Below are 88,291 nucleotides of genomic sequence, written 5' to 3'. Positions count from 1 at the left end.
TGCGCCATGGCGTCGGCGATGGTCAGGAGATAGGTGGGCGTGGCCAGGATGGCGTCCGGCTTGAAGTCCTGGATGAGCTGGATCTGGCGTTCGGTCTGCCCGCCGGAGATGGGGATGACCGTGCAGCCCAGCGCCTCGGCGCCGGCGTGCGCACCCAGCCCGCCGGTGAACAGGCCGTAGCCGTAGGCGTTGTGTACCTTCATGCCGGGGCGGATGCCGGAGGCGCGGAAGCTGCGGGCCACCAGTTTGGCCCAGTCTGCGAGGTCCTGCTTGGTGTAGCCGACGACGGTTGGCCGGCCCGTGGTGCCGGAACTGGCGTGCACGCGGGCTACTTCGCTCTGCGGGACCGCGAACATGCCGAACGGGTATTCGGTGCGCAGGTCGTCCTTGGTGGTGAACGGGAAGTTGCCCAGGTCGCTGAGTTCGCGCAGGTCGCTGGGGTGGATGCCGGCGGCGTCGAACTTGCGCTTGTACAGGGGCACGCGGTCGTAGGCGTAGGCGACGGTGTGCTGCAGCCGGGTGAGCTGGAGGGCTTCCAGTTCATCACGGGACATGGTTTCCTCGCGGTCCAGTCCGGCATCCGTCCGGGCGGGCATGGCTGTAGCGGGCGTCTCGGGAGCGTGCACGGTCATGGTTTTTCTATCCTTGGTAATTGATCTATTGCATCATTTAGAGAATCCAGGTCGACATGGTGTCCACTGTTGATACACCGGTGCGCAGCACCACCCCGGATCGCCCTATCGGCTGGTCCAGGTAGTGCTGTCAGGATTTCTTGCGAACAGGGTTCGCGGCAACGTCGGTGAGGCTTGAACCCAGAGGATGAGACCGTCATCCGACACAACTTCGACCTGGGCACGAAAGGACAGGCCATGCGGGGCCGTAACGGCTACCTCTTGGCCCCAAGAGACCTCATCCGCATGAATGACGTACGAGCCAAGTTGCCGCTCCCGTTCCTGGCCACGGTTGTTGCGTGGTTGCCCGACGCCATCCCATGTCCGGTGTGGCAGGCCGCTTGGGGCGGAAGCTGGGCTAACTGTTTTACTGGGAATCACGTAGTTGCCGTGGCTACGATCCGTCGGTGCCACTGCTTGCTGCTATGACGGTGTGAATGACATAAGCAACCTTCCCTTCTTCGTCGTGCACGGGTACGTTCTCCGGCAGCCAGTTACGTTCCTCGAACTTCCCGCCTTCCTCAGTGGGTGGGGCGTCGTAACGCTGCCGCGGGAGTTTCTCGCTGCGGCCCGTGGCCACCGCACGTTCCAGCGATGCGCGGAGCACTTGTGAACCATTCGCGTTCGGGTCGGCGGGATTGTCCGGGAAAACAGCGAAGACGTCCTGACCCACAATTGACTCCCGAGTGCGGTGGATCTCCTCGAGAAGCCGATCAGTTGCGGCCACCAGACGCCATCGCGTGTCAACCACGTATCCGATGATGGGCATCTTTTCAAAGAGCTCCCGGTACACCGGGAGTTCGATCTGCGTGTCGGACATAGTCATGAGCATTCTCTTTCTTGTAGTGATTCCGGTGATGAGTGTGTGACGAGGTGTTTTGTTTCTAGGCGGCGGTTACAGCGACCATCAGGAGCCCCACTGCTAATGCGGCGGCGCTCGTGGTGACGGTCGTGAAAATTGCTGCCCGGGGCATTGCTATCGCCAGGGGGATGAAGCCGGATCCATCCTGGCTGACGAGGTATGTCACCAAGGCGGGAAGAGGGGAAGACCGCCCGCTACAAACAAACCGGCCACGGCCAGTTCGACTCCGCACGCAGGTATGAGACCCAAGATGGCCGCGATGAGGACCGCCAGGGCCCCTGATATGGGTAGCGAACTGAGAGCCAGGAACCATTCGGTCGAGGACAGGGCATGCCACCCTGCGAATGCTGCACCCGCCCACACGGTGACGTGGGCACTCTCCCGCAGTCCAACAGTTGTTATTGAGCCCGGGCCGCTGCACTCCCCGCAGGATCGCGGTGTGGCATGCTGCCACATCATGACTCCTGCAGCAACGAAGCCTGTGATTCCTACGGCCGAATACACATCGGCCCCGCCCGCCATGGCCGCCACATCATCCGGAGTGAGGATCTGGAAGGTGACGAGCAATGACAACGGAAGGGCTGCATATCCGATGAGCATGTACGTCCTGCGCCACCACTTACCCTTGTCGTGAGGCACTGGTTTTTGTGCGCCCTGAAGAGAGACAGCTGCCTCTGGGCGGGGAGCCAGGGCAAGCACCGTGTGGCGCGGACTGACGCGGTCTGCATCAACTGCTGAGGCATACGCGGGTTTGCTGCGGGCCAGCCCTGCAAACTTCGTTGCAGCCGCAACAAGGAGCGGCACCGAGGTCCGGGCGAAATTCCGATCTGTAAGGTAACCCGACACCGTGCCGATCAGGACCATGGCCGCTTTGAGGACCAGAGCAAGAAAAGGGTCTACAGCCAAAAGAACCCAGGCTGAATCGCCCATAGTGGCAAGAAAGGCAGCCAACAACGTTCCCTGGCTGACCCCGTCCCTTGAATACAGGCGGGCTACAGCCAACACACCAAGACATCCAGGCGGGAGCGTTACGAGAGCGCCCAGCAGAGGACCAAGCCTAGGATGCGCCGCCAAGTGGGTTGTGATTCTTGCGCCATAACGGCGGTTTGCCCATGCCCCCAGGGATGACAGCACCATGACATAGACGCCAATTGACATAAAGGCATCGGACAGCGAAGTCAGAACCTCAATGACCATAGTCAGCCTCGCCGTACCGTCGATTGTTCATCATGCTGCGACTCCGATGAGTGGGAAGTTCGGCTAAGGAATCAGAAGACAGCCAGTGGAGCGACCATGGATCCCGTCGAGCCTTTGGTCTTGATGGGAGTGCAGATAAAGAGGAACTCGCTGCGTTCGGCGTCCAACAAGGCCTCAGTTTTAACGTTCTCCAGCAAATGCGTACCAGTTTCAGCGAGCAGGTACTGGTGTACGACCATCGGTGCATCCGGCTGTTCGCCTGGCAGCACCTCGATGGCCCAGTTGTCGGCACCGATCAGTGAAACGCGTCGGTCCCCGAGCCAGTGGGCTGCGTCCCAGCCGATACCCGGGGAGTTGGCGTTGTACTTCTGGTTGTCCACCATCCATAGTGCGGCTCCGTAGCCGGTGTGAAGGAGTACTGCGTCGCCGGCGCGCACTTCGACGTCCTGTGCCTCGCAGGCGGCTTCAAGATGTTCAGGCGTGATGACAAATCCCTCATCGAGCATGTCCACGCCGACGACTTTGGCTATGTTCAGGAAAACGCCGCGGGAGAGCCAGGGACGGACAGATTCCATCCCGAACTTGGTCACGCCGGTCGGAGTGTAGAAGTCGCCGTAGCGGTGCCCGTTGTAGTGGGTGCCGTCGATGCCCACCTGCGCGAACCCGTCCAGGTGGGTGCCGATGTGGTAAATCTGCGTGACTTGTTCTTCGAACCAGTTCACGCGGTTGCCGTCTTTGCCCCATCTGGTCTGTTCAAGGGATCCGTGCGCCAGGGTGACTTGATGGAACAGGCGGGACTCGCCGAAGGTCGGAGCTCCCATCTCCAGGACGCGGGCAAGTTCGACGATGCGTCCCTCGTTCACCAGACTCAGTGCCGCCAGTGTTCTTTCGGACGTCAGCTCATTACCGGTTCCGAGGACGTCGTCGGCGCCGTAGCGGGATGGCCACCACTGGCCGGTGGTGTGGGCGTTGCCGTTGAATGATCCTGGCGCCGCCGGAAACTGACAGTCCGGGTTGCCCTGGGAGACAGGGGCTTTGGTCACACCGCACGCGTTACACATTTTGGTACTCCTAAGGGTGTTACTTATTGGGTTTGATAGAGGGCGGTTGAATAGTGTCGGGCCGGCAAACGGCGGGTATACCACGACCCGTACCACGGGATTGAGGGCATTTGCCGCCTGGAGACTGCGGGCCCGAGCCTCCTTCAGGGCGACATAGGTTTGTCTCTTCTCGTGTGCGCTTGGCTATCGGCGCACCTGGGTCAGGGATTTTTCGAGGGCGTCCAGGGCTACAGGGGTGTCCTCGGGCCCGAAGGCCAGCGGTGGACGGATCTTGAGGACGTCCCCGTGGCGTCCGACCCGACCGATCAAAACTCCGTTGTCGCGCATGCTGTCGACGACGGCGCGTGCAGTCTCCCCGTCCGGGTTTCCTGTTGTGGGATCGAGAAATTGAATGCCGAGGAACATGCCTTTTCCCCGTACTCCAATCAGCCGGTCATCGGCGTCGACGAGCTGTTGCATGCCTGCGCGGAATTGTGCCGACGCGAGCTGGGCGCGGCGCATCAGTTCTTCCTCGCGCATGACCTTCAGTACGGCATTACCTGCCGCGGCGGCAGCCGGTGACGTCGCGAAAGTGTTGAAGTAGAGGTTTGCCACGCTAAACGGTTCGACGATATCTGCAGGCGCGATCACGCCTCCGAGTGGGAATCCGTTGCCCATGGGCTTGCCCAGAACCACCATGTCGGGTGCGAAGTCAGCAGATTCAAAACCCCACATATGGTCGGCGGTACGGCCGAAGCCACTCTGCACTTCATCCGAGATGATGAGTCCGCCCGCGTTTCGAACCCGTGTGCAAAGGCCATCAATGTATCCGGCAGGCAGGTCCGGCAGGCCTTCAGTTGAGAACAGCGGATCGAACAGAACAGCTGCCACCCCGTGTCCTGATTCCTGGAGCTCATTGATGGCCTTGTCGATCTGGGCGAACGCGTCGTCCAGACCGAAAGAGGGGTCTCGCGTGTCTGGGGTAGTGAAGGTGCGGATGTGGTTTCCCAGCGGTTCTGAGACGGGGAGCGCGGTCGTCAGCGCGGCGAGGGCCTGGGTGTTGCCGTGGTAGCTGTAATCGCTGACCAGAATTCCGGAGCTTTTAGTGTGGAAGCGCGCCAGGCGCAAAGCGAGGTCATTGGCCTCCGAACCGCTGTTGGTAAAGAACATCCGGTTCAGAGAGGCCGGAAAATGTGACAGCAAGGTCTCGGCGTACTCAATCGGGGCGGTTGTGAGATAGCGGCTGTGCAGATTGACTGTTGCCAGCTGCTTGCTGATAGCTTCGACGACTGAAGGATGGCAGTGGCCGACGTGGGGCACGTTGTTGTATGCGTCCAGGTAGCTTCTGCCGTCGGCGCCGGTGACCCGGACTCCCAAAGCCGAGACGATTTGGAGCGGCTCTGAGTAGAACATCGGCGTATGGGGTCCCAGCACAGCGAAACGCCGTTGCAGGAGGCCAGCTGTGTCAGCCGATACTCGAGGGGTGGACGCGGAGCGCAGGGCAGTCATGGTAAAACCTCGCTGATAACTGGATCGTGGTGTGGCACTTGGGCGGTGTTGGCGCTCTTCATCGGGTGGTTGCAGTAGCGGCAAGGTAGCTGCGTGCATTGTCAGTGACCTGCTCCACGAGGTTCTTGGCAATGAACTCTGCCGTCTCGTCCCCGCGTCGGTCCGCTGCCCAGCCAAGATAGGTCAGTCCCCGGGCCAGGAGCATCCCGGCGAGCAGCTCCTCGTCGATAGAACTTCGCTTCGATGCATAACCGGAGAGCGCTGCCTCCTTGAACGCTGCGTACTGGGGATGCCGCTGGAACCAGAACAACAGTGTCGCGATCTCGAAGGCATGCCATCCGGTGCCGAAGTCGTCCAGGTCGATCACGACCAACTGGTCGCCCGAAACGAGGATGTTCTCCGGGGTGAGATCGGCATGGATCACCGAGTAGTTTTCGGGCGTTTTGCCGACTGTCTTGAGCTGTTTTGCGAGTTCGGCCACGGCGTCGGCAATCACTGACCGTGACGATTCGATCTCGTGCAGTGCGAAAGGATTCCCCCAGACGGCGTGCTCGCCAACCAGCCCTTCGTAGTCCCAGTCCGGACGGTGATGGGCTGCCGCTGACGGGAGCCCGGCGAGGAAGTTGTGCAAAGCGCCAGCCAGCTCACCGGCTTTTCGGAAGCTGTCGGCCGTCAACGGGGACGTGCCATCAAGTGCGGATTCAATGTCGCCCATCGGCGCCGCATCGGGCACCCATGTCAGAACGCTGACGGTGTGCTCGACGCCGTTGTCATCAACCGTGGTCAGCAGGTCACCGCCGGTTGTCTTAATGACACCGGGAACGTTGAAGCCGGCTTTCTCGAGTAAGCCGAGAAGTTCAAGCTCTGCCCTGATGGCCCGGTTATCGTTGTAGTGCGGCCGGTGCAGGCGAACGGCGAAGTCGCCAGACGTGTGCTGGACCCGGAACACAAAGTTCTCCCGGTATTTCACAAGTTGGACGTCGCCATCCGCCAGGCCATAGGCGGTCAGGGCCAGTCGGACGGCCTCGGCCGCGGAAGCTTCTGTGCTGAAGGACATGGGATAGGTCTTTCTGGTTCATCATTTGACGGGCCGTGTTCCGTAGCAGCACCGGGATTTAGGGGTGCCGGACGAGGCGCGGGGAGCGGACGCACAAGAGACTGCAGGGCGTGCCGGGATGCAGATTGGGCAGCCCAAAAAGAGTTACGGATACCCGTACCTGGCAGATACGGGCATTCGTGCGCCTATGAAGAGCGTGACGGGCTTGGCGGAGTCGCCCTTTGGAAGGAACGGCTCGGGAGACTCCCCTGCCATGGCCATCGTGGGGCAGCGGGGGTGTGAACCGGCCCCACGATGGTCTGTTCCTAGCAGATAGCGATCGGATGAATGGGACTTTGTACAGCTCCCACGAGCTTTGGCGCGGCCATGATGAACATGAATTCGTACACGCCGTCGGCAGCGAGGTCCCGGGTCCAGACGTTTTCAATGATGTGGATGCCACGTTCCCGGATAAGGTAACCGTGCACAGGCAGGAACTCTTCGGGATCTGGTGCCGGAATAACCTCACACGCCCAGTTGTCGGTCCCGATGGTCACGGCGCCGAGCTCTTCGACGAGATAACGTGCCGCTGCAGGACCGATGCCTGGCTCCGCCTCGTCGAACGGCTCTTTGAAGGTGATGTCTGTGATTGTTCCGGTGTTGATCAGGACCACGTTCCCGGATTCGATGGTCACATTCTGCCGACGAAGGGTGGCATCAATGTCCTCGACGGTGATCTCGTAGCCAGGTTTCAGCGCCTGGACACCGTGGGTAGCGGCGACATCGAGCAGAACGCCACGCGTCGCTACAGGCGGCACCGTTTCTATCCCGTGCTTGACCGCTCCCCGCGACCTAATGACCTCGTCAGTGTCGAAGTCGCCGTAGTGCTTGCCATCGATGGAAATGTGCCCGAAGCCGTCGAGGTGGGTGGCGACCCCGCACCACAGCGAAATATAGTCGTCGATGCCGGCGAGTTTGTTGGAGCCGTACTCCTTCTCGCCATTGACCCAGATGTGATCGGTAAGAACCTGGAACGAACGTCCTGGCCATGCAGGACTCTCGGGGTTCGTCTGCACTGCAAGCGAGTAGACGCGGCCGGTCTTGATGAGCGCTGCTGCGGTTCGGGCATCTTCAGCAGTCAGAGTAGCGACTGCTCCGCCGTCCACGTATGCCCCGGCACGCTTATCCATGGTTGCTCCATCGTGCTTGTCCATGGCGACTCCTTTGTATTTAGGAAGGATGGCCCCTTGCCAACATGACCACCGGCTGGCGGGCCTGGCGGAGGTGGCCTCGACCTTGAGGCCCTATCGGCAATGGTGACGACGCTCACATTGTGCGTCCTGATGCAAGTATTGCCGACCGGACCGCCCAGAGTCAATACGCTTCCGTAAATTAATGGACGGTATCGTCTACATATTTTGAGGCGGGGCAGATGGTGCCATCAGCCCTGCAGCAAGAACCTGCATGGCCTGCAAGATGTCTTCACTCTTGTGGGTTCCCCGCGCGATGCCGTTCAATGCTGCAGTCATGGAACCCGTGATTAGCTTGGCTATCGCCTCTGGTTTTGCCAACACCTTCCGGGCATCCTGTATCGCAGCACCGCCAGCAGTCCCTGCCTCATAGTCCTTGGCAATGTACTTAGCAATAACGCTTGATGCCCGCCCCCTGACCGGAGGCAAGGCCTGGTCAAGAGCTGGATCGTCAATAGCATAGAAACGGCCAAGCATCGGCCGCTGCGCAACGTCAACTATTGCGGAAGTGACAGCGACGATACGGGAGGAAAAGTCGCCATCACCGGCGTAGATCTCGGCGGCCTTTTCAATCAGCTCATTGTTAATCTCTTCGTACAGCTCGCAGTAGAGCTGCTCGCGCCCCTGAGGAAAGTAGCTGTACACGGTCGCCTTGGCAGCGCCGGCACGTTCCGCGATCTTCTCCACCGAAGCCGAACCGTAACCAACCTCGGCGAAAACCTCCAAGGCAGCATCCAGAAGCTCGCGCCGCGTCCGCAGCTTATTACGCTCACGAACGGAGAGTCTTGGTCCATCTTCCCGTGCCAGCACAGCCATTGGTTTTCCCCTCGATTGGCACGACGATCGACTCCGCGCTCTGGTCTGAATGACAGGGGCGATACGGCACCTTGCACCGGCCGAACAGGTGCAATGACCTGCCAGGGCTGCTCGCAGCTGGTGCTTCGCGCCGTCTCTAACCCATCTAAATCATCAAAACATACGGTGTCGTCATTTCCTAGACAACATGTCCAAGGCGCAGCCTGAATCGCGTGATGAAGAGCCCGAAAGACTCATATCAGCATCGGAGATCACACTCCCTCCCTGTCGCTGACCGGTAGTGGCGAAAAGCCGTTCACACGCGACAACGCGCCTAAGTCCCAAGATCCAAAAAAACCATACGAAGGTGTCTTCTTTTTACGGACTCGTATTGACATTGGACGAGTCGATCAGTAATTCTTGTTTTGGTAGCACCGGTGTGAACCTCATCACATCGAAATTACTGCCCACGTCCGTGCATCCCCTAACAGATGCTGACCGGCCAAGGCGAGGAATGGGCTCAAGCCCTCGACAAAGGAGTCACATATGTACGTTCGGGCGAGCGTTCCCGGAATCGGGGAGCGCAGCACAAGCTGCTTCTTACTCCCATGTTTTGATTTCCGACTGCGTGGCGGTCACCGAACAGCGTCGGAGCGAAAATGACGAATGGATTCCACTCCCGGGACCTACCTCGGCGAGTAGTTGTGACGGGGGGATCCTCAGGCATCGGACTCGCAGTAGCCAGCTTTTTTCTTGACTCAGGCGCCGCCGTGGGAATTATCGGCCGCGACAATTCCAGATTGGGCACCGCCGCATCCGGACTGCGCCGATCGGCTACCGACAGAATCCACGCCCGCCCTGCGGACGTACGGAACGAAGAAATGCTGGGCAAAGCGATTGACGAACTTGCTGAAACCCTCGGCGGTATCGACGTACTGGTCGCAGCCGCAGGAGAGGAAGGCGAGATGGGCGCTGCCTGTGAGGACGTCACAGCAGGCTCGTTCCGGAGCGTCCTTGACACCAACGTTACCGGCACATTCCTTGCAGTTCGGGCGGCGCTCCCCTACCTGAAACAGGCCGCGCAAAGCAGCATCGTGATCATCGGATCAGACTCCGGATTTGTGGCAGTGCCAGGGATGCTCGCCTACAACGCATCCAAAGGTGCCCTGGTTCAGTTGACCCGGGCGCTGGCTGTCGAACTCTTCGACGCATATGGCATACGCGTCAACAGCGTATGCCCATCCATCGTGGACACCCCAATGGCCCGGCGTGGCATGGGCGTCGACTCCTTCGCCGACGCCGAATACCCGGTCCACGATCCACAGGACATCGCCTGGTCAGTCGGATACCTGTCCTCCCCCCGGTCACGAACCGTCAACGGAGTGAACCTGCTCTCCGATTTCGGTTACACAGGCCGCTCATCTTTCCCCGCATGAATGAAACGAAAGGCAGGCCAATGAGCCTCCCTCCCACCATCACACCGCTCGATGCGCTATCGAAGAACTCCCTTGGGGTATTCGGCGTGGCCTTCCTTGTGCTCGCCGCCGTGGCACCCCTGACAGGCATTGTCGTCATCGCCGCCATTGGCATCGCCATCGGCAACGGCGGCGGCATGGTCGCATCCTTCCTCGCAGTCACCGTGGTTCTCTTGCTTTTCGGCACCGGATACGCCCGCATGTCCGCCGAACTCGTCAGTGCCGGCGGTTTCTACGCATTTGTCCTGCGTGGCCTGGGCAGGCCCGCCGCCCTGGGCACCGGTCTGGTTGCCATGATCGGGTACAACTTCTTTGTCGCCGGGGCCGTTGGCACCATTGGATTTTTCGCCCAAACGGTCATCGCACAGCTAACAGGCGTCGACCTGCACTGGTACCTGTGGGCAATCATCTCCGTCATCGCCGCCTTCGCCTTCAGCCGCAAAGGAATCGGCTTCAGCGCCAAGGTCCTGGGGATCTCACTGGTCTGCGAAGTGCTCATCCTCGTGATATTCGACTTCGCGGTGCTCTTCACCCATGGATTCGACATGGCCGCCTTCAACCCCGAAATTATCTTCTCGGGCGCGGCTGGCATCGGATTCCTTTTCGCCGGCAACGCCTTCGTTGGCGTCGAAGCAACGGGACTCTTCAGTGAAGAAGCGCGGGACCCGAAACGCACTATCCCCCGCGCGACCTTCGTGGCCATCGGATTCATCGGTGCCTTCGCAGCTTTCACTACCTGGGCGATCATCAGCGCCACTGGCGTCCCGGAGGCCCAGGAAACAGCCCTGGGCCATTTGGAGGCCGGAGATCTGGTCTTCTCCCTCTCAAACACCTATCTCGGGGCTCCGCTTACGACCGTCATGATGGTGCTGCTGCTGGTTAGCCTTTTCGCAGCCCTTATGGCCCTGCATAATTCCGCCACACGCTACATCTTCTCCCTCAGCCGGGCCGGCCTGCTTCCCAGGAGCCTGAGCCGCACACGCCCCAATGGCGTACCGGAGCGGGCTTCCATCGTTCAGTTCGTCTTCGCGGCCGCTGTAGCCGGGATCTTCGCCGTCGCCGGGCTGGACCCCATTACATCCCTTGTGCCCAGCATGACGGGCTTTGGCACACTGGGCATCATCACGCTCCAGCTTCTCGCTGCTCTGGCTATCGTTGTCCACTTCCGGCGAACCCACGACCCACGATACTTCTCAACCCTCATCGCGCCCGGCCTCGGGCTGCTGGGGCTGGCAGTAATCGTCGTTCTGGCCATCATCAACTTTCCCGTTCTGGCCGGCTCCGACGCTCCGCTTATCGGCGCGCTTCCGCTCCTACTGCTCGCCGCGCTGACGGGAGGCCTCGTGTGGGCCCTGTATCTCCGGCGAAGGCGGCCGGAGGTGTACGAAGGGCTCAACGACGACCTAGAGCGCTTCGACGAAGCGAATACGGGGTCAAACCAATCCCCCGAAATCCCGCTACCCACAACCTAACCGCCGCCCCAACGCGGCCGGTCCACATATGCGTCAGGCGCTGAGGTCAACGTACCGACTCCACGCCCCGACTAAGCAACTATGACTAAATAAAAGGAAAAGACCATGAATATCAGCACCACCACAGAACAGATCTCCTTCGAAGATCTACTGACTGCAATACAGCCCGTCGACGGCGGCCGGGAGATCAAAGATCCCGCCACCGGCGCCCTTGTCGGCCGCGCCCCCGAACACACGACTGCGGACCTGCACGCCGCCATCGCTGCAGCACGCACGGCCCAGCCGGGGTGGGGGGCACTCACCCACACCGAACGCTCCACTTACCTGAACCTGGCGGCGGACGCCGTAGAGGCGAACGCCGAGACACTCGCGGTACTGCTTTCCCGTGAGCAGGGTAAACCCCTAAATGGCCCGAATGCCCGCTTCGAAGTAGGGGCCTGCGCCGCCTGGCTGCGTGCCACCGCCGCATTCCAGCTCGAGCCTGAAATTCTGGTCGACGATGAGAGCGGCCGTGCTGAGCTTCATTATCGGCCACTGGGCGTTGTAGGAGCGATCGGCCCTTGGAACTGGCCCATGATGATCAGCGTTTGGCAACTTGCCCCGTCACTTCGCATGGGCAATACAGTGGTCATGAAGCCCTCGGAATACACACCGCTGTCAGTATTGGCGCTGGTGCACGTACTGAACACGGCCCTCCCTGTAGACGTGCTACACGTCGTTTCCGGCGGCCGTGAGGTCGGTGAGGCCCTGGCGTCGCATCCTGACATCGACAAGCTCATGTTTACCGGCTCAACCGCCACCGGCAAAGCGATCATTCGTTCGTCGGCCGACACTGTCAAGCGCGTGACACTGGAGCTGGGTGGCAACGATGCCGGAATCGTACTCCCGGACGCAGACCCGCAGACCATCGCCCAGGACCTCTTCTGGGGCGCGTTCATCAACACCGGCCAGACCTGCGCTGCCCTCAAGCGCCTCTACGTTCACGAGGACATTTACGAAGACGTCGTTGCGGCGTTGGCAGAGGTGGCCCGGTCAATGCCGATGGGGGTGGGTCTGGACGAAAACAACGTGCTCGGTCCTCTGCAGAACAAGGCACAGTTCGACATCGTGGCGAATCTGGTCCAGGCAGCAAAGGACTCAGGCGCCCGCGTGGTCCTTGGGGGTAACCCGGAAGAGGGACAACCGGGCTACTTCTACCCCACGACCCTCATCGCGGACATCGACAACGACAACCCCCTTGTCGCGCAGGAACAATTCGGTCCTGCACTGCCCATCGTCAAGTACTCCACCATCGACGAGGCGGTAGAGAAGGCCAACGCACTCGAGGCCGGTCTTGGCGCCTCCGTATGGTCTTCCAACAAGGAAAAAGCTCTTGAGGTCGCTGCACGGATTCAAGCCGGAACCGTTTGGATCAACAAGCACGGAGCCGTCGACCCGCGCCTACCCTTCGGTGGCGCCAAGCAATCAGGTTACGGACTCGAATTTGGCGTCGAAGGCCTCAAACACCTCGGCCAGCCCCAGGTCATCAGCTACTAGAAACCACCACACATCGCGGCCCGCCCGCTCGGGCATGGGCCGCGATGTGTGCAGCTTCGCCGTGCAGATTTACATGGACCGAATCAAAGCTGCTCGCTTAGCCTTGATCCACCGCCGGGCTGATGGGTGATCTAAGGCTGAGGTCTTGCTGGGTTGTTCGCGTTTGGGCGTGCGGGAGCTCCGGCCGCGCTGCCAGTGATGTTCCACGAGGGTCCTTGATCGTGGCACACAAGGTATGGCTTGGCAGTAAAACCAACCACCCATTATCCGCCCTCTAAATCCTTGCGTCCTAGATCCCAGTGGATGCAGTCCTTTTAAAAGGGCGAACGCGGGCGCTGGGAATTTACCTAAACTGGCGTTCGCACCTGAGCATGGTTGGTCTACGATCCCGGAGCCGTGCAGTCCGTCCAGGACGTCGAGGAAACTTTCCCCCGGGACGACGTGTGCACGCTTGATCCCGTGAGCCACGAGCGTGTCCACGATGACATGCCCGGCGCTTTTTTGAGTATCGCCTTGTACGGCTGCACCTGCCCTGGTGGAAATGGTGCTCGTTTCGGTCATTTGTCCGTTTGCTTCCTTGAGTATGGAAAGCACCGCAGTGCTGCCGCGGGGTCGTTGGATCCCGATGTATTCATCGTTGTTTCTTTCCTCTTCTTCAGGCCGGGTCGGCCGTGCCATGCGTGGTCTGTCGATGCCGCCTCCGGGCAGGACCTGTCCCTTTTCCGGAGTCTTTCTCTGGTATGGCGGTTTATTCGTGTGGGATGGTTTTCTGGTCCAGGGCCAGTTTCAGAACTTCGGCAAGGTGACTGGCTTCGGCTCCGGTGCCCTGTGTCACCTGGGTTCGGCAGGAGAACCCGTCGGCCAGAACGATTGTGCCCCCGTCTTTGCCTCGCACCTTGGGAAAGAGCTCGCGTTCACCTAGTGCCTGTGAGACGTCCCAGTGTCCAGGCTCGAAACCAAAGTTGCCTGCGAGTCCGCAGCAGCCGGATTCGATGATGTCTGTGTCCACGCCGAGCTTTTGCAGCACCGCTTTGTCAGGGTCGTAGGACCCTTTCGCTTCCTGGTGGCAGTGCACTTGAGAGATGGCCTTGATGTTGATTTCGCCGAACGGCCATGGCCCCTGATGGGTCGCCACGATGTCCGCCAGCGTCACGACCTGACTGGCCAGCTTGGCGGCCCGGGGATCGTCCGGGAGCAGTTCGGTGATCTCGTCTGTGAGCATGACGGTGCAGGAGGGCTCGAGCCCAATGATCGGCATGTTTGCGTCCAGGGCAGGCCCCAGCGCATTCAGGGTCTGGGTGATGACCCGCTTGGCAATGTCCAGCTGCCCGGTGGAGTGCCATGTCAGGCCGCAGCACACCTGTCCGGCCGGGAGAACCACGCGGTATCCCAGTGCCTCCAGTACCTCGACGGCGGCCTGTCCGACGCCGGGTGAGTTGAAGTTGTTGAATGTGTCGGGCCAGAGCATCACGGTGGGTTGGTCCGGGTCCACCGAGTGCGTCACCGAGGATTCCCGCTTTTTGAACCACTTTCGCAGGGTTTGGGGTGCGAAGTGGATCATGCGGCGCTTGGGTTCGATGCCGACGAGACGCTTGACCAGTTCTTCCACCGGGCGGAACCCGAGGGTCCAGTTGGCGAACCGGGCGGCCCCAGGGATAGCCTCCAGCAGGCGCGATGTCAGGGGAAGCCATCCCATCGCATAGTGGGCCATGGGGCGGATACGGCCCTTGTAGTGGTGGTGCAGGAATTCGGCTTTGTAGGTGGACATGTCCACGTTGACGGGGCATTCGGTGGAGCAGGCCTTGCAGGACAGGCACAAGTCCAGTGCCTCCAAGGTTTCCTTGGATCGCCAGCCGTCAGTTACCGATTCCCCGCGCAGCATCTCCCCCAGCGCCCGCGCCCGGCCGCGGGTGGAATGGACCTCGTCCCGGGTCACTTGGTAGGAGGGGCACATGGAACCGACATCGGACCGGCAAAGCCCCACGCCGACGCAGCGGTTCGTGGCGCCCGCGAATGATCCCCCATCATGGCTGAAAGCATGCACGGGGGTGAGCTCGAAGGTGCGATTTCCGGGGCCGGGGCGGATGCCCTGATCCAGCGGTTCCGGGTCGACGAGAACGCCGGGGTTAAAGAAGTTCGCGTTGTCGAAGATGTTTTTGAACTGTGCGAAAGCCGACAGGGTTTCCGCTGAATACATTAACGGCAGCAGTTCTGAACGTGCGCGCCCATCACCGTGTTCACCGGAGACGGATCCCCCGTATCGGGCCACAAGGGTGGCGGCCTCCTCGACGAACTTCCGGTAGCCGAGGACGCCTTCTTCTGACCCAAGGCTGAAGTCGATGCGAATGTGCACGCAGCCTTCGCCGAAGTGGCCGAACGGTATGCCGCGCAGCCCGTGTGAGTCCAGGATCTTGTACAGGTCGCGAAGGTAGTCCGCCAGGTGCTCCGGCGGCACAGCGGAATCCTCCCACCCCGGCCAGGCCTCGCCGCCGTCGGGCAACCGTGTGACGATGCCGGCGCTGGCTTCGCGGATCCGCCACAAAGCACGTGCCTGGTTGTTCTCGGTCACGACGACCGAGTCGACAATCCGCCCGTCCCGGGCCAGGTCGTCGACCAGGGCCCGGGCGGCGTCCCTGGCGTCGGCGGGGGTTTCCCCGCCGACCTCCACGTAGAGCCAGCCTCCGCCTTCGGGCAGTTCGGATCCTGCCGTGGCGTGGCCGGGCCGTGACCGAAGGGCGGCCAGAAGGTCAGCTCCCATGCCCTCGACCGTGTACACCCCGGGCTGGCGCAGAAGGGGCGCGGCAGTTGCCGCGGCGAAGACATCGGAGAACCCGAGCACGGCCAGCGCTGTCGCCCGCGGGCGCTCGACGAGCCGGACCGTCAACTCCGTGATGATCCCGCAGGTCCCTTCGGTCCCGGCCATGGCCCGGGCCACGTTAAAGCCGTTCTCGGGAAGCAGATGGTGAAGCCCGTATCCGGATACTTGGCGGGCAAATTGTCCCAGTTCGGTCCGCAGGATGCCCAAATGCTTGTCGCGGAGCCGTTTGAGCTGGTTCTCGATAACCGGGTCGCTGCAGTAGTCAGCACCGATTTCGATCTCGCGCCCGTCAGCAAGCATGAGCTTGAGCGAGACGATGTTGTCTGCCGCTGTGCCCCAAGCCACGGAGTGGGAACCACAGGCGTTGTTCGCGAAGATCCCGCCGACAGTGCAGCGCGAGTGCGTTGAGGGGTCGGGCCCGTAGGTAAGGCCGAACGGTTCGGCCGCGTCGCGCAGCGTATCGCAGACGACGCCAGGCCGGATCCGGGCTGTGCGGGCCTCGGGGTCGATGGACAGGATCTGGTTGAAGTGCCGGCTCGTGTCGATGATGAGTCCATCACCGATGGCGTTTCCTGCTACCGAGGTGCCGCCCCCGCGGCATGTAACGGACCAGCCGCGTTCTGTTGCGATGCGCAGGGCCTCGCGGATCTCCTCCACAGAGCTGGGTTCGACCACGGCCGCGGGCACTCGGCGGTAGATCGAGGCGTCCGAAACGTAGGCCACGCGTGTGGTGAGGTCCTCACGTAGGGCGACGAGGGTCATGGTCTTCTCCTAGGGGTGCGGTGACGGCCCGGGTCCTCCAGGCCGTCACCAATGCGTTGCAGGGGTGGCTATTTGTCGGCCGGTGTTCCGGCTGTTTTCCGGCGCCCGAGGATCATGAGTGCGATCACGATTAGTGCGGCGACGCCGTTGGTGGCGACCATGACCGTGATCGACACAGCAGAACTTCCGGTCGCGTCCTGGATCCACCCGAAGGCCAAGGGACTGAAGAAACCGGCGGCGTTGCCAAGGGAATTGATGAGCGCGATGCCGCTGGCGGCTCCGACGCCGGCCAGGAAGGACGTCGGGAGATTCCAGAAGAGAGGTTTCGATGTCTGGATCGCCATGGTGGCGACGATGACAGCGAGGAAAGCGAGAGCTGGTGCCGGGCCCAGCAGGAGGGCAGTGGCCGCGAAGGCGAGTGTCGAGATCGCCAAGGCGATGATGAGGGGCGGCGACGGGCGGCGGGTTGAGACCGTCTTTCCCACGACGTACATGCAGATCGCCGCGGCCAGGAAGGGGATGGCGCTCAGCCAGCCGATGGTCGTTGCATCGAAGCCCGGTCCGACACCCTTGATCACCGACGGGAGCCAGTAGATGAGCGGGTAAGAGCCGCACTGCAGCAGGAAGTAAACGGCGGCGAGGACCAGGACTTTCTTGTTTTTGAGTGCAGCCCAATGCCCCTTAGGGGCAGTCTGGCTGCGGGTGGCGTCCTCAACCGCAATCGTTGATGCTATCCACGTCCGCTGCCGATCAGTCAGCCATTTGGCCTTCGCCGGCGAATCCGAGAGCGTGAAGAGGAAGACGATGCCGAGCACGAAAGCCGGTATACCTCCCACGAGGAAGATCCAGCGCCACGCGTCCAGTCCGAGGAGACCGCCGAAGGTATCGAGGATCCAGCCGTTCAGGGGTCCACCGACCAACCCGGCGAGCGGGATGGCCATCATAACGGTGGCCACCACTTTGGCGCGTTCACGGTTGGGGTACCAGTAGGTCAGGTACAGGATGATGCCTGGGAAGAAACCCGCCTCCGCGACGCCGAGCAGGAAGCGCAAAACGATTACGGACTCCGTGTTCCAGGCTGCCGCCATCAGGGCACCCACAATGCCCCAGGAGATCATGATGCGGGCCAGCCATTTACGGGCACCGAAACGCACCATAAAGATGTTGCTGGGTACCTCAGCGAGGATATAACCAAGAAAGAAGATGCCAGCGGCCAAACCGTAGGTGGCGGCATCCATGTTGAAGTCATCTTCGAAGCCGAACTTGGCGAACGAGATGTTCACCCGGTCGATATAGCTGATGAAATAGCCAATGATCAGCAGCGGGACGAGCCGCCACGTCACCTTCCTCATCGTGTGCTTCTTCTCTGCCTCGGTCAAATCGCTGGTTTCCAACGGAACCGGCTGGGCGGGGTTGCCAGCTTGCTGCATATTCCCTCTTTTTCATTCGGCCGCCGAAGCGGTCACTTCATTGTGATCCAGGCAACTGTAACATGCTACATGTGACACGCGAAGACTTAGCGTGGTGAAGTAGAAAGCGACGTCACTCTCGCCAGCTTCAGAGCGGACTCATCCGCTGGGATAGGGTGAATTCCATGGCACGACATGATCTTTCGTTCGAACCCTTGGGGGAACCCGAGACCTCACTGACCGGCAAGGTCATGAACAGAGTGCGAGCCGCGGTAATGTCCGGAGAGATGAAGCCAGGCGAATTGTATTCGGTATACCAACTGGCGGAGACCTTCGACATCTCCCGCTCCCCGGTCCGTGACGCGATGCTGCGCCTGGAGGAGGCCGGCCTGGTTCGGTTCGAACGCAATAAAGGGTTTCGGATCGTTCAGCCCCGTCCGGAAGACGTCGCAGAAATATTCGCCGTCCGACTGGCACTGGAGGTCCCCTCCGCACGCCGCGCAGCCCTGAACGCGTCAGAACAACTCCTCCTGGCGCTCCGTCAGGAAATGACACAGATGCTTGACGCCACGACCGCGGACGACGAGACGCGGTTCTTCCAGCACGATCAGCGCTTCCACGACCTCATCATCCAAGCCTCCGGAAACCACAGAATCCGGGAGATAATCAACCGGCTGCGAGCGTCAACGCGGATACTTGGCGCCTCAACAGCAGGCGTTGACCGCACCCTCGTGGACATTGCACATGAGCACGATCCAGTCTTCGATGCCATCACGCGTGGCGACGGAGAGGCGGCAGCGGCCGCTATGCATGCCCACCTCTCGCATACCGGACGGCTCCTCGTGCAGCAGAACGTCAAGAAGCTGGGCCTTGACCTCGACGGTGACGAAGTGTGGGAACGCATCACCGCGGCTTACTAAGCCTTGCTTTGGGACAACTTCGCGCGATGGTCGAAGTATGCCAAGACCACGAAGTCTGGATGCGGCGGGAGGGCAGCATTGACGCGCTACTGCGCAGCTGCGAAGTCGGCGTGGATTTCTAATCCCTGCCCTCCAGGATTGTCTTGGGTAGCGGGCAGCCTCGGGCTGGTGACTGTGAGCAGGAGGGTGAGGCTTTGTGCTGCGGAGACTACGGCGCGTGTGAGTTCCGTGGGTGGGGTTCCGGCTACCCGGTGGTTGGGGACCGTGACTGCTACTGACCCTCGAACGAAGCCGTTGACAAAGAAGGGCGCTGCGATGCCGTGGGCGTCCGGGACTCTTTCGCTGTCGCTGGCTGCCCACCCTTGAGATCGAATCAGTCCCAACTCTTGCGCGGAAACTCGCTCGTTATCGCTGATCCGTGCGCTGACGTGCTCGGGTAAGTAAGCGAGGATCGCCTTGCCCGCAGCGCCAGCGTTCAACGGGATCTCCTCGCCTTCCGCGAGGACGTACCGGACATTCCGAGCACCGGCCATCGTTCGTCCGATATGGACAACTTTGGTGTTCATATCGTAGAGGGCCAGGGTGGTGGTCTCGCCGGTCTGCTCGCTGAGCGCCCGCAGGTCCTCGTCCACGAGCTCTGAAAGACCATGGTCTGAACCTAGCGAGGCAGACCAGCGCAGCAGCGTTGGACCCGCCGTCCAGGTCTCGCTGTCGAGCTTGATCATGAGGCCAACATCGCGGGCGGATTCAGCAAGCCGCCGGGTAGCCACTGACCGTGTCCCCCACAGCGCTGAGAGGTCCTGGAGCGTCAGCTCGGCCAGCGGCTCCGAGCAGAAGGCGGTGATAAGGGCAGCGATCCGACGGATGAGTGTGGAGGATTCGGCTTCAAAATGGTGTGCCCCCGTGGAGGAGGGGTCGTTCCGGCCAGTGAGCAGGGATTCGAGTTCCCGGGCGGCGCCGCTTAGCATTTCTACACTAGGACCTATGTCTGTTTCCTTGAATTCGTTGCGGGGCCGGGATAGTGACAGGGAGCCGAATAGCCGGTCGTTGACGGTGAACGGGACGCCGATGCCGGCGGCGTCGGGAATGTGCTGGCCGATGCTGACGACGGCGCCGATGGTGGCGTAGCTTTGCAGGGCATTCTCGATGCGGGCCTTGCTGTCGATGGAGGCTTCGGTGTACTTCTTCAGTTCCTCCGGCAGGCCGGAGGTTCCGCGGCGGGTGAGGATGGCGAGGCCGAGCGCGCCGGCGTGGGTGGGCTGGTTTGTCCCTGGCGGGAGTGTGTACCTGACGGGCGCATCAGGTTCCAGGGATGCCAGGACGAAGCACTGCTCCGGCTTGCCGGTTTCGACGGCCATCAGGGCTGTGGCCCCGGACGCCTGACTCAAGCGCGCCAGGATTTTCGCACCCTCAAAAAAGAGAGGATGCCCTTCCTGAAGCGAAGCGGACAGGACCTTCAGCCGTGGTCCGACGATGTAGGCGCCGCCGGCATCCCTGGACACCAGCCGATCTTCAACGAGCCGGCCCAGTATCCGGTTGACGGTGCTCCTGCTGGCGCCCAGTTCCTCGCCCAGCTCGCGGACGCCCCAGCCGTAACCGGCGCGGCCGATAACAGCCTCAATGACGGCCACGACCTCTTTTGAGCCGTCCCGTGGCACCGACCGGTCCTGTTGCTCCATATCTGCAGTATCCCACGGCATCCTCCAACCCCCTTTGCGCCTGTCCGGCGACGACCCACCTTGACAGTGGCGTGGAGCACAGGCATTCTTTAATCATCACCGATTGAGACAGTGTCCCATTTTTCTAACATATAAGACAGTGAGGTCTTTGATGACTACCCCAACCGTTGCCGCCCGATCTTGAGAGGCGGGCGAAGGCCAAGAAAGCTACGGGCGTGGCTGCCTTCGGAACGTTCATTGAGTACTACGACTTCAGCGTTTACGGCTACGTCGCCGCCACACTTGCCACGGTGTTCTTCCCGGGCAAAGACCCGTTGATGTCACTGCTGGACACCCTGCTGGTGTTCGGCTCAGCCTTCGTGGTCCGGCCGCTGGGTGCGGTCTTCTTCGGCCGGCTGGGCGACCGCCGGGGCCGGCGGGCCAGCCTGATCGCGAGCATTACCTGCATGGGCGCGGCCGCGACACTGACCGGCCTGCTCCCCGGTTTCGCGCAGATCGGTGTTCTGGCGCCGATCCTGCTGGTGCTGCTGCGGATGCTGCAGGGCTTCTCCACCGGTGGTGAGATCGGCGGTGCCGCCGCCTACATCCGCGAGTGGGCCGAGCCGAAGCAGCGTTCGCTGTACGTCTCGATGATCCCCTCCATCGCCCAACTCGGTAAGGGTCTCGCTGCCGGCCTGGCCGCCCTCGCCGCCGTAGCAATGCCTGCCGCTGTCATGACCGAGTGGGGTTGGCGGATCCCTTTCCTGCTCGCGCTTCCCTTGGGCATCCTGTGCCTGATCCTGCGCCTCAAGGTTGAGGACAGCCCCGAATTCACGGCCATCAAGACCAAGGACAGCACCTCCGAAAAGCCCTTCCGGGAAGTCCTGAGCAAATACCCGAAGGCCCTTGCCAAGGTCACCACCATTTCGCTGGTCCAGAACCTCGGGACCTACATCGGCACCGTGTTCGTCGCCGTGTACTTCAGCGAAGTACTGGGCTTCAAAAAGAGCGAAGCGGCCACCATTGTCCTGCTGGCAGTACTGTTTGCCGCGTTTCTCATCCCGTTCGCCGGCCAGCTCGGTGACCGGATCGGCACCCGGAAGGTCCTGCTCTGGTCCTACGCCGCCTACGTCATCATCTCCATCCCATCCTTCGCGCTGATGAACCAGCACTCCTTCGCCCTGGCGCTGCTCGGACTCGGCCTGGGCATCATCCCCTACGCCCTGTGCCAGGCCGGAACCTACGGCTCCATGCTCGAGTTCTACCCCACCCGCATCCGCCACACCGGCGTCGCGTTCGGCCACAGCGTCGGAGCCGTCATCGGCGGCGGGGCCGGCCCGTACTTCGCGACCTGGCTCATCGATCTGAGCGGCAACACCTTCATTCCTGCCTTTGTCCTGGTAGGCGCAGGACTGGTCGGCCTCCTCGTCGTAGGCCTCACCGTCAAGAAGAACTACGACCCTTCCCTCCACCTCTACCGTTAGGCCCGCACCGTGACCGAGATCTACATCTCCGACGTCATCCACGAGGACGTCCTCGCCGACGTCCGCCACAATGCGACCGTGCACGTCGGCTACGGCCTCAACAAAGTCAGCTACCTCGACGTCAGCGAGAACGTTGACGCAGTCATCCTGCGTGCAGAAACCTTTACCCGCGAGATGATCGAAGCCTCACCACGACTGAAGATCATCGCCCGGCACGGGGTCGGCACCGACAACGTCGACATCCGGGCGGCATCGGAGAACGGCATCTGGGTGACCAGCACCCCGGGCTCGAACAGCAACGCCGTCGCCGAGCACGTCTTCGCCCTCCTGCTCTCCCTGACCCGCCACATCGTGCCGGCCGCTAACCGCGTCCTGGCCGGAACCTGGGCCGAAGGCCGCGGGGACCTCGTCGGGTTTGAACTCTCCGGCCGCACGCTCGGGATCGTGGGCTTCGGAGCCATCGGCAAACGCGTCGCCGCCATTGCCCGGGGCTTCGGGATGCGGGTGCTCGCCTCCGACCCGATCGCTAAGGCAGCCGAAGTGGGCGCCGCGGGTGCGGACCTGGTTGAACTGGACACCCTGTACGGCGGGGCGGACATCATCACCCTGCACGCCCCATTGCTGCCCGGCACCCGCCACATGATCTCCATCCGCGAGTTGGCCCTGATGAAACCCACCGCACTGGTTATCAACACCTCCCGCGGTGGCCTGATCGATGAGGCCGCACTGGTCACGGCCCTGACCGACGGCGCTCTAGCGGGCGCGGCCCTGGATGTCCTCGAAGCCGAAAGCATCGACATGAAGGACCCGCTCTCCCACAACAGGGTGCCCCTGCACGAAGTACCCAACCTGCTCGTCACCCCCCATATCGCAGGCCAGACCCAGGAAGCATTCCAGGAGGCAGGCACCCGTTCCTGGTCAGAAGTACGCGCCGTCCTGGCAGGGGCGGCCCCTGCCTTCCCCGTCAACACCAGCGACCTGCGCAAAGTCCCCGCCTGATCCGGCACACCAAACTCCAAGGAACCACACGTGTACATCAACGCCCCTGCAGAGAACATCACCGTCTACCCCGAATGGCCCCGCCCGTCTCAGGATCTGGTCCGATCCCTGGCCGCCTACGCCCCGGCGCTGATCGGTGACGTGCGCAAACGCCTGGACATGATGTCCGCCGACATCCGATGCCTGACCCCCGGAGCCCGACTGGCGGGGACCGCCCTGCCCATCCAGATCTGGGAGGGTGACAACCTCGCCATCCACCGCGGACTCGACGAAGCCAAACCCGGCGACGTGCTTGTCATCTCCGGCAACGGCGTCACCAACCGGTCCGTCTTCGGCGGCATCCTCGCCGAAATCTGCCTCAGCAATGGCGTCACCGGAGTCATCGTTGACGGCGCCGTCCGCGACATCGAAGAAATGAACGAAATGGGCCTCGCCGTGTTCGCCCGCGCCGTAGTTCCCGCCGGGCCTTCCAAGAACGGCCCGGGTTACGTCGGGAAGCCGGTCGCATGCGGCAATGTCGTCTGCAACCCGGGCGACGTCGTCATCGGCGACGCAGACGGAATCGTCGTCATCCCCCAGTCCGAACTCAACGAAACCCTTCAGGCGCTGCCCGGTCAGGAAGAGGTCGAACGACAGATCCGATCCCGGATTAAGGAAGCAGCTTCGCACTAGCCCAACCGACAAACCACACTAGAGGGAGAGGCTGCGGCAGCACCATGGCCGCAGCCTCTCCCTATATCCGCCCAGGAGAAACAGATGCCGCCAAGCACCACGTCAGCACACACGCACGGGCAATGGGACCTTCTGCTCAACACAAGGGTGGAAATCCGCCAATACGGTCAGATGATCAGAACCGGGATCGTGGAAGAAGTCATGCCTGACTCATCCGCGCTCTGGCTGGCAGCCGATGGCGCCAATCCCCGTCAAATGTTCGAGAAATGCCAGGACCATGAAGTCTGGGTCACCCCGCAGGAGCTCACCGGTGACATGCACTTCCGCATGACGGCGAGGCACATCTTCGAAGCCCCCGCAGTAAAATCCCGAACGGCATGCTAAATCCTCGGTCAATGCAGGCCGGGGCGGCCGATCAACCAGTCCGCAGCGTCGCGTCCCTAGTGAGCTGCGCCCAGTTCAATGAGTAGGGCCCGGAAATGATGAGGCCCAACCCGGCGATCGTGACCGGGGTAAGGTGTTCCTTGGAGAAGATACGGCCGGCTCGCGATTGCCGTCAAAGTGACGCCTGCCGCAGCCCACGTGCCATAGGCAACCCAGGTTCAGGCCTCAATCCAGGGTCAGGCTTAGAAGCGTGAACGCGAGCCGGTACCGGATGCCGACATCGACCTACCAGAGACGTTTTCCCTGAGAGGCCAGACGCAGGCCAGGGTAGCGCTCACCTCGGGAAGGATTGCCGCCGTCAGTAGCAGCCACATCATGACCCAACCTCCTCTTTGGGTGGTTGGTGCGAACCGGGTTCAACACAGAGCACGCCCCCGATGACCAGCGCGCCCCCGTCAGCATCATCGGCCTTAATAATTCGCCGAAGAGGAGTGCTGCGAGCAGCACGGTGAGAATCACGCCCAGCGTAGCCCAGATACCATAGACAAGCATCCCCTAGTCAGGGCATCTGGGGCGAGGCGCTTGTCACAGGACTCCCGCGCTGACATGACGTCTTCAATGTATTTCTCTGCCCAACGGCCCAGCGCCGTCAGCGGCCCGCGCAGCGTGCAGCCGAGGGTGGTCAACTCGTACTCCAGGCGGGGAGGCATTTCGTCATACGCGGTCCGGTCCACGCTCCCGTCCCGTTCCAAGTCCGGCAGGGTATCGGCCAGGACCTTTCCGCTGATACCGTCCACGGCCTCCCGCAGCTCACCGAACCTCAACGGACCCCCACTGAGAGCGATGAACAGCCGCTTTGCTTAGGCGTGCCGAGCGGCGGGGCCGCGACACCCATCCCACAACTTTCGCTGCTCATAGTAGAAAACAGCGGTGGGAGACCAACGCAGAATCTCACCTGCTTGTCGAGCAACGTCTACAGCATACACACGGCTAGAGGCCCGTAAAGCGCCTCTAGCCTGGGGGAAAACGTCATCTCATGAGCTTTTTGGACATGCACCAGCATGGCCAGGCCAAAAAGCGGCAACGTGCCCATCCGACTTCGCACTAGGACCACGGGCAGCTCCATCTGAAAGGTGTTGCAAGCAGGCACAGGACCTTCAGGCACGGGGCGGCCCCCTCCCGGTTGACATGTGGACCAACAACAACGCGAAGTCACGCTTAGCAGATGACGTAACCCAGGTGCCCCAGCACACCGGACGAAACGTCCATTACCGGCTCTTTGAAATGCCAGGGCCGGAGCTCGGCAAGGCGTTTCCTGCCTACGTTTTGTCGCTCTCCGGGTCGACCCATTCCCTCGGGGCCAGGAGGTGCCTCCGCGGGAGGGCCTGTGGTTTTGCCGCAATGAGCTTGTCGTAGGTGTTGGCAGCGACCAGCCGGTGAGGTCCGCCGGGACTATGCCCGAGGTAGCTTCTCCAGCCTCAACTGAATTTCGTCTGCCTGCGAGGCCGGGACAGTGGGATCGCCCGTGTCGCCATGCGGACGCTCACAAGGGGCTGTTCTTCACATAGCGTGGTGGCAGGGGTTGCAGCTGCGACCGGACTGCAAGGCGAAGGACGAACATGGATTACGTAAAGCTCGGCAACACGGGCATGGACATCTCGCCGCTGGCACTGGGATGTATGACGTATGGGGATCCCGCGCGGGGTCCCCATCCGTGGACGCTGCCTGAAAGCGAGAGCCGGCCGCTGATCCGCCAAGCTGTGGATGCTGGCATCAATTTCTTCGACACCGCGAACGTTTACTCCAACGGCTCCAGCGAGGAGATCGTAGGCAGAGCGCTGGCCGAGTTCGCCCGTCGCGAGGAAATCGTGATTGCCACAAAGGTCCACGGCGTGATGCGACCCGGCCCGAACGGAAGGGGCCTCTCGCGCAAGGCCATTTTCGCGGAGCTCGACGCCAGCCTGACCCGGTTGGGGACGGACTACGTGGATCTGTACCAGATTCACCGTTGGGATCCCGCCACGCCTATCGAGGAAACGCTTGAAGCCCTGCATGACGTCGTCAAGGCCGGCAAAGTCCGCTACATCGGGGCCTCCTCGATGGCCGCTTGGCAATTCAGCAAGGCCCTTCATCTGCAGCAGATCAATGGTTGGGTCCGGTTCGTGACGATGCAGGACCACTACAACCTCGTATACCGGGAGGAGGAACGCGAAATGTTTCCCCTCTGCGCCGACCAAAAGGTCGGGGTCCTGCCCTGGAGTCCGCTGGCCCGGGGCAAACTGACCCGGGACTGGGACGAGAAAACCAATCGTTCGGAGAAGGACGAGTTCGGTAAGACGCTCTACAGTGCCGAGAGCGGTGACCGGGCGGTCGCCGACGCCGTGCGCGTTATCGCCGAACGCCGAGGGGTGTCGCGCGCCCAAGTGGCCCTGGCTTGGGTTCGCTCCAACAGCGTGGTCAGCGCGCCTATCGTCGGTGCGAGCAAGCCACAACATCTCCACGACGCTGTGAGCTCTCTCGAGCTACCGCTCACCCCGGAGGAAAAGTCAGAACTTGAAAATCCTTACGTGCCGCACGAAATCGCGGGATATTGAGCCCCCGGTAAACGAACCGGCCTCGGCTCGGCATTCCCACGAATGCCTAGCCTTGGTTGCTTTTATCCACCAAGGTCAGAAGGAAGCTGTGGGAACTACGCGAACAGTGCGCGGCTAATCGACCAGCCCTTCTACGGCAAGCTGCCCGGCGGGAGCAACCTATTCAGGCTGGCGCAGGGCTGGTCCGGTAGATTCCGGCGTAGTCCACGGCGCCGTCGCATGCCTCCATCGAGAGCTTAAATGCGCCGGAGAAGGTAATACATGGCCGCGGCGCGCTGAGACATAGCCTCTGGTAATTGGTCGCGCATCTATCGATCCGCATCGTACCGAGCGATGAAGGCCGCCCAATTCTGCGCGTCCTCTGGTGCCTGGCCGTCGGACCGGGAGTGTTCACTGAGGAGGCACCAGGAAGGCTCAACAGTTTGCTCCTACGGCCGCACGGGCGCTGGGAATGGGTCTATACGAGAGAATAACCTTATCGCGCACTCGAACAGTCGGATGACTCCTTTTCCAGCGAGGGCCTGGGTGAGGCGGACGGAATCGCCGCTGGTCTGGCAGACGTGGGCGTGGTGCAGCAGCCGGTCAACGGTGGCGGTAGCCAGGGTTTTGGGCATGAGCTCGTCGAAGCCGGCGGGGTGGAGGTTGGAGCTGATCGCGACGAAGCGTTTTTCGTAGGCTGCGTCCACGACCCTGTAGAGGCCTTCAGTGGCGTCGGTGGCCACCGACAGCAAGCCGATGCCATCAACCACCACCACCTCGGCGCGGAGAATCTTGGCGACGGCGCGAGTGACGCTGCCATCGGTGTGGTGCGCGCGGATGAGGGCTTGACGCTTGGCTCAACCGGCCCTACTCTATAACAAGGTAATTATATAATGGTAAGGTTATGATCTTGATGGTTGATGAATTGAGTGCAGTGTTCGGAGCGCTGGCAGATCCGACCCGGAGGGCAATTCTGCAGCGACTCGCGGACGGCGACGCGCAGGTTTCCGACCTCGCGGCGCCGTTCAGGATCAGCCAACCGGCTATTTCGAGGCATTTAAAGGTATTGGAGAACGCCGGCCTGATCTCTCGGAACCGGGTGGCGACTGCCCGGTTCAGTCATCTGGAGCCCGACCGGCTTAGGGAAGCGAGCGAATACATGGAGCGGTACAAGGAGTTTTGGGGTGAGTCCTTCGACAAACTCGACGGCGCGCTGGCCGCGTTTCAGCGCGACACCACGCCCAAGGGCCGGGGCCGAGATGTCTGAGAGGCGCCAGCAGGAAATCACAGAACACGATGTCTTCATCTCCCGCTCTTTCGCCGCACCTAGGGACACGGTCTGGCGATTCTGGACCGAACCCCAACTCCTCGCCTCCTGGTTCGGGCCCGAAGGAGTTCACGTACCGGTCGACAGCATCACGGTGGAGCTCGTGGAGCATGGCCGTTGGGAGTTGACCATGGTCGACAACGCCACCGGGGCCAGCCACCCCATCAGGGGACGCATCATCGCCTTTCAGGCACCGGAATTCCTTGAGATCCAACTGACCGCACTGACCTTGGCTGGACCCGTGGACGACGTCGTGCTGCGGCTACAGTTCCACGATCACGGCGATCGGACGCGCATGACCCTCCACCAAGGCCCGTTCACGGACGAGATCCGGGACATGACCCACGCCGGATGGATTTTGTCCTTCACCAAACTCGACACCCTCCTCGAAAGGCCCACAGCATGAAAACCAGCTCTGCCCAAACCCAGGTCACCCAGATCACCTCAGCGGACGGGACCCCCATCTCCGTCGAACACCTCGGCACCGGCCCCTCCCTGGTACTGGTCGACGGCGCCTTCTGCGGCCGGTCCTTCGGCCCGGCACGGTCACTGGCCACAACGCTTGCCGACTCCTTCACCGTGTATTTCTACGACCGTCGCGGCCGCGGCGACAGCGGTGATACCCGGCCCTACTCCGTGGAACGTGAAATCGAAGACCTCGCCGCCGTCATCACCCATGCGGGCGAAGACCCCTTTGTCTACGGAATCTCCTCCGGCGCCGCCCTCGCCCTCGAAGCAGCAGCGGCGGGTATCCCGATGCGCAAGCTCGCCACCTATGAAGCCCCCTATACAGGAGTCGGGGACGCCGACGGAACGCCCATCGACCACGCCGGGCACCTGAACTCACTGCTCGCCCAAAACAAACGCGGCGCGATGGTCTCCTACTTCCTGGTCAAAATGATCGGCGTCCCGGCCTTTGTGCCCATCATGCTGCGCCTCATGCCAAAGATCTGGAAGAGCCAAAAGGACGCCGCCAACACACTCCCCTACGAGATCGCCGTTCTCAACAACTTCACCGCACCCACCGACCGACTCGCCAAAATCACGGTCCCGACCCTTGTCATGGTCGGTGGAAAAGCCGCCCCAGCCATGACCTCAGCCCAAACAACAACAGCCGCCGCCATCCCCCAAGCCCTGCACCGCACCCTTGAGGGCCAAACACACCAAGTCTCAGATGCAGCAATGGCAGCAGAACTCCGCGGCTTCTTCACCGATTGACCAGAACAGACCATGCCCAAAATCAGCTATCCAGTCGAACGTCAGAGATCCCAGCGAACCCGGTCCCCTTCCCCGGCCACGCGGTTATTGCTGGCCTGTGGCATCGCCGCCGGTCCCCTATACCTTCTGGTCAGCTATAGATTTCTTTGCCGGTCAACGTACGCTGCACTGGACCGCTCGAAAATGCATCCGTGCGGAATTGGCGAGTGATTTCCAGCGCCTCTTGAGTCAGGGCCTCTGCGACCAACGCCTGTTGCTTCGGTGGACTCAGGACGTCGTTGTAGCTGAAAAGGACCAGCTCGTCCCGGCCCCGTTGCTTGGCGCGGAAACCCTTCGAGGTGTATCCGAGGTCTTTATTCGAGGCAACAACCCAGTACTCAATCCCTTCGCCGATTTTGTCGGCTGCCGCGAGATGTTCCCTGGCCAAGGCAGTGAGCAGATTAGACACGAAGGGATCAGTGACTTTTTCCCCGGCGTCAAGGTCCTGTACTGGGTGCCGCGGCCGCAGTTAAAACGAAGTCGGCTTAACAGCGATCGCGGAACGCAATACACGTCCCGGGAAATGAGTGTCTGGTGCACCGGCAACGGCGTCCGGCAGTCCATTGGGAGCGACCGGCGTGTGCTGGGACAATGCAGTGGCAGAATCGGCGTTCTCATCCCTAAAAAACGAGTTCTACCACCACAGCTTCACCACCCGCCAGGAAGCCCGGCGCGGAGTGATGAAGTACATCGAAGTGTTCTACAACCGCTGGCGACCCCACAGCAACAACGACGGCCTGCCGCCAGCCACCGCAATGGCAGCATTCCCGCCCACCGAACAACCGCTTCCCGCGGCTGCCTGACCAAAAAGAAACTACGCGACTGTCTCACATCCTTGACACACCTCAGGTGATTGACGAACTGCACAATGTGCTGGCCGGCCGGGCGGATGTCCGGCGCGAATTCCTGAACCTGCTGCGCTTCCTGGGAACGAGCTGCGGATCCCTCTGGTGGGGGTCGGGACCGTGAGGCCTATCTCGCGATCCGTTCCGATGACTAGCTCGAAAACCGGTTTGAGCCCATGACGCTGCCCTTGTAGGAGGCCGATGCAAACCTGTTGTCCCTGCTGGCCAGCTTCGCTTCCTCTTTCCCGCTGCGCACGCGATCGAATCTGCCGGCCGATGACATGGCCCGCTACCTCCTCACCCGCAGCGAGGGCACCATCGCTCCTGACCGAAGCCCCAGTAGCTCGAACACGGACTGGGCCAAAGTGAACTCAGCGACCCCGAGTTGGATCTGAACCCGCCGACGTTGGCCGCCGCAAGGCTTCCGGCAGTGCCCGGGAGGTCCTGGTCCTGCGCCTGGGATTGCTGCTGGCCCTCGTCGCACCGCCGTTCTTCGTAGTGCCACGGACCGTGACAACCTCGTCAAACTCTTTGTTGTCGCTATTTGTTTCCCTGCGGCCCTGATCGGCGGACATTTCCTGACGATCCGGGCGCGCGTTCCGGTGATGCCGAACATCCGCGGGCACTGGCTGAATGAGCTCCGCGAGGACGTCGTCAACGCGACACTCGTGGCCATCCTGCGAAACAAGGGGGACCTCGACGCCCGCACGGCAGCAGCCGGCCAGCGCGGCTGGGCCAGTATCCAGGCGGCGTCCAAGGCGGTGGCCGCCCTCCACAGCTAAGCAGGCTGGCAGAAGCGGAGCCCTGGACCGTCAGTTGATGATTTCGCCCCGCTCGTCGGCCAGGAGTGCTGCCAGGCGGTCTTTCCATGCATTCAGTTCCTCGGGCGTCAGGCGAGTCCAGTCGGTAACTTCGCCAATGACCCTGAGGGGTCCAGTGCTTCGATATGAGCGGGTGGGGTTTCCGGGGAACTTCTTGTCGGTCACGTTCGGGTCGTTCTCGAAGGCCCCCGTCGGCTCGACGGCGTAAACCCGCGGGGCGCCGTCACCGGCTGCGAGTTCTGCAGCGAGCCCCGCGCCGTTCGGAAGGGCGGTGAAATAGATGTGGTTCATCACGACTTCTGGACGGTAGTTCGACCGGAAGCCTGCGCTCAAGAGATCACCGGCCTTGAGATCGGCTTTCGTGCCGTGAAAGAACGGGCCCTCATCCATTGGTTGGTTCACATTTACAGCCTAAGCCGATGTCATCGCCTGACATCCCCGGATCCGGCAGATGAAGCAGGAAGCGGCCTCGCAGGACCGGGCGAGGCGACTCGTGGACCGGCCCTGACACTACCCATGCAACGTGAAGAAGGACTTCGGGTCGTCGGCGCCCAGCAGGTCGTGGTGGAAGGCGATGGCGTCCACTGGCCGGGTGTCCATGAACAGGATCGCGACCGTCCGGGAATGAACCACGATGTAGCGGGTGAGGTCTTCCACCCAGGAATGGATCCCGGTGAACTCCTCGACATTCAACCCGTCCCCGAGCAGGCCCCGCTGCTCGAGCAGGTCGTAGACAAGATTCCAGGCGAGATCCATCAGTTCGTGGATTGCCGCCTCAACAGTTGGAGCCGTCATAACTCCATAGTGCTCCCGGGCACTGACAGTCCTGCGGACGAGCGCGGGCGTGTCCCGCAGCCATCACAGAGAATGCGAGCGCCGCGCGACCACTGCACTCCCACACCCTCGACGGCCAGCCCTAAGCACATCTGCCGGGGGCCGTGCTCCTAGATCCAGTCCCGTTTCTTGAAGGCCACGTAGAGGATGACCGATCCGGCGACGATCAAGGACAGTGAGAGCCAAAGCCCTGAATCGCTCTGGAATCCGAAGAACGGTACGTTTTGTCCGAAGAAGCCCGTCACGGCCGTGGGGACGGCAATGATCGCGGCCCAGCTGGTGACCTTTTTCATGACCAGGTTCATCTGATTGCCCTGGATACTGATGTGGGTTTCCAGGATTGTCGTTACCAGGTCCCGAAGGGACTCGGTCCATTCCGTGGCCCGTAGCACGTGATCGTAGACGTCCTGGAGGAACGGCTGCATGACCGCGCTGCAGCCGACAAGGTCATCGCGGCGCAGCAGAGTGTTCAGAACCTCCCGCATGGGCAGGACGATGCGGCGGAGCTTTACAAGGCTCTTGCGCATCTCAAAGGTTTTCCGCTGCAAGTCGTGATACGGGGAGTGGTCATCGAAGAGGCCGTCTTCCAGGGCTTCGATATAGCCGTCGAGTTCCTGGACAGCGTCAAAGTGCCCGTCCACGATCAGGTCCAGCAGGCCCCAAAATAGGAACGGCACCCCATGGACGGTCAGGTCCGTTTCGGCATCCCAGTGCGCCTTCAGTTTGTCGGTGTCGAACTCGGGCCCGTGGACGGTCACCAGCGCGTTCCGGGTGACGAAGGCCGAGATCTCGGCAACGGCCAGTTCGCCGGTGCCGGGGACCAGATGGGCTTCGTAGGCGGACAGGAAGAGATGGTTCGGATAGCGGTCCAGCTTGGGTCGCTGGAAGTCATGGACAGCGTCCTCAACGGCGAGGCGGTGAAGCCCGTACACCGTCTCCACTCCCAGGAGGTCATCCGCGGTAGGGTCCGTGTAATCGATCCACAACACCACATCATCCTGGTGGGCCAAGACCTCGATCTCGTGGGCGCCAACATCTTCGCGCTCGAGCTTGCCTTCGCGGTACAGCCGTATGAAAACCATTCGCCATATAGTACTGCGGCTTCCTTCACCCCTCTCCCAGCTTCGGCAGTGTCCTGACCTTGCAGTACGGCGCATAGGGCCGCCCTCGGAATTGACCTCGCAGACCTCGGTCTCGCGCCTCGATGTGGTTGCCGAGCGTCAGCAGGACGCTCTATTTAGCGGCGTGGGGTGGCTTGTAAAAGTGAAACGTCCAACGTTAGAGCCATTTTTACCCGGAACCATCGGCTTGGAATAACAAGGAGCTCTGTTGGCCCTCGCCGCTCCTAAGGTGGCCGGCCCCCTGATGCGCCGCGCGGTGAGAGCTCCAAGGCCTGGCGCCTGGCAGCATCTCGTCGAAGGGGCTAGCATTTGGCCAGAAACGCAGCCCATCCGCGGGCTTGTGCTGTTCAGCGCAAAGGGGAGGTCGTGGCGGGGCGACGTAGAATCCTGATCGCGTTTTACGGTTCTTTCCTCATTTCCGCGTGCGGACCGAGCGAACCGGTTGCCGATCAGCCTGTTGCCGTCACCGTGCGCCCAAGCCCGACCCCCCGGACGCACCATCTGTGCAGTCGAAGGCCATTGCGGCGCGTCATCGAGCGCTGCGTCCAGCTCTGTTCCGGCAATGGCAGAGCCGTCTTCTGGCCTGGACAACAGGTGCGCGTTCCGGCATCAGAAGTGATGCTCGGGCGGGATGAACCCGAAAATCGGCGCGTTCCTGCCCTCTTCGTAGTTCGGATCATGCGTGTTGAGCGGATCGAAGGGAATGATACTTTCCCCGACGAGCCGGGACGGTTCTTTCCGCACCCGGAAGTTCTGGCCGGCGGCATGGTTCCAACGCTTTATGAAGTCGTCCACGGTCCACTTGGCGACTTCGCCGGGAGGAACGTGGAGGTTGTGCGCCCAGAGCCGAAGGCGGAAGTCCCTCACGGTCTTCGGATCGTCCAGGATCACGTTGAGCTCCGTATCTCGGACGAATCCTCGGAAGTTCGCATTGGCTGAACCCAGCGTGAGGGCTTCGTCGTCGACCAGGACGAGCTTCGCGTGCGTGATCCCGTCTTCGTATCGGAGCGTGTAGACACTCACGCGGCTCTCTGGGATGCCGTGAAGCAATCGTTTGAAGAACTTCATGCGATACCACATCTCGTTCTGATAGAAGTTGACCGCATTCTGCTGCCTATCCCGCTCTCCCTGATCCTTTTCGGTCGGGTCAACGCGCTTCCGGTCATCGGTTCCGGTTCCAACCACGACCATGACGATGAGTTGGGGTATGGCCTGCGCCTGTTTCACGATGGCGTCGGCGAGTTCCGGCACGTGAAAGTATTGGTTCTCGAGGTAGATGAAGCGCGTGGCGCGCCCGATCAATCGGAAGTAACCTCGCCAGATGTCATCACGGATGACCGGGACACGCGACGAGAGGGCCTGAAATCTAGTCTGCCCGGACGCGACCGTGCGCACCATCTGCAGCTTTTGGCCATTCACGGCCGCCGCACCGTTGCCTCCTCCCGAGCTTTGCGCGAGCGTTTCTGGATCCTGCCACCCAGTGAGCCGGACCTTCGAGCTGGTCCGCTCGCGGTTCCAGCGCTCGACGAACTCGCGCTCGAGATCGCGTGCGATCATTCCCTCAAGCTGGGCTCCGACGTCATGCCAGACCCAGTTGATGTGCCAATAGCCCCGCGGTGTGCGATGGAAGGAAATGTCGAGACCGCCGCAGAAGGCGGTCGCGGTGTTGCCCTTCAGCGCGACGACGAACTTTTGATGGTGGACTGCTATCTCGCCCAGCGGGCTCAGGATGTACTTGAAGTTGTCGCCCTGGCCCTCCGACACGTTCTTGATGACTTCGTCGAGTGGGGCCAGAGGGGTCATCAAGCCGGACCCGTTCGGGTGCTGTGCGACGATCACGCGCACCTTGACCCCGTCATTCGCCTTCTTGACGAGGAGATCGCTCCAATGCGTGCCGATCCCCGGACGCTCAATCGTGAGCTGGGTGTCTTGCGGCGCGAACTGCCAGCTCGCGATGTAGAGTGCATCGCCTTTTCCCAGCTGCTCTACGGCCTTCTGCATAAGTGTGAATGTCGACACGTCGTCCTTGGAACCGCCGACCAGGCTCCATGATTTGGGATTATTTCGCTGTACAAGCTTTCCGAGCTTTCCTGTGCCGTCCGAGTCCCGTCCATTCACCATCAACGTGGCGCGCCCCGTCGTCTGCTTGGCGATGAAGCCGTCGTAGCTTCGTGACGCGAGTTCCGGCAGGAAGACGGTCGGCTTGTACGTGGGATCGAGCCTCCTCGTGACGATCGTGAGGTAGAGATCCCACTCCGCACGCGTCTTGTAGAAGTCCTCGTCTTCCGGATCGCTCAGCCTTCCCTCGCCCGCATTGTTCATGCGCTCGGGGTGCTCCATGAAGAAGACGATGTCGGCGAGTTTCCTCGCTTCGCGGACAGGGGCGACAGGGTCACCGATGGCAAGGTCCACCGTGTCCAGCCAGAATGGATGCTTAATATCCAAGTCCGGATCCAGCCTCCTGGCCAGGGTCTGCAACACCCCCGCCGAGAAGCTCGCCTGCACCCCGTCCGGCAGGTCCTGACGACGAAATGGCGGGTTGGCGGGGACGGATCCGATCTGCGGGACCGCATCGATCGTGGGCAACGGATCGATTCCTCTGATGGGGGAGATTCCGCCAACGGGATCAAACGGCACGTCGCCCATGGCGGTCACTCAGACCTGCCGGCCGGTCTTGGGGTCGTACTTGACCTCGACCGGGACAATCTGGTCCGTCGGCAGGATCTCGATCCACTGGTCGAAGATCTCGTAGTTCTTTCCCACGTTCGCCCGGAAGCTGCCTTCAAGGGGGAAGAAGCCATGCTCGTAGACGCGGTCGCTCGGCGTCGCGGTCACGGTATTCTCCTCGTCGACCAACGCGGGATCGGAGACTTCATCCTGCTTCGGGTACTTCCCGGTCTCGACACCCTCTTTGTATTTTCTTCGGATCTTCTCGGCGAGATCCTTCAGGACGTCAATCATCTTTTGGCCGCCCAGGGGATTGCCGTCGACGTCCTTCTCGTCCGGGTTGCTCGCGTGGTAGACGACGTCGTCGGTAATGCCGTTCATCCCCTCGACGGCCTCGAGCCAGTTGATCGCGGCCGTCTCCATCCCCGGGCGAATCGGCATCACGGCCTTGACCCAGGGGGCGTTGAGGAAGGCGTTTCGCATGTTATCGCCGTCGAGCTGCAGCAGCCATCCGAGCGAGCTTCCGAATTTGGCCGGATCCGAGGCCTCGGTGATGAAGTAATTGTCCCGCGCGGCATCATCGGCGCCGCCCCAGCCGACGGTGCTTGCGCTCATCGGGTTCACGGCCGAGACGTTCGCGTCCGACGTGTGGACGCGCTTCATCAGACCATTGCGCATGACCGCGCCGGCAACGGATCCCGCGGCGGACGTGTAGTCGACGGTCGGTGTCGCGGTCGGCTGGAGCTGCTGGCGGCTCCGGTGCATTCGCGGGCGCCACCATTCCGGCGCGACGAAGTAGAGCATCTTGTCTACATCGAAGATCGCGTTCAAGAGCTCCGCCGTGACGTGACGCGTCCGATCATCGGGCAGATCGACGCCGTTCAGGAGCATGTCCTGAATCAACTTCCGGTAGACGGAGATCCGCTCTTCCTCCCGAAGCCCGTCGGCGCTGCGCGGTTGAATCTTGCTCGCGAGCGTCACGCGGTCCTTGACCGTCTCGACGAATGCCTTCTCGTAGGCCACTTTCTCGGCTTCCTTGAAGCTCGCCAGGGCATCGCCATTCCTGGCGACGATGTCATCGTTTGCGCCGGGCTTCGGCGACCACTGAAGGACCAGCTTCACCTGGACGCTGTTCTGCCCCTGGAAATCGGCGGAGTCGAGGTGAAGGGTGAAGGTTCCGTCACTCGGCAGGACACCGCGCCGCGATAAGAGGAAGGGCTTTCCCTGCGGGTCGAACTCGACGTTGGTGAGCTGATAGTTGGCCTTCTGACACACCAACTGTTGCGGAAAATCGGTTTGAATCTCCTCGTGGTCAAGGCCCCAATACTCGGCCGCCGCGCCGTTGACGTAAACCACGCCCTCGTTGTCCGCGTCGGTGCCGTCGGCGGAGATAAACGGAATCGTCACCAGCGGTTCTTCCTGAAAGGGCTGGAGCAACGGGATCTCTTCGGGGTGCGGGATGCTTTCGAGCTCCGCGGGCTTGGCGATATGGACCAGCTTCGCGATGCCCAGCTCGCGCCCGGGATCGTCGACGTACGATTGCCAGCACAAGAACGTTCCGATGTCCTGCACCTGGACGCCCACCTGCCGCATCTTTCGGCGGAGCTCGTAGTTGAGAAGCTCGTTCGTCGTGTTCGCCATCGTGTGCTTGGCGCTCGAGAAATCCGTCTGTTCGGTCACCGTCCTGAACGTCGACTTGAAGTTCTTCCGAATCTCCGAGGAGAGCTTCTCCGTCTGCTGGCGCATCTGCTTATGCGTCACCTCGCGCGCCGTCTGCTGGGAGTGACCGTAGTCAAAACTCGATGTCGCCTGGATTGACGCGTACGACGCCTGGATGCTTGCGCCGAACTTCACGTCGTTCCGGGTGTCCTCCTTCACGGCCTCCGAGATCTCGTCCTGCTGCGTGGTGGTCGTCTCCGATTTCGTGAGCGTCTCAAGAGTCGTCTCAAGCGTCTTCTCGATGATCGACTGGCGGGTGTGGGTCTCGATCAGCTCGACGGTTGAACCCGGGCTGAGCCAAACGTGGCTGACCGGCGTGCCCAGAAACGTATCGAGCTCGAAGAAGTACTGACGAAAGAGGTGAACGACGCCGATCGGCGACAGCGCCACGCACTCGAGCTGATCCTTGTCGCGCGGATCAAGGTTGTCGATGCCGAGGAAAGCGTCGATGCCGCTCGCCGCCGAGGCCTGACGGAGGAGCCCTTGGGCTTCGTCGATGCTGTCCTTCGTGACGTAGAAGATCCGCTCGAGCACGGCGTAGCTTTTCTGCTGAACGAGGTAATTGATCGCCCCAGCCACGGATGACTCGAAACGAACGCTGTGCTCGAATGCCGCGATCTGGGCGTTCCTGCGATCGAGGGCCGATGAGGATGTACGCCCGCCGGCCGCGAAACCGTCCCCGCTCTTGGAAATGTCGGCGTAGGCGCTCGTGTAGAATTCCACCACGTCCTTCTCCAGGATCGTGTTCACGAGATCGGGCGTGATCGTGGACGCCCACACCGCCGTCGTGAGCTGTTCGAACACGGGCAAGTGCCCGGCCAAGCGATCGAGCACGACACTGTCAAACGTTCGGATCTTTCCGCCCGAGAGCACGCCCGGCCTGATCGCGATGGTGACGCTGTTGTCCCCGTAGCGGACCTCCACGATCGCGGCGAACCTGGTCTTCAGCCTCTCGATAAGCGACGACTTGTCGTTCGCGTACCCCGCCACGAAGCGTTGCGCGATGCGCGTGGACTTCCAACCGAGCAATGGCTGGTAGACGCCGAACATCTCGCTCGCATACGGAAGAACAGACGTGTAGTCCGAGAGATCAGTGATGCGCTTCACCGTGGCCATCGAACGCATCCAAACCTGAACGTGTTCAAGGCCAGAGCCCCAACGATAAGCCAATTGTGTCCGGTCCGGGACACCGAAGCGGCATCCCGGTGTATCCCGTCGCCCATAGTCATGGTACGTGCCTCTCATGCGATTCTGTATCGAGTGGCCGGGGCATGATTCACTTCCACACTTCTGATCCACGGCCCTGCGCATTGAACCAAAATTCGGATTCGCCGCGCCTGCTGGAATAACATCGTGGGCCGGGCGGTGTTACTGGTGCGTTACGGGGCTTGTATCTCGTCGGGGTTCGTGGGGAATTGATTCCGGGTCGTAGATAAGCAAGGGCCGTGGTCCTCAAGCCCCTGACCGCGTGGGCCCTAGTGATATGGCCCTCGGGGTGTCTGTATTTTCTTTGTCGAGCGGCCGGGCAGTTTTCTTGGCAGTGATGGTGAGCCCGATTGATGGTCGAACCCACGGAAATTCTTCAGTCGACCCGGCCGGGTCCGCGTCCGCTTCGACGAGCAGCGGCGCGTAGATGCGGCCACGGGCTTTAGGAGACAGGCAGTAGGCCGTTCCGTAGTCACTCCGTCGCGGGATCTGTGATGGGCGGTGTTGAGTCAAAATACAGACAGATGCCAAGATCCGCTCAGCCCGCAAACTCCTCAAGCAGGGAACACCGCCGCGGGAGGTCGCCGCCACCCTAGGAGTTTCCGTGCCCACCCTCTACCGATGGGTCCCGGCAACGGACGCGACCGACCGAGGCACCAAAGAAGTAGTTTCTGCAGGTTGGTGCAGGCGGCTTCGGAAAAGATGACTGTTGGTGCAGAGGACTATTGAGCAGAATGCAGCTTCGTGCAGGACACTTCTGACATTTCAATATCCATACTCGTCTGCACAACCCCGGAATTCCGTGGGCGCTTGTGCAGTCAACTTGTGAAAACGACACTTTGAGCGGCGCCTCCGGGCTGTGAAACGATGTCTCGGAAAGCCCTTGCTTTTCGGGTCTGCGTAAGCTCCATAGATCCGCCATGGGCTTCTTCGATCCCGACGCGGCCGGCCAGGCCATCGACAACCTCATCTCGAAAGCCATCAAATACACTCCCCGCCACGGCACCGTGACCATCAACGTCGATGCCACCGGCCACGAACTCTAGTGCGAGATCAGCGACACCGGGATCGGCATGACCGACGACGAACTGGACCAGGCCTTTACTGGCTTTTCCGGGCTGTGCGGGCGGGATCACAACGACGAAGCCGGACGCCGACGAGGCCCGACGCTGAGACCGTTCCGGACGTTCCAAGCCCCCCATTCGGGACAGCCGGACCGGATACGTGTTGCACACTACTGACTGATTGATGACCGTCCAGGCCAAGGCGGCTCCTCAGACCGGGGAGGGCCGCGTTTTTGGCGGGGAACAGCCTTCCCCTTTTTCGTCTCCAAGGCGTCAAAATAAAGGCCATTCTGGCTATCAATTGCCTCTTGTATTTAATACTGCCGAGGGCCTTAATCATCGCCATGAGCAAGATAGAGCGCGCGGTCGAGCTACTGCTCCCGTGGAAAGAATCGCGCACCCCTGGAGATGCCCGCCACACCGTCGCCGCCTGGGCGGCTAGAAGCCTCGTTCAGTACTTTGTGATCGAGAGACTCGCCATCATCATGTGGGGGACGATGAATGACGCCCACCCGCACTACAGATACAGCTTCAACTTCATCAGCGACCTCGGCGCAACAATGTGCCAGCCCCAAGACCCCACCACGCAATACGGACGGTGGGTGTGTTCGCCCCTATTTCCCGTGGTCAATCTCTCCTTCATGTTCCTGGGCGTCGGCGTCATCGTAACCGCCGCGCTCATCACTGGGGATGTTTTGAAGATGGCAGGCCGACGACTAAACCCAGGAGAGGTGCGGGAAACGAAGCAGCCCACAGCGTGGCAGCACAAAACACGCGAGCTCACGACGCAGATCATGCGCGTCACGTTGGGCATTGCAGGGCTCGGACTGATTGGCGTCGGCAGTTGGCCGGAAGACTACAACCCGACGATGCATGGCAACAGCACAGGCGCCTTTCTGATCTTTGGGGTGATAAGCCTGATACTCCTCGGCTTCTTGTGGGTTAGGCAGGACTGGATTTCAGCAGCCTGGATTTTCACGTCCGCGGCGGTGGCAACGGTTGGCGGCGGCATGATGCTTGTCCTGAACCACGACAACCCCACACCCGATGCGGTCCTCGGCACCTGGGAGCGCCTAGTGGTTTATGGGTTCATCGCCGGCATGTTCTTTATGGGATATACCCTCAGCAACGGGCCGCGCGCTGGACGCTTCGAGGCCGCCAGAGCTAAGGCCAAGACGGGAGCCGATTCGGTAGTGCCACTTCTAACTCTGTCGGCACATGCGGAGTCAACGCCCTCGCCCGACTTTGCCGCAAAGTTGTTCGCTGGGGCTAAGGATGGGACGAGCGCGGACCAAACAGTCCCTGCGGCGGGGGCCCACATCCCTGAGGCAGTTCCGGTTAGGCGTGAAAGATTGGAGACCCGTACCTATCAGCAACGGCACGGAGGCGGATGGACCAAAGTATCGGCCAACCATAAGCAAATTCGAACGACGAAACCTCGGCCGGCCGGGAGGTCTCGGACGACAACCCGCCCCGAAAGCTCTGACTCAAACCCACTAGAGTGATGGTCGTTTAGAGAACCTGTTAATTCAGGATCTTTGCGCTGTTAACGCCTTAGCTTGTTCGTCCAGCACGGGCGACAACGGTAATTAACTTACAAACGTCGATCGTGGCACCGGCGATATCGCTAGTTCATATTTGGCGAAACCCCATTATTCTCCCCTTTCAGGGCTATCCTGTGATGTTCGCTGTGGGGGCCGCCGCCATCGTCATCCTTGTCCCGGATGGCATTCTGGATGACCCAAGGGATCAGTCGCTTGCCGGCGCCGCCGGTGGTGTTCCCCGAGTAGTTGGTCGAGCATCCTGTCATATAGTTCTCTGCGTCTCCGGGGCAAGGATTCAGGTTGGCTGGCTACGGAGCAGATAAAGGCCAGCAGCAGCGGAGTACGTGCCAAGCCCATGAATGATGGTGTTTTGAGCTCCTCGTGGATTCTGGCACGGCTCTGCTGATCCAGACCCCATGCATCAACATAAGCGCCTACATCGACGGGGGAAAACGGTTGGAGCTCGACTTCGGTCAGCATGAGTCCCTGTGGTCTCTCATATCCCGCGATTCGGCTGCTGATGATGACCCTTCCGGGACTCGACCTGTCAGCCCACCTCTCGAGCTTCTGTCCAAGAGGCAACGACGCGACGTTTCCTGGGATCTCGTCCAGGGCATCTAGAAGGAGGATGTTTTCTGCTGTCTGTAAATGATTGATGAGCCAAGCGGCCAATGCACTGGATTGGTTTTTCGCCACCGCCAGAACATCAACGCAAATCTCTTCAATTGAGCTATTTGCATGGGCGTGGAGCTGGTCGCAGCGCACCAGAATCGGCAGCCTCAACTGATCGGGCGGTTCAAGCTTCCTCGCTGTCACGTGAGGTCAGTGTTTCCGCGTACGTATTCCATGCCTTCGCATCGGCCAGCGGACTCTTGTGCTGGAAGAGAGAGAAAACAACCAGGGAAACGAAGCAATTTCTCCGGAAGACGGACATGATCAGTCTGCCGCTTTATCCTCGTGAGGACGGCCACAAGGGCGGTGTGTCCGCCACATTCAGGGACGGCGCCAATGTCTGGTGGAAAAGGCACTCTCACGGCGAACTCCGGGAACTGCCCCGCCGACCTCAATCCTCGTAGTAAAGGATGTAGGCCTCAAACATCACACGTTGCTGAGTTGTGTCCCTAGAGTCGGGAACGAGGGTCGTCACGAACTGCACGCTGTCGAATCGCTGGCTACGGACCCTGAAAACACCATGGGGCTCAGGGCGAAGCGAGTTTATGAATAGAGCGGCGTCTTCGCTAACGGGCCGGCTGTTAGCTATCCGGTGAATCAGCAAAGGCATGCCGTCTCCTTATAGGTCGGACGCCCCAGCCCGCTACGGATTCCTCATGCTACGCCAGTCCCTAATCATTGCCTTGCCGGCACGCAAGGGGTCCCTTCGTCGTATAACCTTCAAAACACGAAGGTGCTCTGCTGGAGGGAACTGGCGGTTTTCGCCAAGCGAAGGTATCCGTTGGGGATTGATTGGGACATAGAGATCGACACTACGGACCCCCGCGTATGGTGGATCTCCTGGCCTTCACGGTGATGGTCGGGCGGAACTTGCCGCTGCTGCCGACGGGATTGCAGTTCGGGGTGATTGCGGACGAGGGGGTGGCGAGCGAAAGAGTGCTGGCCGTGAACCCTGACCGGGCCGAGCAATGAAGGCCGCTTGAGCATGAGTTGAGCTGTGAGGATTTGTTGATCAAGGAAGCGGCCCAATGGCCCCCGAGAGTAAAGCAGCACCCCTCCCCATGCGGAAAAAATTCCAAAAGTCAAGCTTTGTCAACACTGCCCATTGCAAGAGGCTCTTGACCTGAGGAAACACTGTGCCCGAGGTGGGACTCGAACCGGACTCCGTCCCTTGCAAACACTGGGAAGTCCCGGAAACATCGGCAATCCGGCCCCGATCCGAAGCCCAGGGTGTGCACATTGTGCACACCGTGCACACCCCCCTTTTTCTGCTGTGCGGCAGCACACCGGCACACGCCAGCGACCACCGAACCACCACGACGAGGCCCCAGTACCGACACGGCCGAGTCATGACATTCGGCCACCAATCGAGGGTTCAGACACTTCACCCGAGCCCTTCCATCCGCGGGCGATTTCCTACTTAGCTCATGGGGGATCGGACGACACAGGGCATGACCGCCCCGACCGAACAGAGGCCCTGCCAAGCAACGATTTTGTTGTCACCATTCGGTGACATACTGGGTACAGCACAGGAGGATGCCCATGACCTTTGAAACCAGCATCGACTCGCCCGCAGCCGCGGGCGCCATCATCCGCGCCCGCCGCACAGTCAAGGGACTCTCCCAGCAAACCCTTGCCGACATGGCCGGGGTGTCACGGAAGTTCCTCATCGATTTGGAGTCGGGCCACGACCGCGCCGAACTTGGCAAGACCCTGGCCGTCATGGCCGCCCTCGACCTGTCCCTGGCCGCCACAGATCCCATCCCCCGCGGCAGCGACTTCGACCCGGCACGGCGCGATTACGCGACAACCTTCACCCGGCTTCTCGCCGAGCGGGACTTTGAGTTCGCGATCAAGATGCTCGCCGACTACGCCACCGCATCCCTGACCGCCGGCACCCCGCTGCTCCAGCGCAGCCCCCGCCTCAAAGACCCACACTGGTCGGCGGCCCTCGCCGGAATCACCAATTACACCGCGCACCGACTCGGCCAACCCACGCCATCCTGGACGCGACGGATCAAGCCCCTCGACCAGGCCTGGATGCCAGCAGAGTCCTATCGCAGCGTCCGGGCTCCCATGAAGGAACTCACCCGCACCGAGACCCCGCCGGAACTCGCCGCGTTGAACGTCTTTATCCGCGAACGCAGCCTGGCCACGGCATGACCGGCGGAGAACTCACCGCCGCACAAATCCGTGCACTCCTCCATGAACTCGGAAGGCGCCTGCAGGCCGCCGGCGCCCACGGCGATGTCAAACTCGTTGGCGGTGCCGCGCTCATCCTCCAAGGCATCGGCAACCGCCCCACCGCCGACATTGACGCCAGCTACGCCGACCCACACACCATCCACGCAGTCGTCGCCGACATGGCCTCAGATTACGACCTCGCGCCCGACTGGCTCAACACCAACGCCTCAGCCTTCGTTCCCGAGAACGCCACCTGGGTCGAGATTGAACAGCTCGACGGACTCACCATCCAGGCCGCAGACACCGAAACACTCCTGGCCATGAAAATCGCCGCCGAACGCGACAAAGACACCCTCGACATCGCCCGGCTCCTGCGCCGACTCCACATCACAGAAGCCGCCGACGCCGTCAACCTCGCCTACGACAAATACGGCGAACACTCCATCCCCCTCGCCGCCGGACGCGACAACTACCTCATCGTCGTCGACGACGCCCTCGACGCAACCACCACCCTCGAACCCCAGCCCGAACCCAACGAATAGTCCATTCGTGGGGAATACCGCCTAAATGGCGTAAGCGGGAGGAACGTCATACTCTGTGGACCTTGGGAGGAGCTTCGGCGCGGAGTGCGGCCCGGCGGATAGCCAATCGTTGCTGATCTCCGTGGCCTTGGCGGCGTGCAGCACGAGCTGGGCAGCAAGGGCAGAACCGGAAATTTTTGCGTAGGCGAGAGCCGACTCCCCAGCTATCTCGGTGTGCTCGAGCAGCGGCAACAGATGCGCAGAAGTGATGTTGCTGAGCTCACCTACGCGTTCGCCATCGAGCCGCACCTCGACAAACGGACGCTCGACGCCGTTCTTCAGAATGCGGATCACCCTGTGCAGACTTACTAGCAGGAGGCCGACCCCTTCCGGTGGAACGTGGTTGAAAAGGATGTCGAAATGGTCCTCTTCCTTGAGGACTTGAATCGCTGACCCCCAGGGTACAAGGGTGTTGACGCCAGTCGGCGCCTCGTTGAGCGGCACGATCAGCTCTGGCTCCGGCAGTGCGACGGTAACTCGGGCTCGGAGGCGGTCGCCGCTGTCGTACGCCCAGATGCGGGCCGTCGTGGCAGCAATGAGCCCACTGGCAATGATTCTCCTGATCGGTTGCGCGTAGCGGATCGCGTCTTCGCGGCTGAGATAGCCGAGGACCTGGTTCCGCCAACGAACGCTGATGGCATTCACGTCATACGGGTTGTCGGGCTCGGCCACGAGTTCGACCTGAACGCCTTCAGATTCGCTGTCGCGCCCTACAGTGACAGGCGCCTTACTGGCGCGGAGGGCGGATTTGATCGCCTTGCTGTACGCGTGCTCTCCCACGACTTCGACATTCGGCCATTCCGAACGGCCGAGCGAGACCTGGTACCGCCCCCGGTCTGGGGAAGCGGGCCGAGTGACCGGCAAGATCGGTGCCTGCCCTTCAAAGGCAGCCAGTTGTGGCGCGGCGTGATTCGCCGGTGCCTCGATCCGGGCATCAGGAACTGCGATTCCTTTTACGGCGCTGACCGGACTGCCGGCCCAGCTCGCGTCCTCCCACATCTGCCGGTCACGGCGCCGCTTCCGCAACAGGAACATCAGACCGAGAATCCCCGCGGCCAGCAGGAATCCCGCCGGCGACGATACCGTCACCATCAGCACCAACATCCCGAACAAGGTCCACTGGGCAATCGTCCCGGTCTTCTCTAGCGCGGGCACACCGCGACCGCCGCCTGTCAGCTTAGCCGGGCTCTGACCGAGCCGCTCCAGGATCCGCGCCGCCTGCCCCAAGGTCAGGTGCATCAGGCTCGGGCGCTTGCCAGTAGCACGTGCGACGGCCGCGCGAACGAAGTCACGCTGGAACTTCGATGCCGGGGCCGTCCCATCGGCAGCGAGGAGGTCCCGCCAGGCCTCGTCGCTGATGACCTGATGCACGACCTCCCGGCGAGTCGGCTGAGAGGCCCGGACAGCGGGGTTCCGTGTCGAGCGGCGGTTCGAACTGGAGGTCACATACGAGACGCCCGTTCCGGGGATCCTCGCTGTGCTGGTGGTTCGGCCCGTCGTGGACTTCGTAACCCGGAACGGGCCTGCCCCAAGGCTCGCGCTAACCCCGCGCTTCGACGCCGTGATCCTCACAGGCCCGAAGCTCTTTGACTTGCGGTAACGGAACCCCAACTCGCACCCCCAAAATAGGCAATCACGAGGAATCACTTGTCCCCCCCTTAGGGAGATTCTAAGCCTCAGCAATCCCGAATGGGGACGGCGCCCGTCAGAGTCAGAACGCGTGGTCTCATCGACTCCCAATTCGCCGGGCCAATTCGTGGACCCCACAAGATTCGAACCCTGACCCATCGCATGTGAAGTTGTGCCAATGTAAGTCGACCGCAATGAAATCGCCGCACTCCGCGCGACCACCTACCCCTCGAATTGCCACGAAGAAAGTCCGGACCCCACACACATGGACTCTGTCGACGGATCGCACGCCAGCCACAGACACCTCCGGAGGCGGTCCCACTGAACCCAAGACGTCCCCGTAACCGCCGGTCCAGGCCGCAATGTCATGTCGCCTGCAGCAGAGACCTGCATGAAGGGGCGAAGGCAGAACCAAGAGGAAGGAATCAATATGCAGGCCGAAAACGCGCCCGTGCACAAAGGTGTGCACAATGTTCACACCCCTTTGGCCGGACAAACACGCGAAAAACGAACTCCACCTGGCTCGCCCAAGGCAGCTGTCCCCGGAAGATTCCCGGACATAATTCGTCTTCGTCATGTCGTCACCACAACTTCCCACCATGAACGGGTGAAGGCCAAAAACTGGCCAGCGGAAACAGCTAGAAAGGACTAGACATAGCCCTAGATCCCAGCATCCGGAGGGCCCACAGGCCAGGACCCTGAACCCGGCCATCCACACAACCGAATAGGCGACCGCGGCGCCAGGCACAAACCGCGGCCGGTGTCAGAGGGACCCGCGGAGGGTCAATGTTCACACATTTAAAGCAAAAACCCCTCTGACGAGGGGTTATGCGTGCCCGAGGTGGGACTCGAACTACATTCCAGCCCTTGCAAATACTGGGAACCGGCGGAAACATGCGGAATACGGCCCAGTCCGGCAGCGGTACGGCCCTATCCGGCGCCCAAGATGTGCACAATGTGCACACCCCTTTTCCTACTCTTGAGACCTCGCAATACGGGCAAGTCGGCTGCCGTCGCGGGTCGCTCCGTGTCGCTTGGTCAGGCGATCTGGATTCGTTCGTCGCCGAGTTCAACCTCGACACGAAGGCGGCCGCCGAGCGCCTCGACGTATTTCCGCAAAGTATCGACCTGGGCACGATCAATGTCACCGTGCTCGATGCGGGACACCCTGTTCTGGCTGACCTGCAGGCGCCCAGCCAGCTCGACCTGCGTCAGCTCAGAGGCCTCGCGGAGCTCCCGAAGCCGGTAGGCCCGGACCTCATCGACCATGCGCTTCTTGTGGGCATTCACAGCTGCCCGGTCAACCGGACGGTTGGCCAGTAGTTCCTCCATGGACTTCGCCACTATGCCCCTCCTTTCGGAATCCTCAGATGATCATCGAACAGGTCATCAGCAACCGGAATGTTCGTCTTGTACCACTTGCTCCAGTTACCCGCCTTGTCCCCCGCGACAAGCAAGATCGCCCGCCGTTCCGGATCAAAGGCAAACAGGATTCGCAGTTCCGACCGCCCGCTCGATCCCGGCCGCAACTCCTTCATGTTCTTATGCCGTGAACGAACCACCGTGTCAACCAATGGACGACCAAGTTGAGGTCCGCGCTCGGCGAGAAGCTCTAATGCAGCAACAATCTGCTCATACGAGTCTTGGTCAAGACCTAACAACCACGACTCAACTAGTCCCACGTCAACATTCCACATCGAGTCCATCCTACAACTCACGTGTTCTACAACTCAAGTGCTATATTGCAGGTCCGTCACTTGTTGGACGTGCAGGGCTCGGGGCGAGAACTCAGGCATCCTCAAGGCGCTTCAGCAACTCGGCGTCGTGGCGCATAACGAAGTCCAAGCCCGCGCTGATTTCTTGCTTACGCCGGTGACGTTGGACCTCCGAACCGGCAACTTGACCAAGAAGAACTGATTTGGAGATATGAGCCTTGGCAGTAGGCTCACCGGACGGCGTTCACCGTCTTCTGAAACACGCAGGTTCATGTCCATGTTCGATGATACTAAGCGGCATCAGGTAGTTCACTGGCGTGAGAGGTATCCGGCCGGCCGAAGGTGACCCCTCCAGAATACGGCGCCGAAGTGTTGTGGTAACGGTTCAGACACCGTCTTAGGCGGTCTTGGGGACGATGTCATGTGCTTTTGAGCTTGCGCGGATCAGGGAACCCGAGCGAGACGTAGCCCGGAGCCCGCTTGTTCAGGGATACGGCCAGTACGGGCGTTGATTCGTCGTAGTAGTCGTGAACTGTCGCCACAGTTTTCCCTGGGTAAGGCCGGATTACCCGGCCGACGTACTGGACCAATCTGCCCTTGAACGACACTGGCGCTGCAAGGAACAGGGTATCCAGCTTGGGGCAGTCAAAGCCTTCTCCAATGTATGAGCCGGTGCCCAAGACCAGCAAAGGCTCCATATCATCCGTACTGGCAAGAAGGTCGACGGCGGCCTGTCGCTCCTTCGCTTTCATCGCCCCGGTGAAGACCACTGGGCTCAGACCAGCCGCCTCGAACCGGGACCTCAGGGACTCAAGGTGGGCTTTCCAGGTCGTCAGTACAAGGATTCGAGAGTTCCGTTCGTAAGCCCTAACGACGTCGTCGTAAATTTGCTGTAGGCGTTCCTCGTTGGCGATCAAGTCTTTGTAGATGGCAGAGATCCCACCCGGTTCTCTGGGGTCTGCGGCGCCGTGGTACGTGTATGAGGTCCGGTGCAGTTCCAAAGTCAGCGCCGGTTCGGCAATTTCGTCTGCGTGCGTTGGCAGCTGCTGCGGAGCGGCTGTGGAAATTGTATGTGAGATTTGGCCGAGCTGGTGGTAGATCAGCGAGTCCAACTTGTCCCGCCGGTACGGTGTGGCCGTCAGCCCCAGCCAGTACCGGGCCTGAATCTGGTTCATAACGTGAGTGAACGCTGTCGCCGGGACGTGATGACACTCGTCCACGACGACGAAACCGTAGCCGGCGGTCAGCTCGGCAACATTTTCCCGCCGTGCCAGCGTAGGCAAAAGCGCGACGTCGACCCGTCCCGTCATCTTGGCACGGCCACCTCCGATTTGGCCGCATTGCTCGTCCAAGAACTCACGGATGCGGCTGCGCCATTGCTCCGCAAGGGCTTTGCGATCAACCAGAATGAGCGTTGAGACGCCTCGAAGCGCCATCGCAGCACACGCCATAACTGTCTTGCCTGTGCCGGGCGGGGCCACCAGGACTCCGTGTTCGGCGGCAGTGGCGGCCTCGACGGCGCCTTGTTGTTCCACGCGCAGGCGGGCCGAGAACTCGAAGCTTTGGGCCGCGCCTTCCACACGTTGATCATCAATGCGCAGCGAGCTACCACTCGATTCGACCAGTTGCAGCAATAAGGGCAGCAACCCACGCGGCAAAATGAGGTCGCCCTCAAGCGATTCGTCGTAGTTGCGCAGGTACCGGGGAATATTCCAGGTGGGTCGCCTCTGGCGTTGGCGTTCATAGAACTCAGGGTTCGGCATAGACGCCGCATGCTTGACGGCCGAGATCATCGCTGGTCCAAGGTCTGCTGCCTTGAGAGTCAGGCGCGACGCGAATGTTGCATGCACGATCAGTGCCGGGCGTGGAACGATCTTCGACGATTGTGGCAGTTCTAGCCGGCGAACATCTTGTCCCAGGCTAACTGCAGGCAACCCTCGGATATGCGTACGAACCTCCCGGTCCGAGAGCCGATCCAGGCTGGAAAGGTATGCCCATTGGTCCTCGTATGGTTCGAGAGTCGTGGTGTCGAGGAACAACGTGGTGCCGTGCTGGCGGCGCTTGCCGTTCAGCGGCAAAGCAATCAGGTTCCCCATGCCCTTGCCCGAATGAACGTCCTGGGCAGGAAAGAGCCTGTCATAACTGGCCAGGCTCATGCTGCCCCGCAATGCCATCGCTTCGTGGATGAGACCGGTGCCAAGCTGGCGTGCTGCGGATGCCGGCAGAGCTGTGCTGAAGAAGATCCATACATGGGCGCCACGTCCGGATTGGGACACTTCCAGCGCTGCGGGGATACCCCGAAAGCGAGCCGCCTTGACGTACGCAAGCGCATCGAGCATTGCGGCGCCGCCGTCAAAGTCCGCCGCCACCCACCAACAGGTGTCCTGTTTAGTCAAGGGATAGAGGCCAATATGCTGAACTCCGCGCAAATGATCCGCAATAACGAACGGAGTAAGCGGCAGGAAATTGGCACCTGAGATGCTCGCGCCCTTGCGCCAACCACCGGCGACCGCAGGAACCCAGCCGGAGCGGCCGTCCCGCGAGTTTTCCCACCGGACTGCGTAGACGTCACCGCGGGCCCTGAACAAGTCCTGGAACATTCGGACTTTCGCTTCGGGGGACGATTCCATGGTTACCGGACCATGGTGCATCACCGAAGGAATTGCTGCCTGGGCCAGGTGTGCTGCCTTTGATTCCCCTTCCGTGAGTTCCAAGAGTTTCCGCAGCCTGACATTATCGAGGCGCAATTCGTCGAGCTCACGTCTCAGCGCCCTATCTGCAGTGTCGGAAAGACCCGGCAATGCAGCTTGACCACCAGCTTCAGGAGTGTCTTCAATCACGGTTCCATTGTGGTCGGCAGAGGCGACCATGCCGAAATCAGAAGACGGGCATCCAGCTAAGCTGACAATGCCAAACGGATCGTCGACTGCGCAGGCCCCTACCTGAGATAAGTCATGCAGCTGCGGCCCCACCCCGCCATGAAGAGGCAAGAACGCGGAACCATCATCCACACCTAGGAAGGAGCCGCTCGGCCACCACCAAAAATGGGCCTCGTAGGGGCCCATAAGTGAACAGATTGTGCACACTCAGAGGCCCACAAGCCCCAGAACAGGGAAAACACGTGCCCGAGGTGGGACTCGAACTGCATTCGCGGCCTTGAATTTCCGCCGCTCCCCCGAAAACCTCGTTAATCCGGGCCGGTCCGGCACCGGTACGACCGGGTCCGAAGCCCAGGGTGTGCACATTGTGCACACCCCATTTCCCACCTTTTAGACGTTGCTGGATGGGCACGAGGGCTGCCGTCGCGGATCGCCCGTGTCTGTTCCTCAGGCGATTTGGATTCGTTCGTCGCCGAGTTCAACCTCGACACGAAGGCGGCCGCCGAGCGCCTCGACGTATTTCCCCAAAGTATCGACCTGGGCACGATCAATGTCGCCGTGCTCGATGCGGGACACCCTGTTCTGGCTGACATGCAGGCGCCCAGCCAGCTCGACCTGCGTCAACTCAGAGGCCTCGCGAAGCTCCCGAAGCCGGTTGGCCCGGACCTCTTCGACTATGCGCTTCTTGTGGGCATTCACAACTGCCCGGTCAACCGAACGCTTGGCCAGTGGAAAGACGCTGACGTGAGATCGACAAGGCCTGGGCCCAACCGCATGATCCTGCTGCGTGGCGGCGACACCACAGCCCCAGGGACACCCTCCAAGCCGTCTGAAAAGTCAAGCAACAGCAGTAGCGGGCCGTCCCTGGCCCGGCGGATCATCATGATTCATTCCGTTGACGAACCGGAATATACGAATATCGTAGTCCTGAGAGCTTAGGCTCAGCGCGTTATAAGAAGTAGGATTTTCAACCATCCCCAAGCGGGTAACGATACCTTTCTTGTGTTTCTTGGTCGCCACCTGCGAGTACCTAAGGCCTTCACGAATTGCTGTATTCATCCAACCTTCGTCTATTAAGAACGAGAGGATTGTTAAATGCGCTATCCCGTCATGAGAACGTGAAGAAGCGTAGTAATGAAGTAACTCACTAATAATCGAAGTTCCCTGTTCTCCCCCTGCATGGGCTTGATCTTCCCAATGATCAAGAGGAAACTGCCGCTTCCCGCTAGGCTGTTGAGGTGGATTGGCAGCAATGAGTTCCCACCCCTCGGCAGGGGGCAAAACATCCGGAAAGCTTGCATGGACCACGTCCAGATCCACCCGTAACGCACAGGCATTGCGGAGTGACAGCTCGACGGCGAATGGGTTGATGTCGCATGTTGTCACCTGCGCGCCTTTAGCGGCAAGAGCGATTGGGATCATACCTGCTCCGCAACCGGGTACGAATACGCGCAGACCTTCGGGGTCAGGAAGAGTGCTCAGTAGCAGAAGCGTTGAGTCACCCGGTGGCAGCACTCGCTCGGAATGGTAAGGAAGCTTTACTGCCTTCATGCGTCCGCGAAAGGCAGGTGAACTGATTCTCTAACGCCTACAAAATCGGCCGACAGCACAGGTTTGTCCTGAAGGGGATACTCGACGAGGCACAAGGTCCGGATCTCCAAATCGATATCCTGACTGCGAGCCATTTCTTGAACCATGATCTTCGTGGTCGCCATGGACTTTCCCGTTTTAAGGGACGCGTCAACTATTAGGCACCGATACTGACTTTGGCCGGGGCAAAGTGCTTTCACGCGAGTGGCGAGAGCCTCGATTGTTGACTGCGGCGCTTCAGGGTCGGGGGCCACAAGTATGGGACAGCGTCGTCCGAACTGCAGCCACAAGAGGTACCCGATCATCCCACCAGCAGGGTAAACGCCGACCATGAAGTGGGGATGGTAGCCGCCCCAGAGCGCACCCTTCCCCGACCTCTCCGCGAGGTCCAAGTATATTTTCTCAAATTCTTTCCACGAAAGTGAATTTGGTTCCGGGGAGGTTGTGTCGTCTGCGATAACGTCCTCCACATAGTCTGGTGGGAGTAACTCGCGCCAGTCCTGAACCGCGGAGCGAAGCTCGCCGATATGGTTATCAACAAAGAGGAGCAAGGAATCATCCGTAGCCCCGGTCGGACCGGTGGTCGACGTGATGGGATGGCGGAGCAGTCGAGCATGTAGCTTCTGGGACGCCCTTAGCAGCTCTGAAACCCTTCGGATGGCAGGTTTCGCCCGTTCTTCAAGGGAGCTAAGGGCGGATTTTTGTGAGTAAATTGAGCTGCAAATGACGCCTATTCCTATGGCAGAGGCCCAAAGAAAGAGACTAAGAAGGAGTGACTCGAGTGCGGTAAGCTGGCGCCGTGTAGATAAGTATATTGACACCACTACAATTCCCGCACCAATCAATAGCAGCATGCTCAACACAACCGCCATTGGCCGTGTGATTTTGATTTGACTCATTTTTACTCCCGTATTCCGTGTACTCCGAACACACTCAATCGCTGCTCGAACGAGACATGTGTCTCCTGTCCTGACCTGTCGGACGAGTCGTGTTGCTATTCGTAGCACTTAAATTGGATGGATAGAACCCCTTCTTCAAGGATGAGAACCCTGCTCACACACTTGCTGCCCGACGCGATCGCGGTCAGACCTGCCGAATAGCATGAGATGCGGCCACACGCCGTTCGGCTGTTCGAGGAGGCATCCAGCGAATACGAGTGCGTTGGTGCCGTGCCGTTCGGATCCCTGCTGCTGAGGATGAGAGTTGCCGAGGTTCAGTCCGAATAGATTTTCTGCCACCGGTTGGTCATCGCAGTGGAGTCGACCGCTTTGCCCGCTGGCGGTACTGGTGAAGGTGACACTCACGCCGGCGCGAAGGAACCGCCGGAACCGAAGCCAGGGGCTTCACAGTGGGCGGGAGTCTGCTTTTCGAAGGTTCACCAAACCACATCTATGATCATGTCGCCGTCGCACCGGACGGACCATTGATAGCGCCCGAAAGCAGTGCCATCCCCCCTGCCTCGCCAACACAGCGCGATTCTTCCCCTTTTGAGCGTCCCGTGTATATCAAGGAAAATGATTGGTTCATACACGGGCGCGGACTTGAGGAAGCCGATGGACTGATAGATGGAATATGCGCGGGATTCGGTTTCAAACGCGGTACCCATCGCAGATCACCTGATTTCGTCTTCGCCCGCGTCGAAACCATGCTCGGTGTCCCACTGGAGCATCGTCGCAAGCTCCGGGCCCAAGGTTGGTCGGATCAACCAAACCAGAGCTGCCCCGGAAGAAGATCCGGATCCCACACACCTCCGTTCTGGCGACGGATCGGACGCCACAGCCCCAGATACCGCCAATGACGTTCCCGCTGAACCCGGAACGTCCAAAAAGACCGACGGTCCAGGGCCGCAAAGTCATGTCGCCTGCATCAGAGAACTGTATGAAGGTGTGAAGACTGAACCGGGAGGGAGTGATCAGAATGCAGGATGAAAAGCCATCCGTGCACAAATGTGTGCACAATGTGCACGCACCCTTTGGCCGGACAAATACGCGAAAAACGAACTACATCTGGCTCGCCCAAGGCAGCTATCTCAGGAAGATTCCGGACATCATTCGTCTTCGTCATGTCGTCACCACAACTTCCCACCATGAACGGGTGAAGGCCAACAACTGGCCACAGGAACAGCAAGAAGGGGACGGCACATACCCTAGATTCCAGCAGACGGAGGGTCCACCAGCGAGGACCCTGATCCCGCCACCCACACAACCGAATAGGCGACCGCGGCGCCAGGCACAACCCCGGACAGCATCAGAGGGACCCGCTGAGGGTCAATGTCCACACATTAAAGCAAAAACCCCCTCTGACGAGGGGATATGCTGTGCCCGAGGTGGGACTCGAACCCACACACCTTTCGATACCGCATTTTGAGTGCGGCGCGTCTGCCAATTCCGCCACTCGGGCGCGGAATACGCGATGCAAACCGGTACGCCCACAGCTGATTGTGAGCAACGCGATTGCTTCACGTACGCGGAATTACTCTACATGCAGATAGGCTAAATTCCAGAATCGCGCCGCTGAAGCCGCAACAGACCATGCAGTTCAAAGTACGGCCGCGGGCGCACCTAAAATGGTGATGTTCCCCCGTACCTTTCCAAGGAGATCCCGTGACTGAACCGACGGAGTCAAACCCCACGTCCCAGCCGGCGCGCCGCGTCATTGTGGCCGAAGATGAAACCCTCATCCGGCTCGACATCATCGAGATCCTGCGCGGCGAGGGGTACGACGTCGTAGGCGAAGCGGACAACGGCGAGAAGGCCGTGCAGCTCGCCGAAGAACTTAAGCCGGACCTCGTGCTGATGGACGTCAAAATGCCGGTCATGGACGGCATTACCGCCGCCGAGAAGATCGTGAAGGCCCGCATCGCCCCCGTGGTCCTGCTGACGGCGTTCAGCCAGAAGGAGCTCGTGGAGCGCGCCCGCGACGCCGGCGCCATGGCCTACGTGGTCAAGCCCTTCACCCCGGCGGACCTCATCCCTGCCTTGGAGATCGCCTTGTCCCGCCACGAGGAAATCAAGGCGCTCGAAAGCGAGGTCTCGGACCTGCAGGAGCAGTTCGCCACCCGTAAGCTCGTGGAGCGCGCCAAGAGCCTGCTGACCACCAAGATGGGCCTGACGGAGCCGGAGGCCTTCCGTTGGATCCAGAAGACGTCCATGGACCGCCGCCTCAGCATGCGCGAAGTCGCTGAGACCATCATCAACCAGGTCAACTAACTCGCTGCAGCGGATAACAAACCCAATCAGCGGTTAAACGGAAGAACCCCTGCCAACCGGCAGGGGTTCTTCTCGTTTAACTCGCTAGGACGTCGGCCACGGGCCGAGTTTCTCCCTGGGAGCACCTTGGCTGCTGTCGCCCAGGCTGCCGGCGTCTGCGAAGTCGCCCACCCTGTGGGCCTTCAGGATGTTGGTGGAACCGGCCTTGCCGGGAGGCGAACCGGCGGCGATGACCACCAGGTCACCATCTTTTACCAGCTTCATTTCCAGCAGGCTGCGGTCCACCTGGGCAGTCATCTCGTCCGTGTGGCCCACCATGGGGACCAGCACCGGCTGGATGCCCCAGGTCAGCGCCAGCTGGTTCCACACGTGCTCCACCGGGGTGAAGGCAAACACGGGCCTGATGGGGCGGAGGCGGGACAGGCGGCGTGCGGAATCACCGGACTGGGTGAAGGTACAGATGTACTTTGCTTCCAGCTGATCGGCGATTTCGACGGCGGCGCGGGTGATGGCGCCGCCACGGGTCTTGGGCTTGGTCCCCAGCGGAGGAACGCGCTCCAGGCCGTGGACCTCGGTGGATTCGATGATCCGGGCCATGACCTTGACGGTTTCGATCGGGTACTTGCCCACGCTGGTCTCACCGGAGAGCATGACAGCATCCGCACCATCAAGGACGGCGTTGGCGCAGTCAGACGCTTCAGCGCGGGTGGGGCGCGGGTTGTCGATCATGGATTCGAGGACCTGGGTGGCCACGATGACCGGCTTGGCCCAGCGGCGGGCCAGTTCAATGGCACGCTTCTGCACGATCGGCACTTCCTCCAAGGGAAGTTCCACCCCGAGGTCGCCACGGGCCACCATGATGGCGTCGAACGCGTCGATGATTTCGTGGAGCTGCTCCACGGCCTGCGGCTTTTCGATCTTGGCAATGACCGGCACACGGCGGCCTTCTTCGTCCATGATCTCGTGCACGCGGGTGATGTCCGATGCGTCGCGGACGAACGACAAAGCAATCATGTCAACACCGCGGCGCATGGCCCAGCGGAGGTCGTCCTCATCCTTTTCGCTCAATGCGGGGACGTTGACGGCAACGCCTGGCAGGTTGATGCCCTTGTTGTTGGACACCATGCCGCCCACAGTTACCACCGTGACAACTTTGACGTCGTCCACCTCGGTGGCACGCAGGGCCACCTTGCCGTCGTCGATCAGCAGGGCATCGCCCACCTTGACGTCCTCTGTGAGGCTCTTGAGCGTGGTGGAGCAAATGTCTTTGGTGCCCGGCACATCCTCGGTGGTGATGGTGAAGACGTCACCCTCGGCGAGGGCGTGGGGACCGTCCACGAAGCGGCCCAGGCGGATCTTCGGACCCTGCAGGTCAGCCATGATGGCCACCGGCTTGTGCAACTGGCCTGCAGCCTTGCGGACGTTCTCATAGGTGTTGTCATGCACGGAATAGTCGCCGTGGCTCATGTTCATCCGGGCTACGTCCACGCCGGCTTCCAACACCGCCAAGGTGTTCTCAAAGCTGGCAATTGCGGGGCCAAAAGTGGCCACAATTTTAGCGCGTCTCATATACCTACCCTAATAGTGTGCTGCATTGGTTAAGTCGTTGTGGAAGTGAATCCTCGGCGAACTGACCCCTATGTCAGAGAACTGCGATAGCGCGGTCTGTCGGCGCCACCGGCGCCGGCAGAATGGTGCTGCCCATGAGGAACTTGTCCACTGCGGCAGCGCAGGCACGGCCCTCGGCGATGGCCCACACAATCAGCGACTGCCCACGGCCGGCGTCGCCTGCCACGAAGATGCCCTCCGTGTTGGTCATGTAGTAGCCGTCGCGGGACACGTTGCCGCGGCCGTCGAATTCGGCACTGACCTGCTCTGTGATGCCGGCCGGCTCGGCTCCGGTGAAGCCCAGGGACAGGAACACCAGGTCCGCCGGAATGATCCGCTCGGTACCGGCCTTGGGCAGGCGCTTGCCGTCAACGAATTCCGTTTCAGCAACCTTTACGCCGGTGAGCTTGCCGTTCTCCCCCACGAACTCCACGGTGGAGGCGAGGTACGTGCGTTCGCCGCCCTCCTCGTGTGCGCTGGCCATTTCGAACAGCGCGGGGAACGTGGGCCAGGGCTGGTGCCCGGCACGCTCCGACGGCGGCTGCTTGCCGATGGCCAGCGTGGTCACCGAGGCGGCCCCATGGCGGTGCGCGGTGCCGAGGCAGTCGGCTCCGGTGTCGCCGCCGCCCAGGATCACCACATGCTTGCCCTTGGCGTGGATCTGGTTCTCCACGGCCTCCCCCGCCACCACGCGGTTGGCAGGCACGAGGTAATCCATGGCGTAGTGCACGCCGTCCAGGTCCCGGCCCGGAATGGGCAGGTCACGCGGGACGGTGGCGCCGGTGGCAACAACGACGGCGTCATACCGGCGCCGCAGCTGCTCCCAGGTCACGTCGGTCCCCACGGCGACGCCGGTGCGGAAGCGGGTACCTTCGCTCTTCATCTGCTCGACGCGTCGGTCTACCTGCTCCTTCTCCATCTTGAAGTCGGGGATGCCGTAGCGCAGGAGCCCGCCGATCTTATCGTCGCGCTCGTACACCGCAACGGTGTGGCCCACGCGGGTCAGCTGCTGCGCCACGGCCAGTCCGGCAGGGCCGGAGCCGACGACGGCAACGGTCTTTCCGGTCAGACGGGTCGGAGGCAGCGGGGTGACCCAGCCGTTGTCCCAGGCTTCGTCGGCGATCGAGACTTCAACCTGCTTGATGGTGACGGCAGGCTGGTTGATCCCCAGCACGCAGGACGCCTCGCAGGGTGCCGGGCAGAGCCGGCCAGTCCACTCCGGGAAGTTGTTGGTGGCATGCAGCCGCTCAATGGCCTCCTCACCCTTGTCGCGCCAGGCGAGGTCGTTCCACTCAGGAATCAGGTTGCCCAGCGGGCAGCCCTGGTGACAGAACGGGACGCCGCAGTCCATGCAACGCCCGGCCTGGGCCTTCAGGACACCCTTTTCCTGGGCTTCATAGACTTCCTTCCAGTCCATGATGCGGACCGGAACAGGGCGGCGTGGCTGGGTTTCACGCTGGCGTACTTTAAGAAATCCGCGTGGATCAGCCACCGGTTACCTCCAGGATTCGAGCCCATACTTCTTCGCCGTCGGGGTCAAGGCCCTCTTCGATGGCGTCGAGACGGGTTTGCAGGACTGCCGCGTAATCGCGCGGCAGCACTTTGGTAATGCGGGCGGCAGTGTCGTCGAAGTTCTCGAGCAGCCGGGCCGCGTGCAGTGATTCCGTTTCCTCGACATGCTTCACCAGCAGGCCGTGGACAATGTCCCGGTCTTCGGCGTCGAGTTCCAGGAGTTGGAGCTCACCGGACTCCAGTGCGTCTTTGTTGACCCGCGTGGTCCGCAGGTCCAGCACATACGCGGTACCGCCGGACATGCCGGCACCGAAGTTCCGTCCGGTCCGGCCGATGATCAGCGTCTGACCGCCGGTCATGTACTCGCAGCCGTGGTCACCGATGCCTTCGACGACGGCCGTCGCGCCCGAGTTGCGGACCAGGAAGCGTTCGCCCACCTGGCCGCGCAGGAACATCTCGCCGCTGGTGGCACCGTAGCCGATCACGTTGCCGGCGATGACGTTGCCTTCGGCCTTGAACACGTTGGTGCGGTCCGGGCGGACAATGATGCGTCCGCCGGAAAGGCCCTTGCCGACGTAGTCGTTCGAGTCGCCAAACAGGCGCAGCGTGATGCCTGCCGGCAGGAACGCGCCCAGCGACTGTCCTGCGGTACCGGTCAGGGTGATGTCGATGGTGTCCGGCGCCAGCACATCAGTGCTGAACGTCTTGGTCACCGTGTGGCCGAGCATCGTGCCCACGGAGCGGTCCGTGTTGATGACGTCCACGGCGATCCTCACCGGGGTGCGGTCGGTCAACGCCTCGGTGGCCATAGTGATCAGCCGCTGGTCAAAGTGCTTGTCCAGCTCGTGGTTCTGCGAGGTCATGTTGCGCAGCGGAGCGTCGTCGTCGAACTCGAGACCGTGCAGGATCGGGTCCAGGTCCAGGCCGTCGGCCTTCCAGTGGTTGATAGCCTCGCGGGCGTCCAGCACCTCGGCGTGGCCAATGGCCTCCTCGATGCTGCGGAACCCCAGCTCCGCGAGGATCTCGCGGACTTCCTCGGCCAGGAACTCGAAGAAGTTGACCACGAACTCGGGTTTGCCGCTGAAGCGGGCCCGCAGTTCCGGGTTTTGCGTTGCCACACCCACCGGGCAGGTGTCCAGGTGGCAGACGCGCATCATGATGCAGCCTTCCACCACGAGCGGAGCGGTGGCGAAGCCGAATTCCTCACCACCGAGCAGCGCGGCAATAACGACATCGCGGCCGGTCTTGAGCTGGCCGTCCACCTGCACCACCACGCGGTCGCGCAGGCCGTTGAGCATCAGCGTCTGCTGGGTCTCCGCGAGCCCCAGCTCCCACGGCACACCCGCGTGCTTGAGCGAGTTCAGCGGGGAGGCGCCGGTGCCGCCGTCGTGTCCGGAGACAAGTACGACGTCGGCCTTCGCCTTGGTGACGCCCGATGCCACAGTGCCGATCCCCACTTCGGAGACGAGCTTGACGTGGACGCGGGCCGAGGGATTGGCACGCTTCGCATCGTAGATGAGCTGCGCGAGGTCCTCGATGGAGTAGATGTCGTGGTGCGGGGGCGGAGAGATGAGTCCGACGCCGGGCGTTGAGTGACGTGTGCGGGCCACCCACGGGTAGACCTTCTGCGCCATCAGCTGGCCGCCTTCACCGGGCTTGGCACCCTGCGCCATCTTGATCTGAATGTCATCGGCGTTGGTCAGGTACAAACTGGTCACGCCGAATCGGCCCGAAGCGATCTGTTTGACCGCGGACCGGCGCTTCGGATCCAACAGCCTGTCAACGTCCTCGCCGCCCTCACCGGTGTTGGACTTGCCGCCCAGCTGGTTCATGGCGATCGCGAGGGTCTCGTGGGCTTCCTTCGAGATGGACCCGTAGCTCATGGCACCGGTGGAGAAGCGCTTGACGATGCTGGAGACCGGCTCCACTTCTTCCAGGGGAACCGCGGGACGCTCGTTCTTGAACTTGAGCAGACCACGCAGGGTCATCAGGTTCTCGGACTGGTCGTCAACACCCTTGGTGTAGGCCTTGAAGATGTCGTACCGGCGCTCACGCGTGGCGTGCTGCAGCCGGAAAACTGTCTCGGGGTTGAAGAGGTGCGGTTCGCCGTCGCGGCGCCACTGGTACTCCCCGCCGCCAAGCAACGGGCGGTGCGGCTGCTCGATGCCGCCCTCCGGGTAGGCCATCTGGTGGCGTGCGGACACTTCGGCCGCGATCACATCGAGTCCGATGCCGCCCAGCTGCGAGTGGGTGCCGGCGAAGAATTCGTCCACCAGTTCCTGGCCGAGGCCCAGCGCTTCGAAGGTCTGCGCGCCGGTGTAGGACGCAACGGTGGAGATGCCCATCTTGGACATGATCTTCAGGACGCCCTTGCCGAGGCCCTTGATCAGGTTGTAGACGCCGTCCTGCGGGGTTACCCCCACAACGTCGCCGCTGCTGATGAGCTGCTCCACGGATTCCATGGCGAGGTACGGGTTGACCGCGGAGGCGCCGTAGCCGATCAGGACCGCAACGTGGTGAGTCTCGCGGACGTCGCCAGCCTCCACCACGAGGGCGGTCTTGGTGCGGTTGGCGCTGCGCAGCAGGTGGTGGTGCACGGCGCTGACCAGCAGCAAGGACGGAATCGGCGCCCACTGGGCGTTCGAGTCGCGGTCAGAGAGCACCACGTACTGCACGCCGCGGTTGATGGCACCCGAAACCTGCTCGCAGATTTCCGTGAGCCGGGCACGCAGGGCTGATTCGCCGCCTTCGGGGCGGTAAAGGCCCCGGACCTTCATGGCGATACGATCGCCGTCGGGCGTTTCGATGTTGGCGATCTTGGCGAGCTGGTCGTTGTTGATCACCGGGAACGGCAGGGAAACCTGCGGCTGCCGGACCTGCTTGGTGTCCAGCAGGTTGCCGTTGGGGCCGATGGCGCAGGTCAGCGACGTCACCAGCTCTTCGCGGATGGCGTCCAGCGGCGGGTTGGTGACCTGGGCGAAGGACTGCACAAAGTAGTCGAACAGCAGCCGGGGGCGCTTGGACAGCACAGCCACCGGAGTATCCGAGCCCATGGCACCGAGCGGTTCGGCCCCGGTGCGGGCCATCGGACCCAGCAGGATCTTAAGCTCTTCGGTGGTGTAGCCGAAGGTCCGCTGGCGGATGTTCACCGACGCAGCAGTGTGGACCACGTGCTCGCGCTCGGGGAGGTCCTTGAGGTCGATCAGGTTGTCCTTGAGCCAGGCGGCCCAGGGGTTCGCCGCGGCCACTTCGGCCTTGACCTCTTCGTCGTCAATGATGCGCCCGGCGTCAGTGTCCACCAGGAACATCTTGCCCGGGGAAACGCGGCCCTTCTTGACCACCTTGGAGGGTTCGACGTCGATCACGCCCACTTCGGAGGCAAAGACGATCAGGCCGTCCTCGGTGATCCAGTAGCGTCCCGGGCGCAGGCCGTTGCGGTCCAGGGTGGCACCCACCAGGTTGCCGTCGGTGAAGGACACGGCGGCGGGGCCGTCCCACGGCTCCATGAGCAGCGAGTGGTATTCGTAAAACGCGCGCCGTGCGGGATCCATGGTGGCGTGGTTCTCCCAGGCCTCCGGGATCATCATCATGATGGAGTGTGTGATGGGCCGGCCGGAGAGCCAGAGCAGCTCGGCTACCTCGTCGAAGGATGCGGAGTCGGACGCACCGGGCGTGCAGATGGGGTACAGCTCTTCGGGGGAATCCCCCAGCAGCGGATTGGCCAGCTGGGACTGGCGGGCGCGCATCCAGTTCCGGTTGCCCTTGACGGTGTTGATTTCACCGTTGTGGGCGATGGTGCGGAACGGCTGGGCCAGCGGCCAGGACGGGAACGTGTTCGTGGAGAAGCGCGAGTGGACAATGGCCAGCTTGGTCTTGAAGCGCTTGTCGGAGAGGTCCGGGTAGAACGGCTCCAGCTGGGCAGTGGTCAGCATGCCCTTGTAGACGATGGTGCGGGAGGACAGGGACGGGAAGTAGACACCGAACTTGTTCTGGGCACGCTTGCGGATCCGCCAGGCCTTGGCGTCCAGGGTATTGCGGTCCAGCTGCTCGCCGGTTGCCGAGGCAAGGAAGGGCTGTGAGAAGTACGGCATGCAGGCGCGGGCCATGGCGCCGACCAGGTCGGCCACGATGGGCACTTCACGCCAGCCGAGGACGGTGAGGCCTTCGTCGGCGGCGAGGCCTTCGATGCCGGCCTTGGCGGCATCGGCCTCGCGCTGCTCGGACGGCAGGAAGGCGGTGCCCGCCACGTACTGCCCCGGCGCGGGAAGTTCGAATTCGGTGACCGCCCGGAAGAATTCGTCGGGGATCTGCATCAGGAGGCCGGCACCGTCACCGGTTCCTTCGTCTGCGCCCACGGCACCACGGTGCTCGAGGTTGCGCAGGGCGGTCAGGGCGGCGTCGACAATGTCGTAGCCGGGCTCACCGCGGAGCGTGGCGATGATCGCGAGGCCACATGCGTCTTTTTCGTTTTCCGGGTTGTATAGACCCCGGGCCTCCGGCAGCGCGGCAAAGCGCTTGAACGGAGAGACGGGGCCGTCGGATCCTATTTTTTCGGACCAACGTGGGCTATGAAGATGGGTCATTGAAGACGTCCTTCCTCGAGATCGTACGTATGGAAGGGACACCGTTGGCCCCACTTCTGAGCGCCGGTGTGATGGGCACAACAAAGTGTTTATTTACTGGAAATTGTAGGCCAGACAGGCCTGCTGAACGAACAGTTACGCAGGCCCCTGACCCGGGCTTGACCGGGCAGCTGCTATCTGCTGTCCGGGCGGGCCCTGTTTGCCACGACGTTGTGGTTGTGGGCGCTCCGAGCGGTAGCTCTGCTGCCCTGCCGTGCCGGTGGCCTACTTGTTTGTGCCAGCCTCCGGCGCGGATTCCGTGACCTTGTGCCCGGAATTTCCGGTCTCCGACGTCACAGGGACAGCCTTGTTGCCGTCCCTGGATGCCAGGTCCTCTTCCGTTGGGGTGGAAGAATTTCCGGATCCATTTTGGATACGAGGCAGATTATCACGCGATTCACTATCTGAGACAGATGTATCCGCATCGCGGACTGCCGGAACCACAGGTGCCACACGGGCACCGTCTCCCCCATGATCTTCGTTGTCGCCGTTGCCGGCGAACTTGCCCTCACCCTCGGCAGCCGGACCCCGGCCCGCCAAGTAGGGGGTATCCGACTCGGGCCGGCCTTTCCGTCCCAGCAGGACGAACACGATGAGTGCCGCGACAAAGACGAAAATGCTGGTCCAGACGTTGAGCCTGGTGGTGATGCCGAAGAGGTTGATCTGCTCGGCCTCGTCGATGCGCATCGCTTCGATCCAGACCCGTCCCAGGGTGTAGTACATCGCGTAGAGCCAGAAGAGCCGGGCGCGGCGGAAGTTGAACCGCCGGTCCAGGGCGAGAAGGATCACCACGCCCGCGATGTTCCAGAGCGACTCATACAGGAACGTGGGGTGGAAGAGCGTGTCCGCTGGCGTGCCGGCGGGAAAGTTGGGGTTGTCCGCATCTATCTGCAGCCCCCAGGGCAGCGTCGTGGGGCCGCCGAAGAGCTCCTGGTTGAAGTAGTTGCCCCATCTGCCGAGGGCCTGGGCCAACAGCAGGCCCGGTGCCGCTGCGTCAAGGAAGGCCGTGAGCTTCACACCGGCCCGTCGGCAGCCGATCCAGGCCCCCAGGACGCCCAGGACAACGGCACCCCAGATACCCAGGCCGCCGCGCTGGATCTGCGGGATCAGCCAAAGGTCCCCGGTACCGTCGAAGCCGGGACCGAAGTACTGGTCCGGTGATGAGACCACGTGGTAGAGCCGTCCGCCGATGATGCCGAACGGGATCGCCCAGATGACGATGTCCCAGACACTGCCCTCAGGCGCACCACGCCGGGCCCACCTGACGGAGGTCAGCCACAGGCCCACGATGATGCCTGCCAGGATGCACAGCGCGTAGGCGTGGATACGGAGGGTCCCCCACGGCAGCGGGATGTCGAAACCGGACCAGTCCGGGCTGGGGATGCTGGCCGGCACCAAAGCGGCGGCGTGAAGGAGCGTCTGCATAAGGGCTAAGCCACTTCCCTGGCAAGTCCCGCGCTGAGATCCCGGGTCAGGTCTGCGACGGCGGCAACCCCGCCGTCGCGGATTGCGGCAACCAGCGCGGTGCCCACGATGACGCCCTCAGCGTAGGCAGCGATTTCACGTACCTGCGCTGCAGTGGAAACTCCGAGTCCAACGCAAACACGTTCGGCTCCAGCCTGGTGTGCCGCAGTAACAACGTCCTTGGCAGCACTGCTGACCGAAGTCCGCGCGCCGGTGACACCCATGATGGAGACTGCGTAGACAAAGCCGCGGCTGGCATCCACCGTCCGCTTCATCCGCTCGGGTGTGGAGGACGGTGCCACGAGGAACACCCGGTCCAGCGCGTACTTGTCCGAGGCCTCGAACCATTCTGATGCTTCGTCCGGGATGAGGTCCGGCGTGATCAGCCCTGCTCCCCCTGCCTCGGCCAGCCTGCGGGAGAACTCATCCACGCCCATCCGGACCACGGGATTCCAGTACGTCATGACCAGGACTGCGGCGTCGGTCTTGCTGGTGATGCCGGCCACGACGTCAAAAACCTGACGGACGTGGAAGCCCTTTGCCAGCGCTTCGGTAGTGGCGGCTTGGATGACCGGACCGTCCATGACCGGATCCGAATATGGAATGCCGATTTCGATCAGGTCGGCGCCGTTTTCCGCCAAGGCGATACCCGCGGCGATGGTCTGCTCGACGTCCGGATAGCCAGCGGGGAGGTAGCCGATCAGGGCCGCGCGGCCTTCCGCGCGTGCCTTGTCAATCGCGGCTGCGGACTTGCTGGTCAGTTGGGCCGTGCTCACAGCTGCTCCCCCTCTTTGCCGATTTCGGCTTCCGGTGAATTTTTGTCCAGCAGATCGAACCATTCCGCGGCCTGGGCCACGTCCTTGTCGCCGCGGCCCGACAGGTTGACGATGATGATCTTCTCGGAGGCCTTGCCGCCGGATGCGTCAGCCTCGGCCGCGAGCCGCTGGCCCACCTTGATGGCGCCTGCAAGGGCGTGGGCAGATTCGATGGCGGGAATGATGCCCTCCGTGCGGCAGAGCAGGCGGAAGGACTCCATGGCTTCGCTGTCCGTGATGGGCTCGTAGCTGACCCGTCCGATGTCCGCCAGATAAGCGTGTTCGGGCCCGACGCCCGGGTAGTCCAGGCCTGCGGAGATGGAGTGGGACTCGATGGTCTGCCCGTCGTCGTCCTGCATGAGGTAGGAGCGCGCGCCGTGAAGGACCCCCGGCTTGCCGAGCGTGATGGTGGCCGCGTGCCGTCCGGTCTCGACGCCGTCGCCACCGGCCTCGAAGCCATAGATCCTGACGGAGGGGTCGTCCAGGAAGCCGTGGAAGATGCCGATCGCATTGGAGCCGCCGCCGATACAGGCGACGACGGCATCGGGCAGCTTGCCGGTCTGCTCCAGGATTTGGGCGCGGGCTTCCTCGCCGATGACCTCGTGGAAGTAGCGGACCATGGCAGGGAACGGGTGCGCCCCGGCAGCGGTGCCGAGCAGGTAGTGGGTGTGGCCGACGTTGGCCACCCAGTCACGCAGCGCCTCGTTGATGGCGTCTTTGAGCGTCTGCGAGCCACTGGTCACCGGAACCACAGTGGCCCCGAGGAGTTCCATCCGGGCCACGTTCAGCGCCTGGCGGCGGCAGTCCTCAGCACCCATGTACACCACGCACTCAAGGCCCAGGAGGGCTGCTGCGGTGGCGCTGGCGACGCCGTGCTGTCCCGCACCCGTCTCGGCAATGATGCGGGTCTTGCCCATGCGCTTGGCAAGCAATGCCTGCCCCAGGACGTTGTTGATCTTGTGCGATCCGGTGTGGTTGAGGTCCTCGCGCTTGAGGAAGACCCGGACTCCCCCCGCGTGCTCGGCAAACCGCTTCGCCTCGGTGAGCAGGGACGGCCGGCCTGAGTAGTTTTTGTTCAGGTCAGCGATCTGGGCAACAAAGTCCGGATCGGCCTTGGCCTTCTCGAAGGTGTCCTCAAGCTCGTCCAGGGCGGCGATGAGCGATTCGGGCATCCAGCGTCCGCCATAACCGCCAAAGTAGGGTCCCGGGGCATGCTTCAGTGAGCCGCCCTGCAGGAATGCCTCCGCGGTGGTGTTGTCAGCGTTCTCTGAGGCTTCAACCATCAGTCCCGTCCTGTTCCAGTTGATCGTTCAGAAGTGTTGTGCCGCCGGCACCAGGCCGGCGGTTGCGGGCCTACGCCCGCGCGGCGATGGCGGCAGCGCCGGCTGCAGTGAACTCGGCGATCCGCTCCCGCGGAGTCGAATCGCTCACCAGGGCTTCGCCCACCAGAATCGCGTTTGCGCCGCTCGCCGCGTAATGCGACACGTCCTCCACACCGCGCACGCCCGATTCGGCGATGACCAGCGCTTCGCTGGGGATCAGGCCGGCGAGGGACGCGAAAACGGAACGGTCGACGTCGAGCGTTTTGAGGTTGCGGACGTTGACGCCAATGATGCGCGCCTGCGCGGCGACAGCACGTTCGATTTCGGCTTCGGTGTGCGTCTCCACCAGCACGTTCATGCCCAGTTCGCGGCTGAGGGCGCTGAACTCCTGCAACTGTGTGTCGGAGAGCGCCGCCACGATGAGCAGGATCAGGTCGGCGCCGTGGGCACGGGCTTCCCAGATCTGGTACTCGTCGAGCGTGAAGTCCTTGCGGAGCAAGGGAATATCCACGCTGGCGCGGACGGCGTCCAAGTCAGCGAGGGAGCCGTTGAACCGGCGTTGTTCGGTGAGGACACTGATCACGGCGGCACCGCCGTCGGCGTACTGGACGGCGAGCGAGGCCGGATCCACGATGGTGGCAAGGTCTCCCTTCGAGGGGCTGCGTCGCTTAATTTCGGCGATCACCTTGAGTTCGTCGCGCGGTGCGGCAGGGCCGCCCAGTGCTGCCCACGCATCACGCGCCGGTGCGGCTGCGACGGCCAGATCCTTCAGTTCCGCAAGGGAAACCAGGCCCTTCCTGGCCTCCATATCCTCCCTGACACCGGCATTGATGTCATCGAGAACGGTGGCCATCAGTGGCCGGTGTTCTTCAGCTTGCTGCCTTCGACGCCGTAGCCTGCCTTGCGCATGACGAAGCCCAGGATCAGGCCGAGGACCATAACGCATGCGCCGGCGATGAAGATGGGAGTGTTGGCGATGACAAAGGCGATCGCGGCAATGAGGGCGCCCACCAGCATGACAATCACGCAGGTCCACGCGGCGGGGCTGTTGCCGTGGCCAAGTTCCTGGCTGTGGTCAACGCCGTGGTGTACGGCAGGTGCCTGGGCGGATTTGGACGCGGACGCGGGTGCTTTGCTCATGTGAATCTCCTCAGGATCAATACTGCTTACATTCTGCCATTTTTTGGCCGCAACCTGCCCATCGGCGGGACGGGCAGCGGTTTGGGCGACTTACTCCGGCGGCTGCCGGGTGGGGCTCAGGTGGGATCATCCCCGCGCGAGAGCCTGTCCCAGCTGTCGATCTCATCCACCGGCCCTGCAGCCGTGGCGGAACTTCCCGCCGCGGCACCGTAGGCGGCCCCGTCATATTTGGTGCGGGACTTCCAGTACCGGCCCGCCGGAATGATCAGCAGCGCGCCCAGCGCCAGCAGAATTCCGACGACGACGGCGATCACCGGGAACGCGGTCACCGCAGCTCCCGCGCTGCTTCCGGAGACGCCGGTGGCGGCAGCAATGGAGCCCTGCGCGGCGGCCAGCGGGTCAGCCAGCACCGTGGCGGCTGCGGCGATGATGCCAGCCGCGGCGAGGACCACGATGACGGTAATGACCCACCGTGCGATCCTGCCGGCAATGGAAGCAGCCAGGCCCCCGGCCAGGGCCACCAGTGCCAGGGCCGTCACCGCCGTTGCTGCCTTGCTGCCCTGGACCGTGAGGGCGTTCTGGCCCCCCGCCGTCTGGCCCACCTGGTTCGGATCGAGGGTGACAGTGATCCAGTTTTGCGTGGTGGTGCCGAAGACTGCCAGGGCCAGCACAGCGATCAGCAGGACCAACGTTGACTTCCGGGCCCAGACCGGGGTCATTCGCGTGCCTTCCCCGGCTCGGGCAGCGTCTCTGCGGTGATGTTGCGCAGCGATCCGGCCGTGTGCACCGCACGGAGCGGGGCGGCCGCCTTGTTCACGGTTTCTATCGCTTCGGTGGGGTTCACCGAATCCGCCACGATGCCGCCGCCGGCCTGGACGTAGGCGCGGCCTTCACGGAGCAGGGCAGAGCGGATGGCGATGGCCATATCCATGTCGCCGGCGAAATCCAGGTAGCCCACCACGCCGCCATAGATCCCGCGCCGGTGCGGCTCCAACTGGTCCAGCAGCCGCAGGGCACGCGGCTTAGGTGCACCCGAGAGCGTACCTGCCGGGAACGTCGCTCTGAGGACGTCGTAGGCCTTCGCCTGTGGGGACAAGGTCCCCACCACGGTGGAAACAAGGTGCATGATGTGGCTGAACCGTTCCACCTCCATGAACTGGGTGACGTCAACGGTGCCAGCGACGCAGACCTTGGACAGGTCGTTGCGGGACAGGTCCACCAGCATCAGGTGCTCGGCGCGTTCCTTCTGGTCCGCCAGGAGTTCCTCGGCCAAGGCCTTGTCCCCTTCAACCGTCTTGCCGCGGGGCCGCGAACCGGCGATGGGGTGCGTAATGACTTCATCACCGGTCACGGTCACCAGGGCCTCCGGTGAGGACCCGACGATGGTGTACTCCCGGCCGTCGGCGTCTTCGAGGCTGAAGAGGTACATATACGGGCTGGGATTGGTGTTGCGCAGGACCCGGTACACGTCCAGGGGCGAGGCTCCGCACTCCATTTCGAAGCGGCGGGAGATCACCACCTGGAAGACTTCACCGTCCACGATGGCTTCCTTGCCCCGGTCCAGCGCCGCCAGGTACGCGGGTTCTGCCCAGCGCTCCTGGACGCTGGAGGCGAAGTCCAGGGCAGCGGGTTCCAGGACGGAGACCGGCTGGGCAACCGGTGTGCTGACTTTGGTGAGGAGTGCTTTCACCCGGGCAACGGCGTCGTGCCAGGCCTCGTCCACGCGCTCGGAGCTGTTATCGAAGTTAATGGCGTTGGCGATGAGCAGCACGCTGCCGTCGTGGTTGTCATGGACGGCCATGTCCGTCACCAGGTTCAGTGCCAGCTCGGGAAGGTGGAGATCATCTTCGGGCGGGCTGGTCAGGCGTTCCCAGTGCCGGACGGTTTCCCAGCCGAGGAAGCCCACAAGACCGGACGTGAACGGCGGCAGGCCCTCGAACCTGCTGGTCCGCAGCGCTTCGATGGTGTCACGGATGGCGTCCACCGGGTTGCCGTCCAGGGGCACCCCTGCCGGGGGCTGCCCCAGCCAGTGGGCCTGGCCGTCCTTGGTGGTCAGCGTGGCCCGGGATTTAGCGCCGATGAAGGAATACCGCGACCACGCGCCGCCCACCGCCGCGGACTCCATCAGAAAGGTTCCCGTCTGGCCGTTGGCCAGCTTCCGGTACAGGCCGATGGGCGTCTCGGCATCCGCCAGCACCTTGAGTGTGACGGGGATGACCCGGCTGGTGCCGGCGAGTTCGCGGAACTCCTCGAGGCCCGGGCTGATGATTCCAAGGTCCTGCATGGCTATGCTTCTCCGCCTGTTCTTGTGTGCCGCCGCGGGCGGCGGCAGTCTTTATGCTGGCAAAAGTATGTAGCCTGTGGCGAATTCCGCCCCAGGGAGTAGGTCAGAGGGCCGGGCCTGCTTGGACTTCAAGTGCACGCCCGTCGAAGCAGGTGCGGGTGCCCGTATGGCAGGCCGCGCCAACCTGGTCGACCCTGACCAGCAGGGCATCGCCGTCGCAGTCCACGGCCACTGATTTGACCCACTGGACGTGGCCCGAGGTGTCCCCCTTGCGCCAATACTCCTGGCGGGAGCGGGAGTAGAACGTGACCCGGCCGCTGGTCATGGTGCGGTGCAGCGCCTCATCATCCATCCACCCCAGCATCAGCACCTCGTTCGTGTCGAATTGCTGGACCACCGCAGCGACGAGGCCAGAACTGTCGCGCTTGAGCACCGCGGCCACGCCCGGCGGAAGCGGGCTGGTGGCGGGGGCCAAGACAGATACGGGGGCGGGGGCGGGCTGCTCAGACATCAAGCCAAGTCTAGTGCCTGATCTACGGCCACCTAATATGCGCCACCCGGCATACGAAACTGCGTGTTACCAACGGCACGTGCCCCGTGGCGGTTCTGCTGCCCAACTCCCCCGCTCTCGTGCTAGTTTCACAAGTGATGCATTACGTTGATCCGTCCCGCGAAGTCCTGGCCGAAACCCTCCTGGCGGCCGGTCCTGATGCCCCCACCCTCTGCCGAGGCTGGAGCACCAGGGACCTTGCCGCGCACCTCTACCTGCGGGAACGCAAAGCGGCCGTGGGCCTGGGCCTGATCATCAAGAGCCTGTCCAAGGCCTCGGACAAGGCCACCGCCAAGCTCGCCGCGAAGCTGAAGACCTCGGACGACTACGCGGGCCTGGTCAATACGTTCCGCGGCGGACCGCCTGCCCTGTCACCCATGAAGATCAAGGCACTGGACGAGAGCTCCAACCTGATCGAATACTTCGTCCACACGGAGGACGTGCGCCGGGCCGTTGACCGCTGGGCTCCGCGGGCCTTGGACGAGGCGTATTCAGACGCCCTCTGGGCCGAGCTCATCAAGCGGGCCGCTATCCTTTACCGCGGCGTGGACCTGGGCATTGTGTTGGTTCGTCCCTCCGGGCCCCGGCACGTAGCCAAGCGCGCACCTGTTTCAGTGGCGATCGTCGGCGAGCCCGGTGAACTGCTGATGCATGCCCACGGCCGTACACGCCACGCCCTCGTCACGTTCGAAGGCCAGCCGGACGCCGTCGCGCTCCTCCAGTCAGCCGAAGTCGGCCTGTAGCTTCCAACCCTTAATACACCAACGCGGGGTCACTTTTCGCCCGAAAACCTTCGTTTTTTGGGCGAAAAGTGACCCCGCGTTGCCCGGCGGTCGGGCGTTAGCGGACTTCGAAGCCTGCTTCGCGGATGGCCTGCTTGACCTGGGCCATCATGTTGTCCGGGCCCCAGTGGAAGATCGAGGCAGCCAGGACGGCGTCGGCACCCGCGGCCACGGCCGGCGGGAAGTGGGCCGGTTCACCGGCGCCGCCTGAGGCGATGATCGGAACTTTCACAGCGGCCCGCACCAGCCGGATGAGTTCGAGGTCGAAGCCGTCCTTGGTGCCGTCTGCGTCGATGGAGTTGAGCAGGATTTCACCGATGCCGCGGTCGGCGGCTTCCCTGGCCCACGCCACGGCGTCGATGCCGGTGCCGGTGCGTCCCCCATGGGTGGTTACTTCAAAGCCCGACGGCGTCGGCTCGGATCCGGGGCGCGTCCGGCGGGCGTCGACGGACAGGACGAGAACCTGCGACCCGAAGTGCCGGCTGATTTCGTTGATGACATCCGGCCGGGCAACGGCGGCGGTGTTGATGGAGGCTTTGTCCGCGCCGTAGCGAAGGAGCTTGTCCACCTCGGCCACGCCGCGGACGCCACCCCCGACGGTCAGCGGGATGAAGACTTCCTCGGCGGTGCGGCGGACCACGTCGAACGTGGTTTCGCGGTTACCGGATGATGCGGTGACGTCCAGGAACGTGAGCTCATCAGCGCCCGCATTGTCGTAGCGGTGGGCCAGCTCCACAGGGTCGCCTGCGTCACGGAGCCCCTCGAAGTTGATGCCCTTCACGACGCGTCCGGCGTCGACGTCGAGGCACGGGATAACTCGTACAGCTACAGCCATGGGTACTCCTCGTCAGATGCGGCAGGCGTGGATGCTGCTGACCAGGATGGCGCGGGCGCCGAGGTCGTAGAGCTCATCCATGATCCGGTTGGTTTCCTTCTTCGGGACCATGGACCGCACGGCCACCCACTCGGAGTCACGCAGCGGTGAGACGGTGGGCGACTCGAGGCCGGGCGTCAGGGCCGCAGCCTGTTCCACGAGTTCCTTGCGGATGTCGTAGTCCATGAGGACGTACTGCCGCGCCACAAGCACACCCTGCAGGCGGCGGATGAGTACGTCGATCTCCTTGGCGGTGCCGTTCGCGGCGCCGCCGTTGCCGGTGCGGCGGATCAGGACAGCCTCCGACTTCAGGATCGGATCGCCGAAGATTTCCATGCCGGCGGCCTTGAGGGTGTTTCCGGTTTCGACGACGTCGGCAATCGCGTCCGCGACGCCCAGGCGCACCGAGGATTCAACGGCGCCGTCGAGCCTGACGACTTTGGCGTTGACGCCACGCTCCGCAAGGTAACCGCGAAGCAGGCCGTCGTAGCTCGTGGCGAGGCGCTTGCCTTCAAGTTCCTCAACCTTGCTGAAGTCGCCCACCGGCCCGGCGAAGCGGAACGTGGAGGCAGCGAAGCCCAGGGGCAGCAACTCCTCGGCCTCCACCTCCGCGTCCAGCAGCAAGTCGCGGCCGGTGATGCCGACGTCGAGCGTTCCCCGGCCGACGTAGACGGCGATGTCCCGCGGGCGGAGGAAGAAGAATTCAATGTCGTTGTCCGGGTCCATCATGACCAGCTCGCGGGTGTCGCGGCGCTGGCGATAGCCGGCTTCGGACAGCATGGCCGAGGCGGCTTCAGACAGGGAACCCTTGTTGGGGACGGCTACTCGCAGCATGGGGGTCTTTCTTGTTGGAAGGTCTATTGATCAGGCAAACGGGCCACTCGGGGCAACGGCGGACCAGGAAGTCCGCACGGTGCGCAGTGGCTACAGATGCTTGTAGACGTCTTCCAGGGTCAGGCCCTTAGCAAGCATCAGAACCTGCAGGTGGTACAGCAGCTGGGAAATTTCCTCGGCCGTAGCCTCATCGGATTCGTACTCAGCGGCCATCCAGACTTCGGCTGCTTCCTCCACGACTTTCTTGCCGATGCCGTGGACTCCGGACTCCAATTCAGCGACGGTGCGGGAGCCTGCCGGACGGGTGGCTGCCTTCTCACTCAGTTCAGCGAACAGCGTCTCGAAATTCTTCACGCCCTACAGCCTACTTGCTGAGGGCCTGACGGCGCCTGTCGGGCCGTCGCATGACGGGCGCGATGTGAGAGAACACACAGGCCCGCCAATTGCGACGTGTCGAACTGTTACTTGTACGGCTTGAGGAGGACGGCCGTGGCCAGGGCCGCCGTCACTGCTTCGTGCCCCTTATCCTCGCTGGAGCCGGGGAGTCCCGCGCGGTCCAGGCCCTGCTGCTCCGTATCGCAGGTGAGCACGCCGAACCCGACCGGCACTCCGGTGGAGACGCTCACCTCGGTAAGTCCCGACGTCGCGGCCTGGCAGACGTACTCGAAGTGCGGCGTGCCGCCGCGGATCACGACGCCGAGCGCCACCACTGCGTCAAAGTGCGGCGCCAGCCGCGCGGCAGCGACCGGAAGCTCGAAGGCGCCCGGAACCCGCAGGACGGTGGGTTCGCTGATGCCTGCTTCCTTGGCCGCGCGCAGTGCACCGTCCAGGAGTCCGTCCATGATCTGGGTGTGCCAGCTGGCTGCCACAATGGCCAGCCGCAGCTGTGACGTTTCCGCCGGGTTCAGGGTGGTGAGGTCGATATCTGGTGCGCCGTGTCCGCTCATGCGTGTGTCTGGTCCGTTCAGTCTTGTTCGTGGGCGAAAGTGTCAGCAGCGGCGGCAGGCACCGATGCAACGTGGGTGTCCAGCGTCAGCCGGTGCTCCATGCGGTCCTTTTTGGTCTGCAGGTAGCGGATGTTCTGGTCGCGGGACGGAACCTCGGTGGGAACCATCTCCACCACCTTCACGCCGGCCTTGGCGAGCCGGTTTTGTTTGTCGGGGTTGTTACTCAGGAGCCGGACCTCGTGCAGGCCCATCTCGGCCAGAATCTGGGCGGCAGCCTTGTAGCACCGGGCGTCCACGGGCAGCCCGAGCTGCTCGTTGGCCTCCACCGTGTCAAAGCCGGCCTCCTGGAGGGCATAGGCCTTGATCTTGTTGGCCAGGCCGATCCCCCGGCCTTCCTGTCCGCGGAGGTACAGCAGTGTGCCGCCGAACTCGTTGATGAGTTCCAAGGCATAGGCCAGCTGTTCGCCGCAGTCACAACGGTAGGAACCGAAGACGTCGCCGGTCAGGCACTCGGAATGGAGCCTGACCAGGGGCGCGACACCGTCCTTGGGAGGATTGGGTGAGCTCACCGCGAGGTGCTCGGCACCCGTGACCAGGTCGGTCCAGGCCTGCGTAATGAAGTCGCCATAGGCGGTGGGCAGCTGCACGATTGGGCCGGCGCTGACCGGGTGATGGGCATGGCCGTTGCTGGCTGCCCCGCGGTGGTGGCCGTTCTGGTGGCTATCGTCCGAAAGTCCGGGAACCGTCATCGTTACTCCTCTACTCCGCCCGGGCGTCCGGCCCGGTGTTGCTGTCGGCGGGAGCCGCGGCCCCTGCTTCAAGGTAAGCCACCAAGTCCTCAATCGAGATCAAGGGGCACCCGTGTTCGGCGGCGAATGCGCGCAGCCCGTCGAGCCGCATCATTTCACCGTCGTCGTACACTACCTCGGCGATCACGCCCACCGGCTCCAGCCCGGCAAGCCGGCAGAGGTCCACGGCCGCTTCGGTGTGGCCGGGGCGTTCACGCACTCCCCCGTTAACGGCCCGGAGCGGAAAAATATGCCCGGGCCTGGTCACGCTTGCCGGCCCGGCAGCGGGGTCTGCCAGCACGCGTGCGGTCAGCGCACGGTCCGTGGCGGAAATGCCGGTGCTGACGCCCACCGCCGCATCGCAGGAAACGGTGTAGGCCGTTCCCTTCGCGTCCTGGTTCACGGCGACCATGGGCGGCAGTCCCAGGGCGTCGGCACGGTCCCCGGTCAGCGGGACGCAGATGACGCCGGAGCTGTAGCGGATGGTCCAGCCCATCAGGGCCGGCGTGGCATGCTGGGCCGCGAAGATGATGTCGCCTTCGTTTTCGCGGTCCTCGTTATCGACCACCAGCACGGGCATGCCGGCGGCCATGGCGCGGACGGCGTCTTCCACGAGGTCAAGCCCTCTGGCTGTGCCAGGGCGCGGCGTCGCATCCGTGACGGGCTCGAGGCGGACTGTCGCGTTCATCGGGTTCCTCCGTTTGCTGCGCGGGTGCTGAATGCCAGCAGCCGTTCGGTGTACTTGGCCAGCACATCCACTTCCAGGTTGACCCGGCTACCGGTGCTCTTGGCTCCCAGGCCCGTGTCGGCGAGGGTGGTGGGGATCAGCCCCACTTCGAACCAGGGTTCGGCCTCGTGCGCCGGGCTGACGGCCGTGACGGTGAGCGAGACGCCGTCGATCGCGATGGAGCCCTTCTCCGCGATATAGCGGGCGAGGTTCGCCGGCACGGCGAACCGGAGGCGTTCCCAGTTGCCCAAGGCTTCGCGTTCCACCAGCTGCCCGACTCCGTCTACGTGTCCCTGCACAACGTGGCCGTCCAGCCGGCCGCCGGCCGGGACGCAACGCTCCAGATTGACCGAGTCACCGGCAGCGAGCTCGCCGATGGTGCTGCGCACCAGGGTTTCGCCCATGACGTCAACGCTGAAGTCCTTACCCTCAATTTCGGTGGCAGTCAGACAGACGCCGTTCACGGCAATTGACCCACCCAGGGCAAGTCCGTCGGTGGTGCCCGGGGCATGCAGCCGGAGGGTTGCGCTGGTATCGCCGTCACGCTCCACGGACAGGACCTGTCCTTGTTCGGCAATAATTCCGGTAAACATCAGTAGCCTCCCATGGCTGGTTCCGCGGCAGTGCGGGATGGTTGTGGTTCCAAAGCTTCGATTGGTTCTGGACGGAGGTGCAGCCTCAGGTCACGTCCCAGCGTCAGTACCGCGCCGCCGTCGGCCGGGTCCCACTCCCAGTGCTGCGCCTCTGCAAGGGTGGTGATTCCCAAACCGTTCAGGGCCGGCGTTCCAGATCCCAACAGGGTTGGCGCGAGGTAGACAATGAGTTCGTCCACGAGCCCGGCAGCGAGGAAGGAACTGAGGATGCGCGAGCCGCCTTCCACCATGACGTGGCGGATTCCCGCTCCGTACAGCAGCGACAACGCCTCCTGCGGATCGCGTGTGGGAAGGTGGAGCACGTGGCCGTCATCGCCTCGGACTGCGGCATCGGCCGGGATCTCCCGCAGTCCCATCACAGCGCGCAGTGGCTGTTTGCCGGAGGTGGCTCCGGATGCGTCACGCGCGGTCAGGCGGGGGTTGTCCACCAGCACCGTCTGGGTGCCGACGAGGATGGCGTCGATCCGGCCCCGCAAGCCGTGGTTGTCAGCGAGCGATTCGGGGGACGAAATCCATTGGCTTGTCCCGTCCTCCGCCGCGATCCGGCTGTCCAAGGTCTGGGCGATGTGCAGGGTCACGAAGGGCCGTTGGCCTGCCACGGCCAGGAACCATTGGCGGTTCAGCTCAAACGCTTCGACTGCGGCAAGCCCGCTGCGGACCTTGACGCCGGCGTTCCGCAGGGTGGCTGCGCCGCCGGCGGCAGGGTCATGGGGATCGTCGACGGCATACACCACGTCTTTAATCCCTGCAGCGATGATCGCCTGGGTGCAGGGTCCTGTCCTGCCTCGATGGTCACAGGGTTCCAGCGTGATCACCATCGTGCAGCCGGTCAGGTCCAGCCCCGCCGCTTCCGCCTGGCTGATCGCATCCGCTTCGGCGTGGGGGGTTCCAGCGCCGCGGTGGTACCCGGTCACCAGGTGGCGGCCTTCGGCATCAATCACGACGGCGCCCACCAGCGGGTTAGCTCCGCGCGGGCCGCGCAGGGCTGCTTCGAGAGCTGCGTCCATGGCGGCGGTCTCGGCGGTGCTGAACGCCGTCACCGTGCCGGCCCCGGTCATAGGGCAGCCACCGTGTTGGCGTTGTCGGCGTCCCGTCCACGGGACAGCCTGGCTTCAAAGAGCCATCGCAAGGGGTTCATGTGTGTGTCGTTCCTTCCCTCTAGAACCGCGATGGCTCCGGGGGTATACGACAGCAGAAGGCCGCGGCGTCGCTATGACGCCGCAGATACAGCTGTACGTGCTTCTCTCATCCAGACTTTAACTGTCGGTACCGGAATTTCACCGGTTCAACCGTCCGCCGGATCCCTCCCTGGTTTGGGGAAAGCGCCGGCTCGCGGGTCGCGGACTATCACCGCCGGTTCGGACTTACACCGACCCCGGAGCACGTATTGTGTGTTGCTATTGTGCCATAACTACTGGGAGGCCCAGACTATTCCCCGGACCGGCTGCGTAACTTAAGGCTGCCGGCCTCGCGCAGGCGTCCGATGGCTGCGGCAGGGTCTTCGGCACCGTAAACGGCCGAGCCGGCCACAAAGACGTTAGCCCCCGCCTCCGCCGCGCGGAGGATCGTCTCCTCGGTGATGCCGCCGTCAACCTGGAGGGCAACGTCCAGCCCGGAGCCGTCGATGGCCGCGCGGGCGCGCCGGATCTTGGGGAGTGTCAGGTCAAGGAACGCCTGGCCACCGAAACCCGGCTCCACGGTCATGATCAGGAGCAGGTCCAGTTCTTCAAGCATGTCCAGGTAGGGTTCCACGGCGGTGGCCGGCCGCAGTGCCATGCCGGCTTTGGATCCGCGGGCCCTCAGTTCCCTGGCAAGCTTGACCGGCGCAATGGATGCCTCGGCGTGGAAGGTCACCGACGCCAGGCCGGCGTCGGCGAATCCGGGCGCCCAGCGGTCTGCGTCCGAGATCATCAGGTGGGCATCCAGCGGGACGGGGCTGACCGCCTGGATCCGCTGGACCACGGGAAGCCCAAGGGTCAAGTTGGGGACAAAGTGGTTGTCCATGACGTCCACGTGGACGGCGTCTGCGTTGCTGATCCGCTGCAGCTCGGCTTCGAGGTTGACGAAGTCGGCGGAGAGAATGCTCGGGTTGATGCAGCATTGCGGCATGGGTGAACCTTTCACGGGTCAGGCCTTTTTGCGAATGAGGGCCAGGAACATGGCATCGGTGCTGTGGATGTGCGGCCAGAGCTGGGCCGTGGAATCGTGGCCGGCCCCCAGGTTTCCGGTCAGGCTCACGCCGTCCAGCACCGAGCCGGCGTCCAGAAGCTCCAGGTCGTCGCGCTTCCGAAGCGCATCGGTGACGACGGCGGTGGTTTCGGCCGGGTGCGGTGAACAGGTCACGTAGGCCACCACTCCGCCGGGGCGGACGGCGTCCAGTGCGGATTTAAGGAGGGCACGCTGCAGCGGGCCAAGGTCGGCCAGGTCCTTGGGCGTGCGGCGCCAGCGGGACTCCGGCCGGCGTCGAAGGGCACCAAGTCCGCTGCAGGGAACGTCAACCAGGACACGGTCGAAGGATGCGGGCTGTTCAGCGCCCACCTCCCGGCCGTCCCCGGTCCGGACCCGCCAGACATCCCCGGGCACTGCGGACAGGGCCTGGCTGACGAGCTTGGCACGGTGCGGAGCCGGTTCGTTGGCGAGCAGCGTGGCACCTTGTTGCCGGGCGAGGGCGCCGAGCAGTGCGGCTTTGCCGCCTGGACCGGCACACAAATCCAGCCAGCGTTCGCCTGCCCCGTGGGGCGCCGTGCCGGTACCCGTCCCCAGATCTACGGCCGCCATCGCCCGGGCCACCAGCTGTGAGCCGACGTCCTGGACACGGGTGCTGCCTTCGCGCACCGAGGCCAGCCGGCCGAGGTCGCCGCCGCTGGAAAGCGCTGAGCCTTCCACAAGTTCACCCGGAGTGGCCCCGTTTTCCAAAGCCTCATCCAGGCTTCCCAGGCCCGGCAGGGCAACCAGGTTGACCACCGGAGCGGCATTGTCGGCTTCCAGCAGGTCCCTAATCTCCGCGGCGGAGCGTCCGTGCGCTACCAGCGACTGCCGCATGGCACGGACAATCCATTCCGGGTGAGCGTAGCGGATGGCGGCGATTTTGGTTTCGTCGCTTTCCCCGGCAACGAGCAGTTCAACCCACTCTTCCAGGGTGTGTGCCGTGACCTTTCGCAGCACCGCATTGATCAGGGCGGACGGGCCGGCCCCGATCACGGCTCGCGCCAGCCCAACTGTCTGGTCCAGCGCCGCGTGGGCCGGCACGCGCATGGCCAGCAGTTGATGGACGCCGATGCGCAAGGCGTCAAGGATGGCTGGATCCAGCTGGTCCAGCGGCCGGTCCACGCAGCGGGCCAGGACGGCGTCGTAAGTGCCCTGGCCGCGCAAGGCACCGTAGCTCAATTCGGTGGCGAAGCCGGCGTCGCGTTTGTCGAGGCCGTGATGCCGGATACGGGACGGTAGCACCAGGTTGGCGTAGGCGTCTTCGGCGGCTACTGCGCGGAGGACTTCAAAGGCCACCAGGCGTGCTGGATCCGCCCGGCGTGTGCGCTGCGCGGGAGCGTTCTCGGTGAAACTCTTGTGGGAGCTGCGGTTCCGTTCACGGCCCTGGGCGTTGCGCTGGCTGTTGTCGCGTGGGCCGCCCTTGCCGCGGCCGCTCCCGCTGCCGCCTCTGCCTCGGCCGCCTGCATTACCGCCGGACTCGCTCATTCGAACACCACGCTTTCCAGTGAAGCCATGCCGCGGGCCCAATCGGCCGCGGCCATCATTTTCTTGCCGGCGGGCTGGACCTTGGTCAGTTCCACCGCGTGGGACCCTGTCCCCACCAGCACATTCTTCCCCTCGAGGAGCACTGCGCCCGGCTTCAGGTCCGAGTTGTCGGGCCGAAGCCGAACGGGTTCCAGCTTGACCCTCTGACCCTCCAGCGTGGTCCAGGCCCCGGGCTCGGGAGTGACCCCCCTGGCCCTCCGCCCGATGGCCAGGGCGGGCTGCTTCCAGTCGAGCCGGCCATCTTCGATGGTCAGTTTGGGCGCCAGCGAAACGTCTCCCACTTGCGGCTGCGGTGCCGCCTTTCCGGCTTCCACGGCCGACAAGGTCTGCGCGAGGAGGACGGCGCCACTGTGGGACAGCCGTTCCAGCAGCGCTCCAGAGGTGTCGTTCGGTCCAACGCCCTCGGTCAGCGTCCCGTAGACGGGGCCGGTGTCCAGTCCCTCCTCCAGCAGGAAGGTGACAGCGCCGGTCACGTCATCGCCGGCAATGACGGCCCGCTGCACGGGGGCAGCACCGCGCCACGCGGGAAGGAGGGAGAAGTGAAGGTTTATCCAGCCATGCGGCGGAACATCGAGGGCGGCCCGCGGAATCAATCCCCCGTAGGCCACGATGGCGGCGACATCCGGGGTGGCGGCGGCGATGTGCGCCGTGACGGCGTCGTCAACGCGGGTGGCGTGGATGACGTCGATGCCGAGCTCGGTGGCGCGGACGGCAACGGGCGACGGCGTCAGCACGCGTTTGCGGCCGATGGGCGCGTCCGGGCGGGTCAGGACGGCAACGACGTCAAAGCCGGCGTTAACCAGGGCGTCCAGGGAGGGAACGGCGACCGCCGGTGTGCCTGCAAAAAGGACCCTCATGAGTTCGTGCCGCCGCCGAAACTGGTCCCGCCGAAGCTGCCGCCCCCAAAACTGGAGCCGACGGTCTTGGCGCGCTTCGCCGTCGTGCGTTCAGTGATGGCGTCATAGTTGGCATTCCTGATGGACCGCAGCGCAGTCTTCCGGTCTTCCCCCTCGAGGCGGTCGGTATAAAGGATGCCGTCAAGGTGGTCGGTTTCGTGCTGGAAGCAGCGGGCCAGCATGCCCTCCCCCTCGACGGTGACAGGGTTGCCGTGCAGGTCCACGCCGGTGACCTTCGTGGCCCTAAACCGGCGGACGGGGAATCCCAGACCCGGGATGGAGAGGCACCCTTCCACCTGGTCGGCCTGGTAGTCGTCGCTGTTTTCCAGGACAGGGTTGATGATGTGGCCGTCAACACCGCCCACACGATAGGTAAAGACTCTTTGGCTGACACCGATCTGCGGCGCGGCCAGGCCTGCGCCTTCCACGTCTTCCATGGTCTCGGTCATGTCCGCAACGAGCTTGGCGAGCTCGGGCCCGAATTCCGTCACAGGATCGGCCACTGTGCGGAGCACGGGATCACCAATGATGCGGATATTCAGAATGGCCATGTGCTGTCTTTCCTCACGGTGGGTGTTGGCGAACCTATCCAGTTTAGGTGCAGGGGCACCGCTGCCGGGACTGCTGCCTTGGCGCCGCCAGTACTGCTAGGCGCTGCGCACCTGCACTGACGGTGGCGGAGCTAAGGGAAGGAGTGCTGTACCCGCGGCGACTGTGTCTGCGGAGAGCTCCCAGACGCGGCGCAGGGCGCAGAACTTCCACCAGTGATGTTTGAGGACCTCCGGGTTGGCGCGGACCGGCCGGACCTCGGTCTCCCCAATCGCCACGGCAAGAAGCAACGGGTTTTCGCCGTACTTCCATGCCTCCCATTCCCCGGCGACCGGGTCCACCAGGCTTTCCTCGGCCTTCATGCCGGCCACGAGCTGCATGACCACCTTGTCATCAAGCGGTTTGACGGTGCCGTCCCGCGTGGTGCCTTTGGTCTTGTAGTCGATGAGGCAGATGCGGCCGTTGATGCGCGCCACAAGGTCCAGCGTGCCGGCATAGCCCACGGACTTGTTCCAGACGGTAATTTCGGGGGCGATGGGTTCCACATCATAGAGTTCCCACCACTCATCAAACCGCAATGCAAAGGCTTCCTCGCCGTTGGCTGCCAAGGCCTCGCGGGTCTCCTTCATGGCGTGCGGCCGGCCCAGGGCCCGGAGTGCCACCTGCTCGCAGTAGTTGTGGACCCGGTCACCGCGTTTTGCGGCGTCATCGCGGTATGTCTCGGCCGCCTTCGAGGCCCGGTTGACGGCCTGCCGGATTTTGGCCGGACTGCCCAGGCAGTCGGCGAGCAGCGGGTCCTTGGCCAGGCTGCTGGCACCCATATAACCGAACCAGCCATCCAAGCCGTGCGGTTGCTGGCCGATCACGGTGGTGATGGACGGAACAGAAAACTGCTCGGAAGTGGACCGCGCATACATGCGGCCGTATTCCGTGGCGTGGGCAAGGAGTGGATCAGTCATACAACGACTCTTTCACAGGGGGCTGACAAAAAAGGGGGACACAAAAAAGGTCCGTTCCCGCTCGGCTTGAGCGGGAACGGACCTGATTCCTCGGTGGGCGATACTGGGTTCGAACCAGTGACCTCTTCGGTGTGAACGAAGCGCGCTACCACTGCGCCAATCGCCCCGATGCCTTTGAATGCTAGCGGACCCAACGGGGTTTATGGAAATCGAGATTGCGTCTGCCACGAATTACACCACTGTAATTCACAAAAACCCCTAGATTGCAGCGATCCACGGCCATCGCCATCCGGCCGGGACGTCCGATTTGGAGATTCCCTGAACCTCCTATAGAGTTCTTACTCGTTGGAACGCGAGGAAATGCCCGAAACGGCACGGAATCAACAGCCAACATGCGGACGTAGCTCAGCTGGTAGAGCACCACCTTGCCAAGGTGGATGTCGCGAGTTCGAATCTCGTCGTCCGCTCGCAGGACACTGTCACGGCAAGGGATCTTCGGAAACCGCGCTTACACGGTGGGTTGGCCGAGAGGCGAGGCAGCGGCCTGCAAAGCCGTTTACACGGGTTCGAATCCCGTACCCACCTCGGTGAAAACCATGGCTTTCGGGTTCTTTCCGGATGGCAATGGGCGATTGGCGCAGCGGTAGCGCGCTTCCCTGACACGGAAGAGGTCACTGGTTCGATCCCAGTATCGCCCACCAAGCAAGGCAACTTGCTTCATGTGGTCAGTTTGGCTCCGGTCAGGACTTACTTCATACGCGGACGTAGCTCAGCTGGTAGAGCACCACCTTGCCAAGGTGGATGTCGCGAGTTCGAATCTCGTCGTCCGCTCTCTTCTCCCAGAAACACCCCCATTAAACCGGTCCTCCGGTTGCGGGCGATTGGCGCAGCGGTAGCGCGCTTCCCTGACACGGAAGAGGTCACTGGTTCGATCCCAGTATCGCCCACAGCAGCAGCTCCTCGTGAGCTGCTTTTTTGTTGCCCGTTTCAGGACGGTTCAGCTTGGAGCGAGGTATCGGGCGTGATCCGCTCCGAGCGAACGCCTACCACCCCTTATTTCCTTGGCACGCCCAGGAGACAGGGCTAGTATCGGTTGCGGAGGAGCGACCTGGCTCCGCGATTGAAGGGAGGTGCTCGTGGGACTAATTGACGATCTTAAGGGCAAGGCTCAGGGTCTGATTCATGGCAACGAGCAAGCCATCAAGGACGGCATCACCAAGGCCGGGGACTTCGTCGACACCAAGACCGGCGGCAAGTACGCCGGACATGTTGACAAGATCCAGGATGGCGCTTCCAATCTCGTTGATAAAAACGGAACACCGGGCGAGACCCCTGCCAGCGAGCAGGTACCGCCGGTCAATCCCGTTCCGCCGGTGCCGCCGGTTGACCGGGCTCCGTAACAAGGATTTGGCCAGGGCTTTGCCCTAGTACGTCAAGGAGGTGTGGGTCCCGCCGGGAGGCGGCACCCACACCTTTGGCGTCTAAGCGGCCCAAACTAGGACGGCTCGTGGTTCTGGCCCTCGCGTGCCAAGGCGGTCAGGCGCGATACGGCGCGGTAGTACTTCTTGGTGTAGCCACCGTGCATCATCTCGTCGGTGAAGAGCTTGTCGAAGGGGACGCCGCTGGCCAGGATGGGCACATCCTTGTCGTAGAGGCGGTCCGCCAACACCACAAAGCGCAGGGCAACTGCCTGCTCGGTGATGGTTTCCACGTTGCGCCACACTACGCCGTCGATGCCGTCGATGAGCTGCCGGTACCGGCTCGGGTGGACACCGGCGAGGTGGCTGATCAGCGAACTGAATTCGTCCTGGGCCACCGTCTTACCGTCAAACTCCGCCTTCATCTGGGCAGCGAGCTGGCTGTTTTTCAGCGGGGCCGGCGCAGCCGGCAGGCCGCGGTGGCGGAAATCCTCGCCGTCGATTCTGATGACATCGAACTGATCCGCGAGGACCTGGATCTCACGGGCAAAGTCGACGGCGGCAAAGCGGCCGTCACCCAGTGAGCCCGGCAGGGTGTTGGACGTGGCGGCGAGCTTCACGCCGGCGTCGGCCAGTTCACGCATCAGACGCGACATCAGCACCGTGTCGCCCGGATCATCGAGCTCGAATTCGTCAATGCACACCAGCTTGTAGTGGCTCAGTGCCTCAACGGTCTTCCGGAACGAGAGGGCACCAACCAGGTTGGTGTACTCCACGAAGGTGCCAAACGCCTTGGGGCCAGGGGCGGCGTGCCACAGTGAAGCCAGCAGGTGGGTCTTGCCTACGCCGAATCCGCCGTCCAGATAGATCCCTGCCCTGGTTTCGACCTTCTTGGCGAAGAGCTTCTTAAACAGCCCCGCTCCATCGCCGGCACCGACGCCGGCGGCGAAACCCTCCAACGCCTTGACCGCCGCCGCCTGGGACGGCTGGTTGGGGTCCGGCCGGTAACTGGCGAAAGAGACCTGGCCAAACCGCGGGGAAGGATAAAAACCCTTAAGGAGCTCATCCACCGACACCGCCGGAGTGCGTGCGGCAAGCTGTTCGATCTGTACCAAGGTGGTCCGTTCTGCTGGTGGGTTGTCCCCAGAAAGAATACCGGCAACGGACCGGCCATCCCCCGCCAGGCCGCCGTCCGTGGCCGCCGCGTGACAAAGGCCACATTTCCCCCCGTTAACGTCCGGGCGGACATGCTGGACTGCCATGGCTAGGCTGGGGTGAGGTTCGGACCATGTGCAGATCCGCCACACACCTCGATGAAAGGCCACCATGCCCTACGCCGTTGAACAGAACGAAAAGTTTGCCGCCTACGCCAATCCTGAGCGCCTGGTGTCCACTGACTGGCTGGCCGCCGCCCTGGAAGCGGGCGCAGTTGCTGACGGGAAGCTCGTGGTGGTGGAGTCCGATGAAGACGTCCTCCTCTACGAGACGGGCCACATCCCCGGCGCCGTCAAGATTGACTGGCACACCGACCTCAATGACGAGGTGACCCGCGACTACGTCAACGGTGAGGAGTTCGCCGCCCTGGCGGCGTCGAAGGGCATCTCCCGCGACACCACCGTGGTGATCTACGGTGACAAGTCGAACTGGTGGGCTGCCTACGCCCTCTGGGTCTTCACCCTCTTCGGCCACGAGGATGTCCGGCTGCTCGATGGCGGCCGGGACAAATGGATTGCCGAAGGCCACAAGCTCACCACCGACCGGCCTTCGCCCACACCCGGCGAGTACCCGGTGGTGGACCGCAACGATGCCCCGATCCGGGCGTTCAAGGAAGATGTGCTGGCACACTTCGGCAAGCCGCTCATCGATGTCCGCTCCACCGAGGAATACACCGGCCAGCGGACCCACATGCCGGCCTACCCTGAAGAAGGCGCGCTGCGGGGCGGCCACATTCCGTCGGCCGTGTCGATCCCCTGGGCACGTGCGGCGGCGGGCGATGGCACGTACCGCAACCGGGGCGAACTGGAGGCACTGTACCTGGGCGAGGCCGGCCTCAAGGAAGGCGACGATGTTGTGGCGTACTGCCGCATTGGCGAGCGTTCCAGCCACACCTGGTTCGCCCTGAAGTACCTTCTGGGCTTTGAAACGGTCCGTAACTACGACGGATCCTGGACCGAGTGGGGCAACGCCGTGCGCGTGCCGATCGCCAAGGGAACCGAGCCCGGCACGGTACCGGCGTAAACTGGACCTGATGAGTACCCAAGCCCTTCCCACCGCGCTGGCGGATATCGTTGACGACTTCCAGGCCCTGACCGAACCCGATCGGCTGCAACTGTTGCTGGAATTCTCCCAGGGACTCCCTGAGCTTCCGGAACGGTTGAAGGACCACCCGGAACTCCTTGAGCAGGTCGTGGAGTGCCAGTCACCGCTGTTCCTGACCATCGAGACGGAAAAGAACGACGCCGGCAGTCCGGACAGCGTGCGGCTGTACTTCAAAGCACCCCCGGAAGCCCCCACAACACGGGGATTCGCGGGAGTCCTGCACGAGGGACTTGATGGGCTCAGCGCTGCGGAAATCCTGGCCGTTCCGGACGACATGCCCGAACTGCTGGGCCTCACGCGCGCCATCACACCACTGCGCATGAGGGGCATGACCGCCATGTTGGGACGCATCAAGCGCAAGGTCGCCGCCACCCAGCGGCCTGAGGCCTGAGGTCCAACCGGACTGGCCATGGGACGCAAGAGTTCTTCGCAGGGAACGCCGGCAACAGCAGCATTGGCTGTTGCCGGCGTTCCCTTTGTGCTGCATCCCTACGTGCATGATCCGTCCGTGGCCAGCTATGGCACTGAGGCGGCCGAAGCTCTGGGTATCCCTCCGGAAATGGTTTTCAAGACCCTGATGGTCGAAGTGGAGGGCCGGCTGGCCGTGGGAGTGGTGCCGGTCAGCGGAAACCTGGACCTCAAGGCCTTCGCCGCCGCGCTGGGAGCCAAGAAGGCCTCCATGGCGGATCCCGCTGCAGCCCAACGGCGCACCGGCTACGTCCTGGGCGGTATCTCGCCGCTTGGCCAGCGCCAGGCCTCACCCACAGTGATTGACGGGAGCGCCCTCCGGCTCCGGACCATGCTGGTTTCCGGCGGCAGGCGCGGCCTGGATATCGAGTTGGCCCCGGCGGACCTCATCCGGCTGACCTCCGCAATCACGGCCAGTATCGGCACAAGGACGCCCTAGGGTTCTTCCGGACTGCGCTGGCCGGGATTGGTCCGCGGAGCCAGCTGGGTGCGGAGCCACGCCTTGACCAGGCCTTCCCAGCGATCGGGATCGACATTCCATTCCTTGGTGTGCCTGGCGCGGCTGAAGGTTTCAAAGGTGACCATGTCCGGATTCCGTTCAGCCAGGATGGCAGAGGGCTCATAGGGAACGTATTCGTCGTCGACGCTGTGGATGATCAGCGTGGGTGTGCGGACCTCGACGGCGCGCGCCACCCAGTCCATGGCCTTCAGGTCGACGGGCGCGGAAAGGCCGGTAAGCCTGCGTCCCAGCGGGTGGCCCAGCATCAACTGCCCGTAACGCCCCACCAGGGAGGGTATCCTGTTCAGCTGGGCGTGGTGGGCCAGGACGTTCACCCAGTTGATGACCGGTGCATCCAGGACCAGGGCCCGGATGAGGTGACGGTAACGCGACAGGTCCGCCGTCTGCAGGCAGATGGCACCGCCCATGGACCAGCCGAAGAGGACGATCTCTTCGGCGCCGTTGGCCAGTGCATACTCGATGGCCGCTTCCACATCCCGCCACTCCGTTGATCCGAGGCCGTACCGGCCGTCGTCGGCGGACGGGGCCAGTCCGTCATTCCGATAGGAGACCAGCAGGCTGGTCAGTCCAAGTTCCCGTGCAGGGGCTACGGCGCGCAGTGCCTCCTGGCGGGTTGCCCCGCGGCCGTGAACCATGATGGCCCAGATCCGGCCGCCACCCTCCGCCCGGACCAGCCATGCCGGCGCCTGGCCGCCGTCGACGTCGATCAGCACGTCCTCGGACGCGATCCCGGCAGTGGCCGGGTCCGGATACAGCGCGCCGCTCCACCACCCGCGGCGGGCGGTGTCGATGTCGCCGGCATAGACGGCCTCCACTTCCCGCAGGACCGTGCCGTCCGCCGGTGAGTAGGAGACGATCCGACCGATCCGGGCGTGCCCCTTGCCGCCGTCGAAAAAGAAGCCGTAGACACCCTCCACGGTTGTTTCCGGCGTGGCGGCCAGGATGACCTGCATTCCGTCGCCATCCCGGAGGACAGCCAGGACTTCCTGGTCGGACGTCCGTTGCTTGACAGGAGTGATCACGCGCCGGGCAAAGTACAAGGCGAGGGCGGAGGAGCCCGTCGCAAGCAGGCCGGCAAGGGCCCCGCCGCCGATGGCGCCA

General features: G+C 62.7%; 79 protein-coding genes, 7 tRNA genes, 2 pseudogenes and 1 riboswitch (1 of these 89 cut by a window edge). Of the genes and pseudogenes, 32 read left to right on the top strand and 56 right to left on the bottom strand.

Features of this window, described 5'->3' with window-relative positions:
• The 8 genes from AB4Y73_RS07055 to AB4Y73_RS07020 form a co-directional block, all read right to left on the bottom strand.
• Positions 1–632 (bottom strand): phenylacetate--CoA ligase family protein (locus AB4Y73_RS07055; protein WP_441870267.1); only part of this gene is annotated, 632 nt, incomplete at its 3' end.
• A gap of 433 nt (positions 633–1,065) precedes the next feature.
• Positions 1,066–1,497: a hypothetical protein gene (locus tag AB4Y73_RS07050; protein WP_441870265.1), complete on the bottom strand. Its 432-nt coding sequence runs from the start codon at positions 1,495–1,497 to the stop codon at positions 1,066–1,068.
• Positions 1,498–1,695: 198 nt separating this feature from the next.
• Positions 1,696–2,730, bottom strand: coding sequence for a putative manganese transporter (locus AB4Y73_RS07045; protein ID WP_441870263.1), 1,035 nt, complete (start codon positions 2,728–2,730; stop codon positions 1,696–1,698).
• Between the two features lie 71 nt (positions 2,731–2,801).
• Entirely contained in the window at positions 2,802–3,773 is a 972-nt protein-coding gene (locus AB4Y73_RS07040) for a cyclase family protein (protein WP_441870261.1), read from the bottom strand.
• A gap of 201 nt (positions 3,774–3,974) precedes the next feature.
• Positions 3,975–5,279 carry an aspartate aminotransferase family protein gene (locus AB4Y73_RS07035; RefSeq protein WP_441870259.1) on the bottom strand — a complete coding sequence of 435 codons (1,305 nt, stop codon included), beginning with the start codon at positions 5,277–5,279 and terminating at the stop codon, positions 3,975–3,977.
• A 58-nt stretch (positions 5,280–5,337) separates the two neighbouring features.
• Positions 5,338–6,336 (bottom strand): phosphotransferase enzyme family protein, encoded by a 999-nt coding sequence (locus AB4Y73_RS07030; RefSeq protein WP_441870257.1) that lies wholly within the window; start codon positions 6,334–6,336, stop codon positions 5,338–5,340.
• 305 nt (positions 6,337–6,641) lie between these two features.
• Complete coding sequence (locus AB4Y73_RS07025; protein ID WP_441870255.1) at positions 6,642–7,529, bottom strand: cyclase family protein; 888 nt, start codon at positions 7,527–7,529, stop codon at positions 6,642–6,644.
• Positions 7,530–7,724: 195 nt separating this feature from the next.
• A complete protein-coding gene (locus AB4Y73_RS07020) occupies positions 7,725–8,381 on the bottom strand; it encodes a TetR/AcrR family transcriptional regulator (RefSeq protein WP_441870253.1) in 657 nt (218 codons plus the stop codon).
• 638 nt (positions 8,382–9,019) lie between these two features.
• Here AB4Y73_RS07020 and AB4Y73_RS07015 point away from each other — a divergent pair.
• The 3 genes from AB4Y73_RS07015 to AB4Y73_RS07005 all read left to right on the top strand — a co-directional run bounded on the left by AB4Y73_RS07015 (position 9,020) and on the right by AB4Y73_RS07005 (position 12,843).
• A complete protein-coding gene (locus AB4Y73_RS07015) occupies positions 9,020–9,796 on the top strand; it encodes an SDR family NAD(P)-dependent oxidoreductase (protein WP_441870251.1) in 777 nt (258 codons plus the stop codon).
• Positions 9,797–9,816: 20 nt separating this feature from the next.
• Positions 9,817–11,307, top strand: a complete 1,491-nt coding sequence (locus AB4Y73_RS07010; protein WP_441870249.1) for an APC family permease — start codon at positions 9,817–9,819, stop codon at positions 11,305–11,307.
• Between the two features lie 105 nt (positions 11,308–11,412).
• A complete protein-coding gene (locus AB4Y73_RS07005) occupies positions 11,413–12,843 on the top strand; it encodes an aldehyde dehydrogenase family protein (RefSeq protein ID WP_441870247.1) in 1,431 nt (476 codons plus the stop codon).
• A gap of 748 nt (positions 12,844–13,591) precedes the next feature.
• Here AB4Y73_RS07005 and AB4Y73_RS07000 read toward each other — a convergent pair.
• Complete coding sequence (locus AB4Y73_RS07000; RefSeq protein WP_441870245.1) at positions 13,592–16,423, bottom strand: FAD-binding and (Fe-S)-binding domain-containing protein; 2,832 nt, start codon at positions 16,421–16,423, stop codon at positions 13,592–13,594.
• A 68-nt stretch (positions 16,424–16,491) separates the two neighbouring features.
• Positions 16,492–17,853 carry an MFS transporter gene (locus AB4Y73_RS06995; protein WP_441870243.1) on the bottom strand — a complete coding sequence of 454 codons (1,362 nt, stop codon included), beginning with the start codon at positions 17,851–17,853 and terminating at the stop codon, positions 16,492–16,494.
• Positions 17,854–18,017: 164 nt separating this feature from the next.
• Between AB4Y73_RS06995 and AB4Y73_RS06990 the strand changes: the two genes are divergently transcribed.
• Positions 18,018–18,752, top strand: coding sequence for a GntR family transcriptional regulator (locus tag AB4Y73_RS06990; protein ID WP_441870241.1), 735 nt, complete (start codon positions 18,018–18,020; stop codon positions 18,750–18,752).
• An 86-nt stretch (positions 18,753–18,838) separates the two neighbouring features.
• On the opposite strand, the gene AB4Y73_RS06985 is transcribed toward AB4Y73_RS06990, so the two are convergent.
• A complete protein-coding gene (locus tag AB4Y73_RS06985) occupies positions 18,839–20,431 on the bottom strand; it encodes an IclR family transcriptional regulator (RefSeq protein WP_441870239.1) in 1,593 nt (530 codons plus the stop codon).
• Between the two features lie 215 nt (positions 20,432–20,646).
• Here AB4Y73_RS06985 and AB4Y73_RS06980 point away from each other — a divergent pair, with 215 nt between their 5' ends.
• From AB4Y73_RS06980 to AB4Y73_RS06965, 4 genes are all read left to right on the top strand, one after another.
• Positions 20,647–21,894, top strand: coding sequence for an MFS transporter (locus AB4Y73_RS06980; RefSeq protein ID WP_441870237.1), 1,248 nt, complete (start codon positions 20,647–20,649; stop codon positions 21,892–21,894).
• A 9-nt stretch (positions 21,895–21,903) separates the two neighbouring features.
• Positions 21,904–22,893, top strand: coding sequence for a hydroxyacid dehydrogenase (locus AB4Y73_RS06975; protein WP_441870235.1), 990 nt, complete (start codon positions 21,904–21,906; stop codon positions 22,891–22,893).
• Positions 22,894–22,923: 30 nt separating this feature from the next.
• Positions 22,924–23,565 carry an RraA family protein gene (locus AB4Y73_RS06970; RefSeq protein ID WP_441870233.1) on the top strand — a complete coding sequence of 214 codons (642 nt, stop codon included), beginning with the start codon at positions 22,924–22,926 and terminating at the stop codon, positions 23,563–23,565.
• Positions 23,566–23,766: 201 nt separating this feature from the next.
• Positions 23,767–23,949 (top strand): hypothetical protein, encoded by a 183-nt coding sequence (locus tag AB4Y73_RS06965; RefSeq protein WP_441870231.1) that lies wholly within the window; start codon positions 23,767–23,769, stop codon positions 23,947–23,949.
• Positions 23,950–24,464: 515 nt separating this feature from the next.
• On the opposite strand, the gene AB4Y73_RS06960 is transcribed toward AB4Y73_RS06965, so the two are convergent.
• On the bottom strand, positions 24,465–24,794 hold the full coding sequence (locus tag AB4Y73_RS06960) for a winged helix-turn-helix transcriptional regulator (RefSeq protein ID WP_441870297.1): 330 nt from the start codon (positions 24,792–24,794) through the stop codon (positions 24,465–24,467).
• 774 nt (positions 24,795–25,568) lie between these two features.
• Here AB4Y73_RS06960 and AB4Y73_RS06955 point away from each other — a divergent pair.
• Positions 25,569–26,543, top strand: a complete 975-nt coding sequence (locus tag AB4Y73_RS06955) for an aldo/keto reductase (RefSeq protein WP_441870229.1) — start codon at positions 25,569–25,571, stop codon at positions 26,541–26,543.
• A 428-nt stretch (positions 26,544–26,971) separates the two neighbouring features.
• Here the strand turns inward: AB4Y73_RS06955 and AB4Y73_RS06950 are convergent, their stop codons facing one another.
• Complete coding sequence (locus AB4Y73_RS06950; RefSeq protein WP_441870295.1) at positions 26,972–27,361, bottom strand: ATP-binding protein; 390 nt, start codon at positions 27,359–27,361, stop codon at positions 26,972–26,974.
• 74 nt (positions 27,362–27,435) lie between these two features.
• Here AB4Y73_RS06950 and AB4Y73_RS06945 point away from each other — a divergent pair, with 74 nt between their 5' ends.
• Genes AB4Y73_RS06945 through AB4Y73_RS06935 form a run of 3 tightly spaced genes read left to right on the top strand, consistent with a single transcriptional unit; the run spans position 27,436 to position 29,067 of the window.
• On the top strand, positions 27,436–27,789 hold the full coding sequence (locus AB4Y73_RS06945) for an ArsR/SmtB family transcription factor (RefSeq protein ID WP_441870293.1): 354 nt from the start codon (positions 27,436–27,438) through the stop codon (positions 27,787–27,789).
• Positions 27,782–28,255 (top strand): SRPBCC family protein, encoded by a 474-nt coding sequence (locus AB4Y73_RS06940; protein WP_441870227.1) that lies wholly within the window; start codon positions 27,782–27,784, stop codon positions 28,253–28,255. The genes AB4Y73_RS06945 and AB4Y73_RS06940 overlap by 8 nt, the downstream gene beginning before the upstream one ends.
• Positions 28,252–29,067: an alpha/beta fold hydrolase gene (locus AB4Y73_RS06935; protein WP_441870225.1), complete on the top strand. Its 816-nt coding sequence runs from the start codon at positions 28,252–28,254 to the stop codon at positions 29,065–29,067. The genes AB4Y73_RS06940 and AB4Y73_RS06935 overlap by 4 nt, the downstream gene beginning before the upstream one ends.
• 130 nt (positions 29,068–29,197) lie before the next feature.
• On the opposite strand, the gene AB4Y73_RS06930 is transcribed toward AB4Y73_RS06935, so the two are convergent.
• On the bottom strand, positions 29,198–29,515 hold the full coding sequence (locus tag AB4Y73_RS06930) for a hypothetical protein (RefSeq protein ID WP_441870299.1): 318 nt from the start codon (positions 29,513–29,515) through the stop codon (positions 29,198–29,200).
• Positions 29,516–29,593: 78 nt separating this feature from the next.
• Between AB4Y73_RS06930 and AB4Y73_RS06925 the strand changes: the two are divergent.
• From AB4Y73_RS06925 to AB4Y73_RS06915, 3 genes and pseudogenes are all read left to right on the top strand, one after another.
• Positions 29,594–29,909, top strand: a pseudogene (locus AB4Y73_RS06925) (integrase core domain-containing protein); the annotation flags it as partial.
• A gap of 46 nt (positions 29,910–29,955) precedes the next feature.
• Positions 29,956–30,075, top strand: coding sequence for a TniB family NTP-binding protein (locus AB4Y73_RS06920; protein ID WP_441870223.1), 120 nt, complete (start codon positions 29,956–29,958; stop codon positions 30,073–30,075).
• Positions 30,076–30,556: 481 nt separating this feature from the next.
• Complete coding sequence (locus AB4Y73_RS06915; RefSeq protein ID WP_441870221.1) at positions 30,557–30,733, top strand: hypothetical protein; 177 nt, start codon at positions 30,557–30,559, stop codon at positions 30,731–30,733.
• Between the two features lie 30 nt (positions 30,734–30,763).
• Here AB4Y73_RS06915 and arr read toward each other — a convergent pair whose 3' ends face one another.
• The 5 genes from arr to AB4Y73_RS06890 all read right to left on the bottom strand — a co-directional run bounded on the left by arr (position 30,764) and on the right by AB4Y73_RS06890 (position 38,229).
• The gene (arr, locus tag AB4Y73_RS06910; protein ID WP_441870291.1) at positions 30,764–31,162 is read right to left on the bottom strand and encodes an NAD(+)--rifampin ADP-ribosyltransferase; all 399 of its coding nucleotides are present in this window, start codon (positions 31,160–31,162) and stop codon (positions 30,764–30,766) included.
• Positions 31,163–31,282: 120 nt separating this feature from the next.
• Complete coding sequence (locus AB4Y73_RS06905) at positions 31,283–31,567, bottom strand: hypothetical protein (RefSeq protein WP_441870219.1); 285 nt, start codon at positions 31,565–31,567, stop codon at positions 31,283–31,285.
• A gap of 149 nt (positions 31,568–31,716) precedes the next feature.
• A complete protein-coding gene (locus tag AB4Y73_RS06900) occupies positions 31,717–32,688 on the bottom strand; it encodes a magnesium transporter CorA family protein (protein WP_441870217.1) in 972 nt (323 codons plus the stop codon).
• 648 nt (positions 32,689–33,336) lie between these two features.
• Positions 33,337–35,373, bottom strand: a complete 2,037-nt coding sequence (locus AB4Y73_RS06895; protein WP_441870289.1) for a phospholipase D-like domain-containing protein — start codon at positions 35,371–35,373, stop codon at positions 33,337–33,339.
• A 9-nt stretch (positions 35,374–35,382) separates the two neighbouring features.
• Positions 35,383–38,229: a hypothetical protein gene (locus tag AB4Y73_RS06890; protein ID WP_441870215.1), complete on the bottom strand. Its 2,847-nt coding sequence runs from the start codon at positions 38,227–38,229 to the stop codon at positions 35,383–35,385.
• Positions 38,230–38,833: 604 nt separating this feature from the next.
• Here AB4Y73_RS06890 and AB4Y73_RS06885 point away from each other — a divergent pair.
• From AB4Y73_RS06885 to AB4Y73_RS06875, 3 genes are all read left to right on the top strand, one after another.
• The gene (locus AB4Y73_RS06885) at positions 38,834–39,025 is read left to right on the top strand and encodes a helix-turn-helix domain-containing protein (protein ID WP_441870287.1); all 192 of its coding nucleotides are present in this window, start codon (positions 38,834–38,836) and stop codon (positions 39,023–39,025) included.
• A gap of 214 nt (positions 39,026–39,239) precedes the next feature.
• The gene (locus AB4Y73_RS06880; RefSeq protein WP_441870213.1) at positions 39,240–39,365 is read left to right on the top strand and encodes a hypothetical protein; all 126 of its coding nucleotides are present in this window, start codon (positions 39,240–39,242) and stop codon (positions 39,363–39,365) included.
• Positions 39,366–39,727: 362 nt separating this feature from the next.
• Entirely contained in the window at positions 39,728–40,888 is a 1,161-nt protein-coding gene (locus tag AB4Y73_RS06875; protein WP_441870211.1) for a DUF998 domain-containing protein, read from the top strand.
• 204 nt (positions 40,889–41,092) lie between these two features.
• Here the strand turns inward: AB4Y73_RS06875 and AB4Y73_RS06870 are convergent, their stop codons facing one another.
• Positions 41,093–41,743, bottom strand: a complete 651-nt coding sequence (locus AB4Y73_RS06870; RefSeq protein ID WP_441870209.1) for an NACHT domain-containing protein — start codon at positions 41,741–41,743, stop codon at positions 41,093–41,095.
• Between the two features lie 684 nt (positions 41,744–42,427).
• Here AB4Y73_RS06870 and AB4Y73_RS06865 point away from each other — a divergent pair.
• The 3 genes from AB4Y73_RS06865 (at position 42,428) to AB4Y73_RS06855 (ending at position 44,325) form a co-directional block, all read left to right on the top strand.
• The gene (locus AB4Y73_RS06865; RefSeq protein ID WP_441870207.1) at positions 42,428–42,571 is read left to right on the top strand and encodes a hypothetical protein; all 144 of its coding nucleotides are present in this window, start codon (positions 42,428–42,430) and stop codon (positions 42,569–42,571) included.
• Between the two features lie 570 nt (positions 42,572–43,141).
• Positions 43,142–43,762 (top strand): helix-turn-helix domain-containing protein, encoded by a 621-nt coding sequence (locus tag AB4Y73_RS06860; protein ID WP_441870205.1) that lies wholly within the window; start codon positions 43,142–43,144, stop codon positions 43,760–43,762.
• Entirely contained in the window at positions 43,759–44,325 is a 567-nt protein-coding gene (locus tag AB4Y73_RS06855; RefSeq protein WP_441870203.1) for a DUF6036 family nucleotidyltransferase, read from the top strand. The genes AB4Y73_RS06860 and AB4Y73_RS06855 overlap by 4 nt, the downstream gene beginning before the upstream one ends.
• Positions 44,326–44,346: 21 nt before the next feature.
• Here AB4Y73_RS06855 and AB4Y73_RS06850 read toward each other — a convergent pair whose 3' ends face one another.
• From AB4Y73_RS06850 to AB4Y73_RS06810, 9 genes and pseudogenes are all read right to left on the bottom strand, one after another.
• Positions 44,347–45,735, bottom strand: a complete 1,389-nt coding sequence (locus tag AB4Y73_RS06850) for an HIRAN domain-containing protein (protein WP_441870285.1) — start codon at positions 45,733–45,735, stop codon at positions 44,347–44,349.
• A gap of 87 nt (positions 45,736–45,822) precedes the next feature.
• A pseudogene (locus AB4Y73_RS06845) lies at positions 45,823–46,152 on the bottom strand (DUF4236 domain-containing protein); the annotation flags it as partial.
• Positions 46,153–47,031: 879 nt separating this feature from the next.
• Positions 47,032–47,337 carry a helix-turn-helix domain-containing protein gene (locus AB4Y73_RS06840; protein ID WP_441870201.1) on the bottom strand — a complete coding sequence of 102 codons (306 nt, stop codon included), beginning with the start codon at positions 47,335–47,337 and terminating at the stop codon, positions 47,032–47,034.
• The gene (locus AB4Y73_RS06835) at positions 47,337–47,690 is read right to left on the bottom strand and encodes a type II toxin-antitoxin system RelE/ParE family toxin (RefSeq protein WP_441870199.1); all 354 of its coding nucleotides are present in this window, start codon (positions 47,688–47,690) and stop codon (positions 47,337–47,339) included. Before AB4Y73_RS06835 ends, AB4Y73_RS06840 begins: the two co-directional genes overlap by 1 nt.
• A 437-nt stretch (positions 47,691–48,127) precedes the next feature.
• Entirely contained in the window at positions 48,128–50,548 is a 2,421-nt protein-coding gene (locus AB4Y73_RS06830; protein ID WP_441870197.1) for a TOTE conflict system archaeo-eukaryotic primase domain-containing protein, read from the bottom strand.
• Between the two features lie 486 nt (positions 50,549–51,034).
• Positions 51,035–51,286, bottom strand: a complete 252-nt coding sequence (locus AB4Y73_RS06825; RefSeq protein ID WP_441870195.1) for a helix-turn-helix domain-containing protein — start codon at positions 51,284–51,286, stop codon at positions 51,035–51,037.
• Positions 51,287–51,424: 138 nt separating this feature from the next.
• On the bottom strand, positions 51,425–52,138 hold the full coding sequence (locus AB4Y73_RS06820) for a methyltransferase (RefSeq protein WP_441870193.1): 714 nt from the start codon (positions 52,136–52,138) through the stop codon (positions 51,425–51,427).
• Positions 52,135–52,728 (bottom strand): hypothetical protein, encoded by a 594-nt coding sequence (locus tag AB4Y73_RS06815; RefSeq protein WP_441870191.1) that lies wholly within the window; start codon positions 52,726–52,728, stop codon positions 52,135–52,137. The genes AB4Y73_RS06820 and AB4Y73_RS06815 overlap by 4 nt, the downstream gene beginning before the upstream one ends.
• 1,767 nt (positions 52,729–54,495) lie before the next feature.
• Positions 54,496–54,577: transfer RNA gene (locus AB4Y73_RS06810), tRNA-Leu, on the bottom strand.
• 203 nt (positions 54,578–54,780) lie between these two features.
• On the opposite strand from AB4Y73_RS06810, the gene AB4Y73_RS06805 reads away from it, so the two are divergent.
• Entirely contained in the window at positions 54,781–55,386 is a 606-nt protein-coding gene (locus tag AB4Y73_RS06805) for an ANTAR domain-containing response regulator (RefSeq protein WP_275213687.1), read from the top strand.
• Between the two features lie 84 nt (positions 55,387–55,470).
• On the opposite strand, the gene pyk is transcribed toward AB4Y73_RS06805, so the two are convergent.
• The 11 genes from pyk to hisI all read right to left on the bottom strand — a co-directional run bounded on the left by pyk (position 55,471) and on the right by hisI (position 70,664).
• Positions 55,471–56,955, bottom strand: coding sequence for a pyruvate kinase (gene pyk, locus AB4Y73_RS06800; protein ID WP_441870188.1), 1,485 nt, complete (start codon positions 56,953–56,955; stop codon positions 55,471–55,473).
• Between the two features lie 73 nt (positions 56,956–57,028).
• Positions 57,029–58,486, bottom strand: coding sequence for a glutamate synthase subunit beta (locus AB4Y73_RS06795; RefSeq protein ID WP_441870186.1), 1,458 nt, complete (start codon positions 58,484–58,486; stop codon positions 57,029–57,031).
• Positions 58,479–63,089 (bottom strand): glutamate synthase large subunit, encoded by a 4,611-nt coding sequence (gene gltB / locus AB4Y73_RS06790; RefSeq protein WP_441870184.1) that lies wholly within the window; start codon positions 63,087–63,089, stop codon positions 58,479–58,481. Before gltB ends, AB4Y73_RS06795 begins: the two co-directional genes overlap by 8 nt.
• Before the next feature lie 264 nt (positions 63,090–63,353).
• Complete coding sequence (gene lgt, locus AB4Y73_RS06785; RefSeq protein WP_441870182.1) at positions 63,354–64,553, bottom strand: prolipoprotein diacylglyceryl transferase; 1,200 nt, start codon at positions 64,551–64,553, stop codon at positions 63,354–63,356.
• Positions 64,554–64,558: 5 nt separating this feature from the next.
• The gene (gene trpA / locus AB4Y73_RS06780; RefSeq protein WP_441870180.1) at positions 64,559–65,368 is read right to left on the bottom strand and encodes a tryptophan synthase subunit alpha; all 810 of its coding nucleotides are present in this window, start codon (positions 65,366–65,368) and stop codon (positions 64,559–64,561) included.
• Complete coding sequence (gene trpB / locus AB4Y73_RS06775) at positions 65,365–66,690, bottom strand: tryptophan synthase subunit beta (RefSeq protein WP_441870178.1); 1,326 nt, start codon at positions 66,688–66,690, stop codon at positions 65,365–65,367. Before trpB ends, trpA begins: the two co-directional genes overlap by 4 nt.
• Before the next feature lie 70 nt (positions 66,691–66,760).
• Positions 66,761–67,582, bottom strand: a complete 822-nt coding sequence (gene trpC / locus AB4Y73_RS06770; protein WP_441870176.1) for an indole-3-glycerol phosphate synthase TrpC — start codon at positions 67,580–67,582, stop codon at positions 66,761–66,763.
• Positions 67,582–67,869, bottom strand: a complete 288-nt coding sequence (locus tag AB4Y73_RS06765) for an HGxxPAAW family protein (protein ID WP_441870174.1) — start codon at positions 67,867–67,869, stop codon at positions 67,582–67,584. Before AB4Y73_RS06765 ends, trpC begins: the two co-directional genes overlap by 1 nt.
• Before the next feature lie 116 nt (positions 67,870–67,985).
• The gene (locus AB4Y73_RS06760) at positions 67,986–68,588 is read right to left on the bottom strand and encodes a Trp biosynthesis-associated membrane protein (RefSeq protein WP_441870172.1); all 603 of its coding nucleotides are present in this window, start codon (positions 68,586–68,588) and stop codon (positions 67,986–67,988) included.
• Positions 68,585–70,153 carry an anthranilate synthase component I gene (locus AB4Y73_RS06755; RefSeq protein ID WP_441870170.1) on the bottom strand — a complete coding sequence of 523 codons (1,569 nt, stop codon included), beginning with the start codon at positions 70,151–70,153 and terminating at the stop codon, positions 68,585–68,587. Before AB4Y73_RS06755 ends, AB4Y73_RS06760 begins: the two co-directional genes overlap by 4 nt.
• 103 nt (positions 70,154–70,256) lie before the next feature.
• The gene (hisI, locus tag AB4Y73_RS06750; protein WP_441870168.1) at positions 70,257–70,664 is read right to left on the bottom strand and encodes a phosphoribosyl-AMP cyclohydrolase; all 408 of its coding nucleotides are present in this window, start codon (positions 70,662–70,664) and stop codon (positions 70,257–70,259) included.
• A 137-nt stretch (positions 70,665–70,801) separates the two neighbouring features.
• Here hisI and AB4Y73_RS06745 point away from each other — a divergent pair, with 137 nt between their 5' ends.
• Positions 70,802–71,446, top strand: a complete 645-nt coding sequence (locus AB4Y73_RS06745; protein ID WP_441870166.1) for a TIGR03085 family metal-binding protein — start codon at positions 70,802–70,804, stop codon at positions 71,444–71,446.
• A gap of 97 nt (positions 71,447–71,543) precedes the next feature.
• Here AB4Y73_RS06745 and hisF read toward each other — a convergent pair whose 3' ends face one another.
• The 14 genes from hisF to AB4Y73_RS06675 form a co-directional block, all read right to left on the bottom strand.
• On the bottom strand, positions 71,544–72,320 hold the full coding sequence (hisF, locus tag AB4Y73_RS06740; RefSeq protein ID WP_441870164.1) for an imidazole glycerol phosphate synthase subunit HisF: 777 nt from the start codon (positions 72,318–72,320) through the stop codon (positions 71,544–71,546).
• Between the two features lie 12 nt (positions 72,321–72,332).
• Positions 72,333–73,193 (bottom strand): ATP phosphoribosyltransferase, encoded by an 861-nt coding sequence (gene hisG / locus AB4Y73_RS06735; RefSeq protein WP_441870162.1) that lies wholly within the window; start codon positions 73,191–73,193, stop codon positions 72,333–72,335.
• Positions 73,194–73,283: 90 nt separating this feature from the next.
• On the bottom strand, positions 73,284–73,547 hold the full coding sequence (locus AB4Y73_RS06730; protein WP_056345618.1) for a phosphoribosyl-ATP diphosphatase: 264 nt from the start codon (positions 73,545–73,547) through the stop codon (positions 73,284–73,286).
• A 107-nt stretch (positions 73,548–73,654) separates the two neighbouring features.
• Positions 73,655–74,140 (bottom strand): 6,7-dimethyl-8-ribityllumazine synthase, encoded by a 486-nt coding sequence (ribH, locus tag AB4Y73_RS06725; RefSeq protein ID WP_441870159.1) that lies wholly within the window; start codon positions 74,138–74,140, stop codon positions 73,655–73,657.
• 17 nt (positions 74,141–74,157) lie between these two features.
• Positions 74,158–74,889, bottom strand: coding sequence for a GTP cyclohydrolase II (gene ribA / locus AB4Y73_RS06720; RefSeq protein ID WP_441870157.1), 732 nt, complete (start codon positions 74,887–74,889; stop codon positions 74,158–74,160).
• Between the two features lie 10 nt (positions 74,890–74,899).
• Positions 74,900–75,616, bottom strand: a complete 717-nt coding sequence (gene ribB / locus AB4Y73_RS06715; protein WP_441870155.1) for a 3,4-dihydroxy-2-butanone-4-phosphate synthase — start codon at positions 75,614–75,616, stop codon at positions 74,900–74,902.
• Complete coding sequence (locus AB4Y73_RS06710; RefSeq protein WP_441870153.1) at positions 75,613–76,248, bottom strand: riboflavin synthase; 636 nt, start codon at positions 76,246–76,248, stop codon at positions 75,613–75,615. Before AB4Y73_RS06710 ends, ribB begins: the two co-directional genes overlap by 4 nt.
• Positions 76,248–77,366 carry a bifunctional diaminohydroxyphosphoribosylaminopyrimidine deaminase/5-amino-6-(5-phosphoribosylamino)uracil reductase RibD gene (ribD, locus tag AB4Y73_RS06705; RefSeq protein ID WP_441870151.1) on the bottom strand — a complete coding sequence of 373 codons (1,119 nt, stop codon included), beginning with the start codon at positions 77,364–77,366 and terminating at the stop codon, positions 76,248–76,250. The genes AB4Y73_RS06710 and ribD overlap by 1 nt, the downstream gene beginning before the upstream one ends.
• Before the next feature lie 174 nt (positions 77,367–77,540).
• Positions 77,541–77,696: riboswitch (FMN riboswitch) on the bottom strand.
• 40 nt (positions 77,697–77,736) lie between these two features.
• Positions 77,737–78,417, bottom strand: coding sequence for a ribulose-phosphate 3-epimerase (gene rpe / locus AB4Y73_RS06700; protein WP_441870283.1), 681 nt, complete (start codon positions 78,415–78,417; stop codon positions 77,737–77,739).
• Between the two features lie 18 nt (positions 78,418–78,435).
• Positions 78,436–80,001, bottom strand: a complete 1,566-nt coding sequence (locus AB4Y73_RS06695) for an RsmB/NOP family class I SAM-dependent RNA methyltransferase (RefSeq protein WP_441870149.1) — start codon at positions 79,999–80,001, stop codon at positions 78,436–78,438.
• Positions 79,998–80,918, bottom strand: coding sequence for a methionyl-tRNA formyltransferase (fmt, locus tag AB4Y73_RS06690; protein WP_441870147.1), 921 nt, complete (start codon positions 80,916–80,918; stop codon positions 79,998–80,000). Before fmt ends, AB4Y73_RS06695 begins: the two co-directional genes overlap by 4 nt.
• Positions 80,915–81,508, bottom strand: coding sequence for a peptide deformylase (gene def / locus AB4Y73_RS06685; RefSeq protein WP_441870145.1), 594 nt, complete (start codon positions 81,506–81,508; stop codon positions 80,915–80,917). The genes fmt and def overlap by 4 nt, the downstream gene beginning before the upstream one ends.
• A gap of 96 nt (positions 81,509–81,604) precedes the next feature.
• Positions 81,605–82,465, bottom strand: coding sequence for a cytochrome (locus AB4Y73_RS06680; protein ID WP_441870143.1), 861 nt, complete (start codon positions 82,463–82,465; stop codon positions 81,605–81,607).
• 94 nt (positions 82,466–82,559) lie between these two features.
• A tRNA-Val gene (locus tag AB4Y73_RS06675) sits at positions 82,560–82,631 on the bottom strand.
• Between the two features lie 228 nt (positions 82,632–82,859).
• Between AB4Y73_RS06675 and AB4Y73_RS06670 the strand changes: the two genes are divergently transcribed.
• The 6 genes from AB4Y73_RS06670 to AB4Y73_RS06645 all read left to right on the top strand — a co-directional run bounded on the left by AB4Y73_RS06670 (position 82,860) and on the right by AB4Y73_RS06645 (position 83,865).
• A tRNA-Gly gene (locus AB4Y73_RS06670) sits at positions 82,860–82,932 on the top strand.
• Between the two features lie 47 nt (positions 82,933–82,979).
• Positions 82,980–83,050, top strand: a tRNA-Cys gene (locus AB4Y73_RS06665).
• Positions 83,051–83,091: 41 nt separating this feature from the next.
• Positions 83,092–83,166: transfer RNA gene (locus tag AB4Y73_RS06660), tRNA-Val, on the top strand.
• Between the two features lie 57 nt (positions 83,167–83,223).
• Positions 83,224–83,296: transfer RNA gene (locus AB4Y73_RS06655), tRNA-Gly, on the top strand.
• 44 nt (positions 83,297–83,340) lie between these two features.
• A tRNA-Val gene (locus AB4Y73_RS06650) sits at positions 83,341–83,412 on the top strand.
• Between the two features lie 189 nt (positions 83,413–83,601).
• Entirely contained in the window at positions 83,602–83,865 is a 264-nt protein-coding gene (locus AB4Y73_RS06645) for an antitoxin (RefSeq protein WP_441870141.1), read from the top strand.
• 95 nt (positions 83,866–83,960) lie between these two features.
• Here AB4Y73_RS06645 and zapE read toward each other — a convergent pair whose 3' ends face one another.
• Positions 83,961–84,998, bottom strand: coding sequence for a cell division protein ZapE (zapE, locus tag AB4Y73_RS06640; RefSeq protein WP_441870139.1), 1,038 nt, complete (start codon positions 84,996–84,998; stop codon positions 83,961–83,963).
• Between the two features lie 211 nt (positions 84,999–85,209).
• Between zapE and AB4Y73_RS06635 the strand changes: the two genes are divergently transcribed.
• Genes AB4Y73_RS06635 through ybaK form a run of 3 tightly spaced genes read left to right on the top strand, consistent with a single transcriptional unit; the run spans position 85,210 to position 87,109 of the window.
• Positions 85,210–86,121: a sulfurtransferase gene (locus AB4Y73_RS06635; RefSeq protein WP_441870137.1), complete on the top strand. Its 912-nt coding sequence runs from the start codon at positions 85,210–85,212 to the stop codon at positions 86,119–86,121.
• A 10-nt stretch (positions 86,122–86,131) separates the two neighbouring features.
• On the top strand, positions 86,132–86,593 hold the full coding sequence (locus AB4Y73_RS06630) for a SufE family protein (RefSeq protein WP_441870135.1): 462 nt from the start codon (positions 86,132–86,134) through the stop codon (positions 86,591–86,593).
• Positions 86,594–86,611: 18 nt separating this feature from the next.
• Positions 86,612–87,109, top strand: coding sequence for a Cys-tRNA(Pro) deacylase (gene ybaK, locus AB4Y73_RS06625; protein ID WP_441870133.1), 498 nt, complete (start codon positions 86,612–86,614; stop codon positions 87,107–87,109).
• Here ybaK and AB4Y73_RS06620 read toward each other — a convergent pair.
• On the bottom strand, positions 87,106–88,291 hold the 3' portion of the coding sequence (locus AB4Y73_RS06620) for an alpha/beta hydrolase family protein (RefSeq protein ID WP_441870281.1). 29 nt of this gene lie beyond the right edge of the window; 1,186 of the gene's 1,215 nt are visible here — the last part of the coding sequence; its start codon lies beyond the right edge, outside the window; it ends in the stop codon at positions 87,106–87,108. The genes ybaK and AB4Y73_RS06620 overlap by 4 nt on opposite strands.

Origin of the sequence: Pseudarthrobacter sp. TAF60_1, from assembly GCF_052113505.1 — a bacterium.
Taxonomy (GTDB): domain Bacteria; phylum Actinomycetota; class Actinomycetes; order Actinomycetales; family Micrococcaceae; genus Arthrobacter.
Note: the sequence above shows the minus strand (reverse complement) of the source record. Positions and strands in the feature narration are given on the sequence as shown.

Coding starts and splice junctions, on each gene's coding strand:
- AB4Y73_RS07050 (WP_441870265.1), bottom strand. CDS start 1,497: ATGACTATGTCCGACACGCAGATCGAACTCCCGGTGTACCGGGAGCTC.
- AB4Y73_RS07045 (WP_441870263.1), bottom strand. CDS start 2,730: ATGGTCATTGAGGTTCTGACTTCGCTGTCCGATGCCTTTATGTCAATT.
- AB4Y73_RS07035 (WP_441870259.1), bottom strand. CDS start 5,279: ATGACTGCCCTGCGCTCCGCGTCCACCCCTCGAGTATCGGCTGACACA.
- AB4Y73_RS07030 (WP_441870257.1), bottom strand. CDS start 6,336: ATGTCCTTCAGCACAGAAGCTTCCGCGGCCGAGGCCGTCCGACTGGCC.
- AB4Y73_RS07025 (WP_441870255.1), bottom strand. CDS start 7,529: ATGGACAAGCACGATGGAGCAACCATGGATAAGCGTGCCGGGGCATAC.
- AB4Y73_RS07020 (WP_441870253.1), bottom strand. CDS start 8,381: ATGGCTGTGCTGGCACGGGAAGATGGACCAAGACTCTCCGTTCGTGAG.
- AB4Y73_RS07015 (WP_441870251.1), top strand. CDS start 9,020: ATGACGAATGGATTCCACTCCCGGGACCTACCTCGGCGAGTAGTTGTG.
- AB4Y73_RS07010 (WP_441870249.1), top strand. CDS start 9,817: ATGAGCCTCCCTCCCACCATCACACCGCTCGATGCGCTATCGAAGAAC.
- AB4Y73_RS07005 (WP_441870247.1), top strand. CDS start 11,413: ATGAATATCAGCACCACCACAGAACAGATCTCCTTCGAAGATCTACTG.
- AB4Y73_RS07000 (WP_441870245.1), bottom strand. CDS start 16,423: ATGACCCTCGTCGCCCTACGTGAGGACCTCACCACACGCGTGGCCTAC.
- AB4Y73_RS06995 (WP_441870243.1), bottom strand. CDS start 17,853: ATGCAGCAAGCTGGCAACCCCGCCCAGCCGGTTCCGTTGGAAACCAGC.
- AB4Y73_RS06990 (WP_441870241.1), top strand. CDS start 18,018: ATGGCACGACATGATCTTTCGTTCGAACCCTTGGGGGAACCCGAGACC.
- AB4Y73_RS06985 (WP_441870239.1), bottom strand. CDS start 20,431: ATGGAGCAACAGGACCGGTCGGTGCCACGGGACGGCTCAAAAGAGGTC.
- AB4Y73_RS06965 (WP_441870231.1), top strand. CDS start 23,767: ATGCCTGACTCATCCGCGCTCTGGCTGGCAGCCGATGGCGCCAATCCC.
- AB4Y73_RS06955 (WP_441870229.1), top strand. CDS start 25,569: ATGGATTACGTAAAGCTCGGCAACACGGGCATGGACATCTCGCCGCTG.
- AB4Y73_RS06945 (WP_441870293.1), top strand. CDS start 27,436: ATGGTTGATGAATTGAGTGCAGTGTTCGGAGCGCTGGCAGATCCGACC.
- AB4Y73_RS06940 (WP_441870227.1), top strand. CDS start 27,782: ATGTCTGAGAGGCGCCAGCAGGAAATCACAGAACACGATGTCTTCATC.
- AB4Y73_RS06935 (WP_441870225.1), top strand. CDS start 28,252: ATGAAAACCAGCTCTGCCCAAACCCAGGTCACCCAGATCACCTCAGCG.
- AB4Y73_RS06915 (WP_441870221.1), top strand. CDS start 30,557: ATGCCGAACATCCGCGGGCACTGGCTGAATGAGCTCCGCGAGGACGTC.
- arr (WP_441870291.1), bottom strand. CDS start 31,162: ATGGATGAGGGCCCGTTCTTTCACGGCACGAAAGCCGATCTCAAGGCC.
- AB4Y73_RS06905 (WP_441870219.1), bottom strand. CDS start 31,567: ATGACGGCTCCAACTGTTGAGGCGGCAATCCACGAACTGATGGATCTC.
- AB4Y73_RS06900 (WP_441870217.1), bottom strand. CDS start 32,688: ATGGTTTTCATACGGCTGTACCGCGAAGGCAAGCTCGAGCGCGAAGAT.
- AB4Y73_RS06895 (WP_441870289.1), bottom strand. CDS start 35,373: ATGGGCGACGTGCCGTTTGATCCCGTTGGCGGAATCTCCCCCATCAGA.
- AB4Y73_RS06890 (WP_441870215.1), bottom strand. CDS start 38,229: ATGGCCACGGTGAAGCGCATCACTGATCTCTCGGACTACACGTCTGTT.
- AB4Y73_RS06880 (WP_441870213.1), top strand. CDS start 39,240: ATGGGCTTCTTCGATCCCGACGCGGCCGGCCAGGCCATCGACAACCTC.
- AB4Y73_RS06875 (WP_441870211.1), top strand. CDS start 39,728: ATGAGCAAGATAGAGCGCGCGGTCGAGCTACTGCTCCCGTGGAAAGAA.
- AB4Y73_RS06865 (WP_441870207.1), top strand. CDS start 42,428: ATGGTGGATCTCCTGGCCTTCACGGTGATGGTCGGGCGGAACTTGCCG.
- AB4Y73_RS06860 (WP_441870205.1), top strand. CDS start 43,142: ATGACCTTTGAAACCAGCATCGACTCGCCCGCAGCCGCGGGCGCCATC.
- AB4Y73_RS06855 (WP_441870203.1), top strand. CDS start 43,759: ATGACCGGCGGAGAACTCACCGCCGCACAAATCCGTGCACTCCTCCAT.
- AB4Y73_RS06835 (WP_441870199.1), bottom strand. CDS start 47,690: ATGTGGAATGTTGACGTGGGACTAGTTGAGTCGTGGTTGTTAGGTCTT.
- AB4Y73_RS06820 (WP_441870193.1), bottom strand. CDS start 52,138: ATGAAGGCAGTAAAGCTTCCTTACCATTCCGAGCGAGTGCTGCCACCG.
- pyk (WP_441870188.1), bottom strand. CDS start 56,955: ATGAGACGCGCTAAAATTGTGGCCACTTTTGGCCCCGCAATTGCCAGC.
- gltB (WP_441870184.1), bottom strand. CDS start 63,089: ATGACCCATCTTCATAGCCCACGTTGGTCCGAAAAAATAGGATCCGAC.
- lgt (WP_441870182.1), bottom strand. CDS start 64,553: ATGCAGACGCTCCTTCACGCCGCCGCTTTGGTGCCGGCCAGCATCCCC.
- trpB (WP_441870178.1), bottom strand. CDS start 66,690: ATGGTTGAAGCCTCAGAGAACGCTGACAACACCACCGCGGAGGCATTC.
- trpC (WP_441870176.1), bottom strand. CDS start 67,582: ATGGCCACCGTTCTCGATGACATCAATGCCGGTGTCAGGGAGGATATG.
- AB4Y73_RS06765 (WP_441870174.1), bottom strand. CDS start 67,869: ATGAGCAAAGCACCCGCGTCCGCGTCCAAATCCGCCCAGGCACCTGCC.
- AB4Y73_RS06760 (WP_441870172.1), bottom strand. CDS start 68,588: ATGACCCCGGTCTGGGCCCGGAAGTCAACGTTGGTCCTGCTGATCGCT.
- AB4Y73_RS06755 (WP_441870170.1), bottom strand. CDS start 70,153: ATGCAGGACCTTGGAATCATCAGCCCGGGCCTCGAGGAGTTCCGCGAA.
- hisI (WP_441870168.1), bottom strand. CDS start 70,664: ATGTCTGAGCAGCCCGCCCCCGCCCCCGTATCTGTCTTGGCCCCCGCC.
- AB4Y73_RS06745 (WP_441870166.1), top strand. CDS start 70,802: ATGCATTACGTTGATCCGTCCCGCGAAGTCCTGGCCGAAACCCTCCTG.
- hisF (WP_441870164.1), bottom strand. CDS start 72,320: ATGGCTGTAGCTGTACGAGTTATCCCGTGCCTCGACGTCGACGCCGGA.
- hisG (WP_441870162.1), bottom strand. CDS start 73,193: ATGCTGCGAGTAGCCGTCCCCAACAAGGGTTCCCTGTCTGAAGCCGCC.
- ribH (WP_441870159.1), bottom strand. CDS start 74,140: ATGAGCGGACACGGCGCACCAGATATCGACCTCACCACCCTGAACCCG.
- ribA (WP_441870157.1), bottom strand. CDS start 74,889: ATGACGGTTCCCGGACTTTCGGACGATAGCCACCAGAACGGCCACCAC.
- ribB (WP_441870155.1), bottom strand. CDS start 75,616: ATGAACGCGACAGTCCGCCTCGAGCCCGTCACGGATGCGACGCCGCGC.
- AB4Y73_RS06710 (WP_441870153.1), bottom strand. CDS start 76,248: ATGTTTACCGGAATTATTGCCGAACAAGGACAGGTCCTGTCCGTGGAG.
- ribD (WP_441870151.1), bottom strand. CDS start 77,366: ATGACCGGGGCCGGCACGGTGACGGCGTTCAGCACCGCCGAGACCGCC.
- rpe (WP_441870283.1), bottom strand. CDS start 78,417: ATGCCGCAATGCTGCATCAACCCGAGCATTCTCTCCGCCGACTTCGTC.
- AB4Y73_RS06695 (WP_441870149.1), bottom strand. CDS start 80,001: ATGAGCGAGTCCGGCGGTAATGCAGGCGGCCGAGGCAGAGGCGGCAGC.
- fmt (WP_441870147.1), bottom strand. CDS start 80,918: ATGAGGGTCCTTTTTGCAGGCACACCGGCGGTCGCCGTTCCCTCCCTG.
- def (WP_441870145.1), bottom strand. CDS start 81,508: ATGGCCATTCTGAATATCCGCATCATTGGTGATCCCGTGCTCCGCACA.
- AB4Y73_RS06680 (WP_441870143.1), bottom strand. CDS start 82,465: ATGACTGATCCACTCCTTGCCCACGCCACGGAATACGGCCGCATGTAT.
- AB4Y73_RS06635 (WP_441870137.1), top strand. CDS start 85,210: ATGCCCTACGCCGTTGAACAGAACGAAAAGTTTGCCGCCTACGCCAAT.
- AB4Y73_RS06630 (WP_441870135.1), top strand. CDS start 86,132: ATGAGTACCCAAGCCCTTCCCACCGCGCTGGCGGATATCGTTGACGAC.
- ybaK (WP_441870133.1), top strand. CDS start 86,612: ATGGGACGCAAGAGTTCTTCGCAGGGAACGCCGGCAACAGCAGCATTG.